Genomic DNA, 112,631 nt, shown 5'->3' with positions numbered 1-112,631 from the left:
AGCCAGCTTCTTCGTATGCTTTTACCGGACTTGTATATTCGATGTCTTCGAATTGGTCTGTAACAAGAACTGCAATTTTTTTGCTCATAAAAAACCCTCCTAATAACTCTCTATTCATAGAATAACAGGAAGATTGACCGGCCTTCAAAATATTTGCTTAACGAGATCGTTTTTCGTGAGTTTCATTATAAGCGGTTCAGCCCATATAAGGATTAACCTATTACAATGTGGAAATATCAATCACAAATCGATAACGGACATCGCTTCGGAGGATACGTTCGTATGCTTCGTCCACTTGGTCAGCTCCGATGACTTCGATTTTAGGTTCGATGCCATGCTCAGCTGCGAAATCCAGCATCTCTTGAGTTTCTTGAATTCCGCCGACTAGAGAACCTGCAATGCTGCGGCGCCCCATGATTAGGGAAAACACACTGTATGTGTCCGGCTTGGCAGGAGCTCCAACGTTTACAAGTGTCCCGTCTATACGAAGCATTGATAAATAGGCATCTACATCGAGATTTGCCGATACCGTATTTAAGATCACGTCAAAACGCCCGGCCAATGCAGTGAATGTAGCTGGGTCACTTGTTGCAAAGTAATGATTTGCACCGAGTTCCAGAGCTTCCTCTTTCTTATTCATGGAACGGCTCAGGACGGTTACCTCTGCACCCATCGCATGTGCAAATTGAATCGCCAAATGTCCAAGGCCACCCACGCCTACAATCGCAACTTTTTTACCAGGGCCAACATTCCAGTGTTTCAGCGGGGAATACGTGGTGATACCTGCACACAACAGCGGACTGGCAACATCCATTTCCAAACGATCTGGTATGCGAACAACAAATCTGTCAGTGACAACGATTTTTTGGCTGTACCCGCCATAAGTGGGGTTTCCGTCGTAGTCTACTGAGTTATACGTTTGAACAACACCCTTCGTGCAGAACTGTTCCTCTCCGTTTAGACAGTATTCGCATTCTCCGCATGAGTCAACAAAACAGCCGACACCAACGCGGTCCCCGACAGCAAACTTGGTGACTTCTGCTCCAACGGCTGTTACAACACCGGCTATTTCATGTCCTGGCACCATTGGGAAGATGCCACCGCCCCATTCATCAAAAGCACTATGAATGTCTGAATGGCAAATACCGCTGAATTTAATATCGATTAAGACATCGTGCGGCCGTAATTCTCTTCGCTCAATCGTCGTTTGTTCAAATTTGGCTTTTGCATGTGACACGCTTAATACACGGGTTTGATGTTGATTACACATACGAACCTATCCTTTCTTCATCATAAGTGTTGTAAATAAAAACATGCACTTATTTATGTTTTATGGTGTCTTCAACATAACGATAAACCTTAAAGTCTGCTTTAAGGCAAGGGTTTTTTTAAAAAACCATTTAAAATGAACCTGATTTATAAGCTGAGAAACAGTCAGTAATTAATGCAGAAACTGTAATCATGCTGCGATCCCGGGGTGAAAGTTCTTCTTCTCTTGCCCAAATGTCACCGAATAGAACATCATCATGAAGTTCAGCAAACTTTGGCGCAAATTCTCCTAATTGTTCTCTTCCGGCAGTGTGTTTATTTGCCATTCAGCAATCTCTCCAACTACACTGTTTTTAGTGCATGGAGAAGTATAGAGTTTAAAGTGTGTTTTAAGGCAAGTCCCGAATATATAAACCCAGATTCAGCAGCTAACCACTTGTTTTGAGCTTGACTTAAAGTTAACTTTAAGTGTTACCTTCACAACATACAGGATAGAGAGGTGAAGATCATGAATATTGCTCAGGTGGCAAAGCAGTTTGGCCTGACAGCCGCAACACTCCGATATTACGAACGTGTAGGATTAATCCCGCCTGTAAAACGAAAAGACAGCGGCATTCGCGACTATGATGAAGAAGATATCAAATGGATTGAATTCATTAAATGCATGCGAAATGCGGGACTATCGATAGAAGCGCTAATTGAATATACAACATTATTTACCGAAGGTGACCGTACGGTAGAAGCTCGAAAAAATATCCTGGCTGACGAACGACAGCGGCTGATAGAGAAGCGGAAAGAAATTGATGAAACAATTAAAAGATTAGACACAAAAATTAAAGATTATGATGGGAAATTGCGCGAAAACGAGGCAAAGCTCAAAAGCAGGCCTAAAACGGAAAGTCTTCACGGATCAGTGGAGCAAAGAAGGTAGCATTCTTTGCGTGTGAAGAGGGCAGGTCAAAAACGAAGGATTTTGTTTCTGGCCTGTTTTCTCCATCAAGAGATCGCATAAAAAGAGGTGGTTACGATTCCTTATTTGGATTGGAGAATTTGCAAACATTATCGGAGATCAGATGGAGAAAAGCGGTTAATCTATTTACGGTCATAGGACCCGAACAAACAGTGCTCATTTTGAAGCTGAGGAACAGTTGTGGCCAATCAATACTGTTCCTCTGCAAATCAGTCATTGTATGTTAAAGGGTTGGCAATTGAATGGCTGTATCAATATTTTTTAAATTCAGCTTGACTTGTTCGTCAGGGTTCCAAGGATGGTACCAGCCTTTTTCCATCATATAGCTTGAGAGTTGTTCGTGCATATCGAGTGCTTCTTCCAAATGGCGGATAAGGACCTCTTTTACTTCAGGTGTTCCGGCTTCAGTGGCTGCCATCGCATAATTTCTGACTCCGTTCTTTGCTGAAATTAATAAGTCCATAGCAATGATTTGGTCTGTTAGAACATTCATGCCAGTCAGATATTCTATGATAGGATTCATGATTTATTCATCTCCTCATTCGTGCTTTGCATTAGATAAGATAGAGGCAAATTCCTGCAACTGGCGTGTGGTGATATCAACATCTTGCTGCATGATTTCTTTCAGCTTCGGATCAGATACCAGTGCTTTCATTGTTTTAGATTTCGTCAAACAAAGTGTCTTAAATGCAGTCATTTCCTGAACCTCAAGCACTTCGTGTAAGGCGTATTCCATTTCTGTAACCTCCGTTTTTTAAGGCTTTAACACAACTTTGATACAATCATCCATTTTTGAATCAAAAATGTCATAGCCATGCTTGGCTTCACTAAGCGGCAGGACATGGCTGACAACATCTCCCGGATCAATTTTGCCTGTCGATACTAGTTCAAACATGTACGGCATATAGTGGATCACAGGAGCCTGTCCAGAGCGTATATTGATGTTTCGCTGCATAATATCTCCTAGCGGAAAACCGTTATATCTGCCTCCGTACACACCTGTAATTTGTATGGTTCCTCCTTTGCGAACAGCTTGAGAGGCAATGACCAATGCACTCATTGTTCCGCCATGAAGCTTTAATCCGCTGGCAAGGAACTCGAGATCGCTCATTTTACCATCCATCCCAACAGCGTCAATGACTACATCCGCTCCGCCTTTCGTGATTTCCTTTAAATAATTCCCTGTATTCTCATGGTCTTCAAAATTAACGATTTCTACTTTGTTTGTACGTTTCGCATGCTGTAAGCGATAGTTTACATAGTCAACTGCTATGACTCGTTTTGCGCCTTTTAGCCAACAAAACTTTTGAGCAAACAGGCCGACTGGTCCGCAGCCGAGAACGATAACTGTATCGCCTTTTTTTACGCCGGCATTATCCACACTCCAAAAGCCGGTGGTCATGGCATCGGCAATCACGCTTAATTTCTCATCGGGTTCCTCACAAGATTCAGGGATTTTAAAATGGGTAAAATTCGCAAACGGCACTCTTAAATATTCAGCTTGCCCGCCTGGATAACCGCCAGTTTGCCCTGAATAGCCGAAATAAGCACCCATTTCCCCATTGTCATTAGACTGATCACATTGGCTTTCCAGTTGGTTTTTACAAAAAAAACATTCACCGCATGCTATATTAAAGGGAATAATTACCCGATCTCCCTTTTTTAGTTTAGTCACACCAGAACCAACTTCTTCGACGATTCCCATCGGTTCATGGCCGATGACATAGTCTTCTTGCATATTCGGAATGAATCCATGGATTAAATGTAAATCTGATCCGCAAATGGCTGTACTGGTGACTTTGATAATCATGTCATCGGATTTTTCAATCTTTGGATCGGGGACATCTTTGACAACAACATTTTTAATGCCTTGATACGTTACTGCCTTCATGCTGTACAACCTCCAGTGTTAGTGTTCATCAGGTGTCCGGTCAAACATCCCTTTACGATTTGTTTCATCAGGAAAGAGGTTCATATTGCCGACCATGATCGTGTTTTTTGCAGAGAGCTGGTCCAGCTTATACTGTTCGCTCAGCTCATATGGGTGGAACCATTTTTTGCTGATCATCAGTTCCGTAATCTCTTGGTGCATTCTAATTCCTTGCATCAGCTGTTTCCGCAGCAAGGCTCTTACATCTGGTGAAGCGGTTTCTGTCAAAGCTACAGCAGTATTCCTTACGCCTTCCTTAGCTCGTATAAGAAAATCCATCGCGAATGTAGTGTCTGCTAGTTCAGGCACATTCAGCGAATTAATGGGGTCTAAATGATCATTATTCAAAGAGGCTTACCTTCCTTTCAATTGATGATTGGCGTTGGGCGGCTTTGAGGGACAGGGGCCTGAAATGAGGCACGCTCATAAACCGCTTGTAATTCAGTAAGGTCTTGAATGGATTGCTGTACATCTTTTTGCATCAAGTCCTTCAGTTCTTGGTCAAACACAAGTCCTTGCATTAACTTTGATTTCGCTATACAAAGTGTTTTAAAGTTCACGATTTCATGTAAGTCAACAGCCTCGTGAGCTGCTAATGTTTGATGATCCATATTGATGCAACCTCCTTTTATCAACATTACATTTCCCGAAATGCAGCTGAAGCATACAGAAAGTACTCTCGGTATCATTTTTTGTTTTAAGAATCGCTGTTTTTGCTCGTTCTTATGACATGGAATAAACTGCACTTAAATCTGAAATAAAGGTGAAGTATAAAAATTTATTAAAGGAAACTTGACATAGTGCTGTCAGGTTTCCTTTTGTATTGTTAAATTGGATGACCAGTAAAAAGTATGGTTTTATAGGAGGCACTCGATATGAAGCTGTTACAAATTAGACTTTTGGTGAATGATTTTAAGAAAAGCGTCGAGTTTTACAAAGATTCATTAGGACTTCCAATAAGTTGGTTAGAGAATGAAATGGAATATGCACTCTTTGATAATGGGGAAACGAAAATAGAGCTTTTATCTCGAGAAACGATGGCTGAAATCGTTGGAGAGGAAAAAAAATCGTTGGAAGGAGAAGCTCAATCAAAATTTTTGCTTCAGTTTAAGGTAGAAGATGTTGATAAAACATATGACGATTTACACGAAAAAGGAGTTAAATGTGTGAATAAACCGCATGATCGCAAGGAATGGAGTGCCCGAGTTGCTCACTTCAGAGATCCAGATCATAACCTGATTGAAATATATAAAATGTTATGATTTTTCGACTCGCAAAATCATAGAATAACGTAACGTACCTTATCATTTTTATACGCCCTGGTAAAAGAAAGCAAAGTCATAATAGGTTGCGGACACTGAACTTGCAGCATTTGCGCTGATTTGTTTGGTGTCCGTTTTTGATTGGTGAAAAAGGTGGAGTATCTATGAATCGAGAAGAAGCGTGGATACAAGGCAGAAGTACACTGATTGAGTTAATTGGTGGACACGAAACCGCTTGATCCATGTCTTTTTTCCTGATTGTCAATCGTGATTACCGACTGGACAAATGATTAAGAGCCAAATGTAACACACCATCAATATCAAGCCTGACTACCATTTATTTTGTATCCTTAATTGTCGAAAACATAGGAATAATTCCACTTTTGAAAGATCTAGTTTATGGTACATTGATAAATATATGGGAGGGGAGGGGGCATGGTATCTGAAAGTAAATCCTTAACTGGATGTAAGAAAGTCAAACGTACGGCATTTATAAGGGGAGGGTATTAGGTGAATAAGCTAAAGAGGCTAAGTATGCTAACGGTGATGATTGCATCTTTGTTCATTTTTTCTAGCCATGCACTTGCAGCTCAGTATTATACGGTTTCAACAAGCAGCGGTGCTCCTGTCAATATGCGCAGCGGCCCAGGTACAAGTTGGGGAATTGTAACGACCATTCCGAGCGGAACCCGCATCCCGATCTATTGCTACAAAACCGGTACAACTGTAACTGGAAAGTATGGAACGAGTAATATTTGGAATTACACAGAGCGGACGCTTGCCAGCGGGGAGATCGTTCCTGGATTTGTCTCTGATACATATATGTATACAGGCTCAGACGGTCCGGTTGTTCCTAAATGCAGCTGGTAGCCTATGTTCTATCGTTTCTTAAAATGAAGGAATTGAAGAAAGAGGGATGACATTGACTAAACTGAAAATGCTGAGTATGTTAACCGTGATGATTGCATCTTTATTCATTTTTTCCAGTCAGGCACTTGCCGTTCAGTACTTTACTGTCTCAACAAGCAGCGGTGCGCCTGTCAATATGCGCAGCGGTCCTGGTACAAATTATCCTATTATGCTTTCCATTCCGAGTGGCTCCCGTGTTCCTTATTATTGTTACGCTTATGGAACGACTGTTACAGGGAAGTATGGAACGAGTAATATCTGGGACCAAATCCAGTGGAAAGATTCCCGGGGTGTCGTGAATATTGGATATGTGTCTGACACATATGTGTACACAGGTTCAGACGGCCCTGTCGGTTACAAATGCAATTAGCTAAATACTCCGTACAATAGAATCTCTTCTTAAGGGCCTATCTAGGACGAACCATACCAACAACAATAGTTGGTATGGTTTTTGCTGCGATGAAGTCTTCCATACCTGCATTTGTGGTGATTTTCAAAAGAGATTCATGATGTTAGACACTGGTTGTTGTTGAGGACAAAATAACGAGCCGCTTTAGAGTTGTATCTAATGGTATAAAATACGGAATTAAGATAGGAAATAATCAATAGGAGAACGTAATGTACAAACCTATTTTTCGATGAAATCCCTAATATCACTTTGGTTAAACATCTCACATTGCGTTCTCGTTAGTGAAAAGTTCTTTTTACGCTTCGTGAAATCTTCTCCAATTCCATAGTTAGTTTTACCTGTCCTATTTTGAACACGTATGTTTATTTTCTTTTTCTAACATGTCGTGTAACCTCTCAGAAAATTCTTTATGGTACATTGTGTACCCCGTATGATTTCCGGGGAATTCAACCAATTCTGTTTCCAATTGTTCCGCTAGGGCGTTCGCGCAACGATAAGGAAAAAGCTCCCGAGAAGCACTTCCGCCAGCTGGGAGTACCTTTATCGGTGAAGATGTAAACACAGTTTTTAATGCTTCGAAATCTAATGTATAGTTGAGAATTCCTTGAATTTCATACTCAGTGAAATACGTTGAATTGCCGAGAAGCCGCTTTGTCAGGACAGCCTTTGATTGTTCGTCTGTCTCTAATCTTGACATTAATTTAATGACTTCACTTCGATGATTTTTCTTAAGGTCTTCCATGAATTGCTCGGCTTGTTTCAGCTCATTTCCATGCAGAAGCTGCAATAAGATTGGTTCGTGTGGGATCATGACATGTACTTGTTCGGGATGGCGTATGCACAGATCAAGCCCGATAACAGCCCCGGAGCTGCTTCCAAATACGTATGCCGGTTTATTGGTGATTTTGGCTAGAAGACGGTGAGCATCGTCACTGTGTGTTTCCACACGGTAACCCTCAATCTGATTGGCGAGATTGCTGCGGGAATGGCCGCGGCGATCATAAGTAACAACCGTGTACCAGTTAGCCAGATGATTGGCAACATGATGGAACTTGTCGGCATCACCGCCTCCGCCGTGGACCAAAAGAATGATTGGACCTGAGCCACGCACCTGATAGTGGATGTTCGCGCCGGGTACTTGCAACGTTCCATTGTTTATCGTCATTTGTAGGACCTTCCTTTCTTCTCATCTCCCTTAACTTTACACAATTGGCCAATGGTATCATATGCAGGAAATAACTAAGAAACAAACTCGCCATGTAAAAAGCACTGATGATTTTTTATCAGTGCTTCCGTTTTGTTTATTTAGAGTAGACAATTTTTTTTATTGTTTCAATAGAGAGGCGATATTCATCAGATAACTGATGAATGGTTTTGCCGTTTTTAAATGCTTTTTTAATAGAAGCGTTTCTGTCATCGATCAGCTTTCTTGTTCCTGAACACGCACCCCATTTTTGATGAGAGGATTCAGGTTTAGGGATATATATTGTTTTTCCTTGAACATACTTTTGAATTTCCGATATCAGCTTTTCAGGTAAAATAGCGGTAGCTTTTACATATGCCATTTCTGCCAGCTCCTTATTTTTTTTTATGTCAAATAAGGTGCAAAGCAACTATATCAGAAAAGCTTACTGGGGCGATCTTTTAGAAAGTCTACCCCATGCAAAGTATCGCCTTCCCAATAATAGGCTTTGCATGGGACGTTGCGGAATCTGGCATTCTCATCTTGCTTGCCATTTACATCACCTCCCTAACGATTTTCGATGATCATCTCCATTATAAAATAGAGTAAAGCCTTATGGCATCTTGTTAATTAAAGTTGGCAGTAAGAAAGGGACCTTCCCAGTGAGAGGGTCTAAGGCTGATTGGCAATCAAAAGAGTAAGATTCAAGCTATATTACTTTAGATTCAAAATATTGACAAATTGATGTATTTTCAACAATAGGGCAGTTTCTTCATGTATACTGAGTCTGTATTTACAATATTTAGAAAGGGGAAGTAAAATGAAAATCAGTATGCAAAAAGCAGATTTTTGGAAAAAAGCAGCGATCTCATTACTTGTTTTCACCATGTTTTTTACCCTCATGATGAGCGAAACGGTTTTTGCGGCGGGACTGAATAAAGATCAAAAGCGCCGGGCGGAACAGCTGACAAGTATCTTTGAAAACGGCACAACGGAGATCCAATATGGATATGTAGAGCGATTGGATGACGGGCGAGGCTATACATGCGGACGGGCTGGCTTTACAACGGCTACCGGGGATGCATTAGAAGTAGTGGAAGTATACACAAAGGCAGTTCCGAATAACAAACTGAAAAAGTATCTGCCTGAATTGCGCCGTCTGGCCAAGGAAGAAAGCTATGATACAAGCAATCTCAAGGGATTCGCTTCTGCCTGGAAGTCGCTTGCAAATGATAAGGAATTTCGCGCCGCTCAAGACAAAGTAAATGACCATTTGTATTATCAGCCTGCCATGAAACGATCGGATAATGCCGGACTAAAAACAGCATTGGCTAGAGCTGTGATGTACGATACGGTTATTCAGCATGGCGATGGTGATGACCCTGACTCTTTTTATGCCTTGATTAAACGTACGAACAAAAAAGCGGGCGGATCACCTAAAGACGGAATAGACGAGAAGAAGTGGTTAAATAAATTCTTGGACGTACGCTATGACGATCTGATGAATCCGGCCAATCATGACACCCGTGACGAATGGAGAGAATCAGTTGCCCGTGTGGACGTGCTTCGCTCTATCGCCAAGGAGAACAACTATAATCTAAACGGACCGATTCATGTTCGTTCAAACGAGTACGGTAATTTTGTAATCAAATAAGCAGTGAGGAAAAGAAACCGCTGCAGATGAACTCAATCTAAAAGATACCAATGATATTGGTATCTTTTTATTTGCAGTAAAAAGTATTCAATTTTCTCTATAATGATTATGTCATGCTTGAGGAAGATACATGAAAGGACCTTGGCGATTTCATAAAAAACAATATAGAGGCTTTCCTAAAGCCATGCAAGATTACAATGGATCTGTGCAAGAAGGCGCATTCAATCCATCTATTAACGATGGAAAGGGGGAGGCTTTTTGCACAGTCCATCTACATCATTTGATAGTCTCCATGCGTATAAACTGTTCCGTCCATAATACGTCGTGCGGTACGGACGATCTTTATACCAGTGGACTCCACCATTGTTTCAATAATACCAGAAGAATGAGCTAGCCGAACCTTTGTAGAGTGGTTTTTTGCTATTCTTGCAGGGATTGCACCTTCCACTGAAAGGGCTCTTGTTGTACATATCGCTCCAGTGACAGCCAGTGCTTGATGTGGCTTTTGCATGGACATCATCCTGATGTGTAAGTCCATCTCAACGTTTGAATGCCAAGCACCTGTACTATCCTTATATTTCTCTGGTTTTGCTACTATAGCCAGTTTGGGGACAGCCGGCGATAACTTTGTAGCTGAAAATCGACTGGCAAAGCCGCATTTCTCTGACGCAATGGATCTTAATTCTTCAAATTGAGCCAACTGTAGATCAGTAAATTCTTCTGCAAGTTCCGTTCCCTCCAGGCCGATACTGCTCGCTTCCACAAAAACTAATGGATTTGCATAGTCGATAATAGACACCTCTATTTGGCCTTGACTTGTATCTAAAAACTCCGAACTATTTCCAGTAGGCAATAAATGACCGGTAACTGAACCAGCGGCATCATGAAAGTTTAAATAGATTGGAGATCCAGATCCAGGTACTCCAGATATCGTAACATCTCCGTCATATTTGACCTGACCGTCTTCCACTTCCACTTCCGCAATGATCATTTTATTCGTATTGGTATTCAGGATCCTTACCGCAGTCATTGGTTCTGTCGCTTTTACAAGTCCTTCTTCGATAGCAAATGGACCAACAGCAGCGGAGATATTTCCGCAGTTCCCCTTAAAGTCCACCTTTTCTTCCGAAATGCTGACTTGACCGAAAGTATAGTGAACATCAATATCCGAAGTATATGCTTTCTTTATTATTGCAACTTTACTAGTAAGGGAATTACCGCCACCCAAACCATCTATTTGTCTTTTATCAGGACTTCCCATGACATCAAGCAAAAAGGGCTCCCATTCGTTTTTATTGTTAGGCATGGCTGATTCGTGGAAAAAAACGCCTTTGCTTGTTCCGCCTCTCATGATTGTTACATTCGTCTTGACCATCGTCATCATCCTCATCTTAAAGGTAGTATTTTTTATGTTTTTTAGTGTAGAAGGTAAAAAAATAAAAATAAAATATAAGTTTTCTTAATATTCGATAAAAAAACTTTTATAATTGTGAAAGAAGGACTAGAAAGGAAGATGAAAATGGATGAGAAAGATTGGATTTTATTGAAAATTCTTCACGAAGAACAAAGTGTAACAAAAACAGCAGAACGATTATTTACATCACAGCCTTCCATCACTTATCGGTTGAAAAAGATTGAGGAGATTTTCGGAATTGAATTATTCACCAAAAGGCATAAAGGAATTACCTTTACTGCGGAAGGAGAACACTTGGTTGCTTATGCAAGAAGAATGCTACAGGAACTTCAAGATACCAAAGATCATATCTCTAATCTAAGCAAAGAGGTGCAAGGACATCTAAGGCTGGGGGTATCAAGCAATTTCGCTCAATATAAGCTCCCTAAGTTATTAAGGGAATTTTCCACTATGTATCCTAATGTCCAATATAGTGTACAAACAGGCTGGAGCACAGATGTCATGAAATTATTAGATGCTGGTATTGTACAAGTCGGTATACTGAGAGGAAGCCATCGCTGGAAAGGGGTGGAGGAACGGCTGACACGGGAAAAATTACATATCATCTCAAAAAAAACAATAACGATAGAGCAGCTTCCTTTTTTACCTTTTATCAAATATAAAACGGATGCTTCTTTAAAAACGATTATAGAAGATTGGATGCATACGAATCTAAAACAAGCCCCCATTATTGCAATGGAAGTGGATCGACAAGAGACTTGCAAAGAGATGGTAAAGCATGGTCTTGGTTACTCCATAGCACCAGAAATTTGCCTGCAGGAATCTGATCATTTGTACACAATGGAACTGTATAATGCTAAGGGTAAGCCTCTAATGAGAGATACTTGGCTAATGTACGATCAAAAATCATTAGGAATCAAACTCGTTAAAGCATTCATTGATTTTTTAAAGGGTGAACAAATGGTAACCATTTAAAGTTATGATAGAATTTTTTTTGAAACACAGTAAAAAAATATTTATTTAACTTATTACACCGTATAAGATATGTTAATCAAAAGTCATTTGAAAGCGCATTCTTGGAGGTGTAATATGCTTACTATTTTAGGTTTTTCGATGGTAACTGTTTTTACAATATTAATAATGACAAAGAAAGTCTCGCCTATTGTTGCCTTGACCATCACTCCCATTGTTTTTGCTCTTATTGGAGGTTTTGGTAAGGGTATTGGCGACATGATTTTAGAAGGAATTCAAACAGTTGCAAGTTCAGCGGCATTGCTATTGTTTGCTATTCTTTTTTTCGGAATTTTAATTGATGCAGGTTTATTTGATCCGCTAATAGAAAAAATTTTATCTATAGTAAAGGGAGACCCTGTGAAAATAGCGATAGGGTCTGCCGTCTTGGCAATGCTTATCGCTTTAGATGGGGACGGTACAACAACCTATATGATAACAGTCTCAGCAATGTTACCTTTGTATAAAAGAATTGGTATGAATCCCATGGTTATGGCGACATTAGCAATGCTGTCGTTGAGTATCGTTAGCGGAATGACTCCATGGGGCGGACCAGCTACAAGAGCGATTTCAGTGCTGGGTTTGGATCCTTCAGATTTTTTTGTGCCATTACTTCCGACCATGCTTGGAGGTATTGCTTGTGTGATATTTCTGGCTTTTCTAATGGGAAGGAAAGAGAGGAATCGAATAGGCATCGTTCAATTAGAGCCTAGACATATAACAAAGGACAGCTCTCAATCTTATATGGCTGCTACTTTGGAGAGCGAACAATTGAAAAGGCCACGCTTAATATATCTTAATTTATTCCTCGTTATAAGTATCATGGTGTTTATTGTGCTTGGAACTAAGCATCCGTCAGTTTTATTTTTAATTGGTTTTGTTCTTGCCCTTACTATAAATTATCCGAATGTAAAAATGCAGAAGGAGCGAATCGCCGAGCATTCTGGTAATGCCATAACCGTGGTATTATTGGTATTTTCAGCAGGAGTATTTGCTGGTATATTATCCGGGACAAAGATGGTGGATGCCATAGCAGGATCATTAATATCCATCATCCCCTCATCAATGGGAGGGTTTTTCCCCGTTATTGTAGCACTCACTAGTATTCCGTTTACTTTTGTTTTATCAAATGATGCATATTACTTTGGTATGGTACCTATCTTTGCAGAAGCTGCCTCAGCATATGGTATAGAACCAGTAGAAATTGCAAGGGCTTCTATAATGGGGCAGCCGGTTCATCTGATGAGTCCATTGGTTGCGTCAACAGTATTGCTAGTAAGCATGCTTAAAATGGACTTGGGGTCATTTCAAAGGTTTGCCGTTAAGTGGGCTGTAATTACATCATTAGTTATTACGTTGTTAGCAATCATTACAGGGGCTATTACTATTTTGTAAAGAAACAATAATAATATTTAGACTGCCAATGAATCATTAGTTTGATTGATTTAAATACAGCTGAAAGGGGTCCCAAGCTGATCAAGCCAGTTGTCTTTCCAGTTACTCTATTGTTTAGGGTTCTTTTTTAAGCGGCAGCATTTTTGTCGATGTTTAGCCAGCATTTTCAGCACGATGTGGAAAAGACAAGAGACAAACATGCTCTTGTCTTTCTTAATATGATAGTTCAGTATAAATATTTAAGAAAAATGTCAGTATTGAGTAATGAATGTATCACCAGGCGTATGCCTCAGGTGTCTCTCCTCCAGGTCCGGGAAAGATATCATTTAACATGCGGAGAATCTCCTTATCCAGACTGATTTCAACGGCTTTTATCGTATCACGCAGCTGCTCAACCGTTCGTGGTCCGATGATCGGCGCAGTTAAAACTGGATTTGCCAGCACCCATGCCAAAGCCACATTTGCTTCTTTTTCTCCTAGTTCTTTGCATAAATCTGAAAATTTCTCGAGTTGCAAACGATGTTTTTCAATTAAATCTGCTCTTTTTGCTGTACGAGTTCCGGCATTGCTTTTCAATGCCTTCCCGCCAAGAAGCCCTCCTGCAAGGGGACTCCACGCCACTACTCCTAAACCAAGATCCCGTGCAGCCGGCAGCACTTCCATCTCAGCTGTTCGTTCTAATAAACTATACTTATGCTGTTCAGTGACAAGTCCCATGAATCGCCGTTTTTCAGCTTCAGCTTGCGCTTTAACTAAATGCCAGCCTGCAAAATTACTGGATCCAATATAGTCTACTTTGCCGGAGCGAACCTGACTCTCAAAAGCTTCCCATATCTCATCCCACGGTGTCCGCCTATCGATATGATGCATTTGGTACAATTCGATATGATCTGTCTGAAGCCGCTTCAGTGATCCTTCCAGGTGACGTCTGATTTTGTATAGAGACACGCCCCTCATATCATTTGGCCCGTCATTCGGATCAGAAATCGGTTCATATACTTTTGTCGCCAGAACAACTTTCTCGCGGCGCTGTCCTCCTTGTGCAAACCATTTTCCAATGATGCTCTCTGTCAATCCTGCGTTTTTGCCCCAGCCGTAAATATTGGCAGTATCAAAAAATTGGATGCCGTTATCAAGCGCTTCATCCATGATACGGAACGCAGTCTTTTCGTCTGTATCAACTCCAAAATTCATCGTGCCTAAACATAAACGGCTCACCCGCAATCCTGTTCTCCCTAAATAGGTATACTCCACAACAAACCTCTCCTTTATCATTATTTTTTGCAACAGCTGCAATACAATTGATTCAACAATTGTTTCGCTCTTTGTTACGATTAAAAAGACGAAGCAAATGTAAAGCAGACGCAAAATTATAGGAGGTTTTTTCAAATGAATATAGAGGATCTATGGGATCAATTTCATCAGCCGTTAAAAACATATATTTCACAAAGGGTTAACGATCAATCTATCGTTGATGACCTCTTGCAAATCGTATTTATGAAAATACAAGTGCATCTCCCAAATCTGATCGATGAACAAAAGATCGACAGCTGGATTTATCGGATCACTAGAAATACGATTATTGATTTTTACCGTACAAAAAAAACAAGCGAAATATTGCCTGATGATCTACATTTTAATAACCGTGCAGAGGAAGAAAATTTCACCAAGGAAGCAGCTGTGTGTATTCGATCGACCATCAAACGGTTGCCTGAAAAGTATCGAGAGGCGCTCGAGTTAACTGAATTTCAGGGGTTATCACAGAAAGAGTTGAGTGAAAAGCTCGGCATTTCTTACTCAGGAGCAAAATCAAGGGTACAACGCGGACGGGGAAAATTAAAACAGCTGCTTGAGGGGTGCTGTCATATTGAAGCGGATCGATATGGAAATATCGTAGACTTTCGTATTTTAAAGGAATAACTGATGAACAAAGTCAGTTATTCCTTTAAAATAGTCCATCCGCATGAAGAGCATTTTCCCTTTGATGTTTGCAAGAGATGTATGTATAATATAAATCGTAATGTTTTCGATTTAATAAAAAGGAGTGTTGGAATGAACATTTTATTTTCAAAGCGGCTAGGCATATTAACGATTGGTTCATTACTCGTATTGGCAGGATGTCAGACTTCCGGTTCTTCTGCAGGTGAGTCTAATCAAACAACATCATCCTCAGCAGTTGAAGAAGACTCTTCCAAAACGCAAGAGCAAACATCTGACAGTCATACACAAGAACATTCTCACGATCATAGTCATGCGCATGATGAAGAAACAGAAAAAATATATGAAGGCTATTTTAAAAACAGCCAAGTAAAGGATCGCTTACTTTCTGATTGGGAAGGAGATTGGCAATCTGTATATCCATACCTGCAAGATGGTACTCTTGACGAAGTGTTTTCATATAAATCAGAACACGAAGGCGGCAAGACAGCTGAAGAATATAAAGAGTATTATAAAAAAGGCTATCAAACAGATGTTGACCGTATTGTAATCCAGAAAGATACTGTAACGTTCTTCAAAAATGGAAAAGAATATTCTGGTAAGTATACGTATGACGGATACGAAATTCTAACCTATGATGCGGGCAATAGAGGGGTAAGATACATATTCAAACTAGCTAAAAAAGCAGAAGGGCTGCCTCAGTATATTCAGTTTAGTGATCATAGTATTTACCCGACTAAAGCTAGTCATTACCATCTCTATTGGGGGGACGACCGTGAAGCTTTACTTGATGAAGTCAAAAACTGGCCTACCTACTACCTGTCAAAAATGGATGGACACGATATTGCCCATGAGATGATGGCTCATTAAATGATGATTACTCTATGAAAGTTGTTCTGCCATAGCCATTTTTTCTGTGGAGAATTGATAGAATGGGGAAAAAACTGATTGAGACCACTCAGGATCCGCCACATTATTGTGACGTGGCATACCTTGAGTCATCTCACAGGAAGAGTAGAAGAAACCTATTTCAAAATAAAAAATCATTGGATGTATGGCAGTGGATTACGCTTGAAATCTATTGGCTTATATGAAGCAAAGAAGAGACCCAAAGACCGCAAAGCTTCTTCAAGAAAGCTTTGCGGTTTTTTATATGTCTAAGCCTCGATTCATCTCACCATAAAAAGGTATTTCAACTTTCTCTTTTGATCGACAATAGTCCATAAAGGGAAGAATATTTCCCTCACAAAGAAGTCGTGGCAGTAATCTCCATAGGTGTGTTTGCATGGCCCCACTTTAATGGTTTTGTTTAAATCTAATAAAAAACAGACACCATAAAGATTTCTTATGGCGTCTGATGGATATGAGGTAAGGTGTGTTCTTAATAGCCACCAAAGAAAGATGTCCCAACGATGATTAATAGGATGAATAGAACTACAATTAATGGAAATGACCTCATAACATCACCTTCCTTAAAAGAGGATAGTACATGATATGCAGATCGAGCTTATTCGATAGTGATGCTAGTTTACTTGATGTAAAAATATTTTTAAGGCTGGACTGCTAACTGATCTTTATTAGTTATTGATCATACTTATTATTTTGGAATGAATCCGTTTCAAAGTGATGTGTTGTTCTCGGCCAATCGCTGGTTAATGTTCCTGGTGCAATCGAGCTATATGAAGACATCCCTCTTTTATGAAAGTACACCCAAAACTTCTCTCTCTTGCAGACCCTTAATCATTTGACTTGCATATCGAGCGTAAGCATGCCTCATCTAAAAATAAAGTGCACCATCTGCCATTTGTTTTAACATTTTTAAGACAGTAATGCACACCTTTTGCGTTGAGCAAATGGAACAGGCTCAGAAGGGGCGAGCTGCTCCTTACTTCACCCAGATAAAAGACGGGGATAGACGGCATGCACCGAAGCTAACTGAAAGTTAAATTGAAATGAAAAAAGGGGCATGTTAAGCCCCCTTTAAGACTATCGAGAGCTTCTCAATAGCCTAACGCATTGTATGTTTAACATGTTTTAATTTTTCACAACGGATAAACTGACACTGTTGCCTGAGACTGTTACTTTAGCGAAGTCTTGTGTATCAATTACAGGTGTTATTGCTTTGTTGTCGATGGTGATGTTTGTAAAAGATGTTGAAAAGTTTGATTTGATAGATTGGCGTGAACCTGTTGTTGCAACTGTAGCGAGCGCTTTCCATTTGGAGATGGAGCCGACATTTGTTTTGCTGATCTCTGAAATGAGACGGCCGTTGTATCCCGCATTGTTTGTGCCCCAGTATGTAGCGCGTGTATTGCCGTTAAGGTTTTTGTAGATGGTAAGTTGTACGGTGCTGCCCGGACGGAAGCCTTTCGTATTCGTGAATTGGCTTCCTCCTTCGAGGTACTGAACCTGATCCTGTCCTTTTGAACCGACTTTCATATATGGTTTCCATACGTTATATTTATCACTGTACTGAAACCCGATATCGGATTCTGTGCCTCCGCTAAAGCCAGAGTAGATATAGGCTGTCCCATTTGAAACCTGAATGGAGCTAGGAAGCTGGATTTTCGTAACAAAAATGGCACCAGTGCTGTTCAAGTAAGCCCTCCCGCCGATTCCATCAGTTAGCTGTGATGCAGCTTCTGCGGTTTTTGGGCTAATAATACCCGGCACATCTACTGCACATGTGCCAAAAAGCACAGTTGCCGTAAGCGCACCCGCAAGCAGTCCTTTTTTCATCATCATTATTTCCCCCTATCATTATAATTAGAAAGCGTTATCATCTTGTATTATAAAACATTATGAAAATAATTCCATAATAAACATGAAAATAGACACAGAATTTACACATTATGACTTTGTGTATCTGGCAAACGGTCGATTCGCAATCTCGAAAAATGTCCTGTGAAGTGTACATGTTACGATAACTTTTCAATCGATACTTGTGCTTTATTGTAATAGAAAAGCTATAGAGATGGGGTAGAAATAAGAGGGGAAAGAGCGAAAACACTGTAATCAGATATGTGTGCATAACTCAATTGTTTATTAGAAAAGAAGTGGGCTTTTTCAGCCCGCTTCTTAGTTCATGTTTCCCTTCAGGAGACTGTCTTTTTCATTTACATTGGATAACAAACCCGAATTCATACTTCTCCCTTTTATAAATTTACTGAAAAATTGTTTATCACCAGAGCCCCTTACATTCAACGTCCAACACGACTCCTTTGATTTTCATCTAATATTTCAAACAATTTTTTGTACTTTGATATGACTACTTGGTCCACAATTTTATGGCCAGAATTGAAAAAGGTGATTGAGCCCGATCCTTTACCAAGCTGGTTACGATCTGCAAGAACTTTTTTCAACTGTTTTGCAGTACCGACACTGCCTGAAATAATATCAACTTTTATCCCAAACAGTTTTTCAAAACTGTTTTTGAAAAACGGAAAATGAGTGCATCCTAACACAATCGTTCCATATTGTTTCAGATCAAAAGAAGATAGTTCGTTCTTTAGATATTTAATGATTTTGTCTTCACTAAAATCAAAGTTCTCAGCAAATTCAACTAGTCCTGGAAGAGCTAAGCAATCAACAAGGTCATGGTGATCAATTTCTTTAACTAGATTATGAAATTTCTCTTCTTTAAGCGTCAAATTAGTAGCAACTACCAGAACTCTTTTTCTTTCCTCTGTACATTTATTTATAGCAGGCTTTACAGCGGGTTCGATTCCGATTATCGGAAAGTCGAAGTTTCTCCGAAGATCCTCTATCGCAATGCTAGTAGCTGTATTACACGCAATAACAAGAGCTTTGATATTTTGACTGGCCAGAAATTCAGCTGCATTGAAAATATATTCTTTAACTTTACCCTTTGATTTTTCACCGTATGGAACGTTTAACGTATCTGCATAAAAAATGTAATCTTCATAAGGAAGAACTTTTATGGCCTCATACAATACAGTCATGCCACCAATTCCTGAATCAAAAAATCCTATTTTCATCACTTCTCACGCTTTCTGTCTCATTCTTTTTTTATCATATGACTTTATATCATCTGAATCAAACGAAAAAGAACCATTTTACTATTCAAATTTAATATGGGAGCTATCGATTATTCGAATAGGGAGCAAAACTTGAGAAGGGGAGATAAGATCGAAATGTTGGTAATGTATTGTGGTTGTGGTGAAATTATCAAGATCGCATCGTATCAATGTGATGATTGATAACCCGATTCAAATTAGCTTTGAAAATGTAGGAGTATTTAGATTTCCAGAGTCAGTGGATGAAATTACGAAAAAAAAAGCAAACTGCCTGTCAAAGTTTGCTTTTTGCTCTATCAATGAGGTGCGCCTATATTTTTATATCCTCTTGGCAAAGCTGATTTAAAAGCTGCTTAACCGAAATTTCCTCAGTCAATGACCGTATCCCTTGACCTGCCCATAAAGACATCTGATCATGGTTATTTTGAAGTGAAGCCTTCTGTCTCATTGCCTTCGTTAGTGTATTTTGATAAGGGTACGGAAGGGTTTGTGTCTCAAACTGTTCTTTTTCTTCCATCCATTTATTTACGATTCCTCTGGCCTCTTTACCTGAAAATAATGTCGTAAGCTTTGTATCTGCTTCGTTTGCTTCTAGTATTTTCTGTTTATGTACTGGATGTGCGTTACTCTCGTGACAAATTAAAAAGGCAGAACCGATTTGAACGCCTTGGGCTCCAAGGGTTAAAGCTGCTTTTACTCCTCTGTGGTCTATCATTCCCCCAGCAGCTATGACAGGTACGCTCAGTGCATCTGCTGCTTGTGGAATCAGAGCCATTAAACCTACGGCAGATTCACCTTTGGAAGGTAAGAATGCTCCGCGATGTCCACCGGCTTCACTTCCTTGAAGGACTACTATATCCATTCCCCGTTCTTCCATTAACAATGCTTCTTCTACTGTTGAAGCGGTTCCTATTAAACAGCATCCAGCGGTTTTTAGCTCCTTTACTGCGTCTTCAGGCGGCAGATCAAAAGTGAATGAGCAAGCCTTAACCTTATATTTTAAAATTAGATCAATTTTTTGATAGAAGTCATCCCACTCTTCTTGTACAGATGTGAATTGATTTACTTGATTAGCTAACGGTATGTTTTCTTTCCACTTTTTAACCTGATCTTCTGGTGGCATTTCTAGACCAAGCGGAACAAACACATTAATTTGAAAAGGAGCGTCTGTCAGCTCAAACATTTCTTTTATCTGTTGTTCTAGCAGGTCTGGCGTAAGATACCCCGATGCTAAGCTGCCAAGAGCACCTTGATTCGAAACTGCAGATGCAAGTCGGGGCTTTGTAATACCGCCGGCCATTGGAGCTTGAATAATCGGTTTTGTTAAGGAAAACTTCTTCATAAATTCATTCATACCGAATCCCCCCGTTAAGACATGATTTTTGAAAAAGTGTCATTTTTAAGTTTACTCAAAAACTCGTATTCGCTTAAATATATTGTTTTCCTTCTTTTTGTCAATCTCTCATACCAGTTAACATGTCGATAAAGCAGGGGAGATTAAAGTGTGTCAAAGAGTGTCGTCCCATGGCGGCTCTACAAAAAACTGAATATTCATGTAGTCCTTCATAGTTGATATCTGATTTTGAGATGTCTTGCATCTTAATTTTGAATGATATATAGAAGGACTTCATGTAAAATAAAGCTTAGAAGAATACATCACATTCAAGAGTAAAAAAATCTATAAGACGTACAGATCAATATTCGGTTTTACAGTTAGATATTAAGGCTGAAACGGAGGAACATGCGATGCGAAGTGAGCAGGAAATGATGGACATTTTTTTGGACTTTGCTTTGAACGATGAGAGAATCCGATTGGTCACTTTGGAAGGGTCGCGTACAAACAGAAATATCCCTCCTGACAACTTCCAAGATTATGACATCTCGTATTTTGTAACTGATGTAGATTCTTTTAAAGAAAATGATCAGTGGCTCGAAATCTTTGGGAAGCGCATTATGATGCAAAAACCAGAAGATATGGAGCTTTTTCCTCCCGAATTAGGTAATTGGTTTTCATACATTATTCTTTTTGAGGATGGCAACAAATTAGATCTAACCCTTATTCCAATTCGTGAAGCAGAAGACTATTTTGCTAATAACGATGGTTTGGTTAAGGTATTGCTTGATAAGGATTCGTTCATCAACTATAAAGTGACCCCAAATGATCACCAATACTGGATGAAAAAGCCGACTGCAAGGGAATTTGATGATTGCTGTAATGAGTTCTGGATGGTTTCGACTTACGTAGTAAAAGGATTAGCAAGAAATGAAATCCTTTTTGCCATTGACCATTTAAATGAAATTGTACGTCCTAATTTATTGAGAATGATGGCCTGGCATATCGCATCTCAGAAAGGGTATTCATTTAGTATGGGGAAGAACTATAAATTTATGAAACGGTACCTTTCAAATAAAGAATGGGAGGAACTCATGTCTACATATTCTGTGAATGGGTATCAGGAAATGTGGAAGTCTTTATTTACTTGCTATGCATTATTTAGAAAGTATTCAAAAGCTGTATCAGAAAGTCTTGCATATAAGTATCCTGATTACGATGAAGGCATCACTAAGTATACGGAAGGTATTTATTACTCAGTAAAGTAATAAGAATATAGGATTGTTTTCATATGATATTTGATTCTCGCTGACAATGGAGACCAAGGAGTCACCATGTTTGTAAAAAGATGCGTAAATCGTTATGTTTAAGAATGTCTACGCATTTTACTATGATTATTCTTGTCCAAAATTTTTGTTCTTTTTAACGAAACGAGGCATTATAATTAACCTATAGGCACATTAAAAAATAATAGAATGTAAAGGAGGATTTTTGTGTTCCAAACCTTAGACCATTTTTTGAAATCTTGGGAGTTCGAAGCAGATGCTACACAGAAACTATTAAATAGTCTGACTGATGAATCACTTAAACAAGAAATAACTTCACAAAATTGGACTCTAGGCCGTATTGCTTGGCATACTGTTGCTGCCATTCGCATCATTACCTCAAACACAGACTTAACGTTCCATGCCCCAGCTGAAGATTATCCTGTTCCAACTTCGGCTCAGTTTATAGCTGACAGCTATCATCAAGCCAGTAATGCATTTGTACAGGCATTAAAAACCCAATGGACTGACCATACACTTCAAGAACGTATCAACTTTATCGGACAACAATTGCCTAACGGTTCACTTTTGATGTTTTTAATTCAACATCAAAATCACCATCGGGGACAAATGACTGTTCTTATGAGACAAGCAGGGTTAACTGTTCCAGGTATTTATGGTCCAGCAAAAGAAGAATGGGCAAAATTTGGTTTGGAAGCCCCGAAAATGTAATCAACCTTTTTATAAAAAAGTTACGCTATGACAACATATAAGAAGATGTTTTGATCTATCTTTTTTCAAAACATGTTCTTTTTTTGTTCGTTTACCAATGATAAGAACATATTCGAATCATTTTTATTCCAAACCACTTCAAATGACAACGTTCTTCCGCTTTATTGTTGGCCTATTCCCAACGATGTAAGTATAATTTTTAATGCTGTCAAATCTTCGATACACATATCTATAGATTCCTCTCTAACAAAACCCCCGCTTTTTCTGCCATCACTCGAGGTGGGGAAGGCATTTCATTTTTCAACCACCATTCGACTACTCCTACGTATGCATTTGCAACAAATTCAGCAGCGATCGATGGTTCAGAAATTCCAATGAAACATTCAGGTGTTGCTCAATTTTTGAATAAAAGCAGCTGCGCCAAAAGGAAGCCTATTGGAAGAGTCTAGCTGAGTTGGAACGTCTTCTCAAAAGGGAAGGCAATTTATTTACTGTAATTCATACAATGAGTAAAGCCTCCCAGGTATAATCTTTACTTCGTTCGACAAATTCTGCAAATTGTAGACAACTTCCTGATTATTTGGATAATTAACTGGATAGGAGGGGAAAAGTTGTCATATTTCATTATACTTATCATCGGTCTATTAATCGGAGCATTGGTAACAGCAGCAGTCGGTATCATCTCTTCAAAAGTAGAGGTAATCTCGACGAAACTACAATAGAATCTAAAGAGGAAGAACAGAAAAGTTTTTATACGCTGAAATAAAGCAGAGAAGAGCATCTCCTACGGGGGTGTTTTTTATAGAGGAGTTGGAAAAACTGAATCAGACTAATTTACTTTTAAGATTCACCCTTGAAATGGCTGCACTAATCTCCTTAGGGGTGTTTGCTTGGATAAGCTTTAATGGTTATTTTAAATATGTTTTAACTTTGGTTTTGCCTTTTGCAGTTATGATTGTCTGGTCTGTATTTGCAGTACCTAATGATCCTAGTCGAAGTGGACAAACTGTAATAGCTGTAAACGGGGTAACAAGGTTAGTTATTGAATTATTGATCTTTGCAATGGCTGTTGCAGCGTTTTATTTTAGTCATTTAAAACTAGTTGGTATTGTCTTTTTATGTCTAATAATACTCCACTACATCTTTTCAGCTGAGCGTATCAAATGGCTTCTAAATCAATAGTTTTTCATTTCGGCACTCGTTATTAGAGTGCTTTTTATCATTCTCTGCAGAGCCAGTGATTCTCAGATTAGATTATTGAAGGTTAACGGCTTGGGCACAGTTGCAGTTTAGAACGCATTTTTCAATAAAGAAGGCGCTCATTCGAAATTCATCATTAAACAATTGTACAAAAGTAAAATTTGTATTTAGAATGTAGTAATAAATAGAAATTCTACATAGGAGGGTATCTTGTGGAAGAAAAGAAAAAAGCTTTAATCATTGTGGATGTACAAAAAGCCTTCGATGATAAAAAATGGGGGGAACGGAATAACGTAAAGGCGGAAGAAAATATTAGTAAAATACTAAAATTATGGAGAGAAAAAGGATGGACAGTCATATACATACAACACACTTCTGATAAACCTCATTCTTTATTCCATCCAAAGAATGAAGGGTTTGCGATAAAGGAAATAGTTAAGCCTATGGATGAAGAAGTCATTATAACCAAGACAGTAAATAGCAGCTTTATTGGTACGAATTTAGAAGAATTCTTAAAATTAAATGAAATAACCACTGTAGTCATAACTGGTTTAACCACGCCTCACTGCGTATCAACCACCACAAGAATGAGTGGTAATTTAGGGTTTGATACATACCTGATTTCAGATGCAACAGCAGCCTTCGGAATGAGAGACCAAAATGATACATATTATGATGCGGCGACTATTCATAATATATCTCTAGCTACATTGCATGATGAATTTGCCACAATATTGACAACTGATCAATTAATAAATGATTTTATAAAAACTCACTGATGAAAAACGTTTTGGCACAGTAAGCGGCAGGCGCCTTTCCGATAGGAAGGGCGCTTTAATTCGATTTCCTGCTTTATTTGCTCAAAGGAGATGTATCAACGTTTCTTTATCGACAAGCAAGGGCAGATGAATGAAGCAAAGTGGCAAGGCTATTCCATGAATCTTTCAATCAATATCCTTTTATGGATTTACTCGTCAAACGCTAAAAAAAGATCATTCATTTATTTTTGAAATGCATAAAGTACTAACAAGAGCATATTTTAAAAAGCATTTCTTTTTTGTTGGCATTCAGCATGGTGAAATGGTTGTTGTCGCTCTATTAAAACATCGTGATAAACCCGACATTAACTTGATCGATTATATAGCAGCAGGTGGAATAACATTAATCAAAATGGGGGGATTTTCAGTATTGAACATGTTGACGGTGACTAATGAGGCTAAAAAATCTTACAATTCCTTAAAAGAGCCGGCATGGTATTTAGAAGTATTAGGAGTTTCGCCATTTTATCAGGGAAAGAGTTTAGGCAGCAAAATGATTAATGACTGTCTCATATCTTTTATTTCAAAATGCGGGGACGGCATTTTGGCCCTTATCATGAATACTGATCTCAATGGATCATTTTACAAATCGTCCTGATTTTATATTTAAAGATTATCATAACCTTTCATAAAGATGGAGGTCGAATGAATGTCTTCAAAAGAAAAAAAGAGTGTAACCATTTTGACGGAAAGTCAATTGTCTTCGAGAGCATTTAAAGATGAAGCGTATGAATTTTATAAAGAATTGCGAAAATCACAGCCTCTCTACCCATTATCTTTAGGAGCTCTGGGGAAAGGCTGGCTCATATCGAGATATGATGATGCAATACATTTATTAAAGAATGAAAAATTAAAGAAAAACTATGAAAATGTATTTACCGCAAAAGAAAAACGTCCTGCTCTATTGAAGAATGAAGAGTCTTTAACAAAACATATGCTTAATTCAGATCCCCCTGATCATAACCGCTTGCGAACTCTTGTTCAAAAAGCATTTACGCATCGGATGATTTTGCATTTGGAAGACAAAATCCAGCATATCGCAGATTCTTTATTGGATAAAGTGCAGCCCAACAAATTCATGAACCTAGTAGACGATTATGCGTTTCCATTGCCGATTATCGTGATAAGTGAAATGCTCGGCATTCCCTTGGAAGATCGTCAAAAATTCAGAGTGTGGTCGCAAGCAATTATTGATTTTTCAGATGCCCCTGAAAGACTTCAGGAGAATGACCATTTGTTAGGGGAATTTGTTGAATATCTGGAATCCTTAGTTCACAAAAAAAGGAGAGAACCTGCAGGAGATTTAATCAGTGCATTAATTCAAGCGGAAAGTGAAGGCACACAATTAAGTACAGAAGAATTGTACTCGATGATTATGCTGCTTATCGTTGCAGGTCATGAAACAACCGTAAACTTAATCACCAATATGACATATGCTCTGATGTGTCACGGTGATCAATTTGAAAAGCTCCGCCAGCAGCCAGACTTGATGAATTCAGCCATAGAAGAAGCATTGCGGTTTCACAGCCCTGTTGAGCTAACGACAATTCGCTGGACGGCTGAACCGTTTATACTGCATGGGCAGGAGATTAAACGGAAAGATGTGATCATCATTTCTTTAGCATCAGCAAACCGTGATGAAAAGATATTTCCAAATGCCGACATATTTGATATTGAAAGAAAGAACAACCGCCATATTGCTTTTGGCCATGGCAATCATTTTTGTCTTGGTGCACAGCTAGCCCGCTTAGAAGCAAAGATTGCGATTTCCACCTTATTACGCCGCTGTCCAAATATACAGTTAAAAGGCGAAAAGAAACAAATGAAATGGAAAGGGAATTTTCTGATGAGAGCACTCGAAGAACTGCCGATTAGTTTTTAATTTTTTGGGGATATGTGATTTTCAAACATATCTTGTTTTACTCCTCAATTAGATTAAACGATAGTAAAAGCTGTAACATAAAAATTTGATATGATAGCTTTTCAAAACAAAGTTTAGCATTATTTATGCCTACCGGGCATGAAGATGTCTTGCAAACACCAATAGTTTCATCCTATCGGTGTTTTTTATTTGTTTTCAGCCTCATTTGGACAAACAGCTGTTACATAGTAAACGTTTGTTAAGATAAAATAATGGAGGGCATAGTTTCTAATGAGAAAAATAATGATAGATGGAAAAGACTTTGAAAATATAGAAGTTTTACATGATGTTTTAAAAGATAAATCTTTATGGGATTGCCTGACAGGGTGGGTGGATTTGCCGCTCACTTTAGTCTTGAAAAATTTTGAGTTCATACATTTTTAGGTTCATACGCTGACGATGTATTAGAAGTTTTACAAGAGGCTCAAGAGGAACTAAAGGACGAATTTAAAATAATAATAGAGTAGACTTTCTGTTTTGCGAATTTTAACAATTTTCGTTCGCGGAAAAAGGCAATGGGCACCGCAAATTCAATTTTCGGTGAGACCGCAATAACTTTTTGGCTTCTGATAAGTTTCTTATGATGTTGGTATCAAGTCACACAAGTACATAACTCTCCCATGACTTCTTTCTGATGTAAGTTAATTTCATTATGAGTTAATCACGGGGATAATTTTATTCTGTGAATAATATTTTAAAGGGATTTAAATTTAAATAATATTTGATTATCGAATAAAAATTCGTTATTATTTAAATTGGATGAAATATAATTCTGTTAAGGGTATTGGGGGTTGTGAAATGGGTATTATGCTTGACGAAACTGATAAGGCCATCTTAAGAGAATTGCAGGAAGATGCTTCAATATCAAATTTAAATTTATCTAAGAAAATTGGGCTTTCACCATCAGCTTGCCTTGCAAGAACAAAGAACCTAGTAGAAGCAGGTATAATTAAAAAGTTTACGACTATTGTTGATGAGAAAAAACTTGGAATCGAAGTCACAGCACTAGCTCTCATCAACTTATCACCCTTAAATAGGGAGACAATTCATTCATTTTTAGAGGATATAAACAAATTCCCACAGGTTCAAGAATGCTACACACTTACAGGAAGCCATGACTATATGCTTAAGATTGTGGCGAAGGACATGGAGAGTTATCGGAATTTTATCATTGATTCATTAATGCAGAATCCTGCTATTAGTGGAGTTGACACAAGCATAGTCATGAGTACAGAAAAAAGAACTGTCAGTGTGCCAATTGATGAAATGTAGGAGGTTGTTGATTTGAATAAAAATAAAGAATCGTTACATTTAAGCTCTCCTGCTATAAACACTCATATGAATAAGAGAAGTCAAATATGGGCTGCATTTCGTTCTGCATTCCCATATACCATTCCGATTTTTGCGGGGTTTTTATTTTTGGGGATAGCTTATGGAATCTTTATGCATTCTTTGGGATTTAGCGCAATCTATCCAATCATCATGAGTTTTATGATATTTGCGGGCTCAATGGAGTTTGTTGCAGCGAATTTTTTACTTGGTGCGTTCAACCCTATGAATGCTCTTTTTTTGACGTTAATGGTCAATGCCCGGCATTTGTTTTATGGAATTTCCATGTTGGATAAGTACAGGGGGACTGGAAAGAAAAAGCTTTATCTGATTTTCGGAATGTGCGATGAGTCATTTTCTATCAATTATACCGCTAATGTTCCGGCGAATGTTGACAAGGGCTGGTTTATGTTTTTTGTGACACTGCTTAATCATTTATATTGGGTCGCGGGGGCAGCGATAGGAGGTATTTTTGGGTCGTACGTGAAGTTTAATACCGAAGGGCTTGATTTTGTGATGACTGCTCTGTTTATTGTGATATTCATAGAACAATGGATGAAAGAGAAAAAGCATTACAGTGCTCTCTCAGGACTTGGACTTTCAGTAGCCTGTCTTATCCTTTTTGGCGGAAACCAATTTATTATTCCTGCTATGCTCGCCATTTTAGGGGTACTGACTGTTCTGAGAAAACCATTGGAGAAAGCTGAGGTTTCCGTATGACGATGACTATGACGCAGCAAATGATCACCATTGCAATGGTCGTGCTAGGAACAATGCTGACACGGTTCCTTCCATTCATGATTTTCCCGTCTGGCAAACCGACACCGAAATATGTACAGTATCTTGGTAAAGTGCTGCCATCAGCGGTAATCGGGCTTTTGGTCATTTATTGTTTAAAAGATGTGAGTCTGCTTTCTGGAAGTCATGGCATTCCTGAATTAGTTGGAGCAGCTGCAGTTGTACTGCTTCACTTGTGGAAGAAAAATATGCTTCTTTCCATAGCGGGGGGAACCGTTGTTTATATGGTTTTGGTGCAATTGGTTTTTTAACCGATATCGGAAACTATCAAATCATGCTTTTATTAAACTTGATAAAAATATATAAAACTGACACAAGCTTATTTTGGAATCAACACTGTGCCAGTGCAAATAGCATCTGTAATGTTTCCTGGCTATTCAAGAAGTGTCTACTTTAATCGGAGGATATATAATGTCAAAAAAAGTGTCTGCTTCCTATATCATCATTATAGGATTAATGCTATTTGCATTGTTTTTTGGAGCAGGAAACCTCATTTTTCCGCCTATGCTTGGTCAAATGGCTGGAAAAAATGTATGGATCGCTAATGCAGGTTTCTTAGTGACCGGAGTTGGATTGCCATTACTGGCTATAACAGCATTTGTTTTTTCGGGTAAACAAAACTTACAGTCGTTAGCCAGCCGTGTTCACCCGGTGTTTGGCATTGTATTTACGACGATTCTCTATTTGGCAATCGGGCCTTTTTTCGCTATCCCGAGATCAGGAAACGTATCGTTTGAAATTGGGGTAAAACCTTTTTTATCAAATGATGCAAGCCCTGTCTCATTGATCATATTTACAATATTATTTTTCGCATTGGCATGCTTGTTATCACTCAATCCTTCAAAAATCATTGATATAGTTGGTAAATTTTTGACGCCAATTAAGCTGACATTTATCGGATTGCTTGTAGTGGTAGCTCTTATTCGCCCAATTGGAACCATTCAAGCACCATCAAAAGGGTACACATCACAAGCGTTTTTTAAAGGATTTCAGGAAGGATACCTCACTCTGGATGCCCTTGTAGCATTTGTTTTTGGAATTATCATCGTGAATGCATTGAAAGAACAAGGAGCTTCTACCAAAAAACAGCTGATGGGTGTTTGTGCAAAAGCAGCCGCGATTGCAGCTGTACTCTTAGCAGTTATGTATACAGCTCTTTCCTATATGGGGGCTTCCAGCGTTGAAGAACTAGGGATTTTAGAAAATGGAGCAGAGGTTTTGGCTAAGGTTTCATCCTATTATTTTGGTTCTTATGGTTCAATCTTATTGGGCTTAATGATTACAGTGGCGTGTCTGACGACAAGTGTCGGACTGATCACTGCGTGTTCTTCATTTTTTCATGAACTATTCCCGAACATTTCTTATAAAAAAATTGCTGTCGTTTTATCAGTGTTTAGTACGCTTGTCGCAAATATAGGATTAACCCAGCTTATTAAGGTGTCAATGCCTGTCTTACTGACGATGTATCCTATCGCGATTTCCTTAATATTTTTAACGTTTTTGCATTCTGTATTTAAAGGGAAGACAGAAGTGTATCAAGGCAGTTTATTATTCGCATTCATCATCAGCTTATTTGACGGTTTGAAGGAGGCGGGAATAAAAATTGAAGTTGTGAATCATATTTTCACTCAGATTCTTCCTATGTATAACATAGGGCTGGGGTGGCTCATTCCAGCTATTACAGGGGGAATATGCGGCTATATACTGAGTATATTCCGAACAAAAACAAGTTGATCAATCAACAGCAATATCACTCAGATCTGCAGGATCTCCTCCATCAGTGGATACTTCAACTGTTACAATTGGATGTTCTGCCCCTGTCCAACCGAAAATATCAATCTTTCCGTTGTCACCCGAAATCTGTAGGTGAATATTTAATAGTTGTGAGAGCGATTGACTCTTTAGGAAATAGTCAGCCTTTAACTTCAAGACGCAACCAAGTGTCTAGGGCAATGATCTTCGTTCAAAATTCTTTGAATGAGGAAAATCTACATTCTAATATCGACTAGGTTTCACAATTCAGAGTGCAAAATCACGAAGAAAAAGCAAACTACATACCGAAGTTTGCTTTTTTGCTCTATACAAACAATGAGATGCGCCTATATTTTTATATCAGACAACTGATCAGAGGTATTTTGAGGCGAAGCCTGCCTTCCATCCATTTATTTACGATTGATCTGGCCTCTTTACCTGAAAATGATCCCTCATATGCGTTAAAAAAGCAGATAAAGCAGGGGTAATTAAAGTGTCTTTCCGCCTTATAAACATGGTTGATACGAAAGAATATTTGTCAGAGATAGTGTGGCTGCGAATGCGGCCTTCTTTTTCATGCGAAGCAATGATTGAACGAGGCAGCAGTGAAATCCCCAAGCCGGCGCTTACACAGCCAATGATCGCTTCAAGTATGCCAAATTCCATTAATTTTATAGGTAATAAACCTTCTTCTTGGAGGATATGATTGAGCTTTGCTCTGTAAGAGCATCCTTTACGGAATACAAGCATTGTTTGTGTTTGAACATCCTGAATGGAAGAAATCACAGGGTGTGAAGCGCTTGTAACAAGAACCATCTCTTCATCCAATACCTTTTCTTGAACTAAATCAGGGTGTTCAATAGGCCCTGAAATAAAAGCGCCGTTTAACTCATAATGTAAAACTGCTTGTATTTGTTGTTCCGTAGGGCCGGTTACTAGGTTCAAATCAACATTTGGATAGAGGTTATTATAATGTGCAAGGAGTTGAGGAAGCCAAACTGCAGCTGTTGTTTCCATTGATCCTATACGCAGTGGCCCAGAAGGCGCGGATGATTCGCCCATGGCTGCTCTAGCTTCTTCAATAGTATGTAGAATTTTCTCTGAGTAAGAAACAAGAATTTGCCCTGGGGGAGTAAGTGTGATTCCTCGACTATGGCGATAGAATAATTTTGTCTGTAAATCGTTTTCTAGTTGTTGTATCTTATTCGTTACGTTCGATTGTGCATAATTTAAAGTCTGAGCAGCTTTGGAAATACTGCCTTCACGAGCAGTAGTGAGAAAAACCTGTAACAACTGAATATTCATCTAGTCCTCCATAGTTAATATCTGATTTTGAGATGTCTTCCATCTTAATTTTGAATTATATATGATAGCAGAGCTTCATGTAAACTAAAGCTTAGAAGAATAAATGATTTCTAAAGTAAGTGATAAGGCTATTTCAAAAAATGGTTAATTTACTCGAAGTTGATTCTGTATATTGCCTATGGAAATACACATCATAACATAGGCTTGACTAACACCAGAATGAAGGGGTTATTGGGAAATTACTTTATTCTAAATGTAGCAGCTGCTTGGAAATAGCTGACACATTAACGAATGAAATTAAAAAGACTGTTGTAGTAGAAGGAGGGGATTTTATGCCATTACTTCGTTTTGACTTAATAGAAGGGCGAGATCAATCAAGTTTGAAAAAACTTTTAGATGTCGCTCACAATGTTATAGTAGAGGCTTTTGATGTGCCTCAACAAGACCGTTATCAAATTGTTCATGAACATCCAGAAAATCATATGATTATTGAGGATACTGGGTTAGGATTTAACCGAACTAAAAATCTTGTTGTTCTTTCAGTTACAAGTAAATCCCGACCGGAAGAGAAGAAACAAAAATTTTACAGGCTGTTAGCTGAAAGACTGGAATCTGAGTGTGGTATCGCATCAACTGATTTAATTGTATCTATTGTTGAAAATGATAATGCTGACTGGAGTTTTGGACTTGGTGAGGCCCAATTTTTAACAGGTAAATTGTAGTTGAATACTACCCTCAAATGCTTGATTGAAGAAAAGGATAGAGAAACTAGGGTAGCGGAGCAAACCATGTGTTTGCTCCGCTTTTTTATGTTTATAAGAGAATAATTAAAGAGGTATTGTTGATTTCTATAAAAAATATTTTGACATTTCAGTAAAGAGCAGATATATTTATATATGAACACATGCTCATATATAAATATTATTTGCATCATGTTAGAATGCTTCATAACAGATTTGAAATAATAAATACATATGTATTAAAAACTTTAGGTAAGGAGGAGTTTTTTATGGGTCACAATCATAGTCACAATCATAATGAAGGAGCAAATAAAAAGGTTTTATTGATCTCTTTTATCATGATTACAGGTTATATGATAATAGAAGCTATAGGTGGATTTTTAACAAATAGTCTGGCGCTTTTATCTGATGCAGGCCATATGCTGAGTGATTCAATTTCATTAATGGTTGCCCTGATTGCTTTTACATTAGCTGAAAAAAAGGCAAATCACAATAAGACATTCGGCTATAAACGATTTGAGATTCTTGCAGCTGTGATAAACGGTGCTGCCTTAATTCTTATTTCTCTTTATATCATTTATGAAGCAATCGAACGCTTCTCTAATCCACCAAAAGTAGCAACAACCGGCATGCTTACAATTAGTATCATCGGGTTAGTTGTGAATCTATTGGTCGCTTGGATTATGATGAGTGGCGGAGATACAAAGAATAATCTGAATATAAGAGGAGCTTATTTACATGTAATAAGCGATATGCTCGGCTCTGTAGGTGCCATTTTAGCTGCCATACTTATCATCTTCTTTGGATGGGGCTGGGCAGATCCATTGGCTAGTATCATTGTGGCTATTCTTGTTCTAAGAAGCGGTTACAATGTGACTAAAGATTCCATTCACATCTTAATGGAAGGAACTCCAGAAAATATCGATGTCTCTGATATCATTCGTACAATTGAAGGGATAGAGGGAATTCAAAACATTCATGATTTACACATATGGTCTATCACAAGCGGATTGAATGCTCTTTCTTGCCACGCAGTTGTTGACGATCAACTGACCATTTCAGAAAGTGAAAATATTTTACGCGAAATTGAACATGAACTTGAGCATAAAGGCATTACGCACGTAACCATTCAAATAGAAACCGAAGCGCATAATCACGACAATGCGATCCTTTGTCAGCCCAAAATGGAGAAGCAGCGTGACCACCATCACCATTAAATTTTTTATCTAACTTTATAGTGAGGAGATCAACTAGGATTTTGCAGATTCTGTCTACTGACAATTTGAAATTGGCGGGGTGATAATGTGTACGACACTATAGTAATCGGGGCTGGTCAAGCAGGGATCTCAATAGGATATTATCTTAAGCAGTCCGATCAAAAGTTTATCATTTTGGATAAAAGTCATGAGGTGGGGGAGAGCTGGAAAGATCGGTATGACTCATTAGTTTTATTTACTTCTCGAATGTATAGCTCTTTGCCTGGAATGCATCTTGAAGGAGAAAAACATGGATTTCCTTCAAAAAATGAAATTGTTGCTTATCTAAAGAAGTATGTTAAAAAATTTGAAATTCCAATCCAATTACGGACAGAAGTAATAAGTGTCCTAAAAATAAAGAATTATTTCTTAATAAAAACAAATCGGGAAGAATATCAAACGAAGAATCTTGTCATTGCTACAGGGCCTTTTCATACCCCTAATATTCCATCAATATCAAAGGATTTATCCGATAATATTAATCAACTACACTCATCACAATATAAGAATTCAAAACAATTGGCATATGGAAATGTACTAGTAGTTGGTGGTGGGAATAGTGGTGCTCAAATAGCTGTTGAATTATCCAAAGAAAGAGTTACATATTTAGCCTGTAGTAATAAACTAGTTTATTTCCCTTTAATGATCGGAAAAAGAAGCATCTTTTGGTGGTTTGATAAATTAGGAGTTTTACATGCAAGTCATACATCAGTAGTAGGCAAATTCATTCAAAAGAAAGGTGATCCAGTATTTGGGCATGAATTAAAACATGCAATAAAACAGAAGGAGATCATCTTAAAAAAAAGAGTCATTGCCGCAAAGCAAAATGAAATCATTTTTAAAGATTCATCTACATTAGAAGTAAACAATATTATTTGGGCTACTGGTTTCAGGAATCCCTTATGTTGGATAAATATAAAAGGTGTTTTGGATCAAGAAGGTCGAATCATACATCATAGAGGTGTTTCACCTGTAGAAGGATTATACTTTATAGGTTTGCCTTGGCAGCATAAGCGAGGTTCAGCATTGCTTCAAGGCGTAGGAAATGATGCTGAATACATTGTAAAACAAATGAACGGTGAATAAACGAAGCAGAGCAGTAACTCACATGTTTACTGCTCTATTTTTTGCGTGAATAAGGGTAGCGAAGTGGAGATGCGCTTTCTCTTTTATTTAAGAAGTTAACATAGAAAGAGAAAAAGCACTTTAAGACATACTCATATTTTTATGTTCAACAATGGTCTTAAGGAGGCTGCGCATTGAATTTGTCAGGTACGCATCTTTATGGCGTATAAAGATTGTTGAGATACAGCTGTCTTTCTCAGGTAATGGGTGACAATAAACCTTACCTTGTGCAGCAAGATGCATAACAGCAGATTCCGGTACCACTGTTATACCGAGTCCAAGTGCAACACTATTTAAGATTGTCTCCAGGATGTTAAATTCCATCATTCTGTTTGGGAGCACACCTTCATCTTTGAGCCATTGTTCAAGCCTAGACCGATACCCGCACCCCTGATTAAAAACAAGAATCGGAGTCGTTGAAAAATCCTCTATATTAAACGTTTTGTTACTGGTTACAAGAGTAAGTCTTTCAGTATAAACATCATACTGTTCCAGAATAGAATGTTTCAAAGGGCCTGAAATAAAAGCTCCGTCTAATTCGTGATTCATGACCTTTTTAATAAGTTCCTCTGTTAGACCAGCCTGCAATGATAAATCCACATTAGGATACTTTTTATAATAGGAAGCTATAATGGTCGGCAGTATCCTCACTGTTTCCACTGTACCGATTTTTAATATTCCAGACGGTATATCAGTATCTAGAAAGACTTGCTCCAGTTCTTCAACATCTTTCAAAATTTTGTTAACGTATTCAATCATTTTTCGGCCCTCTGGACTTAGTGAAACCCCTTTTTTATGGCGATTGAAAAGAGGTGTTTTGAGCTCATTCTCTAATTGCTTAATCCGCGCAGTTACATTAGATTGTACATAATTTAACTCTTTTGCAGCACCGGTAATACTCTTGTGATGGGCTACGCATTTGAAAATTTGTAAGTCTCGCAGTTCCATGAAGATCCCCCCTTCATTAAAGTATCATTATCAATGATGTTTTTCATCACTTTTGTTCATTTTACTTGATGCTTACTTCTTTTTATAATTCTCATTGTAATTTTAAAGAAAAGGAGGGGAATTCAATGAAAAAAAGTCAATTATTCATTGGTGCCCTTACATGTTTAGTAGCAAGTATGTCTTGGGGCGCGATGTTTCCAGTTGCAGATCATGCATTAGAATTTATTGATCCGTTTTATTTTTCATTTATTCGCTACGGTGTGGTAACGATTATGTTAGTGATTTTATTATTGGTGAGAGAAGGAAAAAAATCATTTCATTTAGAGGGTAAAGCAAAATGGATCATTTTATTTGGGGTGATGGCGTTTACTGTATACAATGTTCTTATTTTTTTAGGTCAAAGGTTGATGGGGAAGTCTGGAATTATGACAGCATCCATTGCCGAGGCACTCATGCCAATGCTTTCAATTGTTATTCTATGGGGATATAAACATGTGAAACCTAAAAAATACACAATGATCAGTATATTGATTGCCTTTTTGGGGGCTTCGATGGTCATAACCAAAGGTAATATAAGTTTCTTTTTTTTATTGGGGGATCATCTATTCTCGCTACTCTTTATATTCATTGGTGTTTTAGGGTGGGTTGTCTACACAATGGGGGGACAGATATTCCGAGAGTGGTCCACACTTCGTTATTCAACTTTGACATGTTTATTCGGCACAGCTATAACAGGAATCATGACAGCTATACTTACCGCGCAAGGTTACGTGTCGGTACCGAGTATTAAAGTGATTGCAGCAATTAAGTATGATTTTTTATTTATGATTACTTTACCAGGTATCATAGCCCTCCTTAGTTGGAACTATGGCATTAAAATCCTATCATCCATTAACGGGATTTTATTTATTAACTTTGTCCCCATCACTACATTGTTAATCATGGTGATCAAAGGATATAACATAACTGCTTTTGATATAGTAGGAACACTGTTTGTCATTATTGGACTCATTTTAAATAACATATATCAGCGTAAGGAAGATTATAAGCAGGTATTGCAAAAAGAAAAAACACATTTGACTATCACTTAGACGGTGGGGGATTTAAAATGTTTGAAGGTTTATTGTTTTTCATTTCAGCTGGAATTGTCTGTGAACTTGCTGCAATTAATAGAAATGGCCGCAAAAATATAAAGCAACAGGCGGAATTGATTCAAATTTTAAAAGAAAACCTTAATAAAGACATTAAATAAATCAAGACGGTTGGATATTATTGAAACACACCAGAAAATTCAGGTGTGTTTTTATTTTGCTTTCTTTTTTAAGCCTTAAAACGTCACCAATCGCTAGTTGAATACTATGGGAACCACTCTCCATACGGAAAAAGATGATTATTTACATCATTCAGAGTTGATTTTAGGTTCTTTTGAACTTATAATGTTATATATACTGTTTTTTGTTTATTCAGAAAAAACGGGTTATAAAAATAAATATTTATATCGGAGGTGTACGCCTTACTAGGTAAGGCAAATCATTGACAACCATTAACCTTATAATCTTTACTATTTTAATTGTCTTAACAGCATTTTTTGTTGCGACTGAATTTGCGATAGTAAAGATCAGGTCATCAAAAATTGACCAACTCATATTAGAGGGAAAAAAAGGTGCCGTATCAGCCAAAAAGGTCATTACTCATTTGGACGAATATTTGTCAGCTTGTCAATTAGGGATCACGGTTACAGCGTTGGGAATTGGCTGGGTTGGAGAATCGACTTTTGAAGTGATTTTGCACCCCTTATTTGCTCATTTTCATGTAAGTGAAACAGTCTCACATGTATTGATCTTAGTGATTGCTTTTGTGATGGCGACTTTTTTGCACGTTGTAGTTGGAGAACTTGCTCCTAAAACACTCGCTATCCAAAAAGCGGAAACCATCACTCTTTTGACTGCAAAGCCAATTATTTGGTTTTACCGCATCCTGTTCCCTTTTATATGGTTTTTAAATGGTTCAGCCCGGTTTATAGTAGGACTCTTCGGTTTGAAACCTGCATCAGAACATGAACTTGCTCATTCTGAAGAAGAACTGCGCATCTTACTGTCTGAAAGCTATAAGAGCGGTGAAATCAATCAAAATGAGTTGAAATATGTAAATAATATTTTTGAATTTGATGAAAGAATCGCCAAAGAAATTATGATTCCGAGAAGAGAGATCGTAGCGATTTCTAGTAAGGATTCTTATGAAACTATTGTTAAGACCATTAAGACAGAGAGTTATACAAGGTACCCAGTCCTAAATGGAGATAAAGATTCAATCATTGGTTTTATCAATGCTAAAGAATTCTTGTCAGCTTATATTGACACAGACCAGAAGATAAAAGAGGATTTCAAGTTAGAAAATCATATCAACCCTGTTATCCATGTTATTGAATCCGTTCCAATTCATGATTTATTGGTAAAAATGCAAAAAGAGCGAACACATATCGCTATTCTTGTGGATGAATATGGCGGCACTTCAGGTTTAGTCACTGCTGAAGATATTCTTGAAGAAATTGTTGGGGAAATCAGAGATGAATTTGATGAAGATGAAGTGCCTGATATTAGAAAAGTAAATGATAATCACTTTATCTTAGATTCGAAAGTGCTCATTGAGGATGTAAATGATTTATTGGGAACGACGTTAGCAAGTGACGAAGTGGATACGATAGGCGGCTGGTTTATGACTCAAGAAATAGACGCTGCAGTTGGATCCGTTATAGAAGCCGATGGGTATATTTTTAAAATACACAAAACAGTTGGCCGGCATATTAATTATTTAGAAATTGTCCGGGAAAAAGAATAACATCTGGATAAAACACATGAGACTTTGACTAATAAGATGCTTAAAGCCTGAGATGAAATTTTCATCCAGGCTTTTTTAACTTGCAGTTTAAGTAGGTAATCATTATCGAAGTTCAAACGTTTCTCAGCAAACAAGGAGGCTTGGATATCTATAGCTCTTTTACCATTACCTTCTCACCATTAAAGTCGAGTTCACCATTAAATTGAAAACCAAACCTTTGAAAGGCGTATAGCATGAATATTATTTTCAAATATACTTAAATAAATTCTTTTGCATTTATATAGCTCAGCAAGGTGCTGAATGAGGGCTTTAAGCATTTTCTTCCCTAATCCTTTTCCCTGATAGCGTTCGTCAATAAAAAATCGGTCAAGCCAGACTCGTCCGTTTTTATTATCTTCATCATACTCGGGAAACAATCCATACATTGCAAAACCGACTAGATCTCCTTCATAGTAAAGCCCGACAGGTTTATAATAGTGACATTCGTTTGCATCCTCTAAACATACTTTTGTAGTTTCAATATATGATAATTGATTCTGGCTGACATGTAGATCAAGAATTGCAGCACGATTATCATCAGTTACTCCTTTTATTTTTATACTCATACTACATTCTCCTTTTTTCTTATCCCGGTATCCTGATATTGCTAAAACTCAGCTTAAACTATATTCACGTCAAGCAACATGTAGCCTATCATATTAAGTACCTTTTCTTATTGTGCCTAGCCAGAGGCATTCCCTGCATCCAAATGACTTGACTTTATAGAGGCTGAATTAATTCAAAGCTGCAGCATCATTCTTTTTTTCTTTCCAAACCATTGTAAGACCAAGGCCGACAATCATAACGAAACCTGCAAAAAGGAAAGGATAATGAATGTTAAGATCAAATAGTATACCGCCTAAAGCAGGTCCAAATATATTTCCCAGGCTGGTGTATGTGGAGTTCATGCCTGCTACGAAACCCTGCTGGTTACCGGCCATATTGGATAAATGAGCGGTTAAGGCCGGACGTAGCAAATCGAACGCCAGAAAAATAAAACAAGTTACAAGCAAAACAGTTAAAAATCCTGACATAACAGTAGACACGAAAGCCAAGATCGCACCGGTTATTAAGCACAGCTGAATCATTCTTTTCTCTCCAAGTTTGTTGACCAATTTCCCGAATAGTAAAACTTGAATAACTACCGCAACAATGGAACTAATCGTAATAATGGCTGCAATATCTTTTGGTGTGAAGCCAAATTTATGATCAGAAAACAAGCTGAATACCGTTTCATAAGCTGATAAACCAAAAGCCATTACAAAGACGATAATAAATGCAATGAAATAGACAGGATGAATGGATCTCTTCAAGTCTTTAATGAAATTTGATTCCTTTGTATGAGATGAGAGTTGATGGCGTTCTTCTATCGACAATGACTCTTTTAGTATAAAAACGGAAGTGACAGCTGCTATTAACGCGATGGCGGAGGCGAAGAAAAACGGCATGCGGATGCCAAAGCCGGCAATAAATCCTCCCGCACCAGGCCCAATAATAAAGCCGGTGCTAATTGCAGCAGAAACATACCCCATAGCCTTTGACCTTTCCTTTAGGGTTGTAATATCAGCTACATATGCTGTTACCGCGGGCATGATAAAAGCCGCACTTACACCACCCAATATCCTCGAGAAATAAAATATTGAAACATGGGTCCCTAATCCGAAAATCAACTCAGATAAACTGAATATAAGCAACCCGAGAATAATCATTTTTTTTCTCCCGAAACGGTCAACCCACCTACCTGCAAAAGGTGAAGTAATTAACTGAGAAATGGCAAAAGCCGCAACAAGATAACCCATTGTGCTGCCGGATAAATGCATGATTTTCATAAAAGAAGGCATAACTGGAATGATTAAACCGATACCAAGAAATGCTACGAAGATGTTGCTTAATAGTATAATGAATATCGTTTTTTGCTCATTTATTGATTTTTTCATCTGAATTCCCCTTTTACTCAATTGAACCCTTTTTACCTATCCTTTTCGCTTGAAGCTTTTTTCAAGTACAATCAAATCATAAGGTATATGGTTACCGTATAGTCAAGGAGGTTTTTATGAGCGAAGATGTTAAGAAGTATTTCACAACAGGGGAGTTTTCGAAGCTCTGCCGTGTAAAAAAACAAACCTTATTTCATTATGATGAGATTGGTCTTTTCTCGCCGGAAATAAAAAAAGAAAATGGGTATAGATATTATTCCTATCATCAATTTGAGATTTTTCAAGTCATCAGTCTATTTAAAGAGCTTGGGGTTCCATTAAAAGAAATAAAGTGTCTAATAAAAGGAAAAACACCAGACAAGATCCTGCATGTTCTAAAAGAAAAGTCTATTGAGATTGATAAAAAAATAAATGAGCTTAAGCAGTTGCAAACGATCTTACAAACAAAAGTGACGCTTACAGAACAAGCACTTGAGACTGATTTTTCCTCAATTTCTTTTGAATATTTAAATGAAGAAACATTCATGTTAAGCCGAAAAACATTAAACTTACCAGAACGAAAATATGTGGCAGCCATTTCAGAACTCATTCATGAAGTTCAGCAATATGAATTAGATGAAGGATATCCGATAGGCGGAATCTTTGCACGGGAACAAATCTTAGAAAAAGACTTCTACAATTACAGTTACTTTTATATAAAAGTAAAAGATGGGGCAGAGAACATAAATTATCATGTACGGCCAAAAGGCCTGTATGCAGTTGGATATGAAATAGGCGGAAATACTGAAGAGGCGTACCGGAGAATCATTGAGTTCATTGAAAGAAATGGAATGCAAATAGGGGAAAATGCATATGAGGAATATATGCTGGATGAGATGGTAGTTGACGGGTATGAAAATACATATGCAAAAATCCTCCTTCAAGTTAAAGAGGTGTAAGATTACGAGATTTTCATATGGAAAAATTGTTTCTGTTGTGTGCCCAAAAAGAATATAAACTGGTTTACTAAAAGCGAGCCCACATACAGGAGACGGTACAAACGGCACTGGGAACCGCAAGTCTATCGGCGTTGAAATATGCTATAACGATTCAGGAGGCGATAAATTCTACGCTGCTGAAAAGCTGGCCATCAAGGCGCATCCAAAGGGATAAATCTAAAAGAGCTGGGATAGGGGGGACAAACAACAGAATTCCGTATACTCTGTTGTTGTGCTATGTAAATGTTCAAAAGCCATTTAGGATCGTCGACCTTTGATAATCCATCATATAAAGGTGTCATTCGATGTCTTGTTAACAAAGGCTAGTGAAATTCAACATCCAGAAAACGATTACAAGGTCGGTGATAAATTATTCATCCATGAATCAAACGGTGATCGAACATTCATTTTTGTGTTTAATATGAGTTTTCTTGATTTAGCACACTCCCTTAATAAATGCATAGGATACTATCACAAAAATTTATAATTGTGGGGATCAAAAAATGTACTATAACCCTTTTTCGCCTCAATGTTATTATTATGTGACTGTACCGATGTATAATGATGGAAGATCTGTTTATTGGACTATTCCAAATGAGATGGAGAACGTACACAGAGGTGCCGATTTGCGCTCTTCATATGAAGATAGAAACCTTCTCTTGAAGGATTATGGGCCAAAACCATTTGTTGTAAATATCAATAGAGCCACAAAACAAAACCATACGTTCCGTACTGCTTTATGGACAGGAGAGCATTTTCAAGTGACTTTGATGAGTCTTGGTATTGGAGAAGACATTGGTTTGGAAATCCATCCTAACGTTGACCAGTTCTTACGGATTGAGCAGGGGCGTGGGATCGTCAAAATGGGAAAGAGCAAAGATCATTTGAACTTTCAAAGAAATGTCTATGATGATTCTGCCATTGTTGTCCCTGCCGGCACTTGGCACAACGTAATTAATACAGGAAATACGCCATTAAAACTTTACTCCATTTATGCTCCTCCTAACCATCCATTTGGTACAGTTCATGAAACCAAAGCAGATGCAGTGGCTGCGGAAGATTAGCACAGATATTCTGCAGAATTCTATAATAATTAAAGTCACATCCAGCATGAAACATGGGGAACCAGTACCATGCTAATGAAACCCCATTTAATATCCAAGCAGCGTGTCTTGTGCTAATTTTAAGTAATTGATAAATAAAGCCGATTTAAAATTAAATCGGCTTATTGCTTTATTCGAGTTCCTTTTAGCAGAATTGGCATTATCGAATGTAAGTATTTTTTCAATCCGCGGATATCGAAATGAATCTATCAGCTCAAAGAAAGTAACTTTCACACTTGACTATATACCTATGGGGGTATATTATTGTTTTGTGAATAAACAAAGAGTTAATAAGGTGGTGTAAATAGTATCAATTATTTAGTTATTGCATTCCTGCTTATTTTTGTGATTATCATTGCAACGTATAGACGTTATTATCCTATAACCGGAATCTCTTGTATCCATAAAGATAAATTAGAGGCTATGGACATCACAATATTAGATATTCGTCATTATAACGATGTAGCCAATTTTTCGGATAATATTATTTTAAACATCCCATATGCGTATCTAAAACGTTTTTATTTAGAGATTCCACGTGATAAAATACACATAATAGCTCGTGACCGGGTGGAATTAAATTTAGGAGTGCGTTTTCTAAAGCGCAAAGGTATCCATGTAAACAGTTATGAACTGGCAACATGTAAATGTAAAAATAAATGAAAGAAAGGATTTCATTGATATATGGAGTATGATCAAAAGATTAAAAACCGCTTACGACGGATTGAAGGACAAATTAAAGGTGTATTGACTATGATGGAACAAGGAAAAGATTGTAGAGAGGTTGTGACCCAATTAGCAGCTTCCCGTAATGCGATCGATCGAGCGATGGGTTTAATTGTGAGCACAAACCTTGAACATTGTGTTCGTGAAAGTTTAGAAAAAGGCGAAGACACACAAAATTTAGTAAAAGAAGCAGTCGACTTATTGGTAAAGAGCCGATAAAAATTCATCAACCTAAGGTTGACGAATTTTTATATGCGTTATATTATACCCCCTACGGTATTTAAAGAGTTGAATAAAAGCAGATCTTTCGAAAAAATTTTGACTTTAATATACCCACTGGGGTAATTGGTTAGGAGAATCAACATGACAGAACAAACAAAACGCACAACAATTGTTTTATTTAGCGGGGATTATGATAAGGCAATGGCAGCCTATATTATTGCAAATGGTGCAGCTGCCTACGATCATGAAGTGACGATCTTCCATACTTTTTGGGGATTAAACGCTTTACGTAAAGAAGAGCTGATTCCAGTGAAAAAAGGATTTCTTGAAAAAATGTTTGGAAAGATGATGCCTCGTGGTGCTGATAAGATGGGTTTATCTAAAATGAACTTTGCAGGTATGGGCCCTAAAATGATTAAAAATGTGATGAAAAAGCATAATGCACTTCCTTTGCCTCAGTTGATTGAGATGGCTCAAGAACAGGGGGTAAAGCTCGTAGCTTGTACGATGACAATGGATCTTCTTGGTTTACAGGAAAAAGAACTATTAGATGATATTGACTATGCTGGTGTAGCAGCTTATTTGGCAGATGCTGAGGAAGGCAGTGTCAACTTATTTATCTAATGCTACTCATTTACTCATTGCTAAGCGGAATGAGAAGTTTAAAGGCAAGTAAAAATATTGAAGAAACAAGGATTTAAAAAGATCACAAATATAAAAGGGGCATGAATACATGGTATTAACTTCTAGTGAGAAACTTTTTGTATATTTATATACCCCCACCCCTATATGAGAAAAGGAGGAAAAAAATGATGAAAGCAACTATTGTACTAGACGCTAAAGGTTTGGCGTGTCCAATGCCTATCGTAAAAACGAAGAAGAGAATGAAGGATTTAAAAGCTGGTGAAGTATTGGAAATTCAAGCAACAGATAAAGGTTCCACAGCAGATCTGGAAGCATGGGCAAAAAGTACAGGCCATGAATATCTAGGTACTGAAGCAGAGGGAGAAATACTTCGTCATTTTCTTCGAAAAGGAGGAGAGCATTCATCAGAAAATGCATCTTCAATTCCTGAGATTTCATTAGAAGCTTTCAAACAGAAAGTGGATAGTGACGAGTCTCTTAACATTTTAGATGTACGAGAGATAGAGGAGTATGAAAAAGCTCATATTCCTGGAGTTGTGCATATCCCTCTTGGTGAAGTGGAAAAGCGCTCTAATGAATTAAACAAAAATGATGAAATTTATATTATCTGCCATTCGGGAAGAAGAAGTGAAATGGCGGCCCACACCATGAAAAAACAAGGTTTTAAAAAGGTTATTAATGTTGTCCCCGGTATGCGGGATTGGACAGGTAAAACCGAATAAATAAAAAGCATGATGAACAGATGAGTACAAGAGTAGCGATTATTGCGGCAAATGGCGGTCTGTTTGATGCTTATAAAGTCTGTAATATTGCGACAAGGAAAAGAGCATGTCGCAGAAGGTTGTAGGAACGCAAATGTGCCTTCTATTCTTAACTGATTGAAATGGGAGTTGCATGAATTGGTTGTCAAATAACGATGGACGTTATGGGTTTAACAAAAGATGATTTTATGGAAGGAATCGAAGTAGGCGGGGCTGTTACCTTTTTAGATTTTACTAAAGATGCTGATGTATCCTTAACATTTTAGTCCCGCTAAAAGATTCGATATAGGAGGTATTGAAACATGACCGTAAAGGCAATGACCCCAAAAGAAGTGACAAAAAAAATCTTTAACAAAGAACCTTTATTTATTTTGGATGTGCGTAATGAAAATGATTTTAGTGATTGGAAGATAGAAGGGCATGACTTCGACCATTTGAATGTTCCTTATTTTGATCTTTTAGATGGCGTAGAAGATATATTGGAGAAAATTCCTTCTGATAAAGAAGTGCTGGTCGTTTGTGCAAAAGAAGGTTCATCCGTCATGGTATCCGAAATGCTATCTGAAGCAGGTCATTCTGTATCCTATCTTAAGGGTGGAATGAAAGCATGGAGCGAACATTTAGAGCCGGTAAAAGTCGGGGATTTAAAAGATGGCGGTGAGATGTATCAGTTTGTTCGAATCGGTAAAGGCTGCCTGTCATACATGGTCATTTCCAATGGTGAAGCAGCAATTATTGATGCGACACGTATGGTAGATTTCTTTATGGATTTTGCGAAGGAGAAGGGTGCAACGATTACTCACGTATTTGATACACATCTTCACGCGGACCATATTTCAGGCGGCAGAGTCATTGCTGAAAAAACAAAAGCAACCTACTGGTTACCGCCTAAAGATGCTGAAGAAGTGGTATTCGATTATCAGCCGTTGGAAGAAGGAAACGACATGATCATTGGAAATACAACGATTAAAATTCAACCGATTTATTCTCCGGGACACACGATTGGGTCCACTTCTTTCATTGTCGATGATCTGTATCTTCTTTCAGGTGATATTTTGTTTATTGATTCAATCGGCAGACCAGACTTAGCCGGTATGGCAGAAGATTGGGTAGGAGATTTAAGAAAAACGCTTTATAGCCGTTACAAAGCGTTATCAAAGGATTTAATTGTATTACCGGCACACTTTATGATCATTGACGAGCTAAATGAGGATGGAAGTGTTGGTAAAAAACTAAGTACATTATTTAGCGAGAACCATGGTTTGAACATTGCGGATGAAACAGAATTTAGACACCTAGTAACAGATCATTTGCCTCCGCAACCAAATGCATACCAAGAGATTCGAGAAACAAACATGGGGAAAATCAGCCCAGATGAAGAAAAACAGCGTGAAATGGAGATTGGTCCAAACCGCTGTGCAATACGATAACACAAGTTTCTATTAAAAAGAGGAGAGATGAACATGAAATCAGATAAAGTATTAGACGCAAAAGGCCTGGCATGCCCAATGCCAATCGTCAGGACAAAAAAAGCGATGGATGAACTGGAATCAGGTCAAATATTAGAAGTGCATGCAACAGATAAGGGAGCTAAAAGTGATCTTGCAGCTTGGTCTAAATCAGGCGGGCATGACCTTTTAGAGCAAACTGATGAAGGTGATGTATTGAAATTCTGGATTAAAAAAGGCTAATAATGTGAAAGGGTATCGAATAAAAAGATACCCTTTTCCTTTGAAAGGAGGAAACCAAAGTGGATATTGCCTTTATCACAACTCTTTTCATTATAGGGTTTATTGGTGCCTTTATTTCCGGAATGATTGGTATTGGCGGAGCAGTTATTAATTATCCAATGCTATTGTACATTCCTTCTTTATTGGGAGTGATGTCATTAACTGCCCATGAAGTTTCAGGGATAGGGGCTATTCAAGTTTTCTTTGCGACACTCGGCGGTGTTTGGGCTTATCGTAAGAGTGGTCTTCTAAATAAAGCATTAATTATTTACATGGGAAGCAGCATCCTTTTAGGGAGTGTATTGTGGAGTTACTTTTCTCATTACATATCTGAAAAAGGAATTAACTTTATATACGGAATTCTGGCTATTTTAGCAGTTATTTTAATGTTGATACCTAAAAAAGGACAAGAACATAGCGAAGACAAAGAAGTGATATTTAATAAATGGTTGGCTTCGTCCCTAGCGTTAATCATAGGTGGTGTATCAGGTATTTTAGGAGCTGGCGGCGCCTTTATCCTGGTCCCCATTATGTTATCGATTTTAAATATTCCTGTAAGAATCACTGTTGCTTCATCTCTTGCGATTACATTTCTATCATCTATTGGAGCAACAGTTGGAAAAGTAATGACGGGCCAGGTTCTTTTTGTACCAGCCCTGGTTCTTATGATTGCTAGTTTCATTGCTTCTCCTATTGGCGCATCAGTTGGGCAAAAAGTAAATACAAAATTCCTGCAATGGATTTTAGCGCTATTAATAAGTGCGACAGCCATTAAAATTTGGTTAGAGCTCCTTTGATATAAGTCAGCGGGTAAAATGAAAGATTAACAGGTTGATACTGCTGAAGTTTTTGAAAATCAAATGAATATGAAACATCAATTGAGGGTTTTTTATTGAATGGTTTAAAATTGACTATGAGTCAGAGAGAAAAAGGCAATAGGGCACCGCAAATTAAAATTCTCAGTAGATCAAAATAACTTTTGGATTGGTATTAGAATCTTGATTATATGCTGCGGAGAAAGTGACGGGTTGGAACTGCTGTTAAGGAAAACATCAGATTATGAAAAACCAAGAAGAAAGAAACTAAGTTAGAGGAGTAAACCATACGTTTGCTCCTCTTTCTGTTTATAAAGGACTTTGTACCAAAAGTAACGTTGGTTGCTATGAATAGGGATCAAAATGATTTGTTTTTTGATTATTTTTTAAAATAATTTAAAAGGATAAAAAAAGAGAGTGAAAATCATCCACCACTTAATATCGAAAATAATTCGACTTAATGAAATAGGTAATAAGGTTTAAATGCAAAAGGAAAAGTTTGCTTTATAGTCTGTGAGGCATACAGTAAAAAACAGGTGAAACGTCTGATGAAAGAAGATATTTTTCGGTTTAATATAATTAATGCCCAAAAAATGGATATTTACAATGGGTAAATGCAAATATCTCTTAGGAAGGTCTCTCTTATTTTAAATATGAAAGGGGATGAAAAAGCGTAAATGACTTAATAGATTCTGTGCTTTATAAATCTTTAACAGAATAAATGATTAAAATAATAAAAAGTAGAAGACGGAGAATATATATGTATAAAAAAATTGGTGTTTTTATATTACTATCTTTCATAATCGTTTCATCTTTTTCACAGTCGGCTCTTGCTCATACAGTTTACCCTGTGAATCCTAATGCACAGGCAACAACGAAAGAGTTGATGAATTGGCTGGCTCATCTGCCAAACCGATCTGAAAATCGCATACTGTCAGGTGCATTCGGCGGATTCACAAATGCTTCGTTTTCCATGAAAGAAGCCAACCAAATTAAGAATGCTACAGGCCAGCTACCCGCAATTTATGGTTGTGACTATTCCAGTGGATGGTTGGAGAAGCCCTATATTTCTGATATTACTGAGACGATCGACTATAGTTGCAACAGTGACTTAATCTCATATTGGAAAAGCGGTGGAATACCACAGATTAGCTTACATCTAGCTAATCCTGCATCCAGTACTTTTGGGAAAAATGCTTCCCATATTTCAAACAGTGAGTATGAAAAGATCTTAGACTCATCAACTACAGAGGGCAAGCGGTTAGAGGCTGTTCTGAGCAAAGTTGCAGATGGCCTTGATCAGTTAAAAAATGAAGGTGTTCCTGTTCTATTCAGGCCTCTTCATGAAATGAATGGAGAATGGTTTTGGTGGGGACTAACCGAATATAACAAAAAAGACAGCCAGCGCTTCTCACTTTATAAACAACTTTATCAAAAAATCTATCATTATATGACTGATACAAGAGGTTTGGACAACCTGATATGGGTTTACTCACCGGACGCCAATCGAGACTTTAAGACTGACTTTTATCCTGGATCTTCATATGTTGATATTGTTGGATTAGATGCGTATTTCTCAGACAATTTTTCAATTCAAGGATATGATGAGTTAACAGCTCTTAATAAGCCATTTGCGTTCACAGAAATCGGCACACAAAAACAAGATGGTAATTTGGATTATGCTGTGTTTCTTAATACAGTCAAACAAAAATATCCGAAAACCGTGTACTTTCTAACTTGGGATGAGGTTCACAGCCCTTCGGTTAATAAAGGTGGGTCTAATTTTTATAATGACAGCTGGACCCTTAATAAGGGAGAGGTATGGGCTGGTAGTTCACTTACACCAATAGTTGAATAACTGAAATGACAAAGGACATAATGAGTAAACAATTTCTTCATGTGGTTTAGTAAGACTAGCTGAATTTCTTACAGAAAAATTCATCTCATCATAGAAGAAATGGACGTTATGGTTTCCAAAGAAGATACTAGACGTTGCCAAAGAAAAACGTTAAGACGCAGACATCGGTTTGCTCCTCTTTTTCTGTCCATGAAAAGAGGAGTGGTGACTTTTGCGTAAATCGCAATTTGTGTAAATATCATTATTGTTTTTGATGATTCTAATCGTGTATTTAAAAGGAAGAGAGTAAAAAAGCCCGACGTTTACTGTTTTGAGCTCACTTTTTAATATATAAGCTTCATAATCAATGATAGTGAGCGGAATAACTCGTGCGGGTTCAATTCTTCTAAACCACATTAATAATAAAGTGGGAGGATTTGAGAAGGGGATAGTTTAGCCGATTATGAGGGCTAAACTATCTTTTTTTACATATTTGATTAGTTTACAATACGGATTTAAATGTCATATGTTTACTAGCACTTAACTATTCAATTCAGGCTGCAATTTGTTCCTCAAAGCATAAAGCATGATGGCACCTACAAGGAATGCGACTGTATCTGCAATGACAAGTGACCAAACCACCCCATGAAAGCCGTTCACCTGATTGGCGATGAACAATACAGGAATCAGAGTAATTCCTTGAATAAATGACATAACAAAAGCGGCCGTTCCTTGCGCGGTAGCTTGGAAGATACCAGTAAATAATGAGGACATCCCTGTAATAAATATGGATAAAAACGTAACATGTAGAATGTAGCTGCCTATTTTAATTAATTGCGGGTCATTTGTAAATAAACCTATTAGATGGTCGGAAATTAAATAGACGATAACGCCAAACATTACTGCTAGCGTCACAATCGCTTTTAATGTAAATCCAATGGTATTTTTCATGCGTAATTTATCCGCTGTAAAAGAGAATGCAATTAACGGTACAACCCCTTCACATAGTCCCATCAAAATAAATTCAGGAAATTGAAATAAGCGGGATGAAATTCCGTATGCAGCAACGGCTTTGTCCCCATATTCGACAAGAAAATGATTAAAGATAAGAGACATTGCCCCCAAAAAAATACTCATAATAAAGACCGGAATGCCGATTTTTAATACATTGCTCAGAATATCCAGGCCAACCTTGAACCACTTTACGGAGACAGTTAATAACTGGCTCTTATATCCCATGTGGAAGGCATAGAATGAACTCGCAGCCAAGTTGGAAATGACGGTAGCAGACGCAACTCCGATTACACCCCAATGGCATACGAAGATGACTAACGCATCAAGCATAATATTTACAACAACACTGAGAATCATACCGGTCATCGACGTGATTGCTGAACCCTCTGAGCGCACGATATTCTCCAGCGTGAAAAATAATACGACGAAAGGTGAACCAATAAGCATAACCATGACATAGTCCTTCGTGAAGCCGAAGGAGTCAGATGTTGCCCCCAGGCCATGAACAATTGGATCGATTAAAGGGAGACCCACTGCCATCACAATAAGACCAAGAACTAAACTGCTGTAAAAGGCAAATGAGGATACATGCTTTACATCATCATATTTTTTCTCCCCGAGCAAACGGGAGATGAATGTACCGCTGCCCATGCCAATCAAGTTGCCTAGCGCCATAATGATTGCAAATAACGGCAAGGTTAATGCGAGTGCGGTTAATATGGCGGTATTGTGGAGTGTACCAAGGAAAAAGGCATTTAGAATGGAATATATGACACTCATTGATGTACCTAGCATCATCGGTATAGCGAAGTGAGCAACAGCTTTTGCGATCGGTGCTTTTTCAAAATAATAGAGGTTTTCTGTATCCATTATATTTCACTTCTTTCTTGTTTATATTTAATCTAACACTGTTAGTTTGAGTCTTACAGTGTTAGATGGTATCATCATTTTATAAACCTGTAAAGAAAAACTTACACTGTTAGATAAAAGGACGGATAATATGAAAAAGCAACAGCCTCAGATTTCAGAGGAAAAGATTTTAGAAACCTCGTGGGAACTTCTTGGGGAGGGAGGCATCGAAACATTCAGCATGAGACGATTGGCCAACAGGCTAGGGATTCAGGCTCCCTCTCTGTACTGGTATTTCAAGAGCAAACAGAAGCTTTACCAGCGTCTGGCTAACCAAGTATCGAAAATGATTCTGGAGGAGTTCCACTCCGAGGGAGACTGGAAGGAGCAGCTGATGGGGCTTGCGATAACGGTACGGAACGTGCTCAGCCGATATCCTTGCTCTACGCAGCTCATGATGATGACGCTGCCCCATGAACCGGACATCATCCGATTCACGAACCGAATGTTACTCTGCGTGGAATCAACACCACTTAAGCAAGAGCAGAAAATGCAAGTGGTTACTACGCTTGTAAACTATGTCTTCTACTTCGTTTTAGACGATTATCAGCATGAGCGCAATGTCACTGCTATCCTAAAGGACCAAGAAGAGCATCCGGGGGAGGAGATGATACGCCTTCTTGATTCCATGAGCGAGACAGATGCGGGATTATTCCGGAGGATGTTTACGAACGGGCTGTTTGAGTTGATGGGGACTGACAGAGCATTTGAGTTTGGCTTGAAACTGATTTTATATGGGATTGAGAGGGTGATAAAGGAACAGGAGAGGTAATAATTAAACTGCCCGCCATCGGATGGGCAGTTTTAATGAGATTTTCTCGTCCCTCTATATGTGTCACCGTACTGGAGGAGCACTTATTAGGGATTGGAGTCAACAGAAGAGATTGTGAAGAATTGTACTTAAACGATCAGTGATTAATTGAAGAAGAAATAAAATGAGTAGTTCTTTAAAACGAACTGCTGCTAACCAATGTTTTTTAACTGATTCTTCATATTCATTAAAAGTCCTCTCATTGTGATAGTCATATATGTAAGGGTATCGACAGCATAGATGAGGCCTCTATAAAGAAAGCAGTGACTAGGAATGTACTGAAGTATACCGATCTAAGGATTTTCTCAGGAGAGCTTTTAGAACGTCCGGCTTAGAATCGCTTGATGGAGGGAAGTAACGCCCCATAAGAGAAGCCATCTGCTATGATCCAGACGCTTTTCTCGAAGAGTTTATCAGTGATGACAAAACTGATTTTCATCACTCTTTTATATATTTTTTCTCTATTTCTTTTTAAAAAAACTTTAATGAAATAGAGAAAGCCGGAATATGAGATCCGGCTTTTTCCAAAATCATTTCCCCTTCGCCTTCTTCCGCTTTTCCTTCTCTGCCCGATAAAACTCATGAAACATCTTCATCAGCGCCCGTTTTTCAATCCGCGATACATAGCTGCGTGAGATACCGAGTTCTTTGGCAATCTCTCGCTGCGTTTTTTCCTTCTTCAAATCAAGTCCAAACCGCCCGACAATCACTTCCTTCTCACGGTCATCTAAAATGTCAATGTATTGTTTCACTTTTTCAAGCTCCATATTGAGCTGGATCGTATCTATCACGTCTTCGTTTTCTGATTTCAAAACGTCAATCAGGCTTATTTCATTCCCTTCCTTATCCTGCCCGATCGGATCGTGAAGGGAGACGTCTTTTTTTGTTTTTTTCAATGCGCGCAAATGCATGAGGATTTCATTATTCATTACAAAAGGGGGGTGCACAGATTTCCCGTAACTGTTTGATTAAATAAAGGTTGAGTCAGCTTCCTGTAATAAATGCTCAAACGTTTCTTCGCAAACGAAGGGGATACCTTAAATAACCAAGCTATATTTTCAATTGCATGTGATTGTATGTACGAAAGATTAATATTACGCAACATGAAAGTTGGAATGCAAAAGTGATATGTAAAATAATTGGACTGCCACTCTAAATAATCTGTCCAAGTTGCAGGCATTGTTTTTTTATCGCCTTCATGTCTATATATATGGCAAAATTCATGAGCGAAATCATACCATTGTTCAGTTCGGCTTTTTCGGCTGTCCAAGCATATATTATAAATCCCGCTGTGTTTAAGTGCGAAGCTTGTAACAGGTTTAAACGAAAGCCTGATATCTAAAGCCTCGGCAATCCGTTCAAAATTAATTTGTTCTGGTTCTGTAATATCAATCTTCTTGTATAAGTTTTCAATCCAATCCTCTAAATGACTGTTTGTATACCTCAAGATGAAAAACCTCCTTAAAGACGACAATCTAAAAATTGGATTCGTTTAAATATTATATGGAAATCAAGACTTTTTTCATAGGAAAATGCGTCTAAGGAGATGGAATATGAATCCGTTTAATCATGACTGTTTTCGTAAGTATTATGATTTTAACACGCATCTGGATTTCCCTCGAAAAGTAAAGGTCTTTTAGGGATTTATGTCAAAATAATAGTAAGTACGTTATGCAACAAACAGGGAGTTTGGTTGCTTAATAAGGAGGGGAAGTATGAAAAAAAATATTCACATATTGGGAGCCTCTGGTGTCGGAACTTCAACATTGGGTGCTGCATTATCAAAGCGTTTGCCTCATACGCATCTTGATACTGATAATTACTATTGGTTAGACAAATTCACTAAAAAAAGAGAAATTCCTGAAAGAAGAAAGTTGCTTGAAAAAGACTTAACAATCAATGAAAAATGGATTCTTTCTGGTGCAGTGTGTGGCTGGGGCGATAATCTAAAAAGTTATTTTGACCTTGTCGTCTTCTTATGGATTCCACAAGATATACGGCTTGAGAGACTAAGGCACAGGGAATTTCAGCGTTATGGAAACGAAGTGTTAGCCGGTGGCAGTAAATATGAACAATCAAAAACATTTTTAGAGTGGGCTTCTTTATATGATAATGCTGGAATGGAAGTTAGAAGTAGAGCTTTGCATGAACATTGGATGGCAGATTTATCTTGTCCAGTGTTAAAGATTGAAGACGACTGCTCAGTCAATGAAAGAGTTGACCGTGTCTTGGATTATCTGAGTTCTAATTAAACTAACGGATAGCAATAGCTGCATCAGAAAATAAATCCAAAAATCAAAGACAGTTCCAGTATGGCATTTAATGAGCTGTTTTTTTAATACCGCTATCAATTTGCCTACTATTTTTGGTAGCATCCCCACAACAGAGAAGAGATTGTTCTTCATAAGGAAGTTTTTGGATCAGTTGCAGGAAATGGAACCTCAACGATTAGATACATCCTAAAACCTGTCCAGCTAGTGCTTATGTTGGTTACCATTGAGTGAAAAGCACTTGCCGATCCTTTTTTGTTGGTGTAATCATTAGTGAATTATTACAATTGCAAATGATAGGGGCAAGGGAATAAATGGACTTCAAAGGAGTTTAATCATGAAAAATAATGATAAGAAGAAAGAGGTTCAAAGAAAATACAGAGAAGAGATTAAAAAAAAGAAACAAAAGAATGAAGATAATAAAAATTTTATTAAAGAAACAATTATTGTTGTTACGATAATTGTATTGTTTATTTTTTTCACATACACTTTGCAAGGTTTTTAACAAGAAGCCCTCTTTTCCCATTTCGATACTCTGCAATTTCCCTCACAATAAACGCTCAATTTTTTTACATGAGAATATAAAAGAAACATAAATGAAAATATAAATGAGAAAAACAACAAAAACCCTTGTCACGTAAGGGTTTGTAAAGGATTCAAAATCACTTTTTAAATGAGGGTATGAATGAAATATAAATGAGAATCTAAATCTTATTAGTAAACAGAATTAAACATAATAAACAGAAATAAATAATAATAAACTAACTGCGTTTATTTATCTGATTTCCGTCTTTCTTTTAATTGCTCCGTTATAATCTCCAAAGCAGCCTGTAAGATCTCATCTGTTACCTCACCGTCTTTTGCTGCAAGGAATGTTTCAGGATCGTTTAACACTTTTTTTGCTTCATCCTGAAATACTTTTTCATTGCTTTCTCCTTTAAGAAGATAATCCAAAGAAACATCAAGTATGTTTGAAATATTAATTAAGGTTTTATAGTCAGGCTCACGACTACCTAGTTCATAGGCGGTGTAGGCAGGCCGAGTAATTCCAAGTTTATCAGCCATATTTTGTTGGGTTAGTTTCTTTTGTTTTCTGCACTTTTTCAAGTTCTCGGAGAACATATTAATCACCTGACTTTTGTTTTTATTCTATATCTCATTGTAACGTAACAAAGGGTTACATATAAGTTTTGGTAACAAAACGATACTTTTTTTATGAAAATGTGTTGACAATGTAACGAATCGATACTATTATCTAAGTAACGAAACGTTACATTTTCTGATTAAGGGGGTGAAAAATGATGAGAAAATGGCTTAAGAAAAACCGCTTAGAAAAAGGGTTTACTCAAGAAGAAGTTGCCAAAGCTGCACAGATTGGTAGAGCATACTACACCATGATAGAAAATGGTACTAGGAAGCCTAGTGTTATTGTCTCAAAAAAAATAGGAGAGAAATTAGGCTTTGACTGGACTATTTTTTTTGAGGATGTATGTAACGAAACGAAACATAATTCTAAGGATTCAGCATGATTAGAATTCACAAAGGAGGCCTTTTAATTATGAAAGTCATCTTGAAAAAAGGACCACTGTTTGAACAGGCAGAGGCCAAAGCCTACAAATACCTCAGTGGCATACTTGTTCAGCGTATGAATGAACACCAAGAGAAGCTTGCGCAAAAAAATAAAAAGGAATCAGCCTAAGTCATTTATAAACAGCATGGTCTTTCAACTTCAATTTTAAAACTAAAAACCTAATATAACAGGAGGCAAACATATGGAGAACAACCCATACAACATGCGGAATTTACCGCAGATTATGCGTAGTGCCCGTAAGGCTGCAGGTCTTTCCCAATACCAAATCGGAAAGTTAATCGGAGGTAAGGATCAAAGGTATGTTTCAGATGTTGAAAATGGACTTGCCAAGCTTACTCCAGAGTTATGTATCAAGTGGTTTGAGAAGTGCGATGCCTATGAACATATTGATCTTGTTCATTACTTATTTAAACTTCATCCCACAGCCGCTGCTCCTATTGATCCGGCACTCAATGAATGTGCAAGTAATGCGGTGATTAATATGGTTCACCAATTGGAGGAAGCATTACAAGCAACCAAACATTTAGCCCGTTGGCTTACTGATAATAGACCAGGTAAAACTGAAGAGCTGCCGATGGCTGATATTAAGCAGATTTTTGATTTGATTGCGGCTAACAAAACATTGATTTATTCACTTGTTCGTACTCACGGGTTGAAAATGCAGGAGCTTGCAGATAGGTGGACGCGGAAAGCTCTAGTTGATCAAGTTGCTATGGCAAAACAAGAAGGAAGGCAGGCGGTTTCAGTATGAATACTAATCATTTCTTGAAGTCAGATGTTCCTATCGCAAAAAGAAAAATCGAATCAGCAGAAGAGCTATCAATCATGCTGTCAGAGGCTTTACGTGATGGTGATTATGAAGAAGCGATTAGTCTCGCTGGAAGCATCAAGGTTCTTACTGAGGATATTAGCCGGCTTGCAAACAAAGGACGTCTTTATGAAACGGCATTGAAAATGCAACAGCAAGGTATCAACTTAACTGTAGTGAGCAGGTGTATAGGATGATGGTTCATTTTGTTCATAAACCGGCAACTGCTCTGGAAGTTCGTAAATGGTGTGCGATGATTCGTAACAATAGTGAATTCCATCTGTTATGGGATAGACGTGCAGACAAATTCAGAGAGGAGAATAAGAATGGTCGAAAATCCAATGGTCATAAACAACTGGCACGATAAGCTGACTGAAACGGATGTGCAAATAGATTTTTACGGTGATGAAGTAACACCAGTTGATGATTATGTAATTGATGGCGGCGAAATCATTCTGAGAGAGAACTTGGAAAGATATTTAAGGGAGCAACTTGGTTTTGAATTTAAAAATGCGCAATAAAAAAGCCCACTCGGCAAAGTGGACTTCTTTAAAGGCTATCTAAAAAACTCATGTGCAAATATTTTATCAGATAGCCTCAATAAAAACAATGGGGGTTAGGGTTATGACAAGAAGAGCTGAGGTTCTTGCTAAGACTTCTGAAATGAGCCGTGATGAATGGCTTATTGAAAGAAGAAAAGGGATTGGCGGCTCAGATGCATCCATTATCTTGGGGTTAAACAAGTGGAAGACACCTTTTGAATTATGGTTAGACAAAACAGGACAGGTCCCTGTTAGTGAATCGCAAAGTGAAGCTGCTTACTTTGGATCATTGCTTGAAGACATTGTTGCAAAAGAATTTGAGATTCGTAGTGGCAAGAAGGTTAGACGTAAAAAAGCAATACTTAGACATCCAGAACATGATTTCATTTTGGCTAATGTAGACCGAATGATCGTTGGTGAAAAAGCGATCCTTGAATGTAAAACAACCTCTGCTTACAACTTAAAAGAATGGGAGGACGAAGAAATCCCCGAGAGCTATATCGTTCAGGTCCAGCATTACCTGGGTGTACTTGGACCTGAATATCAGAAGGCTTACTTTGCTGTGCTGATTGGCGGAAACAAGTTTGTTTGGAAAGAGATTGAGAGAGACGACGAGTTAATTGACATGATCTTTGAAGCAGAGATTGAGTTCTGGAATGAAAAGGTCTTAGGTGGACAAGCTCCTGCTTTAGATGGGTCAAGTGCTGCGGAGGAATACCTCAAAAAGCGATATGCCGAAACGGAAAATAACAAAGCTATTGATTTAACTGCGACTAATCGAGAACGTATTCAACAATATTTGCATCTTAAAGAACAGCTCTCAGAGCTTCAAAGTCAGGCAAAAGAATTAGAAAACCAGATCAAACATGAAATGAAGGATGCAGAGTATGGGTTTATCGGCAACTATCAAGCTTATTGGAAGCCTGTTGTCTCAAATCGAGTTGACACGAAAAAGCTGAAAGAGCAGTTTCCGGATATTTACGAGGAGGTCAAAAAGGAAACTCATTTCAGACGTTTTAGAATCAAGGAGGTTAGCTGATTATGGCTACTAATCAATCAATTAAAAACAACATCCAAAAGAAACAAAAAAGCGCACCTGTGCAACAGCAAGGAGCAACCATGAAGGGTTTACTTTCCTCCCCATCCGTTATTAAGCGATTTGAGGAAGTATTAGGGAAGAGGGCTACACAGTTTACTGCCTCTATCTTAAGCCTATATAACAGCGAGCAGATGCTGCAGAAAACAGATCCTATGAGTGTCATATCCTCAGCAATGGTGGCAGCTACACTCGATCTGCCTATAGATAAAAACTTAGGATATGCCTGGATTGTTCCTTATGGAGGTAAGGCTCAATTCCAGCTTGGGTACAAAGGATATATCCAGCTTGCCTTACGAACAGGCCAATATAAGTCCATCAATTGCATACCGATTCATGAAGGAGAATTGCAGAAGTGGAATCCATTGACTGAGGAGATCGAGATTGATTTTGAAAAACGAGAATCAGACGCGGTAAGTGGTTATGCAGCTTATTTTGAGTTGATAAATGGCTTCCGAAAAACAGTGTACTGGACAAAGGCACAAGTAGAGAAACACAAAAAGAAATTCAGCAAATCTGATTTTGGATGGAAAAATGATTGGGATGCGATGGCTCTTAAGACTGTATTAAAAGCAGTTTTGAGCAAGTGGGGGATTCTCTCTGTGGAAATGCAAAAAGCAGTTATTGAGGAAGATAAAACAAGAGAACGGATTGACATTACCAATGAAGCGGATAGCTCAGAAATTATCGATTCCGAGCCTTCAAACAAAGACGAACCGGAAAAAACAAGCGAACAAGAAGCTGATCCTTTTGACGGTAAGCCTGTAGACATAAAAGAAGATGAACTTCCGTTCGATTGAGGCCGGCACCTGTGACATAACTGTACTCTGTGAAAGGAAGTAGGTGAGTGACTTGGACATAAAAGCAATGGGGTATGTGGTCATACCCCGACTACCATTCAAAGAGTTTAGGGATGAAAAAATTTATGATCACTTGTTCAAAAGAGCTGAATACAGGCCAAATCAAGAGCTAGAGCTTGGGCAGACCATTATCAAAATTGTGGAACTTGCAAAAGATTTTAACTGGTCAGCTGCACAGATCAAATACTCACTAGACCGAATGGAGAAACAGGGATATATCAAATTGCACCGTCTTCCACAAAAAAGAGGGTTCATCGTCACCATACTTCATTATGCGGACTACATACAGCTAGGAAATTACATGAAGAAAAAAGCTTTGGAACCAGCTGAGATTGAACATCAGGAGGTCGATGACAAAATGAAAAATGCCTTTGAGCTATATGAAAACAAAGTTGCTCGGTCAGTCGGTCCTATAGAGGCACAGCGAATTGGATACATGGTCGACGATTATGGTGAAGAAAAAGTGATGGAGGCTATCAAGACAGCGTTTCAGCTAAAGGGGAAATCAGCAAGTTTGTCATATGTTCAAGCCATCTTATCAAATCCATTCACTCAAAAGAGAAAGGAGAAACAATATGGCTATAAACAAAGCAGTCAGTATAGACACCGCATTTCAAACGATCATGCAGGAACTTCGGGAAAAGTCAGCCCGCTTTTTGGGAACAAAACAGGCCGCATCCGTAGAAAAGGCTGAATTTAATTGTCCTTATTGTAATGATCGTGGAATTGTCGTTTATCGGGTCCATAAAGATACTCCTTGGCATTTAGATGAACAGTTAGATCTTATGGTTCCAGACGAAATGGTACTCGAAGATGATTTTCTTTTGGGGAAGGTTTGCACGCCGGACAAAGCTAGTGAATGGAAAGATACTTATTCAAAACAGTGTGAATGTGTGAGACGAAAGAAAATAGCCAGACTCATGTCAGCTAGTGGCATTACAGAAGAGTTTGAAAAGCTTCTCTTTGGTAACTTCATCACGGACGGTAAGCCAGACATGATCAAGGACGCCTATGAATGTGCAGTGGAATACTATAAAGATTTTCAAAAAATCAAAGGAGAACGGCAAAACAGTATCGCATTACTTGGACAGCCAGGTAGCGGTAAAACTCATTTGCTCACGGCGATAATGAATAATCTGATCAAGAAAAAATCAGTACACTGCATGTATTTCCCTTATGTAGAGGGCATGGGTGATTTGAAAGCTGACTTTGACAATTTAGAAGCAAAACTGGATGCCATGAGAAAGGTCGAAGTTCTATTCCTTGATGACTTATTTAAACCAATAAACGGTCAACCAAGGGCAACCGACTGGCAGGTTGAACAAATCCAGTCAGTCCTAAATTATCGTTATTTGAATCATAAGCCTTTGCTGATTTCTTCGGAGTTAACAATTGATGAGATTTTGGATATAGACGAGGCTCTTGGTTCACGTATTCACCAGATGTGTCGTGATTACATAGTGATTATTAAAGGCGATCGAATGCAATTAAATCATAGGTTAGGTGATTGGGAATGAAGGAGAAAATGAATGTAAAAGCAACTGGTGGACTTTATATATTTGGACCTTCAAATCCAACTGAAGGTAAAGATCTTACACCAACAATCCGTTTACTTAAGGAAAAAATAAAGCAAATGGAGCGGATGCTGAGTGCTTAAAGCAGTCGTGTCTCTGCTGACAATTTTACTCTCCGCATCGAGAATAGAAAAAGAAATTCAGCTATGGGAACAGCTTGACGGGAGGTAAAGAACAGTTGGATTGCATTAAGTTCACTGTTTATGGTGAGCCAGTCGCACAAGGACGGCCGCGTGGATCAATACGAAATGGGAAGGTGCATATGCGTGATCCAGCGAAATCAAAGCACTTTAAGCAGTATGTGGCATTGGTTGCATCTCAGCATCGCCCAGAAACAATTATTACTGGTCCAGTTGCAATGGATGTCAAAGTGTATAGACCAATGCCAAAATCAGTTTCAAACTCATCAAAGAAGAAAGAAAAAGCTGAAAAAGGTCTTCTGAGGCCGACCACAAAGCCCGACGTTGATAACTATGTAAAGGGTGTGAAAGATGCTTTGAATCATCTGATATACAAAGATGATAGTCAGGTTGTGGATCTGAAAGTCAGCAAGTTTTATAGCGATGAGCCGAGGGTGGAGATCAAGATAAAAGAGGTTTCTGCGTAAAAATAAAAAACACTGAAGCGCTTAGCCTCAGTGTTCTTGATATGAACTGGTACTTCTATCATAACATAGGGGGCGCTTCAAGTGTACAATCCAAGAGAAATAAACATCAAAAAAGACTTCACTATTCAGCAGAAGATTGACCCAGGGAAAGTTAAGATCATTGTTTTAGACGGGAATCAAGGTACTGCCCATGTCTTAGATGCTCCTGAGCACGGTAAAACAGTGATCCAAACTGTGAAGGGGAGCTTTGCGCGGGTTGATCATGAGATAGGGTTTAAGGTGGTATAAACTTTGTTTTAAGAAGCACTTAAAATTGGTTTGTAGTAAAATAAACTAAAACGCTGGAGGATAGTAATGTTTTTAAAGGGATCAGGTGCTGTTTTCTATTTAAGAGTTTTGTCACCTTTAAATGAATTTATAGAATATCTGGATGATGTTGAAGATAGGTTTGAAATAGCAAAAAAACGATATGAAAATGAAGCAAAAGAATTAAGCCCAGAAATTGAAGAAGATTATTGGGATTATTATATTGATGAATACCATGACTTCAATATCACATATCCTTCAATTTTGAGAAGTAGTGTATTTACAAGTATATATAGCTTTTTAGAGTACCACCTTATAAGTAGATGTTTAGATAAAGCAATTTTAGAAAAAGTTAAGTATGATAGAGGGATTTTTAAAGCCAAAAGTTATTTTAAATTAAGATATAAAAGTAATGAGAAATTTAAAGAGTCAGAAATATTCTCGAACAATGTTTGGAATAAAATAGTTGATTATTCTAAGATTAGAAATTGTTATATTCACAATTCAGGAATAATAACAATGATACCAGATGAAACAAAGCAAAAAGAATTAATTCAAATTATTAGAAAAACCAATTATATTGAAATTGATGACCGTGACAGAATACATATACTAAATAGGGAATTTTGCAAAGAATTTCACGAAGTTGTTTACAAATTTATTTACGATTTGAATGATTTATTATTAAATTTAAAAGATTAGTCCAAGACGGAAAGCCTGCGGACACTGAACTTACAGCATTTACGTTGTTTGTTTGGTGTCCGTTTTTTATTTGAAAAGGAGGACACAATCATGAATCAAAAAGAAATTGAAAATCTAATCAATAGCTATCACTGGATGGTGAAAGAGGTTCATCGATTGCAAAGAGTACTCTATGGTTCCGTAATTCCAATGAAGAATTGGGGTATTGCACAATATGGATTAGAAGCTGCTATGCCAAAAGGAAGTCCTGGGAAGAGTCAGGCTGAGCTGAGGCAAATGGATATGAGAGAGGAACGTCTTTTCAAACGTCTTAAGTATTATGAAGAGCGAGTATATGCAGTTGAGCTAGGTGCCGAAAAGATCAAAGGGGAGCAGCATAAAGTCATTTATGACTGCATGATGGAGGGAATGAGCTACCGTGCTATTAGTCTTCATCTTGGCTTTTCACGGGAAACTGTACGCAAAATGAAAGACGTGTTGATCAGCCAATTATGCCAAGATTGTCACTTTGAGCGTTTGTTGAATCTGAAAAAATCTGTGGTGTAAAATGGGAGGCAGGTCGGCGCGGCAGAAATTTTATTGAGCCACCTAAACTATATAGTACACAGGATAATAAATCATTCGACAAATTTTGCGAACCATTCCATTTAAAGACCTCTTGCCCGATAATAAAGCAAGAGGTGAAAGATTATGAAATTTGAGGTTGTTTTTTGGTTTGATAATGAAAATGTAAGAACAGCTAAAGTAATTGCCGAATCTGAAAAAGCACTTATAAAAGAATTGCAAGAATGTGAACATTGGTATGAGTTTGAAGATGGTAAGCGTATTGCGAATGTAAACATGCGACTTGTAACGCAATTTGATGTGAAAAAAAGATAAAACTAATTAAAAAAGAGTATCCCTCGGGATGCTCTTTTAATTTGCGATGTAACCATGTCCTTTATCTTAGAAGAGATTATTTGCGACTAACAGCCTCTGAGTAATGGCTTAGCTTAGAGAGGATATGATTAATGAAACCTAGAACTTATTATAAACGTATCAATATTAGCAGTACCGATGAAGGCAGCTAATTAAGCAGGTTACTTAAATTAATATTTATAGAAAAGAGGTAATAAAGTGGATTGGTCTTGGTGGGTCGCGATAATTATTGCATTGGCAGTTGTATTTGGTTTTTTTGATAATAAACATAAAAAAAAGAAAGGAAAAAAATAAATTATCTTATTAGGCTATTAGATGATCAAGATTATCGAAAAATAGAACTGTAATAGGTTCTTTAAGTGCGAGAAAAAGTACCATATGCGCTCTCCTACATGGGGGAGCTTTTATTTTTTTGCTGGTTACATTTATTCCAGCACATTGATTTCAAAACAACTCAATTCAAAGGAGGCGGCGGTGGATGTAGATGATTGAAAAGCACATACAGGCGTATAAAGATTACGTTAAAGGTATGAAATACAAGGATCTTGCCGAGAAGTACGGAGTGTCAGTGAACACCATTAAATCGTGGAAACAGCGGCATGGTTGGCAAAGAAAAAAGGGTGCACCCTCCAAGAAAAGTGTGCACACAAAAAAAGTAGGTGCACCACTCGGTAACAAAAATGCTTTAGGGAATAAGGGTGGTGCACCAAATGGAAATCAAAACGCTGTGATACATGGATTCTTCTCAAAGTTCCTGCCAAAAGAAACACTAACCATCATGGAAGAGATTCAGGAGCGCTCACCTGTCGATATGATATGGGACCAAATACAGATCCAATATGCCGCGATTATTAGAGCGCAAAAGATCATGTTCGTTTCTGATAAGGAAGAAATGATTAAAGAATTGAAAAAGAAAAAGTCTGTCCTATCTGAGACAAACGAAGTTGAAGAGGAAGAGTATGAATTCCAATTTTCTTGGGATCGTCATGCAACGTTCTTAAATGCTCAATCTCGGGCAATGGCGGAGCTCAGGAATCTAATTAAACAGTTTGATGAATTAGCTCATGCAGAAGACGAACGACGCCTTAAATTGGAGCATATGTGTTTAAATATCAACAAGAAAAAATTAGAGATTGAAGAACTTACAGAAGAAGATAAACCTTTTGAAATCACCATTGTGAACAAAGGTGATGACAGTGATTAAACAAGTAAATCCACATTTTAAAGAATTTCTCTTTGACTGGAATCAAAAGTTTCAGTTTCTTGTTGGTGGTTATGGATCATCCAAAAGTTATCATGTTGCTTTGAAGATTATTCTGAAATTGCTTAAAGAAAAACGGACTGCTCTTGTTATCAGAGAAGTGTACGACACACATAGGGACTCCACATTTTCTCTTTTTGATGAACTTGTAAGTGATCTGAAATTAGATCATATCGTTAGGTGTGTATCTTCTCCTATGCAGATTCGATTTTCAAATGGCAGTCGCATCATCTTTAAAGGGATGGATAAGCCAGCCAAACTGAAATCAATCAATAATATTTCGCTCATTTGGATTGAAGAATGTTCTGAAGTGAAATATGAGGGATTCAAGGAGTTATTAGGACGTCTTCGTCATCCGTCATTGCCGCTTCATATGATTCTCTCAACAAACCCAGTCGGAGAAGATAATTGGACTTTTAAGCATTTCTTTAAAGACGATCGAGAGAAGCGATTTGTACTGGATGATAAGGAGCTTTATGAAAAGCGGATAATCGTTAGCAACGACACCTATTATCATCACTCAACGGCAGACGATAATTTTTTTCTGCCAGAAAGCTATGTGCAACAACTTGAAGAATTGAAGGAATATGATCCAGACCTTTACCGAATTGCGCGGAAAGGTCATTTTGGCGTGAATGGAATTCGTGTTCTGCCGCAGTTTGAAGAGCGACCGCATGAAGAGGTTTTGAAGGCAATCGCTGATATTAACCGCCCTCTTAAACGGGTTGGCATGGACTTTGGTTTTGTTGAGTCGTATAACGCCGTCGTTAGGGTTGCTGTGGATCATGAAAAGAAATATCTCTATATCTACTGGGAGTATTACAAAAATGGACTGACTGATGATAAGACGGCCGAAGAACTCAAGGAATTTGCAGAGACTAAGGAATTAATAAAGGCGGATTCTGCGGAGCCTAAAACAATCCGATATTTTCAACAGCATGGGTTTAATATGGTGGGCGCCCGTAAGTATCAGGGTTCACGCCTCCAATACACAAAGAAGATCAAACGGTTCAAGAAGATCATTTGCTCTGACAGTTGCGAGAACACGATTTATGAACTTAAACCGCTCACTTATGCTACCGATAAGCTGGGGAACATCATAGAAGACGAATTCACCATAGATCCGCATACACTATCAGCTATTTGGTATGCGCTTGATGATTACGAGGTAACTGATCTGAAAGAAGAATCTAAAGGAAGACCGCAAAGAACAAGACCAGGGAGGAGGTAAAGGATGTCAAAACAATCTGTTAAAGCACGAGTGATCAAAGCTACTCCACCAACTGAATCAACGAAACAAATTTATGAGGATGAATTTGTGGACACCTATGACAGCAATATTTTACCGCCTCCGTATAATCTCAAAGAATTAAAGATTATTGCTGAGTATTCAACGATCTTACAGCAATGTGTTGATGCCTACAGGACAAATATTGTAGGCTTTGGGTTTGATTTTGAGTATTCATTTGATGTGAATTCGCCAGATGTGACAAATGAAGAAAAAACAGAAGCTGAAAGTGAATGGACTAAGCTTGAAGAGTTCGTTAAATATCTTCACTTTGATGAGTCAGCTGAGACTTTACTCGGCTTTGTTATTGAAGATCGAGAAAAGACAGGGAATGGATTTATCGAGGTCATTCGAAACGGTGAAAATAAGCCAGCTGGCATTGAATACATGGATGTTCAAAATGTTCGGGTTTGTAAATTGTCTGAACCAATCGAAGTTGATTTTACGTACTTCGAACAAGGAAAGATGAAATCAATCAAAAGAGAGAAACGATTCCGAAAATATGTTCAGATGATTGATGGTCGTATCGTTTACTTTAAGGAATATGGTGATCCACGAATTTTAAATTTAGAGACAGGCCAATATGATGAACAAACACCATTTGAAAAACGAGCAAATGAAGTGGTTCATTTCAAGATAGGAAGCGGTACTTATGGTAAGCCCAGATGGATTGGCCATATTGTTAATTTGTATGGTGCTCGTAAAGCTGAAGAGCTGAACTTTATGTACTTCAAGCAAGGTAGACATATTCCCGCTGCCATTACAATTGAAAACGGAATGTTGTCAGAGGACTCATATACACAATTGCAGGATTACATGAATGGGCTTGAAGGAGTGGAGAATGCACATAAGTTTCTTTTACTTGAAGCGGAAGGCATAGCGAAGGGGAAAAACATTCATGGCGATGAAGAGATTGCTCCAGTGAAAGTCGATATTAAATCACTTGCTGAAATCCTTCAAGAGGATGCCTTGTTTCTTGAATATGACCAAAAGAGCCGAGACAAAATTAGATCGGCTTTTCGTTTGCCACCACTTTATACAGGTGAAGCTCAAGATTACAACAGAGCGACTGCTGATACAGCAAGAAAGATCACTGAGGAACAAGTCTTTCAGCCAGAAAGAAAATTAATCACAGGTAAACTAAATGCTTTATTTCTAAATGACCTTGAAATTCATAAGGTTCGTCTTATGTTGAAAGGGCCTGACTTTAGAGACCCACTTGAGATTGCTAAGGTTTTAACACCGTTTATAACAGCTGGTGCAGTTTCTCCGAATGATCTACGTGATTTAGCTGGTAGAGTTCTTGGTAAGACACTTGAAGAATGGCCAGAAGAAGAATACAACAGGCCGCTTGGTAAGACTTACGAGTCGTCCGCTTCCGATCCTTTGGCTGCGCTTTTTAAATCTAAGAGCGGTGCTCCTAATATGATTGGGTTACTAAAAGATATGCGGGATGTTTTGGAGGATCTGAAGAGATGAACAAAACGGATAAGTTGTTGGAAAGTCTGAACGTTTTCATTCTAAAAGCCGAGGAAAATCAGTTTAAGCAATTGGGGGAGATGGTACCTGACTTTCCTGGCAAATCTAATATACCCAAATATGTAGAGGTATATGAAAAAGGCATCGCTCGATTACTCAGACGCCAGCGTAAGAAGCTTTTAGATGGTCTTAAAGGTTTTGTAAGCAAAGACTCAAATGAGACGTTAGAAGCCCTTTTAGTGTTTTTTACGCAAAACTTATTTGCTGAGGATGATTTCGAGGAGGAATTTCAGGAACTGACTGAGGGATTCCTACAACAGACTATTGAAGAGCTGGCTAAAGTCATCATGGATTCTATAGATCCAGAAGTTCCTTTTAAAGTTTTATCTACCCGTACAGTTAATTGGATTAGGGATTGGTCTGAGAAACTGGCTCAGATCATGAAGTTAAACACTCATGAAGCGGTGGAGAACATTCTGACAGATGCCATCGAGAACGGTTCATCGATTCAGGACATTGAGTTGACCCTCAAAGAAATGCCGCAATTTGATAGGGAGCGAGCTCGCACAACGGCCATCACAGAAGTGCTTGCCGCTTCCTCTGCCGCGCAGCATGAATCATATGCACAATCGCCAGCAGTAAAGAAAAAGAAATGGCGGCACAGCGGAGGGAAGAAAAACAACCCGCGTGAGAGTCACATCAATCTCGATGGCACAGTAATTGGAATAGATGAAGAATTTCAGATACCAGGTAGCAGCGAGACTTGCATGTTTCCGCGAGACCCTAAACTTTCAGCGGGGGAGCGGATAAATTGCCATTGTGTATTAGCCCCTGTAGTAGATAACGAGATTTTAGGATTATCTCCCAAAGAAAAAGAAGAGATTCGAAAAGAAATCTTAGTAAACTAGGAATAAAATATCTATAATAGAAGTAATTAGCTTACTGATTGGGAGGAAGAAAATTTTGATTACACATTACGCTGATTTAGAATTACAGACTGTCTCAATACAAGGGGTAAAACAAGCTTATGCTGATCGTCTCCAGTTGCCAATATTACATGAATCAAGAAATTATATAAGGTTTCAACTTACACCATTTACTACTTTAAGTTTTAAAGAAACTTATGAAGCCATTTATCCAGTACACTTCGCGATACAAGTTCCCTACTCTCAGTTTATTGATATTTCATCTTTTATACGTCAGTCGGGTTTATTTATCTTAAAACAAGAAAATGGCCAGTATATTGATGAAACAAATGGTAGAAAAAACTTATATTTTCGTGATGGTGATGGAAACCTTCTAGAAATAATTGCACATGAGTATATAAAAGAAAATCAGATAGAACTATCCGGAAATCTTAAAGCCATGTATCTAAGAGAAATTGGATTTCCTGTAAAATCAGTGCCTATTTTTCGAGAATGGCTAAAGAATACCCTGAAAATGAAAACAGAAAGGGATCAAGATACATTTAATTTTGTCATTAGTGGTACTGCACATGCAGTAGTTGTTTCTAAAGAAAGACCTTGGATACCAATTTCTATGAAGGCATTACCTCCAAAGATGCTAGTGACCTTAGGAACAACTGATATGGATTTTATGAATAAATTAACAAATAAACTAGATAACATTATCATAGAATCAGATAAAATTTATTTTTCTAAAGAAGGCTACAACTTTTGTGTTAAATACTCATCTAAGTTCAATTCGTCTTTATTAAGAGAATTAAATTTACCTCTTTGAAGCTAAAAATAGAGAAGTTAATCAATAAAACAGATATACCAGAAGGGTAAAGTTGCAAATTAGTTTCTTGGAAGGAGGTGAACAACATGCCAAGAGAATTGGTAAACGCAAAAATCACACATGTTTCTTATGTCGACAAGGCTGCTAATCAAAAGCAGTTCTTTTTTATGAAATCGGAAAAACAGCCAGACTTCCAAAAGGAAGTAAAGGTCCTTGCGAAAGAAGCGGACGAGCAAAAACTTGTTTATGGAATCGTATATGAACCAGATACAGTAGACGCCCACGGCGATTTCATGACAGCTGCAGAAATCGAAAAAGCCGCTCATGGATTCCTGAAAGATGCCCGAGAAATTGATAAGCAACATGATTTTCAGGGCGGTGTTGGTGAGGTGGTTGAGTCCTATGTCGCGCCTGCAGACTTTGAAATGAATGGGGAAACCATCAAAAAAGGATCATGGGTCCTTGTGACGAAGGCTTCCGAAGAAGTATGGGAGCAAATCAAAAAAGGTGAAATTACCGGTTATTCAATGGCTGGTACCGCCGAGACAATTGAAAAGCAAGAAGAAAAGCCCGTTTCTCAAGTGAAAACAGATGAGAAAGGGCTTTTTAATTTGCTCAAAAACTTTTTTATGGGTAAACAACAGCAATCATATGAAGAGCCAGTTACAAAGGCGGGCAGAAAATTTTCCGCTTCAAACCTGCAAGAAATCAAAAATGCTCACACCGCTCTTGGAAATTTACTGAGCCAAGTGGAAACAGAAGAGGGGGAAGAAGAAATGACTTCGGAGGAAGTAACGAAATCAATTCAAGCCGCTTTAGAGCCGATTGAGAAGCGGCTGGCAGATCTAGAAAAAGAAGAAGATCCTAAAAAGACAGATAAAGAAAAAACAGACGAAGAGGTTGAAAAAGAGGGCGAGAAGTTGAAAAAGGCAATATCAGAAGCTGTTCAACCGCTCGCTGATCGTATTGAAGCAATCGAAAAAAGTCGCGGAACATCTAAGCAAACTGAAGAATCAGGTTCCGAACAAGTTCAAAAATCAATCTGGTCAGGGTTGTTTTAATGTATAAGGAGGATACGAATGAGAAATCAAGAGGTTATTAATAAAGCAGAAATGACGCTTTCTACTTTAGAGAGCGGCGGGATTATGAATCCTACTCAAGCTTCAACTTTTATACGAATGGTTCAAGATACGCCAACTATTTTAAGAGATGCGCGTGTTATTCAAATGGACCATGACACACAGAAAATCGAGAAGATCGGTTTTGGTCAGCGTATTTTAAGGGCAGCCCAAGAGGGAGTTGCGCTAACTAAAGATCAAAAATCAGTTCCATCAACTAGCACAGTTAACTTAAGCACAAAAGAAGTTATTGCTGAAGTTAACATTACCTATGACACACTTGAAAACAACATCGAAAAAGATGGTCTTCAAAATACAATTATGCAAATGATAGCTGAGCGTGCTGCGGTTGATATTGAAGAGTTGCTTGTAAATGGAGATACATCTTCATCCGACTCATATCTTGCACAATTAGATGGCATCAGAAAACAAGCTACATCTCACATTGTTGATGCTACAGGTGAGGAACTGACACGGCAAACGTTCAAGCGGGGATACAAAGCAGTACCTCCTAAATATTTGCGAATTCCGCAGGAGTTCCGCTTCTATACATCGCCTGGTATTGAAGTTGAATGGAAAGATCGTGTAGCTGATCGTCAAACAAATTTAGGGGATGCAGCTGTTCAAGGTGGCCTTTCATCTGCTTTTGGTGTTCCGATCAAAGGTATTGCAAATTTACAGCCTTATACGATTGGAGAGGGAGATACTGCAGCCGATGTTTCTGATATCATCCTAACTCATCCGAAGAATATTATTCTCGGATTCTCTCGTAACATTCGAATTGAAGTAGATAAGGACATTCGTCGCCGTATGTTTATCATTGTTTTGACAGCGAAATTGGATAGTGTTTTTGAAGAAGAGGACGCCGTAGCCAAGATCGTGAAAGTGAAGGAGTAGGTGGTCTGGCGTGTATACTGCAAAGCTTATTAAAGGCAAAACGTACAATGTTATGGGAATAACCTTTCGAGCAGGTGTCAGTCAAACAGTATCGAAAAAGCTCTATGAGTATTTAAATGAAAATCCATATTTTGTGCTGGATAAAGATCTTAAGAATCAAAAAGATGATCCGATAAATTATACTGAATCGGAATTGAAAGGTATGAATAAAGCAGAGCATGAATCCATTATTTCTAATCTTGGTGGCAATCCGTCTGACTTCAAAAACGCAGATGAAAGAATTGCCTATATCCTTAAGCAAATAGATAACAATGGGGAGTGACCTATGCTGTTAATCACTCCCGATGAATTAAAGAGTTATTCAGTTTTTGAATCTGTAAAGACCAGACCTGACGAGTTGTTAAAACAGGATATACTAGAGGCAACTGCCGATATCATTCTTAAAGTTGGACATGATTTTTCAGATGCAGAGTATATTCCTTTGCCTGAAACGGTTCGACTGGCCCTATTAAAGTTGTCTCAGTTTTATGCTCTTATAAATGGCGACGAGTCAATTATTAAAGGATATACAACTGAAAAAATTGGTGACTATTCATATACTCTAGGGGATGGCAGTTCTCTTCAAAAACCTGATGTGTATGCATTAATAAAAGATTATGTGAAACCGGCTGACCCTGATTTAGAAGGGATTGAAGCGAAAGTGCGGATGAGATCAATATGAGTTATCGGTCTTTACTGACTCACAGATGCGACATTTACCATCTACAGGAGAAAAAAGAAAATAGAAAGCAAAAATTCGGGGTGCCGGTTGAAGATGTTCAACCGGTTTTTTCGTACCCTGATGAGCCAGACATAGAAAATCAGCCGTGTTATTTTACAGAAAAGAGTCAGTCCATTATCCAACAGGAGCCAAATGTAGCTGTTTATCAATCGTTCCTTGTGCATTTCCCTGCTAATGCTGATATTCGAGTAAATGACAGGGCGGTTTGGGATGGTACTGCTTATAAATTACAGAAGCCCAGCAAAATCAGGAATCATCATTGGGAAGTTACGGCAGTACGGGAGGTTGAATATTTGTGAAGATCAAAGGTCTTGATCAGTTCATTCAATCATTAAACCGTGCTTCTCTTGGTGGATTGAAAGGGAAATACGAGGAGTGGCTTGAAGCTATGGGTTTTGAGTTCCTAGACATTATTCAAGATGAAATTATCAGGACGAAGACGGTAGACACACGCCGCTTGCTTAATTCCTTTCAGAAAGGTGACCAGGATAATATCTTTTCAATGACAAAAGGCAGCTTAAAGTTGGATGTTGGAACAAATCTGGAATACGCCTCATACGTCAATGATGGTCACTTTACTATCGATCCGTCTAAAAATCAGGATAGACGGTGGGTTCCAGGGCGGTGGAAAGGCGACCGTTTTGAGTATGACCCTGCTGAAAGAAATTCCGGAATGATGCTAAGGTTCCAGTGGATCGACGGTTCTGGTTTTTGGGATAACGCCATGGCTATTTTTCAGTTGATGTTTGAGAGAAGCCTTGAGCGGAAGCTGCAACAATGGATCGATGAAGAATTTTAAGGCGGTGCTGCCATGAATCAAGAAGTAGGTTCAATTATGGGCTATCTATACAAACTGTATCCTGTTCAAGTGTATGAAGAAGGAATACCGCAGGACTTTGCTGTTCCGTCTCTTTACTTTCCACCGGCTTCAACGGTCGATGGGGCGGACACAGTATCTACGTTTCAGAAAGCCTATGTTTTAAACGTAAAACTCTTTCACGAAAACGCACAGAAGGCTCATAATGAAGCAGAAAGGATTGCGGATACACTTAGAAGCAGAAGGGGCATAATTCCGCTTATACAAGAATCTGGCGAGGATACGGGGGATTTTATTCGCCTATCTCGAATAGAAACGCGGGTATCAGATGATTACGCCACCATTGTCTTAAACTGGACGAGCCGCTATTGGTATGAGCAGGAAGAACAGCGTTCAATTGATGGTTTTAAATTTAAAAGTGGGGTGAAATGATGGCCACTAAAAAAGAGAAAGCAGAAAATGCTTTTTATATTAAGGATTTGCGAGAGCACAGTCGAGAGCTCTTTGGGGTAAGACCCGAGGTGTTTGACGGTGCTCTTTTTCATGTTCATAAAACAAGTATTACAAAATCGGAAGCGAAGAAGTTGATTACTCAGTTTCTTCAAAAGGAGGTCAAATAGATGAACGGCGGAACATTCACACCCGGCAAGGAAAAAGAGCGTGCCGGTATTTACTTTAACTTTAAAACGACCGCGGAGAACCGTGTTTCTGCCGGAGAACGTGGAACAGTTGCGCTACCGATAGCATCCAGCTGGGGTGAGGTTAAGAAATTCATTTCTATCTCTTCAATCGAGGACTTGAATAAAAAAGTGGGGTTGAACATTGATGATCCTTCGCTGTTGCTTTTACGTGAGGCAATGAAAAAGGCAAGTACAGTCTTGCTTTATCGTCTGACGGAAGGTCTTCGTGCCTCAGCAGACATTAGCGAAGGTGTAAAAGCTACTGCTCTTTATGGCGGCACAAAGGGGAATGACATCATTATCAGTATTACAGAAAACGTTATTGACTCTTCGAAAGTTGATGTCACTACCTACCTTGATCAGTCAGAAGTGGATAAACAAACAGTGTCTAAAGCTGAAGAGCTTAAACAAAATAACTATGTCACGTTTACGGGGAAAGGGGATTTAACAGTCACTATTCCGTTAACCGGTACGGCCCCTGAAGACGTCAGCGGTGCTCTTCCGGCAACTTCCGGAATCCGCTTGTCAGGTGGAACAGACAAAACACCGACCAATGCTGATTATACAGCTTTCTTGGAAGCGGCTGAAACGGAATACTTTGACACAATTGCACTGCCTGTAGAGGATAACGAGCAATTAAAAGCAACGTTTGTTGCGTTTATCAAACGGCTGAGAGACAACCAAGGGCAAAAGGTTCAAGGTGTACTTTCAAATTACAAGGGAGACCATGAGGGTATTATCAATGTAACTGGTGGCGTCCTACTTCAAGACGGAACGGAGATCACTCCTGAAAAAGCTACTGCTTGGGTTGCAGGCGCAAGTGCGGGGGCTACATTTAATCAATCACTTACATTTGTAGAATACGAGGGAGCTGTAGATGTCCTTAACCGAATTGACAACGATGAAATCGTTGAACGATTGTCAAATGGCGAATTCTTGTTTACTTATGATTCTCGTGATAAATCAGTATCGGTTGAAAAGGACATTAATTCACTCACAAGCCTAACAGCAGAGAAAAATAAGATGTTCCAGAAAAACAAAATTGTCCGTGTACTTGATGCAATCAATAATGACCTGACATCTCAATTGAAAGCATTGATCAAGTCTCGCAAAGCAAGCGGCAGTGACGTTCCTGCTACAAATGACGGACTACAGTTTGTAAAAACGCTGATTACTCAATACTTGAGTGTTCTTCAAGATAATGGGGGCATTACTGATTTTGATTCAGAGAATGACATTACAATTGCTCTGAATAATGATCGTGACGGCTTCCTGATTGATCTAGCAGTTCAACCGGTGGATGCAGCTGAAAAGTTCTACTTTAATGTTGAGGTGAAATAGGAATGGCATTAAAAGCGCAAAACACCATTTCAGGTAAAGAGGGCAGGTTGTTTCTTGATGGAGAAGAAATGGCCCATATCAAAACGTTTGAAGCCAATGTAGAGAAAAACAAATCCGAGGTCAATATCATGGGTCGTCGGATGACGGGGCACAAAACGACCGGAGCAAATGGAACGGGAACAGCCACTTTTTATAAAGTGACTTCTCAATTTGTTCTTATTATGATGGACTATGTGAAAAAGGGAAGCGATCCTTATTTCACCTTACAAGCTGTTCTGGATGATGCTTCTTCAGGACGTGGTACTGAACGAGTCACCTTGTACGATGTAAACTTTGATTCTGCGAAAATCGCTGGGCTTGATGTTGATTCAGAAGCATTAGAGGAAGAGGTACCGTTTACCTTTGAGGACTTCGATGTGCCTGAACAGTTAAAATCCACATTCTAATCACTTTCACGAAAAATCGCCGAACTTTAACGAAGATATTCACGAAAAATCGTGAACTCTCACGAGATATTCACGAAAAAATGTGGTAAGATTACTTTAGAAGTAATTCAACTGAACAAGTTTCATATAGAAACATGTATTTCTTTCAAAAGAAATGCATAAAATAAAAAAATACCGGAGTGCTGCAACACTCCGGCCCGTACAAATGCTGGCTCCTCATTGGAGCGCTGGCTATAGGTGTATTTAGATATGGACCTACCCTAGAAGTTTCTCAGGCCTCAAAGGGTGGTCTATTTCTTTTTGTCTATATACGTCAACAAGGCGAGAATAAACATTCCCGTTCCAAGCATTAAACTAAGCGCTTGAAATGTCGACATAGGCGTCACCCCCTTTCAGGGGATTTAGCCAGCAGACCACCTTTGAGTTAGCCGTGCAAATGTACAGGAATAATTATACACTAGACAACCATTTTTGTGGTTGTCTTTTTTGTTGGCTTAAATCGATTGAATTTAATTTTAAAGGAGTTAATGTACATGAGCGAAAAACAAAACAAAAAGGTATACGATCTTTCATTCTTTATGCCGGGACAAACAATTGAAGCTGAGGAAGTGAAAGTACCGATTTCTAAACGGTTTGTAGACAAAGAAGGCAATGTTGTTCCATTCATTTTCAAAGCAATTACGACTGAACGAATTGACGAACTTGAGAAAGAGAACACCACTTACAAAAATGTAAAAGGCCGCGGCCGTGTGAAGGAGTTGGACAGCCAACGCTTTTATGCTCGTATTGCGGTTGAAACGACTGTTTATCCGAACTTTAAAGCTAAGGAACTACGTGAGGCTTACAAAACAGAAGATCCAGTGGAAGTCGCCAAACGTGTTCTTTCAGTCGGCGGTGAATATGCAAATTGGCTGAACAAAGCAATTGAAATCAACGGTTTTGATGATGATCTCGAAGACCTTGAAGAAGCAGCAAAAAACTAGTAAAAGACGGGGACAAAGAGGCTGTATACCTTTACTATGCTATGCATGAGCTCAAATACGCCCCGTCAGAATTAAGAGAACTATATGAGGCTCCGAAAGCATTCAAGGCGCTCTTATATGGATTAATCGGTTTTAAGCTTGAGCTGTTAGAAAAAGAAGCGAAGAAGGGAGGTAATTAACTATGGCTAAACTAACAGCCACGTTTGAATTACATGATAAGATTTCCCGCAAGCTTCGAATGATACAAGGCAATGCTGAAAGACTTAAGAGGGCTGCTAATGGCCCTCTTATTTTTGAGGCTGAAGACCGGACTGAAAGAGTTATGCGGCAAATTGATCGATCAGCCAACCGTTTGACGGCTCGGGCTCGATTGCTTGAAATGGGTTTAGATGATCGAGTTTCGAATGGCTTACATTCTATACGCCAGCAAGCAGAGGATCTTACCGAAGGCAGTCATGAGGTGACGGTTTCCGTAAATGATCAAGCTACACCACGTTTTCGTTTGATCCGTGGAGGTCTCACTGATTTGAATAGCTCGCACGCTGAGCCAACTGTTTCAGTACGTGATCATGCTTCTAACCAATTAGATGAGATCCGTCGTCATGTGACTGATGTAGATAGCGAACATGCAGAGCCAACTGTTTCTATTAAGGATAGAGCTTCAGCGGCTCTGGATGCTATTGAAGCGAAAATAGACAGCTTGAAGGGTGCTACCATTACTCTGGCAGTTGCAGGTGGTTTTTCTGCAGGTTCAATTATGGGTTCTGGTAAAAGCACAATGTCTCAGGATGCTTATGTGTCAGCAACTTCAAACGTTAATAAGAAAGATGTTGCAAAAATGACGGATCAGATCTATTTCAACAATAAAGCGGGCAGTTCTCGGGAAGAAGTCAGTTTATCTCTAAGAAACTTATCGCAACAGACAGGGGCGTCTAAAAAAGCTCTGGCTGAATTGACTGAGTCATCAAGTAAGATTGCCCAGCTTATGAATGCTGATCAGGCAGAGGTAGATCGTGCTTTCAGTTCAATGTATAACAACTTGAAATTGTCTGGGAAACAAAGCGGAGACTTAATTGCTTATGTATACCGGAATGCCGGTGACCAGGCTGATGATTTATTAGACACGATGAATGAATACAGTTCCACCTTTAAAGACTTGAAGCTCACAGGCGGCCAAATTGCAAACGCGATGATAAAAGGAACAAAGGGTGGAGCCAGAAACTTCGATAACCTAGCCGATAGTATGCGTGAGTTTAACATCCGCCGAACCGAAATGTCTGATAGTCAAGTGGACGCATTTAAAACACTGTTCGGAGCCAAGGAAACTAAGAAAATGTTCAAGGGCTTCAAAGATGGTTCAATAAGCGGAGAGGAAAGTTTATTTAGGGTGGCAAAAGCCCTTTCTAAAGTGAAAGACAAAACAAAGCGGGCTGCTATTGCGACTGAGCTTATCGGGACACAATATGAAGACCTTAAGCAGCCTATTTTAGATATGGCTGAGGGTATTGGTACAAGTGCCAAAACAAGCGGTGAATTGGAACGAAGCTTTACGAAACTTCGGGATAATAACCCGATGACACCGGTTAATGATGCCATGAGAGATTTTGAAAGCATATCTAAGGATATGGGAACCTCTCTGCTAACTGGATTAGGACCGGCCTTTGATAAAATCAGCTCGTTCATTAACAGTAAAGAAGGTCAGGAAAAACTTAAAGAGATCAAAAAAGATATTGCTGATCTAGGTGAGGAGATAGGTGATAAGTTAAACGTAGCCATTGAGTGGAGCGTCAACCATTGGGATGATTTGAAAACAGCGATTAAAGTTGTGATCCCCTCTTTAATTGGATTGATTGGTTATTTGAAAATACTTCGTCCGCTGTTAAAAGGCATAGGTACTGTCGGAAGTGATGCAGCAGGCGTAATCCGAAAATTAATTCCAAAACGTACTCCTAAAGCTGGTACTAATACGCAAAGTGAAAGGAGGAATAGAAACAGTAATCGTAATGCTAGCACAAGGGGCAGAGAATCCAAAACTGCCACAGGTCCAACGAGTTTACCTCGAAGCGGCAGCTTGACATATTGCTGTTGTAGCGATGGAGGTAAAAATGATCGCATTCGTAGAAGACGAGGGAAAAGAGTTTTAGGTCGACGCGGTAATCCAAACCGAATGAACCCTTCTGATAGTTCAATTGCTGTGTCATCTGAACGGTTGGAGAGAAGGCGTTCCGGTAGAACTGTAGGTACTAATCCAACTAGAGATTCAAGATCAGCAATAATCACTACGAGATCGGAGCTATACTCAGCTGGTAGAGCTGCAGGCGGTACATCGAAGTTCGGGAAAGTCTTAAGTCCTCTGAAAAGTGTTGGCAAGTTTGCAAAGGGAGTCCCTCTATTAGGAACAGCGTTAGCGGCAACCGATTTAATTGGGATGAATAAAGATAATGTTGGTGAAAAAATTGGATCAGCTGGCGGTGGCCTTGCTGGAGCGGCTACAGGAGCAGCTATTGGCAGTGTTATTCCAGGAGTGGGAACAGCTATTGGTGGATTAGTTGGTGGTATAGCAGGCACCATGGGCGGCTCAAGTTTAGGTAAAGCGTTTGATGGTTCAGAAGTAAAGAAGAAACTAAACAGTACATTATTTGATCAAAAATGGTGGTCTGAAAAATGGTCAGGCATTAAGAGTAATGCGAAGACTTCCATCAATGGGTTAAGTGATACATGGTCTAATGTAAAAGAAAAGGTGAAGTCCACTTTATTTAATAGTGAATGGTGGTCTGAAAAGTGGTCTGGCGTTAAAAGCTGGGCACAAAACAAATGGAATAGTGCATCATCTGTTTGGGAGTCCGTAAAGGGAAAAATAAAATCCACTTTGTTTAGTGAGAAGTGGTGGTCAGGTAAATGGGAAGGCGTAAAAAGTTGGGCTCAAAGTAAGTGGGACAGCGCGTCTTCTGTTTGGCAATCAGTTAAAGGAAAGCTGAAATCCACTCTATTTAGCGAGAAGTGGTGGTCAGGAAAATGGGAAAGTGTAAAAAGCTGGTCCAAAAATAAATGGGACAATGCTAAATCAATATGGAAAAGTGTTAAGAGTTCCATCTCAGAAACCCTTTTTAGTAAGAAGTGGTGGTCTGAAAAGTGGCAGAGTGTAAAGGAATTGGGAAGCAGTATTTTAGGCGGGGTAAAAGAAGTTGGTGGTAAAGTAGCTTCAAGTGCGAAAAAAACTGCTGGTAAAGCGTGGGGATATGTGAAGAGTGGCGTAAATTATTTATTTGGTTCGGGAAAAGAAAAGCCAAAGAAACATGCTACTGGTGGTTACATTACGAAGCCAACAATATCTTGGATTGGTGAAGCTGGTAAAGAATTCGTTATCCCTGTTGAGAATAATAAAGGTCGCGGCAAAATGCTCCTTTCTCAAGCTGCTTCGAAATTAGGGATGAGTGTGGTTGATGATATAGCGTCTGCTTCATCTGCAGGAGGTGAACCGGCAACTTCCCCGCTAGTCCGTAGTGCGGCGGTGACTGCTTCTGTATCTCCTATTATTGACACATCCAGTCTTGATGAACAAGCAACATCATTTGGTCAACAGTTCACGAAGAGCTTTGATCAAGGAATTAGAGATAATGTTGTTTCTATGGAAGCATGGAAACAGAAAAACGTTGGACAACCAATGAACAATTTAATCTCTTATTCTCCGAATTACGGAAAGCAAGTGGTCAATGGTTATGCTAAAGGTCAAAACAGCACTTCGACCGGTACAGATGGCTTCTTGCAGACGAAGGTTAAAATGCCATTTCAGAACACTGTTAATAAATCTTCATCATGGGGAAGCGGAACGATCAAAGGTTTTGCTTCCGGACAAAATAGCTCACAAACTGGTACTGATCAATACGTCAGCACTCATATTAACAAGCCGTTTATCCGCTCTAAAGAATCATCAAACGGATGGGGAAGCGGTATGATCGGTAATTTTGTTTCAGGCATGACTTCTAAGGCAAGTGAAGTCAATGAGGCTGCCAAGGAACTGGCGAAAAAAGTTGAGAAGGCATTTCGTGAAGAGCTGGATATTCATTCACCTTCCCGTGTCATGATGAGTCTTGGGCGTTTTGCCTCTATAGGTATTGTAAAAGGTCTGGATTCTGTTGATGTAAAAAAGTTTGCTGAAAAACAAGCAGGCTCACTAGCTGCCGCTTATTCTGGAATGGGCGCAGTAAGCGGAAATGTGAAGCAATGGCTCATGGCTGCTATCATGGCTACAAAGACACCGATGAGCTGGCTTCCAGGGCTGATGACAATTGCTCAGCATGAGTCAGGCGGTAATCCGAAGGCAATCAACTTATGGGATAGTAATGCGAAAGCAGGACATCCATCTCAGGGGCTCATGCAGACAATCCCAAGTACCTTCAACGCACACAAATTGCCGGGCATGAATAACATTCTTAACCCGATTCACAACGCTGCTGCTGCGATTGGCTATATCAAAAGCAGATATGGATCAATTAATAATGTACCAGGCATTAGAAGCATGAGACATGGAGGTCCATATGTTGGCTACGCTAACGGCGGACTTATTACCAAAGAGCAGATTGCCCGTGTCGGTGAAGGAAACAAAAGGGAATGGATCATTCCGGAGGAGCGAGGCATCCGTGGACGTTATTTATTAGCCCAAGCAGCTAAGGCACTCGGAATGGAAGTCACAGACCCATCTGAAAAAGGTCAAACTGAATTATCTTCAGGTCAGGTAACAGCTGCCACAACGGGTCGTAATCAAACAACGTTTAAAGCTGCAGGTGGCAAAGAGGTCATTATTCAGTTTAATGGCGATCAGCATTTTCACAATGACCAAGACATGAACAGTCTTGTAGCTAAGATTAAGCAGGCCCTTGTCGATGAGCTTGAACAGGATATCAACATTGGAACGAAGGGAGTCGTTGCTTTTGACTAAATCCATATATGAATTCTGGATTTCACAAGGGAAGGACAAGCTGCGGCTTCCGGTCCTTCCTGAACAAATTGATATATCCAACACAATTCAAAATGAATCAGTAAAAGTGGCTAGTTTTGGGGAGATCACTTTTATTGATAAACCGGGAGCGAAAGAAATTTCGTTCTCTTCTTTTTTTCCAAAGAAACACAGCCCGCTTGCTGAGTATAAGGGATTTCCTTCTCCTGAAAATGCTATTGCAAAGATCGAGAAATGGGTGAAATCTAAAAAGCCGGTTCAATTCTTAATTACTGGAACGAAAATTAATTTAACTTGCAGTATCGAGGTTTTTTCTTATACAGAGGGCCAAAAAGATATAGGTGATCGTGATTATGAAATAAAGCTGAAGGAATACAAAACTGCTTCGCCGCGGAAGATCAAGCAGAAGAAAAAGACGAAGAAGAAACGGCCATCTAAATCAGCTCCTAAAACATACACCGTTAAGAAAGGCGATACACTGTGGGACCTTGCCGGCAAATTTTATGGAGACAGTACAAAATGGCGCAAGATATGGAAAGTCAATAAAAAGGCTATGATCAAACGAAGCAAACGGAATATAAGACAGCCAGGACACTGGATCTTTCCTGGGCAAAAATTAAAAATACCGCAGTAAGCAGGTGATGACATGATAGAACTTTTCGTCATTAAAGAAACGGAATGGCTTGAGCTGGTAACTGAAAGTGTTTCCCTCGAAGGGCAACGGTATCAGGCGCCGCGATCGATCACGGCCAAGATCATTACGAAACAGGGAACCCATTCATATTACAGCGTATCTGAAGGGGATACAGTTTTATTTAAGTGGAAGGGCAAAGAACTGTTCCGGGGCATTGTGTTTTCTCGCAATCCGGAAGAACACTGGATGACTTTTACGGCTTATGATATGCTGCAATATTTGGTCAAGAACAAAGATGTTTATGTTTTCTCAAATCAACGTGCAGACGAGATTATAAAACGGTTGGCGCGAGATTTTCAGATTCCGACTACATCCATTGCAAATACAGGTTACACCATTAAATCATTAGTGTTTAAAGATGATACGAGCCTTTATGACATGATTCTAAAAGCCTTGAAACAAACGAAAAGCCAAACCGGAAGGAATTATCAATTATATTCTGCGAAGGGGAAGCTTGGCCTTCGCGCTTGGCCAGATCTGTCAGAAGTATGGGTGTTGGAGACGGGTGTGAACATCACCGGCTATCAATACAGCACTTCAATTAATGACACGGCCACAAAAGTAAAGCTCCGCCGGCAGAAAGACAATAAAACATACACAGCCACTGCAAGTGACAGCTCAGGGATCAGTAAATATGGTGTGCTTCAGTATGTCGAAACGGTTTCTGATAACATTAACCAGGCGCAGCTTCAGGAGCGTGCGAAAGTCAAACAGGCACAGAAAAAAGGTGTTAAAAAAGAACTCAAGAGTATTCAAGCGATTGGCATTCCGGATCTTCAGAGCGGGTTGCCCATCTATATCTCAATTCCGGAAGTCGGGGTTAAGAAAACATACTGGATCGATACAGACAAACACGAATTTAAAGGATCGACACACACGATGACCATTGATGTGGTTGAGAAAAATTCTATCCCTGATGGTGTTTCCTCATGAGATTAAGTGAAGCAATCAAACATTTGGCTGTCCGTGCAGTTGATTCTGAGTCGCCAGTGGATATTCTACCGGCTGAAGTGGTTTCCGTTTCCCCTGTTGAAATAAGGCTTAATGAAAATGACAAATTAATAATACCTGCTGATTTGATTATTGTTCCAAAGCGGCTGCGGGCCGGTGAAGAAGCATTAAATACAGGTGAGCGTGTGATGATTGTCTCCTTAAAAGGCGGGCAATCATTTTTTATTCTCGACAAAATATAGGAGGTGTTTGGAATGGCTTTGTCTCCGGAAATCGAGTTTGAGGATATAGAAGATGACAGCGAAGTCATAGAGACCTCGCAAACCTACAAAATAGATTTTGAAAATGGCCGTATCACAAATGAAATCATCACAGGCCTTGAAGCGATCAAGCAGTTTGTATATTTGTCTCTCCATACTGAGCGATACGCATATTCTGTTTACAGTCATGACATTGGAAATGAACTTCAAGACGTGCTGGCAGATAACGAAACAACAGACGCATATAAGAAAATGGAGATCCCTCGGCTGATAGAGGAAGCACTGATCTATGACGATCGGATTTCTGCTGTTACAGATTTTGAAATAGAAAAACAAGGCGAATCGTTCCGTGTCTCCTTTACAGTCGAGACTGACGAAGGAACATTGGAGATCGAGGAGGTGCTTGGCGAGGATGTTTGAAGATCAAACCTATGAATCGATTATGGATCGAATGTTGAACAGCATTTCAGCGGACATTGATAAAAGGGAAGGCAGCGTGATTTATAACGCGTTAGCTCCTGTAGCCGCAGAATTGGCCAAGTCTTATATTTGGCTCGATACTGTTCTGGAACTTGTCTTCTCAGACACGGCCCAAGGGGAATTTTTAGATCGACGAGCTACTGAAGCAGGCATTGAGCGGACTGCTGCCACAAAAGCAGTCAGGGCAGGGGAGTTTACTGAAGGCGTGACCATTCCTGTAGGGTCTCGCTTTTATGTTGATAATCTTTATTTTCAATACACAGCTGACGGGACGTTGGAGTGTGAAACAGCGGGGGAAGCAGGGAACGCAAACATATCCGGTCAGAATCTATTGTCATTAGACACTATACCTGGGCTTCAAAAAGCGATTGTGAAAGAGATTCTGATTCCTGGACGTGAAGAAGAGGATGATGACAGTTTAAGAGCTAGATATTTTACCCGCGTGCGTCGAGAAGCTGTCAGTGCCAATAAAGCACACTATAAACAATGGGCTGAAGAAGTAGACGGAGTGGGGAAGGTAAAGGTCTTTCCGCTTTGGAACGGGGACGGTACAGTCAAAATTGTCGTGACCAATGCTAACTTGGAACCTGCTTCCGATATTTTAATATCAAAGGTGAAAAACTATATTGATCCTGAACCCGGACAAGGTGAGGGACAAGCGCCAATAGGTGCCTTTGTCACAGTGGAGAGTGCGGTATGGAAAGAGGTTGAGATTTCAGCCGAGGTACTTCCCGAGGTCAATAGCTCTATCGATCAGGTAAAGCAAGAAATTGAATCAGGTGTTTTAAATCTTTTTAAAAAGATTGCCTTTGAAGATAACGTCATCCGTTTATCGCAGATTAATAATATCGTCTACAATTCACCTTCAGTAAGTGATTACGCAGATATTAAAATCAACGGCGTGGCCGAAAATTTGGTTCTGAGTGCCGTCGAAATCCCTAAATTGGGGCAGGTGAACATCATTGAGCAAACTCGATGAAATGACTGCTTACCTGCCGCCGTTCCTTACCAAGTTAAAGGAAATGGCTGAACTTCTTAAAGCGGAAGCTCCGGAATTTGAGAAGCAAAATAACAGCATCTTTGATCTGACAGATCAGCTGTTTGTTACTACGGCAACCTGGGGGCTTGAACGATGGGAAAAGATTTTGAACGTACCGCGGGAATCAGGTGACACCGATGAGATCCGCCGATTGCGCCTAATCTCTAAAATGTCCAATATACCGCCGGCAACATATAGGGCCATTGAACACGCGTTGAACCGGTTCCTGAAAAATCCGTCAGCTCAGGTTCGGCTGCTTCCCGGAGAGTACCGTTTTAAGGTTGATATTGATATAGATGATATGCAGCATATGAGCGAGCTCATAGAAACATTGGAGAATATGAAGCCAGCTCATTTGGCATATACCTTGCGAGCTGCTTTGAATGAGCCACTCCAAATAAAAGATACTGTCATTTTGAATAACAGAAGGTATCGAAAAGCAAGTGAGCTAAAGGTAGGTTATTCCGTCACGCTCAATAATAACGAGGTGGTCCTTGTATGATTACACAGCTTTATAGAGAGCGTACAGCTGCAGATTTGAAAAATAGAATATCGAAAGTGCTGCTGAATGGAAATGAAACAGAAATTGTGGAACTCACCATTCAGGGTGCCGTTGTCACGGTGCTTACTCAACGAGAGGAAGACATCAAACATATTAAGAGTGTTCAGATACTTGATGATCAAAACAACGTGATTACGGAAAGAACAACAGATTTAGACGTTAGTAATAATAGAACGCTAGATTTTAGGATTACTTTTGAGGTGGTTTAACAATGGCTTATGATGCAAAAACAGATTGGCTCCCGGACGATCCGATTAATGAAGATGATGTGAACCGTTGGGAGAAAGGCATTCAAGATGCGCATAAAGATTTAGCTGTACATAAAAATGACATGAACAACCCTCACAATACAACAAAGGCGCAAATCGGGCTAGGGAACGTTGATAATGTACAGCAAGCTTCGAAAAAAGAATTTGAAGAGCATCGTAATGATTTACAACGGCACATTACACCAGTGGAACGGGAGAATTGGAATGCAAAAGAAACAATTGTCGGAGCTCAGGAAAAAGCGGATAAGGCTTTATCGGATGCAAAATATTACGTGGATACCAACTATAAAAATAACAATCTGACGTTAATTACTGGAGACAATGCTATTCAAGATGCAAGAACAGGAGGGGAAGAATATCCTTTAGGACTGACCTTAATGGACATTGGGCAGGGAAATACTACAGGCTACCCCTTGGGTTATGGCATTGTCAAAAATGAAAAATATAATAATTACCGTTTCACTCAATACTTTTACGGAACAGGGAATGAGTCTGGGACTTACTATGACAGTACAGGAGTTTGGATTAGACACTGGTGGAGTGGTTCAGGCTGGACTCCGTGGCAAAAGATATCAGGTTTTGCTCATGCGAATATTGGAACTACAGGTGTTCAGTATTTAAAAAAGATTGATCACACTAAAATTGCATTTAACAGGGTCATCAAGGATAGCCATAATGCTTTTGATACTAAAAACAATCGATTTATTGCTCCGAACGATGGAATGTACTTAATCGGGGCAAGTATATATACCTTAAATTATACATCTTATATAAACTTTCATTTGAAGGTTTACCTAAATGGAAAAGCATATAAAACACTGCACCATGTAAGAGGAGACTTTCAGGAAAAGGATAATGGGATGAATCTTGGTTTAAACGGCAATGCGACTGTACCCATGAATAAAGGAGATTACGTTGAAATCTGGTGCTACTGTAATTACGGAGGAGACGAAACACTGAAAAGGGCAGTAGATGATAAAAATGGTGTATTTAACTTTTTTGATATACAAGAACTTGGAGGCCGAAACTATCCAAGATTTTAGGAGGTAACGATGAATATAGGTGAAGCTATTCTTTTTAAATACCCAACAGCTGATCCCACAAAGGATTTTATTGTCCAGAATAATGGTGATGGAACTCCCTCATATATAGCAGAGTGGAATATTAGGGCACCTATACCCACGGAAGCAGAGTTAAAAACTTGGTGGGAAGAGCTTCAGAGTACATCTGCATATGAACCACCAGTTCAAGTGGATCTACTTGCAAGAGAGTTGTCACAGGAAAAACTGGCTCGTAAACAGCTTGAAGAATTAAACCAAACTTTGGGAAGCGAGCTTTCAAAAATAAAGTTGCAACTGCTTACTCTACAAGGAGGGCAAGGTTCATGAATTATTGGGTGCTGGCTTTGCATTATAACTGGGCTTCTTCTGAAATGGTGAAACAGGCAATTCATCTCAAAGATTGTTCGCCCGAAGATTTACAGGAAGGAATAGAGAAAAAACTCATTACAGCTGAACAGTATAAAGAGATCACAGGAGAAGCCATTTAGGGCTTTTTTATTTTTCCTTAAAGGAGGTGGTTCCGTTGTAAACCCATGCTCACCACTAATGATCTACAATAGCAAGGAGGATTTATAATGGCATCATATAGTTTTCAATTTTCAACAGATGCAACTGGTAAGCCGGGGGCAGCCAAGCCATACAGAGAAGGAAACAGAGATTTTGTTGTGCCGGTAGCTTCAATCTCCGGTAATTCAGAGCTGCTGACGAACGCAGTTTTAAAAGCCACTGAAGTCTACACGCAATATGGACAAGATCGATTAGGTCAGGTTTTAATTTCAAAAGTAAAAGGTCACGCTTATTCTGATCGTGAAGGTACCTTATTCATTGAAGAAAGTAACGATATGAATTCATGGACCACAATCTCTTCATTGGTTGTTAAAGCAAATACGCTTGGCGAGACTGAGTGGATTCATTTAACTAAACGATATTTCCGTTTCAGATACGCAAATGGTAACCTGCAGCAATCTGAATTCTTACTTTACCAGTCATTGGGCGCAGGTGAAGAGGATATAAACATTAACCATACTGTTCCTATTACAGCAGTTGCTCCGTTCTCAGTCCAGTTAGATAAAAGCGGGTTAACTAATGATGGTCGTTTAAAAGTTCAAACTGAAGGCTTGAATCTTAGCTCATTAGACACTCAATCAAAAACAATGGATATTGTCTTTCACGATAAAACAGAAACCATAGGTGAGGGTAACCCATTCACCGTTGGATCATTCAAAACGTTGCTCATTGAGGTTTATGGGACGGCTGAGACAAGTGAATTGAAGTTCTGGGGTAAATCCTTATCGGGAACAAAAAGAGCCCTTAGAGGGCAGAAAGTGGATGACGGAACGTTTGCCACTAGCACAAAAGGAAAATCAGAAGCTTGGTCTTTTAGCATTACTGGCTTTAAAGAAATTGTTATGGAGCTTACAGCTTTAACAAATGGAAACTTTTCAGTTAGAGGGACGGCCGTCTCATAAGATCCGGCTGTCCTTTTTTATTTGCCTCGGAGGAGGTGATTAGAATGGAGGAGACAAGTTTGTTTATCAATTTTGAAACATTAGATTTAGCAAGAGTATATTTATTTGGAGGGGTGAAGTACCTTGATTTACTTCTAGTACTTAGCATAATTGACGTTTTAACAGGAGTAATCAAGGCATGGAAATTCAAAAAACTGCGAAGTCGAAGCGCATGGTTTGGCTATGTCCGCAAGCTACTCAATTTCTTTGCGGTCATTTTAGCAAACGTGATTGATACAGTACTCAATTTGAACGGTGTCTTAACCTTTGGTACCGTTCTTTTTTATATCGCTAATGAAGGTTTGTCAATAACTGAAAACTTAGCACAGATTGGTGTTAAAATACCATCATCAATAACAGATCGATTACAAACAATTGAGAACGAAAAAGAACAGAGTAAGAATAACGCAGACAAAGCTGCTGGCTAAGCCAGTGGCTTTTTTTATCTTACTGACAGAAGGAGAGAGGGTATATGGCCATTAAAGTTGTAAAGAATCTAGTCTCTAAATCAAAGTATGGATTGAAATGTCCTAATCCAATGAAAGCTGAATATATCACTATTCACAACACTGCGAATGATGCTTCAGCAGCCAATGAGATTTCTTACATGAAGAATAACTCTAGCTCAACAAGTTTTCACTTTGCAGTAGACGATAAACAAGTCATTCAAGGTATTCCAACGAATCGTAACGCTTGGCACACAGGAGATGGAACAAACGGTACAGGGAATCGCAAGTCTATTGGTGTCGAAATTTGTTATAGCAAGTCAGGAGGGGTACGATATAAGGCAGCGGAAAAGCTTGCTATTAAGTTTGTGGCTCAGCTACTTAAAGAACGTGGATGGGGTATTGATCGAGTCCGCAAACATCAAGACTGGAATGGTAAGTATTGCCCGCACCGCATTTTGTCAGAGGGAAGATGGATTCAAGTTAAGACTGCAATTGAAGCAGAATTGAAAAAGTTGGGCGGAAAAACAAACTCAAGCAAAGCAAGTGTAGCTAAAAAGAAAACAACAAACACAAGCAGCAAAAAAACGTCATATGCGCTACCATCCGGTATTTTTAAAGTGAAGAGCCCAATGATGAGAGGGGAAAAGGTAACACAAATTCAAAAAGCACTGGCTGCACTATACTTTTACCCGGATAAAGGAGCAAAAAACAACGGCATTGACGGCGTGTATGGTCCGAAAACAGCAGATGCAATTAGACGATTCCAGTCTATGTACGGGCTTACTCAAGACGGTATTTACGGACCAAAAACGAAAGCGAAACTTGAAGCTCTCTTGAAGTAAATAAATAGTCTCCTTGAGTATCTTTCTCAAGGAGATACTTATGTTTATTTTGTTACAGATAGTTCAAAATTATTCTAATATTTGAGTAAAAAGTATTATTTTTCTAGTCTGAACATAATGTTATCATTTACATGTAAATAATTTAAAAGAAAGGGATTGATTTCATGTTTAAGAAATTACTTTTAGCAACATCTGCATTAACATTCTCTTTATCATTAGTTCTTCCGTTGGATGGACATGCCAAAGCTCAAGAGGTAACATTACAGGCACAGCAGGAAGTCACTTATCAAACTCCCGTTAAACTATCCGAATTACCAACTAATACAACTGAACAATCTGGTGAATTTCACACAAATGGTATTAAAAAATGGATTGCTAAAGAAGCAATGAAGGCAACAGCCAGTGCGCTTCGACATGGTGGGAGAATTGTTGGTGAGGTAGTCGATGAGTTAGGTGGATCAGCAGGAAAAACATTCGCAAAACATACTGATGATGTAGCAGATGCTTTGGACGAGTTAGTTAAACGAGGTGACGTTGTGGAGGACGCAATTATTGACACGGTTTCCTCATATCTAATTGATGCTGGTGTAAAATCTTCTACAGCTAGAACTATTGCAAGTGTATTTACTTTCTTAGCTTTTTAATTGAGGTGATTTGAATTGGTAACAGTAGAAGAAAGGCTTGACAACCTAGAAAAAAAAGTCGAGAAGCAGGCTTTTCAACTAAGGTTAGTCCAACAATTAGCAGCTGATTATGATCGGTTTGGCTTATTTGATCAAGTTTTGGCCTATGATTTAAGTGAAAAACAGTATCAAGAATTAAGAGAGTTAACGAGCCAGTACACTGATAAGATTAAAAATGGCGAAGAGGTCTCTCTTCATAACTTTACTGAAGAATTTAAAAGAATTTTGAAAGATATTGAAAAAGAAGTGGATTTCGAAAAGTTTATTTCTCTCTGGTTAAAGGGACCAGAAGAAGGTTTTGGATTTTCTAAAGCTTTACATAACCATTTCTTTAATTAAAGATAAGGACCAGCCACATAATAAGCTGGTCTTTCTTTATTTTCCCTCAAGTTCGAACTCCTATGAACAGAATACCAGGTATCTATCCTTCCAAATATATTGTTATTAGCTTGAGGGTTTGTGTGTTTTTCTTCATTAATCATAGAATTCTCCTTACCTCAGTCATTTTCTTCTATTATTTGCAGCTGATTTCAAATTAAATAAAATAAGCCCTTCTCATTGAGAGGGGCTTATAAAGTGACTCTTCTTTATTAAAGTCATTAAACAACAGATTCTCTCTTTATATCAAAAATATCAATCTGTTTTGATTCCAGAAGATCTTGTAAATAATCTGAGCCGTGTTTTTCAGCTACTTGCAATTCTCCTTCGGATATAGGTAAAGCCATTAGCCAAGTAACATTTTTGTTACTAAATTCAAGTAGTTCTAAATCTTCCTCCCATAAAAATGGGGGAACGAACATAATATGTTTCATATCGGTTTCCTGATCATACATACTAATCACATTTTTAAAAATAACACCTGGTGCACAAGTGAAATTTGAGTTGATTATATTAAAGGCACAAGTTGATAAAACATTAGCATATATGTCTGAAGCTGACTCCATTGCAGCTACGATTTCTATCCGCAACGGAGTGCCATTCACCTCATAATTAATAGAATGATCCGACAAACCTAGAGTTGAATATGACGTGATACCTTCCTGAGGCTGGTCACTGACCGATAAAATATCAATGCTGCTACTCTTGTTATCATCCCAATATTTCGTAACCTTCGGTTTACCTCCAAAAGCTCCTAAAACTGTTCTAGCAATTACTTTATTTTCTTGTGTAACGCCCATTAGACAATCTCTCCTTAATCTCCAAAGTAATCATCCGTCATATCTTCCCCTTTATGACTCCTATTGGAGGAAGGTAATTCAGGTTGATAATGGTCTGGATTATTATGTTCATCTAAAAATTGCTTTCGACTAATATTTCTTTCCATTGCACTTTGTTGATGTTTTCTAAATTCATAACCTGGTTTATGACCCATATCCCATGGTTCATCTTTTTTCATTACCTGTTTTGTTAACGGGTCTTTAACAGATCCGGTTGAATCCTTAGCATTTTCCCAAACCTTATCTCTAACGCCTTTACGGAAATAAGTTGGTCTTTTGTACGTTTTAGGAACTTTAGGTTTTTTGCTGGTGTTAGTAGATGTTTCGCTAACTCGGGAACTCGATTTTGCATTAAGCTTTTTGTTAATTCCACGAGCTCCGAAAGGAACCAACATTGCCATTGCTCCACTAAGGCTCTGTTCTTGCCTCTCTTTAGAGACTTTATTCCCGAACATATCGCGTCCTGTTATGGCCTCGCTAAAACCATTTGCAGAAGCAAGTCCATAAAGTCCTTTGCTGGAGTTTTGAAGAGCATGGAATGTCTTAGGTGTTTTGTATACATCGAGAGCTTTGTCTGCTCTATACAATGCCTTACTTGTTGAATAAACAGATTTTCCGCCTTTAGCTAATTTACCTGCCCATCCTACGATAGGGATGTATCCTGCCGCAGCCATTGCACCGGCAGCGACCCGTTGTCCAGCAGTTAGCTTTTCGCCGGTAACAGGATCAACCCCATCAGCGGCTCTTTTATAATCATAATATCCAGAGACCTCTCCTGTAAAATTACAAACAGCATCCCAAGACTTTTCATACCATGGTCTGTTCGCCAGTTCTTCTTGTTCTTTTGCTATTCTTCTTTGTTCCGCCTGTTGGTCCTTAAAAGAGATGTAGTCTGTTGATTGTTTCTTTACATCCTCAGTCATCTTGTGAATCTCACTGTCTCTATAAGCCATCGCATTATAGTGAATAGGAGAGGCGCTTTTGCCTTTTGCTGTCGCATTCATTAAAGCTTGATAATCAGCTTGAATCATTTGTTCATTTGCTTCTGATAGTCCGTATTCTGATGTTAAGTTTTCGTCAACTTCATCCATTTTCTCAATGGCTTCTTTTCGTTTCTTTTCGGCAGACGAAAGTTCATTTTTAAAAGTTTCTGTCGAGAACAGATCCAAAGGCAGTATATCGTTGATATCATTTAATATATCTTGCATGGCTTTTTTCTGTTCAGACATGATGGATTTTGATTTGGTGGAGGCGTTAGCAAGCTCATGCGCTAAAAAGGTTTCTTCTATGTAGGCATCTGATAAGTTGGCGTCTTCTAAGAAACCAGGAATACTCGTTAAGAAAGAAATTTTCATCTCAATTAAATCAATCCATTGGTCAGCAATGCCAGCTTGATCTTCATAAAATGATTTGATGTTATTAGCACCTTTGCCTGAAAACTCGCTATCATCTAAATCTGCAACAGCTTTGAACGCTTTCTTTAATTTGACCATTTTACTTTTTAAATCTTTGTATTCCTTTGCTCGCTTTTCAGCCTCGGTGAGCAAGGTTTTGGCTTCAAATACTTTCATGATCATATCCTTTCATTTAATCGTCATAACAAAATATTACCATGGAAGAATGATGAAACTAACTGTTATGTGGATCAAATGGTGGAAATGAATCATTCGATCTGTGTCATTTTACCTATTTGTTAATCCTTTCAATGAAAGGGGACTTTCCAATTGTAACATCGCCATCATGAAAAAATTCGATAACGTAGCCAAATTCACTAAACATAAAAGTATCTGATCCAACGGCAGTTACATCATCAATTACGTTTAAGGCATGCACAAGACTGGTTTTTAATGCTGGCTGTTCTCCGTAACCCCAAAGAATAATAATGTTCCTATCTTTAAAATGGTGGTTAGCTAGCCAATCGTAAATCTCTTCCTCGTAAACTATAGATTGATGACAACAAACTTCTTCCCACTTGATTCGTCCCCAAGATGTAAAGGGAAAACTGTTTGAAAGCAGTTCATAATATTTTGTCGTTAAGTCTTCTGATAAGATTTCTTTGTTTTTCCCTAGAGCTTCTAAGCATTCATCAAATAAGTCCAAGATGTTCACCTCAAAAGCTTTATGTATGATGGATTTTTTCAGTATTAGAAATAAGAAAAAGCCGTTATGAAACGGCTAAAGGGAAACAGAACTAATGTTGTTTATCGAATCAAACAAGGAATTCATGAGTAGGTGCTAGAGTTACATTCCGGGATGCTTCCTTCATTTCGCCATTAGACATAGATCCGAAAAAGGCAAGTCCAATTAAAACGGCGGATAAACTGATAAACAATTTAGATTTCATACATGCATTCCCCTTTCGATATTTGCTTTTGAGCATATACCATCTTCTTGAAACAGATGATACTATCCTCTATTTTTCCATTATAATCGAAAAGGTTGCCTCCTAACAATGCCAGCTCTTCCAGATAAGGGTATCCTTTGCCATTCTCTAAACGAGAGAAAATGTTGAGGAGTTTAGGTGTATCGCCATTTCTTATATAAAGAACGTCTAATGCTTCAAATAAGTTCATAAAAAGTTCGTCTTTAAAATCTACAGCACTTCTAATTCCTTTGCGGAAGCAATCCATTGCTTGTTCTTTTTTGCCTTGTTTAAAATAAATCAATGCTAGGTCATGATAAGCTTGCGGAAGTACGTCAGAGTTAATTTTTCTGTATTGAACCAAGGCTTGTTCGATGTAACGAGCAGCCTTATTTAAGTTGTCCATTTTGTGATAACAATTGCCGAGATTGAAAAACGCAGTGGCATAGATATGAGTATTTTTACTTTTAAGCAGCTCAGCACCTTTTAAAGCTTCTTGAAGGTGGGGGAGAGCTTTCTCATGATTTTCAAGGTCATCATAGTTACCGGCAATGACAAAATGGCACTGTATACGCCGAACAGAATAAAGCTCGTGTTTTTTATAGATGTTATATGAAAGCTCAGCGTAATGCATCGAAATGTGTGTCATTTTCATATGATAATAGACTTCAGACAGTTTAAAATAAAACTCAGCTTTTTCAATCTTGTCGGAGATTGTAGGAATTTTGCGTTCAGCTTTTTTGTAATATGTAATGGCCTTTGTGTATTCACCGTTTCTAAACTCATACATCCCGCGGAAGAAGTTATAATAATATGCCCGCATATTGTCTAGCTTCTTCTTATGCCCTTCGATTTTCTTTAAATATTCTGAAAGTTCCATTCGGTTTTCATCGGATGGCATCGTGTATTCCAACATGATTTTATGGCGGAAGGCCATTAATTGATAATAAATAAGCAAATCTTGATCTTCTTCCATAACCTCTATATCACGTTCGATTTCAGCTTTTAACATTTCAGCATCAGTAACGTTGAATTTTTGAATATGCCTATGCCATTCATTAATCTTCATTCCCACTTCAGCTGATGTGATTGATATCAAGATATTCACCCTTCCCTTAACTCTACTAGTAATGTAAATATTAACAAGTTTTTGTTCGCAGAAAAAGGCAATAGGGCACCGCAATTTAAATTTTCGGTGAGACCGCAATAACTTTTTTATTACACTTGTTGGCCTCTCATCTTCTTGTTTTAGTTAGTCAATTTGTCTAGAAGATCACCAATTACATAGCATCAAATACAAGTCAATGAAGGTGTACCTCACCAAATGCACAATTAATCTCACGTCACATATTATAAGTTATAAAAAGCCACTTTAACTTTAAAGCAATGAATTGAGTTGGTTTAACTTGACATGCTGCATCATTGAAAAACTTAAACGAATTCAAAGTGAAAAACAAATAAAAGTTGATGAATGTTTTGCTGTAACACCAGTTTTTTTAATTAATCAAGAAGGAGAACATTTTATTGCATCTGGCATATCGAATGGAGAACTATTTCAGACGTGTTATTTTAAAGTTATTTCGGTTAATGAACTGCGAAAATGTGTTGTGCTAGAATTACTCGTTCCTTGTTGTATGAAAACATTATGTGCCAATAAGGTTTTGTATCGTTCAGATTCACGTATTTTGATTGATATTTCATTTTTTTGTGGTATTGGTGAAGTTAAAATTCCTGTATATGATTATCTGATTTTAAAACCAAGTATAAAAGATAAATTTGAAATTTGTTTTTTAACAAATGAAAATAAAACAGGAGTTCTATGGAACAACGAATCTAACTTTGCTAATACTGCTACAGTCACTCTTCATCATAAAGATACCAAGAATTCTTCGATTAAAATTATTCTTCAGACTAAAGAAAATATATATTCATTAGGTGTGAATAAAGGAGAAAGTTGCTCTATTACGGTTAAAGATCTTGAGTGTCTTAAGATCGAATCATCAAAAAGAAAATCGAAAGGACAAATAGATGTTCAGCTGAATCACATTATTAAATCTATTAAATATTTTTAAGTTTGGTTGATTATCCAATCGAAATTGTTTTTAATAACATATTTTTATAAAGATAATATGAATGAGGAGGATAATTATGGCTATTTTGGGCGGTTGTAGTAACGAGCAAACGGGTTTTGTAAACGATGCTGTATGTTTCACGATTGATTTGGGGGATACTGGAGCTGTAGCTACACCAGTTTGGGAAGACGCAACTTCTTTTGTTATAAATGGAACAATAATGGTAGAAAACAATGGGATTGTAGGAGTAGGCCCCACAGCTTCTCTTACAGTTAATGGAACAGCAGTTGCGGGATTTACAGTAGCACCAGGAGAAAGTAGATCAATCACTTTGAATGATATCAACTCAATAGGTATTGTTGGGGCAGGGGGAACTGGAACAGCAAATGTGACCGTTTCTTTTTCATTAAATTATCAATATTAATCAGTTTGTATCTTTGATTCCACAAACTTTTGCTGAAAGTAGTGACAGAAATGTGCGCTCAACTTAACGCATGTGGAGGTAGTAGTAGAGGACCAACAGGACCAACAGGACCGACCGGAGCAACGGGAGCAACCGGACCAACGGGTGCAACCGGAATAACAGGAGCAACCGGACCAACGGGTGCAACCGGAATAACAGGAGCAACCGGACCAACGGGAGTAACGGGAATAACCGGACCAACGGGTGCAACAGGACCAACCGGAGCAACGGGAGCAACAGGGGCAACCGGAATAACGGGAGCAACAGGAATAACGGGACCAACCGGACCAACGGGTGCAACCGGAATAACAGGAGCAACCGGACCAACGGGAGTAACGGGAGCAACAGGAATAACCGGACCAACAGGAATAACCGGACCAACAGGAACAGGCGGAAGTGTAACAGGAAACTCTATGTATGCATCTAATACAGTTGGTAGTACAATTGCAGTGGTACTGGGTGGTTCCCCAGTACCCTTACCGAACAATCAAAGCTTAGACGGTTTTACAGTAAATGGAGGTAATAATATGTTTACTGTGCCAGTGGCAGGACGTTATTATCTCTCATATCAAATCAATACCACTCTTTCATTACTTGCTGGTTCTAGATTAATGCGTAATGGTGATCCAATACCAGGTTCAATCATTTCTCCAGCAGTATCAACTTCTAGTTACAATGATGATGTGTTCGCTACTTTGGATGCAGGAGACAGAATATCACTTCAATTATTCGGAGTAGTAGCTACAGTTATTCTTTTAGGAGGGGGATCAACCGGAGCAGCCTTGACTATCATTCGATTAAACTAATAAGTTATAAAAAGGAATTCAAATGAGTTCCTTTTTTATTTGTCTTTAATTACAATTTCAAAGTTATGTACATCTTAAGGGATATGTGTAGATACACGAACTTGTCACTAATGAAAGTTCGAATAACCGATGCTGACCAGAAACGGCTTGTTTTCGCATTTGGCTTTTTCAAAGTCTTCTTCTCTCCAAGGGAACCAGTCAAACAGGGGTGTGGGTGTATTGTAGTAAATATGGAGACTTCTCAGCATTAGTCTATTGAGTTTATTGTGACAAGGTGGGTTCCTATTTATTTGAGCTTTGTTTGCCCATAAACGAAACTCTAGACTAGGAGCCACATTTATAATGTACGATGAATAAGCGTTTTCATATCATTAAGACTGTGTAAGCTGAATGGGGAGGATCACTCCTTATATTTTTGCATTTACATAAAGTAAGCTATAATAAGTAAAGGAATTCCTGTTGAGAATCTCTTTACTAGCCCTTTAAGACATTGTTTCATCTTTAGCAACTGGATGAGTTCTGATGAATAATCATACGATATTTACAATCGTTCTCCCTCTTACTTGTCCTTCCAATATTTCAGGAAGAACGTTAGGAAGTTGATCTAAAGTAATTTCTTGTGAAATAAATTCCTCTAAACTAGATGGTTTAAAATCTGTTGCTACACGATGCCATGTTTTTAACCGTGTTTCCATTGGACAATATACAGAATCAATCCCAAGTAAATTAACACCTCTTAAGATGAATGGAAAAACAGTAGTTGGCAGTTTTGTTCCAGCTGTTAATCCACTAACAGCAACGGAACCTCCATATTGAATTTGGCTTAAGATAGAGGCAAGAGGTTCCCCGCCTACAGGATCAACAGCTGCCGCCCATTTTTGTGATCCTAAGGCTTTAACCTTCCCTCCATAGGTCATATCCCGTGAAATAATTGTACTAGCTCCAAGTTTTCGTAAGTAATCATATTCTGATTCTTTACCTGTACTAGCTTCTACTTGATAACCGAGAGAGTTAAGGAATGAAACAGCAAAACTACCAACACCACCTGTTGCTCCTGTTACCAGAACTTTTCCTTTTTCAGGAGATAGGTTGTTTTCTTCTAGACGTTGAATAGACAGTGCCGCTGTGAAGCCAGCTGTTCCTACTATCATTGCTTCTTTGAGGGTCAAATTATCGGGTAAAGGTACAATCCAGTCTCCAGGGAGACTTGCATATTCGCTAAAACCGCCAAAATGAGAAACACCTATATCATAACTTGTGGCAATCACCTTATCCCCCTCTTTAAAGCGAGGATCATTAGAAGAAATGACTACACCTGCTAAATCTATACCCGGTATAAATGGGTATTTTCTTACGATTTTCCCATTGGGGTTCCCTGCAAGTCCATCTTTGTAGTTAATTCCAGAGTAGTGTACTTGGATGTGGACATCACTTTCTGGTAAAAACGCTGGAGAAACATTCTTTACTTTAATTGAAAATTCATCATCAACTTTGTTTACAACTAGAGCCTTGAATTCGTCTTTCATTTTATAAATCCTCCAATATGCTATCTTGATGTGAAACCACTTTAAGTATACACAATTATTCTGACCGGTCAAACTATTTTGTCTGGTCAGAATAATTTTGTGTGGATTTCATGAACTGTTGTATACTAATTGAAGGTTAGCTTTCTGGAGGTTTATTATGAAGAAAAAAGCAGAAGAAAGAAAGAATCAGATATTAAGGGCAGCTTTCCAAGCTGTGTCAACACAAGGTTATAATTCAGTTACACTACAAAGTATTGCTGATCACGCAGGAGTTAGTAAGGGCGTCGTGCATTATTACTTTGATAATAAGGAAGATACCCTTTCTCAACTACTTGAGTGGATTACAAATAAAATTTATAAACATGAATTGAAAGCAGTGGATTCGGAATCTACGCCACTGGATAAGTTGAAAGCTTATGTAAATTCAATATTTGTCTCTCCCGAGGAAAATGAAAAGTTTTACAAGGTTTATTTAGATTTCTTGTCTCAGGCAACCCGAAATGAAACGTACAGGAAAATTAACCATAGCTTTTATCAACAGTGCTGGGGCATCACATCTAACATTATTATTTTTGGACAGGAAACAGGAGTATTTGACCAAAGTATAGATGTTGAAAAAGCTTCAAAAACAATGCGATCTATTGTAGATGGATTGCTCATTCAATGGCTAATGAGTGAAGATATAAATTCACATGAATATTATAAAGAGATTTGTTATCAGAGCTTTTTAAGTCTTCTAAAGCTCACTTAATTCTATTGGTTCAATCTCTACTCTTTACGTAACAGAAAAAGATATAGCGAATATAAAAACAGAAATGAGGCCTGAAGTATAACAAGCGTTGAGGTAAGCAAGGATTATAGTGCTAGCCTTAAAACCATATAATGAATGACTTCACTACTTCATAAGCATTCACTTTATTTAAGATACCAAACTATATTGGTATCTTTTTTGTTTTGGAGTTTTATTAAATCTTCTTTAGGATTTCATGACTTGCACCAAAGTAAGGTTATTCTTGTTTGAAAAAATGGAATCTAAACAAAACCTATGCGTAAAATCTTAAAAGACCTTAAAAGAGTCTTTTTTTGTTATGAAATAACATAATTCAACAAAAATTAACAAATATTAACATGATCGTATTGTTGTTATAGGGTCTCTTTAGTATTTTTTTAAAAAGAGAGAATGAGGAAGGGGCTATGTAATTTGTCTTGCACATTTCTTTTTGTAACAACATTAAATATTGACTTTGTGATAAGACAATAATTTGTTTTAGAAAATAAAAAGGAGAAAACAAATGTTAAAATCAGATTATTCTGCAATTGAAAAGAAGGAATATTCTAAGAGAAAAACAGCGAGAACTTCACTTTATCAGACAGTTTGGCGATGGCATTTTTATGCGGGTTTGATCTTTTTGCCTTTCTTACTTATATTGGCTGTCACAGGTGGTGTGTACTTGTTTAAGCCTCAAATCGAAAATCATTTATACAAAGATCTATACGAGGTTCAGGCAGAATCAAAAACAGTCTCTCCATCAGTACAATTTGAAGCAATAAAAGAAAGGTATCCTGACGCTGAAATAATAAAATATAGACCCAGTGATCATCCAGAACGATCTGCCGAAGTGGGTATTGTTTCCAAAGACAGTTCCTATATTGTGTTTGTTAATCCACATAATGGGCAAATTATAGGGCAACTTGCTGATGATAATCGAATAATGGATAAAATCGAAGAATTTCACGGTGAATTAATGGCAGGAACAGCAGGGGACAGAATTGTGGAATTAACAGCTTGTTGGGCGCTAATACTTATCGTGACCGGTATTTATTTATGGTGGCCCAGAAATAGAATGAAGGTACGGGGTGTCATGATTCCCAGAGTTACAAAAGGAAAGAAAATATTGACTAGGGATTTACATGCAGTACCTGCATTCTGGATTTCTGCAGGCATGTTATTTTTGGTTTTAACGGGATTACCATGGTCTGGTTTATGGGGAAACACATTTCAGCAATTAACTACAAATTCAGGATTCGGATATCCTCCATCTATTTGGGTTGGAGAAGCTCCGACATCAACTCAAACAAAAGAAGTTGCCGATGTCCCTTGGGCAGCTGAGAATCTAGAAGTTCCTGTTTCAAGTAACTTTCTATTGATGATGTTGTAACGATTGCAGAAGAACAAAACATTACGCCTGGTTATGATATTTACATTCCTCAAAAAACTGACGGAGTTTATACAATGTCCGTTTTTCCGCCCAAAGCACAAGATGAGGCAACGATGCATATAGATCAATACACGGGGGCTGTCCTAGCAGATTATCGTTATGACAACTACGGCACTATGGGAAAAATAATTGCTCTTGGAATAACTCTTCACAAAGGGACACAGTTTGGACTGGTTAACCAATTGATCGGTTTAATGATCTGTATTGGAATTGTAGCAGTTGGGATAAGTGGATTTATTCTTTGGTGGAAACGTAAACCTGCCGGAAAGTTAGGGGCACCAAAATCTCCCGAACTCAAAACCATGAAACTCCTAATACTTATCATCATAATGTTTGGTGTCCTATTCCCTTTGGTAGGAATATCTCTTGTGCTAGTCTGGATAATTGATAATCTCCTCATTAAAAGGATTTCAAAGTTGAAAACCATAATAAATTAATAAAAATTGATTGATTAGTGAGGTCGATTTGAATAGTAGAGGATTGTCTTTCTTTTTCCTAATCATATTAATGCTCCTATTAACTTCATGCACTGTTGATCCTAATGCTGCTGACCAGTATGTACAATCAAAACAACTTGATGTAGAGATAATTTTACCTTCTAGCCTATCAAAGAATAAAGAACAAAATTTAAAAATGAAACTGACGCAAGAAGGAAAAAAAGTAGAGTATGCAACGAATGTAAAGTTTGAGATATGGAAAGAAAATCATAAAGAGCATTTAGAAGTGGTAGAAGCTGAGTATGAAAACAATGGGATATACGTTGCTACAAAGACATTTACTGATGATGGCTTATATAATATTAAAGCAGATGTAAAAACAAGAGACGCACATGTAATGCCCACCAGACAGGTTATAGTCGGTAAGCTACTTGAAGAGGACAAGAACGTTTTTAAACCTGATAACAAAAAGCATCAAGAGCATCAAAATCATCACTAATCTAAGTGCATACTGTTTTAGAGATAATACCAATATGTTTACTTTTTACTCAATTAAAGATCGTTTGTTGGTGTTAAAATAAAAAAATCCAGAAAGTCCGGCGTTATACGTTTTGAGGGCTGAGTGTGCATGAACGTCTAAACGCAGACTTAAACCTGGATTTTTGTTTTTTGTGATAAGCAAATACTACTTACCCATTAAAGCATTAACCATTTAATTAATATTCATTCGGATTTATGAAAAAGTAATTAGACATTCACCTCCTTCGTGCTCCCGCAATACATTATGATAAATGCCTTCGGAGGTGGATTTATTGACTGAGTTATATGCTAAAAGTGATCTTGAAAAAATTAAAGAAACGCTACCTGGTTGGCAATTAGATTCGTTTAACTATTTGAATGAAAAAATAGGTGATAAAGAAAATAAATTTCCTTGTATACCGGGAAGGCAAGCATTTTTAAGCGACCAGCTGCGAATTGCTTTTGTCGGTGATCCTAGGAATCCCGAGACTGCGAAGGAATTAGCGCCATTGCTTACTCGGTATGGAACTATTTCACGAGAGACAGGAAAGTATGCATCATTAACTGTAATATTTCATACACCAGAAGAATTACTGACTGATTACAAAATTGAGGATTACGAATCGTTGTTTTGGCAGTTGCTCAATTCATTGAGTATGGAAGATCCAGCTGATTGGCCAGATGATATACCAGAAAATCCAGATAACTTTCAATGGGAATACTGTTTTAATGGAGAACCATATTTTGTTCTGTGTGCTACACCGGCTCACAGCAAAAGAAAAAGCAGAAGTTTTCCTTATTTTATGTTGACGTTTCAGCCTAGATGGGTTTTTGAGGATCTAAATGATACTACTGCATTTGGACGAAATATGAGTAAGCAAATTCGAAAAAGGCTTGAGGCATATGATGAAGTACCTATCCATCCGCATTTAGGATGGTATGGAAAAAAAGACAATCTGGAGTGGAAACAGTACTTCTTGCGAGATGATGAAAATCAAGTGTCACAATGCCCTTTTATGAAAATGAAGAACTTATTCAAAAAGAAAAGGTCTGATTAAATTGTTTAAAACCTTATGTGGAAGGATGGATTGAATGGCTTATATCTTCACATAAGGTTTTAATTGATGATAAATCTGTGTGCTCTGACTAAATACGTATTATCTCGAATTATTATCGATTCTACATATTCACAAAAATTATTTAATGTTTTTTTCTTGAAATTAGAAATTAGCGTTTATGATCTCCGTTGCTGTAGTAGCAAAGTAGCGATGGAGGAAATAATAAAAATGGAAAACCTCTATCTGGTTACACAAGCTTTTAGCGGGTTTTACAATTAATCAAAATAAATTGATTTATTTGCTTGCATTAATTTAAAAATCATGAGTATAATAAATACATCAAAAAAAATTGATTAAAGAAGGCGATATGAATGGATGAGACGAAATCAGAACTGCTACGGAAATATGAACAAAAATTTAAGGCTCTTGCTGATCAGAAACGATTAGAGATCATGTATGAACTTTGTCAAAGGGGAAAAACCTGTGTTTGTGATCTGACTGAGATTTTTGAGGTGACGCAATCTAAACTTTCTTATCATCTAAAAATTTTATTGGATGCCAACTTAATAACGAAAGAGACAAAGGGAACATGGAGTTATTATGATCTAAATGATGAGGAAGTAAATGGTTTATTATCAGAAGAGCTTTGTTGTATATTTAGAAAAAAAGGTGAAGGAGATTGCTGCTAAAAAAATTTTTTAGGTATTATATCAAATTTTTTTGATTAATATATAAGAGGGGGAATTAAAATGAAATATGTTCATGTAGGGGTTAACGTTGTCAGTTTAGAGAAATCGATCAATTTTTATGAAAAAGTTTTTGGAGTAAAGGCTGTAAAAGTAAAAACAGACTATGCAAAGTTTCTATTAGAGACTCCTGGACTGAATTTCACTTTAAATGTCGCAGATGAGGTGAAGGGAAATCAAGTGAATCATTTTGGATTCCAAGTAGATAGTTTGGAAGAAGTTTTGAAACACAAGAAAAGGCTTGAAAAAGAAGGGTTTTTTGCACGTGAAGAAATGGATACGACTTGTTGTTATGCAGTCCAAGATAAATTTTGGATTACTGATCCAGATGGGAACGAGTGGGAATTTTTCTATACCAAATCGAACAGCGAGGTTCAAAAACAAGATTCCTCCTCTTGTTGTGTAACACCGCCAAGTGATATTACAACGAACTCTTGCTGTTAGTAAAAAAGGTGAGGATAAAGTAATGAAACGTTTATCTTTTTTAGACCGTTATTTAACCATCTGGATTTTTCTTGCGATGGCATTGGGGATAGGATTAGGTTTTATATTTCCGAGTTTTGTTGGTGGATTAAACAAATTACAAGTAGGAACTACATCTATCCCTTTAGCTATTGGATTAGTATTAATGATGTATCCACCACTAGCAAAGGTTCGATATGAAGAAATTGGACGGGTATTTAAAGATATTAAAGTGTTAATTTTATCTTTAGTGCAAAACTGGATCATCGGACCGACTCTCATGTTTATTTTGGCTATCATCTTTTTGCCAGATAAACCGGAGTATATGATTGGGCTTATTATGATTGGATTAGCTCGCTGTATTGCGATGGTTATTGTTTGGAATGACTTATCAAAAGGTGATACGGAATACGCGGCAGGATTAGTTGCTTTCAACTCAATTTTCCAAATGCTTTTTTTCTCAGTTTATGCTTACATTTTTGTAACAGTTATTCCGCAATGGTTAGGGATGGAAGGAGCAGTAGTGAATATTACGATGGCAGAAGTCGCAAAATCAGTATTCATTTACCTTGGAGTTCCTTTTATTGCAGGAATGGTGACACGTTATATTTTTGTAAAAGTGAAGGGCAAAGAATGGTATGAAAAAGTGTTCATTCCTAAGATTAGTCCAATTACGTTAATTGCTTTGCTATTTACAATTATCGTCATGTTTTCCTTAAAAGGTGATGTAATTGTTAGCTTGCCGTTAGATGTTGTCCGAGTTGCGATTCCATTATTGATTTACTTTGTTTTAATGTTCTTTGTTTCCTTCTTTTTAGGGAAGAAAATCGGGGCAAACTATGCTGTAACTACTACTTTAGCTTTTACAGCAGGAAGCAATAACTTTGAATTAGCGATTGCTGTAGCTGTTGGTGTATTTGGAATTCATTCGGGTGCAGCATTTGCCGCCGTAATTGGTCCGCTTGTAGAAGTGCCAGTCATGATAGCACTTGTTAAGGTTGCTTTATGGTTTCAACGAAAATACTTTGGAAGTCACTCGATGTAGAGGTGGAATATATGGAGAATAAAATCATTTACTTTTTATGTACAGGGAACTCTTGCCGGAGCCAAATGGCTGAAGGATGGGCTAAACAATATTTAGGTGATGAGTGGAAAGTGTATAGCGCGGGGATAGAAGCACATGGATTAAATCCGAATGCTGTTAAAGCGATGAAGGAAGTTGGTATAGATATCTCTAATCAAACGTCAGATATAATCGATTCTGATATTCTGAACAATGCTGATTTAGTTGTTACGCTTTGTGGAGATGCTGCTGATAAATGCCCGATGACGCCTCCACATGTAAAACGTGAGCATTGGGGTTTTGATGATCCGGCAAGAGCACAAGGGACAGAAGAAGAAAAATGGGCGTTTTTCCAAAGAGTTCGTGATGAAATAGGGAATAGGTTGAAGGAATTTGCTGAAACAGGGAAATAAATAAACTCTTTTGTTAAAGGATGCATATTTATATGTGTCCTTTTTTTATTAATGTCTAGCTATACGAACTTGACACCAGTGAAATGTCATTAACTATCTAACAATGAAAAACACTACTCCATTGTACTCTCAAATAATAATAAATCATTGAAAACTATAATAAGCGAATGTTGAGGCATAGAAAATAAAATCTTTTCTATTGAGGACCTAAAGGAGTGTAGAAAAGTCACAACAACTTTTTTTAAATTTTTTGCATATTCATTGAAACGTTTAATAACACTATAGTTTAATTTAAAATCTCCTCATTTGGACAAACAGCTGTTACATAGCATTACCCAAGGGGTGATGCATTTTATGAAAGTGATAATCATCGAGGGACCGCAAGCTGACAAATGCATTAACGATTGCTATCATTATTTAATAAAACTTTATAGGAAGGAGATTCAGGGTGATAGCAATATATGTAAGGGTATCGACCGAGGAACAAGCGATCAAGGGATCGAGCATCGACAGCCAAATCGAGGCCTGTATAAAGAAAGCAGGGACTAAAGATGTGCTGAAGTATGCAGATGAAGGATTTTCAGGAGAGCTTTTAGAACGTCCGGCTTTGAATCGCTTGAGGGAGGATGCAAGCAAGGGACTTATAAGTCAAGTCATTTGTTACGATCCTGACCGTCTTTCTCGGAAATTAATGAATCAGCTAATCATTGATGACGAATTGCGAAAGCGAAACATACCTTTGATTTTTGTAAATGGTGAATACGCCAATTCTCCAGAAGGTCAATTGTTTTTCGCAATGCGCGGGGCAATCTCAGAATTTGAAAAAGCCAAAATCAAAGAACGGACATCAAGCGGCCGACTTCAAAAAATGAAAAAAGGCATGATCATTAAAGATTCTAAACTATATGGCTATAAATTTGTTAAAGAGAAAAGAACTCTTGAGATATTAGAAGAGGAAGCAAAAATCATTCGGATGATTTTTAACTATTTCACCGATCATAAAAGCCCTTTTTTCGGCAGAGTAAATGGTATTGCTCTACATTTAACTCAGATGGGGGTTAAAACAAAAAAAGGCGCCAAAGTATGGCACAGGCAGGTTGTTCGGCAAATATTAATGAACTCTTCCTATAAGGGTGAACATAGACAGTATAAATATGATACAGAGGGTTCCTATGTTTCAAAGCAGGCAGGGAACAAATCTATAATTAAAATAAGGCCTGAAGAAGAACAAATCACTGTGACAATTCCAGCAATTGTTCCAGCTGAACAATGGGATTATGCTCAAGAACTCTTAGGTCAAAGTAAAAGAAAACACTTGAGTATCAGCCCTCACAATTACTTGTTATCGGGTTTGGTTAGATGCGGAAAATGCGGAAATACCATGACAGGGAAGAAAAGAAAATCACATGGTAAAGACTACTATGTATATACTTGCCGGAAAAATTATTCTGGCGCAAAGGACCGCGGCTGCGGAAAAGAAATGTCTGAGAATAAATTGAACCGGCATGTATGGGGTGAAATTTTTAAATTCATCACAAATCCTCAAAAGTATGTTTCTTTTAAAGAGGCTGAACAATCAAATCACCTGTCTGATGAATTAGAACTTATTGAAAAAGAGATAGAGAAAACAAAAAAAGGCCGCAAGCGTCTTTTAACGCTAATCAGCCTAAGCGATGACGATGATTTAGACATAGATGAAATCAAAGCACAAATTATTGAACTGCAAAAAAAGCAAAATCAGCTTACTGAAAAGTGTAACGAAATCCAGTCAAAAATGAAAGTCCTAGATGATACGAGCTCAAGTGAAAATGCTCTAAAAAGAGCCATCGACTATTTTCAATCAATCGGTGCAGATAACTTAACTCTTGAAGATAAAAAAACAATTGTTAACTTTATCGTGAAAGAAGTTACCATTGTGGATTCTGACACCATATATATTGAAACGTATTAAAGAGGGGTGTATGCACCCCCCTTTTGTAATTACAATCTCATTTTCAATACACCTCGCAGCATACGTCGCCAGCTTTGTCCCTTTACCAGCGGAATAGCTTTCAATTCCTTTTATCAGCCCGATCGTTCCGATGGAGATTAAGTCCTCTGCATCCTCACCTGTATTTTCAAATTTTTTCACAATATGGGCGACCAAGCGAAGATTATGCTCAATCAGCATGTTTCTGGCATGTTCATCCCCTTTAGCCATGAGCTCTAAGTATTTTTTTTCCTCGCTGCTTGAGAGCGGTTGTGGAAAGGCATTGTTTTTCACGTAAGATACTAAAAAGACAAGCTCTTTAACAACAAAGCCGAGCGCTGCGAAAACACCTGTCACCATCGTCACCTCCACAAAAGTATGTAGGCAAAAGCCTATATGTAAATGTATGTGACCGGGAGGCTGTCTGTGTCTGTACCGGGAAATTTCTCGCGGGGGAGTCCGGCTTTTGTAAGCAGCATACTAACTTCAAATGTTAAAAATAATCTTTATCAAGCGCCCATACATTGAAATGAACAAAGGTATGGGGGGATGGGAATGAAAAAATGGATGGCAGGCCTGTTTCTTGCTGCAGCAGTTCTTCTTTGTTTAATGGTTCCGCAGCAGATCCAAGGCGCATCTTCGTATGACAAAGTGTTATATTTTCCGCTGTCTCGTTATCCGGAAACCGGCAGTCATATTAGGGATGCGATTGCAGAGGGACATCCAGATATTTGTACCATTGATAGAGATGGAGCAGACAAAAGGCGGGAGGAATCTTTAAAGGGAATCCCGACGAAGCCGGGCTATGACCGGGATGAGTGGCCGATGGCTGTCTGCGAGGAAGGCGGCGCAGGGGCTGATGTCCGATATGTGACGCCTTCTGATAATCGCGGCGCCGGCTCGTGGGTAGGGAATCAAATGAGCAGCTATCCTGACGGCACCAGAGTGCTGTTTAATGTGCAGTAATAAAGAAGAGGCTCTTTCTTGAGCCTCTGTTGTTACAATCCTTCGCCGAGCTGAATTTTCGGGGGATAGGTTTCTGCTTTTCGCCAATATTGGCGTGTGCCTTCGTCCCGTACAACGATGCCCAGCTGTGCCAGTTCGAGACGGAATTCTTCAATATCGTCTTTTTCTTCGTCCTGCAGCGCTTTGTGACGAGCTTTTAATAAGGCATGGGCGCCTTGCGATAGGTCTGGTGCATCAGGAATCCATCGGCGAAATTGATCTTTAAACGGATCACCATCTGTTGCCCATTCGTAATGATGCTGTCTAAAGGCCTTCTCAACGTTTACTGGTTTTTCATCAATTTCTTCCCGTACCAATTCATATCCGGCTGTTCCCAGGAGGACAAGCCGTTTGTGATCCATAAATACAAGAGCGATGTCATCGGAATGAATTGTTTGCACTTTTTTTCCTTTGATGAATTCCACTGTGTGATCTGTAATTTTGACAGACAGCAGCATTGCAATAACAGAATGAGCGAACCAAATCCCCGCACACATACCGAGAAGAGCAGTGATAAATGAAGCTGTAGATCCCTGAAAAGAGGTAATGAGCCGAAGCGGTCCTTCAAGAGGGATCCAGGGGAGGGATAATGCCCATTTCGCAATCTGCGGAATAAAATACCCGATTGCAAAACCGATGATTGCAAGTGCAGCGTATAAAAAGAATACAGCGGTTTTCGTAACTCCGATAAGAGTATGAGATTGATTCTGCAACATGTCACCTTCTTTTTACTAAAAAAATCGAATACCTTCCCATATTTTAACTTAAACTGATGGTAAATCAAGGATAAAGTGATAATTATGGATATAAAGAGATTCAGTAATAGAACTGGCAGGCACAGTCAGTCATGAAAAATAAAATTTACATGCGCATACGATGTAAGCCCCATTTGTTTTCTGCGTATCACAATACAATCCAAAGGGAACATAAAGAGTAAAGGCTTTTTAGACAATCAGGAGGAACAGATATGAAAATCGGATTAATCGGCTTAGGGAAAATGGGCATAAACATAGGAAAGCAATTCATTGACCGCAATCATCAAGCGGTTGGATATGATGTAAATCAAGCGGCTGTTGATGAACTGAAAGCATACGGGGCTGAGGGGACAACGAATCTTAAAGAGTTCATTTCTTTATTAGACCCGCCGCGTATCCTATGGGTTATGGTACCGCATGGCATTGTCGATGCTGTTTTGCGTGATGTATCACCTTTATTAAGTAAAGGCGATATGATTATCGAAGCTGGAAACTCTCATTATAAAGAATCAATTCGCCGCTACAATCAAATGAAAGAAGCGGGTATCCATTATCTCGATGCCGGAACGTCGGGCGGAATGGAAGGCGCACGGCATGGAGCCTGTTTTATGGTGGGGGGCGATCATGAAGCATGGGAGATTGTGGAACCGCTTTTTCGTGATACTGCCGTCGAAAATGGTTATCTATACGCTGGTGAAGCGGGAAGCGGACATTTTTTAAAAATGATCCATAATGGAATTGAGTATGGAATGATGGCCGCGATTGGTGAAGGATTCGAAGTGCTTGAAAACAGCCAATTTGATTTTGACTACGAGAAGGTTGCCAGAGTGTGGAATCATGGTTCTGTCATTCGTTCTTGGCTTATGGGACTGACTGAGCGAGCTTTCGCTAAGGATGCGAAACTGGATCAGATCAAGGGCATTATGCATTCCTCAGGTGAAGGAAAATGGACGGTGGAAACCGCGCTTGATCTGCAGACGGCAACGCCGGTCATCGCCATGTCACTAATGATGAGATACCGTTCTTTAACAGACGATACGTTTACAGGAAAGGTGGTTGCTGCGCTTCGAAATGAATTTGGAGGCCATGCGACAGAAAAAAAGTAAGGGGGCCAACAAGCCTCCTTATTTTTTTGGCACCTTCAGAAGATGAGGGAACTTTTTATAAATGACCAGCATGATGATCAGAATATATGTACCGTAAATGCTGATAGACAATAATTTATTGCTGGTGAAATTGGCACCTGCAATAGTGACAACAACAATATTGGGGATTTTCCCTATTAAAGACGCAAAGAAAAAAACATGCCAGCGAACCTGGCTCAGCCCGCAGATCACGTTCATTACAAGTGAAGGTATGACAGGTATCAGCCTTCCTAATAAAACAGCGGTAAAAGCGTTTTTGTTGAAGGAAGCCTCGTAGCTTTGTATGGCAGGATAGGCCTGAACTTTTTTTCTGGCCCAATCTCTAAAACTGTACCTGGCGAGAAAAAACAGCAATATTGTACCAAGCATTGAGCCGGTCAGTGTAATCCAAATTCCATTTGCAGTCCCGAACACTGCGCCATTTAAAGCAGCAACCAAAGCAAACGGCACTATTGGGAAAAAAACATCGGCAGCAATCAGCAACATACTAAATAAAACGGAAAACATCCCTCCTGCTTTGATTGCATCAAGCCAAGCTTCTTTCTGAAAAAAACCGACTGCAATGATAGCGATAATCACAAGTATACCTATTACTTTTTTTAACATGTCTATGGTCACTCCCAACTTAGGTGATGTTAGGAGCCAAAACCTCCGTCATCTAAATTAGTATAACTGGTGCCATTTCAGCTGTTCAACTGAAAACCAGGTTAAGAACACAATTCTTTTTTACCTCATAAAAAAGGCTGTCCATCTCTCTGTTTTCTGCATTCTTAATAATAGGGAGGGATAGAAATGGTAACCATAAAAAAGGATTTTATACCGCTATCAAATAATAATCGTCCTGGCTATTCTATGACGCCTGCTTATATTACGGTGCATAATACAGCGAATACAGCAAAAGGCGCTGATGCGAAAATGCACGCCAATTTTGTGAAAAACCCGAGCACATCCGAAAGCTGGCATTTTACAGTTGACGATTCAGTCATTTATCAGCATCTCCCGATAGATGAAAACGGCTGGCATGCGGGAGACGGTACAAACGGGACAGGAAACCGCAAATCGATCGGGATTGAAATCTGCGAAAATGCTGACGGCGATTTTGAAAAAGCAACATCAAATGCCCAGTGGCTGATCAGAAAGCTGATGAAGGAAAACAATATTCCGTTACATCGTGTTGTTCCCCACAAAAAATGGTCCGGGAAAGAATGTCCGCGGAAACTCTTGGACCACTGGAACTCTTTTATAAACGGAATTTCTTCCTCGGATACACCTCCAAAAGAATCTTCACCATCATATCCTCTGCCGTCTGGGGTTATAAAGCTCACTTCGCCTTATCGAAAGGGCACAAACATTCTCCAGCTGCAAAAGGCTTTAGCTGCACTTCACTTTTACCCTGATAAGGGAGCCAAAAACAATGGCATAGATGGAGTTTACGGACCGAAAACAGCGAATGCCGTCAAGCGTTTTCAGCTCATGAACGGATTAACTGCAGACGGGATTTATGGGCCAAAAACAAAGGCCAAGCTTAAATCGAAGTTAAAGTAAATGCAGGATTTAACGGATAACCTGTTTCCAGTGCGGATTCAGGTTATTTTCTTTTCTTTGGTTTGTGTGTTTTTCAGATTGGAAAGAAGGGAATTTTAAAAAATCATCAGCTGCGCCGCAATGAAAGCAGAATGATATTCACTGAGGGGGACACGTTAACTATAGGAAAAAACAGTGATAGCGAAAAACTCTTCATTGAACGAAGAGAAACAGAGGTATAACATTAAGGTGAGGCTTTTGGGGGTGTAAAGATGAAACATTTTATCATCCTTTTCCTTCTGCTGTTCGTTACAGCAGGATGCGAGGGAAGGGGATACGAAGACGTTGTAGCATTTGGTGACAGCAATACGCGTGGCTCTAATTGGGATTATCGCGATTATCCAAAAGCACAGCAGTGGGTCAATATATTAAAAACAGCTGAGCGCGGTAACCTTGATATACTCAATGCGGGAATCGGCGGACAGACGACAGAGGATGCCCGTCTCCGATTTCAGACAGATGTGCTGGATCAAAAACCGAAGTATTTGTTTATTATGTTCGGCACCAATGACGCTGCCATACTGACTGAGGGGAAACCGAGAGTGTCGAAGCAGCGTTTTAGAGAAAATCTGGTTTATTTTATTAAAGAAAGCAGAAAACACGGAATCAAGCCTATCTTAATGACGTGTATCCCAATTATAGAAGGTAATGGGAAGCATCATCTGTTTTACTATTCCAGATAT

At 38.5% G+C, this 112,631-nt stretch carries 136 protein-coding genes and 11 pseudogenes (2 of these 147 only partly in view); 111 read left to right on the top strand and 36 right to left on the bottom strand.

Going from position 1 to position 112,631, the window contains the following annotated elements; translation table 11 throughout:
* The 3 genes from yraA to NSQ83_RS13740 all read right to left on the bottom strand — a co-directional run.
* Nucleotides 1-88, bottom strand: partial view of a cysteine protease YraA gene (gene yraA / locus NSQ83_RS13750; protein ID WP_003229836.1) — the 5' portion only. 422 nt of this gene lie to the left of the window's left edge; only the first 88 of its 510 coding nucleotides appear in the window; the start codon lies at nt 86-88; the stop codon falls past the left edge of the window.
* Between the two features lie 132 nt (nt 89-220).
* Nucleotides 221-1,270 carry a formaldehyde dehydrogenase AdhA gene (gene adhA, locus NSQ83_RS13745; protein WP_042976666.1) on the bottom strand — a complete coding sequence of 350 codons (1,050 nt, stop codon included), beginning with the start codon at nt 1,268-1,270 and terminating at the stop codon, nt 221-223.
* Between the two features lie 130 nt (nt 1,271-1,400).
* Nucleotides 1,401-1,595, bottom strand: a complete 195-nt coding sequence (locus NSQ83_RS13740) for a carboxymuconolactone decarboxylase family protein (protein WP_174223079.1) — start codon at nt 1,593-1,595, stop codon at nt 1,401-1,403.
* 182 nt (nt 1,596-1,777) lie between these two features.
* On the opposite strand from NSQ83_RS13740, the gene adhR reads away from it, so the two are divergent.
* The gene (gene adhR, locus NSQ83_RS13735) at nt 1,778-2,200 is read left to right on the top strand and encodes an aldehyde stress transcriptional regulator AdhR (protein WP_004398725.1); all 423 of its coding nucleotides are present in this window, start codon (nt 1,778-1,780) and stop codon (nt 2,198-2,200) included.
* 262 nt (nt 2,201-2,462) lie between these two features.
* Here adhR and NSQ83_RS13730 read toward each other — a convergent pair whose 3' ends face one another.
* From NSQ83_RS13730 to NSQ83_RS13710, 5 genes are read right to left on the bottom strand one after another with little or no spacing between them, the layout of a single operon-like run.
* Nucleotides 2,463-2,762: a spore coat protein gene (locus tag NSQ83_RS13730; RefSeq protein WP_003246006.1), complete on the bottom strand. Its 300-nt coding sequence runs from the start codon at nt 2,760-2,762 to the stop codon at nt 2,463-2,465.
* A gap of 15 nt (nt 2,763-2,777) precedes the next feature.
* Nucleotides 2,778-2,975, bottom strand: coding sequence for a hypothetical protein (locus NSQ83_RS13725; RefSeq protein WP_014480384.1), 198 nt, complete (start codon nt 2,973-2,975; stop codon nt 2,778-2,780).
* An 18-nt stretch (nt 2,976-2,993) separates the two neighbouring features.
* On the bottom strand, nt 2,994-4,130 hold the full coding sequence (locus tag NSQ83_RS13720) for a zinc-dependent alcohol dehydrogenase (protein WP_015714396.1): 1,137 nt from the start codon (nt 4,128-4,130) through the stop codon (nt 2,994-2,996).
* A gap of 18 nt (nt 4,131-4,148) precedes the next feature.
* A complete protein-coding gene (locus tag NSQ83_RS13715; protein ID WP_014477470.1) occupies nt 4,149-4,517 on the bottom strand; it encodes a spore coat protein in 369 nt (122 codons plus the stop codon).
* 17 nt (nt 4,518-4,534) lie between these two features.
* Entirely contained in the window at nt 4,535-4,780 is a 246-nt protein-coding gene (locus NSQ83_RS13710) for a hypothetical protein (protein ID WP_014477469.1), read from the bottom strand.
* A 264-nt stretch (nt 4,781-5,044) separates the two neighbouring features.
* On the opposite strand from NSQ83_RS13710, the gene NSQ83_RS13705 reads away from it, so the two are divergent.
* From NSQ83_RS13705 to NSQ83_RS13690, 4 genes are all read left to right on the top strand, one after another.
* Complete coding sequence (locus NSQ83_RS13705; RefSeq protein WP_015251599.1) at nt 5,045-5,431, top strand: VOC family protein; 387 nt, start codon at nt 5,045-5,047, stop codon at nt 5,429-5,431.
* Nucleotides 5,432-5,568: 137 nt separating this feature from the next.
* Nucleotides 5,569-5,670 (top strand): hypothetical protein, encoded by a 102-nt coding sequence (locus tag NSQ83_RS13700; RefSeq protein WP_121572432.1) that lies wholly within the window; start codon nt 5,569-5,571, stop codon nt 5,668-5,670.
* A 271-nt stretch (nt 5,671-5,941) separates the two neighbouring features.
* A complete protein-coding gene (locus NSQ83_RS13695; protein WP_119899611.1) occupies nt 5,942-6,301 on the top strand; it encodes an SH3 domain-containing protein in 360 nt (119 codons plus the stop codon).
* Nucleotides 6,302-6,353: 52 nt separating this feature from the next.
* A complete protein-coding gene (locus NSQ83_RS13690) occupies nt 6,354-6,710 on the top strand; it encodes an SH3 domain-containing protein (RefSeq protein ID WP_004398671.1) in 357 nt (118 codons plus the stop codon).
* 382 nt (nt 6,711-7,092) lie between these two features.
* Here NSQ83_RS13690 and NSQ83_RS13685 read toward each other — a convergent pair whose 3' ends face one another.
* Nucleotides 7,093-7,914 carry an alpha/beta hydrolase gene (locus NSQ83_RS13685; protein ID WP_198878609.1) on the bottom strand — a complete coding sequence of 274 codons (822 nt, stop codon included), beginning with the start codon at nt 7,912-7,914 and terminating at the stop codon, nt 7,093-7,095.
* Between the two features lie 136 nt (nt 7,915-8,050).
* Entirely contained in the window at nt 8,051-8,314 is a 264-nt protein-coding gene (locus NSQ83_RS13680) for a CD3324 family protein (protein WP_198878610.1), read from the bottom strand.
* Between the two features lie 438 nt (nt 8,315-8,752).
* On the opposite strand from NSQ83_RS13680, the gene csn reads away from it, so the two are divergent.
* Nucleotides 8,753-9,586, top strand: a complete 834-nt coding sequence (csn, locus tag NSQ83_RS13675; RefSeq protein WP_198878611.1) for a chitosanase — start codon at nt 8,753-8,755, stop codon at nt 9,584-9,586.
* A 271-nt stretch (nt 9,587-9,857) separates the two neighbouring features.
* On the opposite strand, the gene NSQ83_RS13670 is transcribed toward csn, so the two are convergent.
* On the bottom strand, nt 9,858-10,961 hold the full coding sequence (locus tag NSQ83_RS13670; protein WP_197196184.1) for a 2-methylaconitate cis-trans isomerase PrpF family protein: 1,104 nt from the start codon (nt 10,959-10,961) through the stop codon (nt 9,858-9,860).
* A gap of 144 nt (nt 10,962-11,105) precedes the next feature.
* Here NSQ83_RS13670 and NSQ83_RS13665 point away from each other — a divergent pair, with 144 nt between their 5' ends.
* Together NSQ83_RS13665 and NSQ83_RS13660 are read left to right on the top strand one after the other, a co-directional pair.
* The gene (locus NSQ83_RS13665; protein WP_197196183.1) at nt 11,106-11,975 is read left to right on the top strand and encodes a LysR family transcriptional regulator; all 870 of its coding nucleotides are present in this window, start codon (nt 11,106-11,108) and stop codon (nt 11,973-11,975) included.
* Between the two features lie 114 nt (nt 11,976-12,089).
* Nucleotides 12,090-13,406: a CitMHS family transporter gene (locus NSQ83_RS13660; protein ID WP_003246029.1), complete on the top strand. Its 1,317-nt coding sequence runs from the start codon at nt 12,090-12,092 to the stop codon at nt 13,404-13,406.
* Between the two features lie 273 nt (nt 13,407-13,679).
* Here the strand turns inward: NSQ83_RS13660 and NSQ83_RS13655 are convergent, their stop codons facing one another.
* On the bottom strand, nt 13,680-14,660 hold the full coding sequence (locus tag NSQ83_RS13655; RefSeq protein ID WP_015714388.1) for an aldo/keto reductase: 981 nt from the start codon (nt 14,658-14,660) through the stop codon (nt 13,680-13,682).
* 135 nt (nt 14,661-14,795) lie between these two features.
* Here NSQ83_RS13655 and sigZ point away from each other — a divergent pair, with 135 nt between their 5' ends.
* The 3 genes from sigZ to NSQ83_RS13640 all read left to right on the top strand — a co-directional run bounded on the left by sigZ (nt 14,796) and on the right by NSQ83_RS13640 (nt 16,438).
* Nucleotides 14,796-15,326, top strand: coding sequence for an RNA polymerase sigma factor SigZ (gene sigZ, locus NSQ83_RS13650; protein ID WP_015714387.1), 531 nt, complete (start codon nt 14,796-14,798; stop codon nt 15,324-15,326).
* Nucleotides 15,327-15,458: 132 nt separating this feature from the next.
* Nucleotides 15,459-16,214: a metal-binding protein ZinT gene (locus NSQ83_RS13645; RefSeq protein WP_015714386.1), complete on the top strand. Its 756-nt coding sequence runs from the start codon at nt 15,459-15,461 to the stop codon at nt 16,212-16,214.
* A 62-nt stretch (nt 16,215-16,276) separates the two neighbouring features.
* The gene (locus tag NSQ83_RS13640; protein ID WP_033881351.1) at nt 16,277-16,438 is read left to right on the top strand and encodes a hypothetical protein; all 162 of its coding nucleotides are present in this window, start codon (nt 16,277-16,279) and stop codon (nt 16,436-16,438) included.
* A gap of 287 nt (nt 16,439-16,725) precedes the next feature.
* Here the strand turns inward: NSQ83_RS13640 and NSQ83_RS13635 are convergent, their stop codons facing one another.
* The 4 genes from NSQ83_RS13635 to NSQ83_RS13620 form a co-directional block, all read right to left on the bottom strand.
* Nucleotides 16,726-16,803, bottom strand: coding sequence for a YjcZ family sporulation protein (locus NSQ83_RS13635; RefSeq protein ID WP_072175780.1), 78 nt, complete (start codon nt 16,801-16,803; stop codon nt 16,726-16,728).
* A gap of 575 nt (nt 16,804-17,378) precedes the next feature.
* Nucleotides 17,379-18,086 (bottom strand): YrpD family protein, encoded by a 708-nt coding sequence (locus NSQ83_RS13630; RefSeq protein WP_015483480.1) that lies wholly within the window; start codon nt 18,084-18,086, stop codon nt 17,379-17,381.
* A gap of 458 nt (nt 18,087-18,544) precedes the next feature.
* Nucleotides 18,545-19,342, bottom strand: coding sequence for a glutamate racemase (murI, locus tag NSQ83_RS13625; RefSeq protein WP_198878612.1), 798 nt, complete (start codon nt 19,340-19,342; stop codon nt 18,545-18,547).
* Between the two features lie 349 nt (nt 19,343-19,691).
* The gene (locus NSQ83_RS13620; RefSeq protein WP_015714372.1) at nt 19,692-20,735 is read right to left on the bottom strand and encodes a nitronate monooxygenase; all 1,044 of its coding nucleotides are present in this window, start codon (nt 20,733-20,735) and stop codon (nt 19,692-19,694) included.
* Between the two features lie 392 nt (nt 20,736-21,127).
* Here NSQ83_RS13620 and aadK point away from each other — a divergent pair, with 392 nt between their 5' ends.
* On the top strand, nt 21,128-21,982 hold the full coding sequence (gene aadK / locus NSQ83_RS13615) for an aminoglycoside 6-adenylyltransferase AadK (RefSeq protein ID WP_032722230.1): 855 nt from the start codon (nt 21,128-21,130) through the stop codon (nt 21,980-21,982).
* A 225-nt stretch (nt 21,983-22,207) separates the two neighbouring features.
* Nucleotides 22,208-22,711, top strand: coding sequence for a DinB family protein (locus NSQ83_RS13610; RefSeq protein WP_015251612.1), 504 nt, complete (start codon nt 22,208-22,210; stop codon nt 22,709-22,711).
* Between the two features lie 229 nt (nt 22,712-22,940).
* On the opposite strand, the pseudogene NSQ83_RS13605 reads toward NSQ83_RS13610, so the two are convergent.
* Nucleotides 22,941-23,057: pseudogene (locus NSQ83_RS13605) on the bottom strand (TetR-like C-terminal domain-containing protein); the annotation flags it as partial.
* A gap of 464 nt (nt 23,058-23,521) precedes the next feature.
* Here NSQ83_RS13605 and NSQ83_RS13600 point away from each other — a divergent pair.
* The 10 genes and pseudogenes from NSQ83_RS13600 to NSQ83_RS13555 all read left to right on the top strand — a co-directional run bounded on the left by NSQ83_RS13600 (nt 23,522) and on the right by NSQ83_RS13555 (nt 30,786).
* Nucleotides 23,522-23,893 carry a DUF2568 domain-containing protein gene (locus tag NSQ83_RS13600; protein WP_080287627.1) on the top strand — a complete coding sequence of 124 codons (372 nt, stop codon included), beginning with the start codon at nt 23,522-23,524 and terminating at the stop codon, nt 23,891-23,893.
* A 230-nt stretch (nt 23,894-24,123) separates the two neighbouring features.
* On the top strand, nt 24,124-24,690 hold the full coding sequence (locus NSQ83_RS13595; protein WP_014480365.1) for a cysteine hydrolase family protein: 567 nt from the start codon (nt 24,124-24,126) through the stop codon (nt 24,688-24,690).
* A gap of 301 nt (nt 24,691-24,991) precedes the next feature.
* Nucleotides 24,992-25,327, top strand: a complete 336-nt coding sequence (locus NSQ83_RS13590) for a GNAT family N-acetyltransferase (protein ID WP_240304213.1) — start codon at nt 24,992-24,994, stop codon at nt 25,325-25,327.
* 51 nt (nt 25,328-25,378) lie between these two features.
* The gene (locus tag NSQ83_RS13585) at nt 25,379-26,611 is read left to right on the top strand and encodes a cytochrome P450 (protein ID WP_032722227.1); all 1,233 of its coding nucleotides are present in this window, start codon (nt 25,379-25,381) and stop codon (nt 26,609-26,611) included.
* Nucleotides 26,612-26,881: 270 nt separating this feature from the next.
* Nucleotides 26,882-27,117 (top strand): annotated as a pseudogene (locus NSQ83_RS13580) (barstar family protein).
* 331 nt (nt 27,118-27,448) lie between these two features.
* Entirely contained in the window at nt 27,449-27,922 is a 474-nt protein-coding gene (gene azlB, locus NSQ83_RS13575; protein ID WP_015251617.1) for an azlBCD operon transcriptional regulator AzlB, read from the top strand.
* Between the two features lie 12 nt (nt 27,923-27,934).
* Entirely contained in the window at nt 27,935-28,699 is a 765-nt protein-coding gene (gene azlC / locus NSQ83_RS13570) for an azaleucine resistance protein AzlC (RefSeq protein WP_015251618.1), read from the top strand.
* Nucleotides 28,696-29,028 carry a branched-chain amino acid transporter AzlD gene (gene azlD / locus NSQ83_RS13565; RefSeq protein WP_003245988.1) on the top strand — a complete coding sequence of 111 codons (333 nt, stop codon included), beginning with the start codon at nt 28,696-28,698 and terminating at the stop codon, nt 29,026-29,028. Before azlC ends, azlD begins: the two co-directional genes overlap by 4 nt.
* 160 nt (nt 29,029-29,188) lie before the next feature.
* A complete protein-coding gene (brnQ, locus tag NSQ83_RS13560; RefSeq protein WP_032722226.1) occupies nt 29,189-30,511 on the top strand; it encodes a branched-chain amino acid transport system II carrier protein in 1,323 nt (440 codons plus the stop codon).
* Nucleotides 30,469-30,786, top strand: coding sequence for a hypothetical protein (locus NSQ83_RS13555; RefSeq protein WP_015251620.1), 318 nt, complete (start codon nt 30,469-30,471; stop codon nt 30,784-30,786). The genes brnQ and NSQ83_RS13555 overlap by 43 nt, the downstream gene beginning before the upstream one ends.
* A gap of 157 nt (nt 30,787-30,943) precedes the next feature.
* Here the strand turns inward: NSQ83_RS13555 and gltR are convergent, their stop codons facing one another.
* Nucleotides 30,944-31,834 (bottom strand): glutamate biosynthesis transcriptional regulator GltR, encoded by an 891-nt coding sequence (gene gltR / locus NSQ83_RS13550; protein ID WP_019712544.1) that lies wholly within the window; start codon nt 31,832-31,834, stop codon nt 30,944-30,946.
* A 332-nt stretch (nt 31,835-32,166) separates the two neighbouring features.
* On the opposite strand from gltR, the gene NSQ83_RS13545 reads away from it, so the two are divergent.
* The 3 genes from NSQ83_RS13545 (at nt 32,167) to NSQ83_RS13535 (ending at nt 34,916) form a co-directional block, all read left to right on the top strand.
* Entirely contained in the window at nt 32,167-32,556 is a 390-nt protein-coding gene (locus tag NSQ83_RS13545; RefSeq protein ID WP_032722222.1) for a tautomerase family protein, read from the top strand.
* 287 nt (nt 32,557-32,843) lie between these two features.
* Nucleotides 32,844-33,791 carry a CDF family zinc transporter CzcD gene (czcD, locus tag NSQ83_RS13540; RefSeq protein WP_198878613.1) on the top strand — a complete coding sequence of 316 codons (948 nt, stop codon included), beginning with the start codon at nt 32,844-32,846 and terminating at the stop codon, nt 33,789-33,791.
* An 87-nt stretch (nt 33,792-33,878) separates the two neighbouring features.
* Complete coding sequence (locus NSQ83_RS13535) at nt 33,879-34,916, top strand: NAD(P)/FAD-dependent oxidoreductase (protein WP_032722216.1); 1,038 nt, start codon at nt 33,879-33,881, stop codon at nt 34,914-34,916.
* Nucleotides 34,917-35,036: 120 nt separating this feature from the next.
* On the opposite strand, the gene czcR is transcribed toward NSQ83_RS13535, so the two are convergent.
* Entirely contained in the window at nt 35,037-35,903 is an 867-nt protein-coding gene (gene czcR / locus NSQ83_RS13530; protein ID WP_069322785.1) for a LysR family transcriptional regulator CzcR, read from the bottom strand.
* Between the two features lie 125 nt (nt 35,904-36,028).
* On the opposite strand from czcR, the gene NSQ83_RS13525 reads away from it, so the two are divergent.
* From NSQ83_RS13525 to NSQ83_RS13515, 3 genes are all read left to right on the top strand, one after another.
* Nucleotides 36,029-36,994 carry a DMT family transporter gene (locus NSQ83_RS13525; RefSeq protein ID WP_088467290.1) on the top strand — a complete coding sequence of 322 codons (966 nt, stop codon included), beginning with the start codon at nt 36,029-36,031 and terminating at the stop codon, nt 36,992-36,994.
* Between the two features lie 17 nt (nt 36,995-37,011).
* Nucleotides 37,012-37,155, top strand: coding sequence for a YrzO family protein (locus tag NSQ83_RS13520; protein ID WP_014477437.1), 144 nt, complete (start codon nt 37,012-37,014; stop codon nt 37,153-37,155).
* Nucleotides 37,156-37,436: 281 nt separating this feature from the next.
* The gene (locus tag NSQ83_RS13515) at nt 37,437-38,741 is read left to right on the top strand and encodes a hemolysin family protein (protein WP_195727797.1); all 1,305 of its coding nucleotides are present in this window, start codon (nt 37,437-37,439) and stop codon (nt 38,739-38,741) included.
* Between the two features lie 148 nt (nt 38,742-38,889).
* On the opposite strand, the pseudogene bltD reads toward NSQ83_RS13515, so the two are convergent.
* Both bltD and blt read right to left on the bottom strand, forming a co-directional pair.
* Nucleotides 38,890-39,346: pseudogene (bltD, locus tag NSQ83_RS13510) on the bottom strand (spermine/spermidine acetyltransferase).
* A 168-nt stretch (nt 39,347-39,514) separates the two neighbouring features.
* A complete protein-coding gene (blt, locus tag NSQ83_RS13505; protein ID WP_003229880.1) occupies nt 39,515-40,717 on the bottom strand; it encodes a multidrug efflux MFS transporter Blt in 1,203 nt (400 codons plus the stop codon).
* A gap of 116 nt (nt 40,718-40,833) precedes the next feature.
* Here blt and bltR point away from each other — a divergent pair, with 116 nt between their 5' ends.
* From bltR to NSQ83_RS13440, 13 genes and pseudogenes are all read left to right on the top strand, one after another.
* Complete coding sequence (gene bltR / locus NSQ83_RS13500) at nt 40,834-41,655, top strand: multidrug efflux transcriptional regulator BltR (protein ID WP_014480349.1); 822 nt, start codon at nt 40,834-40,836, stop codon at nt 41,653-41,655.
* A 64-nt stretch (nt 41,656-41,719) separates the two neighbouring features.
* Nucleotides 41,720-41,851 (top strand): annotated as a pseudogene (locus tag NSQ83_RS13495) (hypothetical protein); the annotation flags it as partial.
* Nucleotides 41,829-41,972, top strand: a complete 144-nt coding sequence (locus NSQ83_RS13490; protein WP_032722385.1) for a hypothetical protein — start codon at nt 41,829-41,831, stop codon at nt 41,970-41,972. The pseudogene NSQ83_RS13495 and the gene NSQ83_RS13490, both read left to right, overlap by 23 nt.
* 225 nt (nt 41,973-42,197) lie before the next feature.
* Nucleotides 42,198-42,758 carry a cupin domain-containing protein gene (locus tag NSQ83_RS13485; protein WP_088467287.1) on the top strand — a complete coding sequence of 187 codons (561 nt, stop codon included), beginning with the start codon at nt 42,198-42,200 and terminating at the stop codon, nt 42,756-42,758.
* A gap of 384 nt (nt 42,759-43,142) precedes the next feature.
* The gene (locus NSQ83_RS13480; protein WP_015649913.1) at nt 43,143-43,460 is read left to right on the top strand and encodes a hypothetical protein; all 318 of its coding nucleotides are present in this window, start codon (nt 43,143-43,145) and stop codon (nt 43,458-43,460) included.
* A 21-nt stretch (nt 43,461-43,481) separates the two neighbouring features.
* On the top strand, nt 43,482-43,742 hold the full coding sequence (locus tag NSQ83_RS13475; protein ID WP_003237170.1) for a metal-sensitive transcriptional regulator: 261 nt from the start codon (nt 43,482-43,484) through the stop codon (nt 43,740-43,742).
* Between the two features lie 144 nt (nt 43,743-43,886).
* Complete coding sequence (locus tag NSQ83_RS13470; RefSeq protein WP_015251635.1) at nt 43,887-44,369, top strand: DsrE/DsrF/DrsH-like family protein; 483 nt, start codon at nt 43,887-43,889, stop codon at nt 44,367-44,369.
* A gap of 185 nt (nt 44,370-44,554) precedes the next feature.
* Complete coding sequence (locus NSQ83_RS13465) at nt 44,555-45,112, top strand: sulfurtransferase TusA family protein (RefSeq protein ID WP_015251636.1); 558 nt, start codon at nt 44,555-44,557, stop codon at nt 45,110-45,112.
* Between the two features lie 20 nt (nt 45,113-45,132).
* Nucleotides 45,133-45,417, top strand: a pseudogene (locus tag NSQ83_RS13460) (DsrE/DsrF/DrsH-like family protein).
* Between the two features lie 29 nt (nt 45,418-45,446).
* Nucleotides 45,447-46,581 (top strand): annotated as a pseudogene (locus tag NSQ83_RS13455) (MBL fold metallo-hydrolase).
* Nucleotides 46,582-46,614: 33 nt separating this feature from the next.
* On the top strand, nt 46,615-46,842 hold the full coding sequence (locus NSQ83_RS13450) for a sulfurtransferase TusA family protein (protein ID WP_069322778.1): 228 nt from the start codon (nt 46,615-46,617) through the stop codon (nt 46,840-46,842).
* A 59-nt stretch (nt 46,843-46,901) separates the two neighbouring features.
* Nucleotides 46,902-47,678, top strand: coding sequence for a sulfite exporter TauE/SafE family protein (locus NSQ83_RS13445; RefSeq protein ID WP_088467286.1), 777 nt, complete (start codon nt 46,902-46,904; stop codon nt 47,676-47,678).
* Between the two features lie 778 nt (nt 47,679-48,456).
* Entirely contained in the window at nt 48,457-49,554 is a 1,098-nt protein-coding gene (locus NSQ83_RS13440) for a glycosyl hydrolase (protein ID WP_033884505.1), read from the top strand.
* A gap of 519 nt (nt 49,555-50,073) precedes the next feature.
* Here NSQ83_RS13440 and NSQ83_RS13435 read toward each other — a convergent pair.
* On the bottom strand, nt 50,074-51,417 hold the full coding sequence (locus NSQ83_RS13435; protein WP_088467285.1) for an MATE family efflux transporter: 1,344 nt from the start codon (nt 51,415-51,417) through the stop codon (nt 50,074-50,076).
* A gap of 130 nt (nt 51,418-51,547) precedes the next feature.
* On the opposite strand from NSQ83_RS13435, the gene NSQ83_RS13430 reads away from it, so the two are divergent.
* A complete protein-coding gene (locus tag NSQ83_RS13430) occupies nt 51,548-52,228 on the top strand; it encodes a TetR/AcrR family transcriptional regulator C-terminal domain-containing protein (protein WP_015714344.1) in 681 nt (226 codons plus the stop codon).
* Nucleotides 52,229-52,797: 569 nt separating this feature from the next.
* Here the strand turns inward: NSQ83_RS13430 and NSQ83_RS13425 are convergent.
* Nucleotides 52,798-53,190, bottom strand: a pseudogene (locus NSQ83_RS13425) (sigma-70 family RNA polymerase sigma factor); the annotation flags it as partial.
* A gap of 5 nt (nt 53,191-53,195) precedes the next feature.
* Nucleotides 53,196-53,714, bottom strand: a complete 519-nt coding sequence (locus NSQ83_RS13420; protein ID WP_015714342.1) for an ImmA/IrrE family metallo-endopeptidase — start codon at nt 53,712-53,714, stop codon at nt 53,196-53,198.
* 268 nt (nt 53,715-53,982) lie between these two features.
* Here NSQ83_RS13420 and NSQ83_RS13415 point away from each other — a divergent pair, with 268 nt between their 5' ends.
* Nucleotides 53,983-54,519 carry an AAA family ATPase gene (locus NSQ83_RS13415; protein WP_004399117.1) on the top strand — a complete coding sequence of 179 codons (537 nt, stop codon included), beginning with the start codon at nt 53,983-53,985 and terminating at the stop codon, nt 54,517-54,519.
* A gap of 355 nt (nt 54,520-54,874) precedes the next feature.
* Nucleotides 54,875-55,042 carry a hypothetical protein gene (locus NSQ83_RS13410; RefSeq protein ID WP_003229900.1) on the top strand — a complete coding sequence of 56 codons (168 nt, stop codon included), beginning with the start codon at nt 54,875-54,877 and terminating at the stop codon, nt 55,040-55,042.
* A gap of 266 nt (nt 55,043-55,308) precedes the next feature.
* On the opposite strand, the gene sknR is transcribed toward NSQ83_RS13410, so the two are convergent.
* Nucleotides 55,309-55,659 (bottom strand): transcriptional regulator SknR, encoded by a 351-nt coding sequence (sknR, locus tag NSQ83_RS13405; RefSeq protein ID WP_004398704.1) that lies wholly within the window; start codon nt 55,657-55,659, stop codon nt 55,309-55,311.
* 176 nt (nt 55,660-55,835) lie between these two features.
* Here sknR and NSQ83_RS13400 point away from each other — a divergent pair, with 176 nt between their 5' ends.
* From NSQ83_RS13400 to NSQ83_RS13160, 49 genes are all read left to right on the top strand, one after another.
* Entirely contained in the window at nt 55,836-56,066 is a 231-nt protein-coding gene (locus tag NSQ83_RS13400; protein ID WP_004398958.1) for a helix-turn-helix transcriptional regulator, read from the top strand.
* A 29-nt stretch (nt 56,067-56,095) separates the two neighbouring features.
* Nucleotides 56,096-56,236 (top strand): hypothetical protein, encoded by a 141-nt coding sequence (locus NSQ83_RS13395; protein WP_003229902.1) that lies wholly within the window; start codon nt 56,096-56,098, stop codon nt 56,234-56,236.
* Nucleotides 56,237-56,309: 73 nt separating this feature from the next.
* Nucleotides 56,310-56,879: a helix-turn-helix transcriptional regulator gene (locus tag NSQ83_RS13390; protein WP_015714341.1), complete on the top strand. Its 570-nt coding sequence runs from the start codon at nt 56,310-56,312 to the stop codon at nt 56,877-56,879.
* Nucleotides 56,876-57,133, top strand: coding sequence for a YqaH family protein (locus NSQ83_RS13385; protein WP_015714340.1), 258 nt, complete (start codon nt 56,876-56,878; stop codon nt 57,131-57,133). The genes NSQ83_RS13390 and NSQ83_RS13385 overlap by 4 nt, the downstream gene beginning before the upstream one ends.
* Entirely contained in the window at nt 57,130-57,303 is a 174-nt protein-coding gene (locus NSQ83_RS13380) for a hypothetical protein (protein WP_120028409.1), read from the top strand. The genes NSQ83_RS13385 and NSQ83_RS13380 overlap by 4 nt, the downstream gene beginning before the upstream one ends.
* Nucleotides 57,263-57,457: a hypothetical protein gene (locus NSQ83_RS13375; RefSeq protein WP_003229905.1), complete on the top strand. Its 195-nt coding sequence runs from the start codon at nt 57,263-57,265 to the stop codon at nt 57,455-57,457. The genes NSQ83_RS13380 and NSQ83_RS13375 overlap by 41 nt, the downstream gene beginning before the upstream one ends.
* Nucleotides 57,458-57,545: 88 nt before the next feature.
* Complete coding sequence (locus NSQ83_RS13370; protein ID WP_072175921.1) at nt 57,546-58,517, top strand: YqaJ viral recombinase family protein; 972 nt, start codon at nt 57,546-57,548, stop codon at nt 58,515-58,517.
* Nucleotides 58,518-58,519: 2 nt separating this feature from the next.
* A complete protein-coding gene (locus NSQ83_RS13365; protein ID WP_015714338.1) occupies nt 58,520-59,374 on the top strand; it encodes a recombinase RecT in 855 nt (284 codons plus the stop codon).
* A 76-nt stretch (nt 59,375-59,450) separates the two neighbouring features.
* A complete protein-coding gene (locus tag NSQ83_RS13360; protein ID WP_116758330.1) occupies nt 59,451-60,128 on the top strand; it encodes a DnaD domain protein in 678 nt (225 codons plus the stop codon).
* On the top strand, nt 60,010-60,951 hold the full coding sequence (locus NSQ83_RS13355) for an ATP-binding protein (RefSeq protein ID WP_074794427.1): 942 nt from the start codon (nt 60,010-60,012) through the stop codon (nt 60,949-60,951). The genes NSQ83_RS13360 and NSQ83_RS13355 overlap by 119 nt, the downstream gene beginning before the upstream one ends.
* A complete protein-coding gene (locus tag NSQ83_RS13350; protein ID WP_074794430.1) occupies nt 60,942-61,091 on the top strand; it encodes a hypothetical protein in 150 nt (49 codons plus the stop codon). The genes NSQ83_RS13355 and NSQ83_RS13350 overlap by 10 nt, the downstream gene beginning before the upstream one ends.
* Nucleotides 61,092-61,186: 95 nt before the next feature.
* Nucleotides 61,187-61,615, top strand: coding sequence for a RusA family crossover junction endodeoxyribonuclease (locus tag NSQ83_RS13345; protein WP_032722181.1), 429 nt, complete (start codon nt 61,187-61,189; stop codon nt 61,613-61,615).
* Between the two features lie 81 nt (nt 61,616-61,696).
* A complete protein-coding gene (locus NSQ83_RS13340; protein ID WP_032722180.1) occupies nt 61,697-61,903 on the top strand; it encodes an XtrA/YqaO family protein in 207 nt (68 codons plus the stop codon).
* Between the two features lie 66 nt (nt 61,904-61,969).
* Nucleotides 61,970-62,623, top strand: a complete 654-nt coding sequence (locus tag NSQ83_RS13335; RefSeq protein ID WP_032722179.1) for a hypothetical protein — start codon at nt 61,970-61,972, stop codon at nt 62,621-62,623.
* A gap of 90 nt (nt 62,624-62,713) precedes the next feature.
* Entirely contained in the window at nt 62,714-63,169 is a 456-nt protein-coding gene (locus NSQ83_RS13330; protein WP_032722177.1) for a hypothetical protein, read from the top strand.
* 144 nt (nt 63,170-63,313) lie between these two features.
* Nucleotides 63,314-63,502, top strand: coding sequence for a hypothetical protein (locus NSQ83_RS13325; protein ID WP_032722176.1), 189 nt, complete (start codon nt 63,314-63,316; stop codon nt 63,500-63,502).
* 523 nt (nt 63,503-64,025) lie between these two features.
* Nucleotides 64,026-64,745, top strand: a complete 720-nt coding sequence (gene terS / locus NSQ83_RS13320; protein WP_032722175.1) for a phage terminase small subunit — start codon at nt 64,026-64,028, stop codon at nt 64,743-64,745.
* A complete protein-coding gene (locus NSQ83_RS13315) occupies nt 64,738-66,033 on the top strand; it encodes a PBSX family phage terminase large subunit (protein WP_085186556.1) in 1,296 nt (431 codons plus the stop codon). The genes terS and NSQ83_RS13315 overlap by 8 nt, the downstream gene beginning before the upstream one ends.
* Before the next feature lie 3 nt (nt 66,034-66,036).
* Nucleotides 66,037-67,569 carry a phage portal protein gene (locus tag NSQ83_RS13310; RefSeq protein WP_339238514.1) on the top strand — a complete coding sequence of 511 codons (1,533 nt, stop codon included), beginning with the start codon at nt 66,037-66,039 and terminating at the stop codon, nt 67,567-67,569.
* Nucleotides 67,566-68,477 carry a phage head morphogenesis protein gene (locus NSQ83_RS13305; RefSeq protein WP_204551344.1) on the top strand — a complete coding sequence of 304 codons (912 nt, stop codon included), beginning with the start codon at nt 67,566-67,568 and terminating at the stop codon, nt 68,475-68,477. Before NSQ83_RS13310 ends, NSQ83_RS13305 begins: the two co-directional genes overlap by 4 nt.
* 55 nt (nt 68,478-68,532) lie before the next feature.
* Complete coding sequence (locus tag NSQ83_RS13300; RefSeq protein WP_134991339.1) at nt 68,533-69,309, top strand: glyoxalase/bleomycin resistance/dioxygenase family protein; 777 nt, start codon at nt 68,533-68,535, stop codon at nt 69,307-69,309.
* A gap of 86 nt (nt 69,310-69,395) precedes the next feature.
* Nucleotides 69,396-70,370 carry an XkdF-like putative serine protease domain-containing protein gene (locus NSQ83_RS13295; protein ID WP_204551343.1) on the top strand — a complete coding sequence of 325 codons (975 nt, stop codon included), beginning with the start codon at nt 69,396-69,398 and terminating at the stop codon, nt 70,368-70,370.
* An 18-nt stretch (nt 70,371-70,388) separates the two neighbouring features.
* On the top strand, nt 70,389-71,324 hold the full coding sequence (locus NSQ83_RS13290; RefSeq protein ID WP_204551342.1) for a phage major capsid protein: 936 nt from the start codon (nt 70,389-70,391) through the stop codon (nt 71,322-71,324).
* Nucleotides 71,325-71,334: 10 nt separating this feature from the next.
* Nucleotides 71,335-71,646 (top strand): YqbF domain-containing protein, encoded by a 312-nt coding sequence (locus NSQ83_RS13285; RefSeq protein WP_044430323.1) that lies wholly within the window; start codon nt 71,335-71,337, stop codon nt 71,644-71,646.
* A 3-nt stretch (nt 71,647-71,649) separates the two neighbouring features.
* Nucleotides 71,650-72,045, top strand: a complete 396-nt coding sequence (locus NSQ83_RS13280) for a DUF3199 family protein (RefSeq protein WP_004398566.1) — start codon at nt 71,650-71,652, stop codon at nt 72,043-72,045.
* A complete protein-coding gene (locus NSQ83_RS13275) occupies nt 72,042-72,404 on the top strand; it encodes a YqbH/XkdH family protein (protein ID WP_204551341.1) in 363 nt (120 codons plus the stop codon). Before NSQ83_RS13280 ends, NSQ83_RS13275 begins: the two co-directional genes overlap by 4 nt.
* Nucleotides 72,401-72,904 carry an HK97 gp10 family phage protein gene (locus NSQ83_RS13270; RefSeq protein ID WP_204551340.1) on the top strand — a complete coding sequence of 168 codons (504 nt, stop codon included), beginning with the start codon at nt 72,401-72,403 and terminating at the stop codon, nt 72,902-72,904. Before NSQ83_RS13275 ends, NSQ83_RS13270 begins: the two co-directional genes overlap by 4 nt.
* Nucleotides 72,905-72,916: 12 nt before the next feature.
* On the top strand, nt 72,917-73,354 hold the full coding sequence (locus NSQ83_RS13265; protein WP_015714315.1) for a DUF6838 family protein: 438 nt from the start codon (nt 72,917-72,919) through the stop codon (nt 73,352-73,354).
* A complete protein-coding gene (locus NSQ83_RS13260) occupies nt 73,351-73,542 on the top strand; it encodes a hypothetical protein (RefSeq protein ID WP_032679171.1) in 192 nt (63 codons plus the stop codon). The genes NSQ83_RS13265 and NSQ83_RS13260 overlap by 4 nt, the downstream gene beginning before the upstream one ends.
* A complete protein-coding gene (locus NSQ83_RS13255) occupies nt 73,543-74,943 on the top strand; it encodes a phage tail sheath family protein (RefSeq protein ID WP_015714313.1) in 1,401 nt (466 codons plus the stop codon).
* Nucleotides 74,944-74,945: 2 nt separating this feature from the next.
* A complete protein-coding gene (locus NSQ83_RS13250; RefSeq protein ID WP_003229930.1) occupies nt 74,946-75,389 on the top strand; it encodes a phage tail tube protein in 444 nt (147 codons plus the stop codon).
* 533 nt (nt 75,390-75,922) lie between these two features.
* Complete coding sequence (locus NSQ83_RS13245; protein WP_163138251.1) at nt 75,923-76,372, top strand: phage portal protein; 450 nt, start codon at nt 75,923-75,925, stop codon at nt 76,370-76,372.
* A gap of 41 nt (nt 76,373-76,413) precedes the next feature.
* On the top strand, nt 76,414-76,551 hold the full coding sequence (locus NSQ83_RS13240; RefSeq protein ID WP_003229934.1) for a hypothetical protein: 138 nt from the start codon (nt 76,414-76,416) through the stop codon (nt 76,549-76,551).
* 2 nt (nt 76,552-76,553) lie between these two features.
* Nucleotides 76,554-81,311: a phage tail tape measure protein gene (locus NSQ83_RS13235; protein ID WP_003246092.1), complete on the top strand. Its 4,758-nt coding sequence runs from the start codon at nt 76,554-76,556 to the stop codon at nt 81,309-81,311.
* Nucleotides 81,304-81,963 carry a LysM peptidoglycan-binding domain-containing protein gene (locus tag NSQ83_RS13230; protein WP_004398548.1) on the top strand — a complete coding sequence of 220 codons (660 nt, stop codon included), beginning with the start codon at nt 81,304-81,306 and terminating at the stop codon, nt 81,961-81,963. The genes NSQ83_RS13235 and NSQ83_RS13230 overlap by 8 nt, the downstream gene beginning before the upstream one ends.
* Nucleotides 81,964-81,975: 12 nt before the next feature.
* Nucleotides 81,976-82,956, top strand: coding sequence for a hypothetical protein (locus tag NSQ83_RS13225; RefSeq protein ID WP_004398524.1), 981 nt, complete (start codon nt 81,976-81,978; stop codon nt 82,954-82,956).
* Nucleotides 82,953-83,216, top strand: a complete 264-nt coding sequence (locus tag NSQ83_RS13220; protein WP_003229938.1) for a DUF2577 family protein — start codon at nt 82,953-82,955, stop codon at nt 83,214-83,216. The genes NSQ83_RS13225 and NSQ83_RS13220 overlap by 4 nt, the downstream gene beginning before the upstream one ends.
* A gap of 12 nt (nt 83,217-83,228) precedes the next feature.
* Nucleotides 83,229-83,654, top strand: a complete 426-nt coding sequence (locus tag NSQ83_RS13215) for a DUF2634 domain-containing protein (protein ID WP_004398572.1) — start codon at nt 83,229-83,231, stop codon at nt 83,652-83,654.
* A complete protein-coding gene (locus NSQ83_RS13210) occupies nt 83,647-84,693 on the top strand; it encodes a baseplate J/gp47 family protein (protein WP_003229940.1) in 1,047 nt (348 codons plus the stop codon). The genes NSQ83_RS13215 and NSQ83_RS13210 overlap by 8 nt, the downstream gene beginning before the upstream one ends.
* Nucleotides 84,677-85,255: a YmfQ family protein gene (locus tag NSQ83_RS13205; protein WP_003229941.1), complete on the top strand. Its 579-nt coding sequence runs from the start codon at nt 84,677-84,679 to the stop codon at nt 85,253-85,255. Before NSQ83_RS13210 ends, NSQ83_RS13205 begins: the two co-directional genes overlap by 17 nt.
* Nucleotides 85,252-85,524: a hypothetical protein gene (locus tag NSQ83_RS13200; RefSeq protein WP_003229942.1), complete on the top strand. Its 273-nt coding sequence runs from the start codon at nt 85,252-85,254 to the stop codon at nt 85,522-85,524. The genes NSQ83_RS13205 and NSQ83_RS13200 overlap by 4 nt, the downstream gene beginning before the upstream one ends.
* 2 nt (nt 85,525-85,526) lie before the next feature.
* Nucleotides 85,527-86,627 carry a pyocin knob domain-containing protein gene (locus NSQ83_RS13195; protein WP_003229943.1) on the top strand — a complete coding sequence of 367 codons (1,101 nt, stop codon included), beginning with the start codon at nt 85,527-85,529 and terminating at the stop codon, nt 86,625-86,627.
* A 9-nt stretch (nt 86,628-86,636) separates the two neighbouring features.
* The gene (locus NSQ83_RS13190; protein WP_009967793.1) at nt 86,637-86,972 is read left to right on the top strand and encodes an XkdW family protein; all 336 of its coding nucleotides are present in this window, start codon (nt 86,637-86,639) and stop codon (nt 86,970-86,972) included.
* Complete coding sequence (locus tag NSQ83_RS13185; RefSeq protein WP_003229944.1) at nt 86,969-87,133, top strand: XkdX family protein; 165 nt, start codon at nt 86,969-86,971, stop codon at nt 87,131-87,133. Before NSQ83_RS13190 ends, NSQ83_RS13185 begins: the two co-directional genes overlap by 4 nt.
* An 87-nt stretch (nt 87,134-87,220) precedes the next feature.
* The gene (locus tag NSQ83_RS13180; protein ID WP_003246010.1) at nt 87,221-88,114 is read left to right on the top strand and encodes a hypothetical protein; all 894 of its coding nucleotides are present in this window, start codon (nt 87,221-87,223) and stop codon (nt 88,112-88,114) included.
* A gap of 44 nt (nt 88,115-88,158) precedes the next feature.
* Entirely contained in the window at nt 88,159-88,581 is a 423-nt protein-coding gene (locus tag NSQ83_RS13175; protein ID WP_003246208.1) for a holin family protein, read from the top strand.
* A gap of 44 nt (nt 88,582-88,625) precedes the next feature.
* On the top strand, nt 88,626-89,444 hold the full coding sequence (gene cwlA / locus NSQ83_RS13170) for an N-acetylmuramoyl-L-alanine amidase CwlA (RefSeq protein WP_003229946.1): 819 nt from the start codon (nt 88,626-88,628) through the stop codon (nt 89,442-89,444).
* A 164-nt stretch (nt 89,445-89,608) separates the two neighbouring features.
* Entirely contained in the window at nt 89,609-90,088 is a 480-nt protein-coding gene (locus NSQ83_RS13165; protein WP_004399085.1) for a hypothetical protein, read from the top strand.
* A gap of 15 nt (nt 90,089-90,103) precedes the next feature.
* A complete protein-coding gene (locus NSQ83_RS13160) occupies nt 90,104-90,466 on the top strand; it encodes a hypothetical protein (protein ID WP_003229947.1) in 363 nt (120 codons plus the stop codon).
* Here NSQ83_RS13160 and NSQ83_RS13155 read toward each other — a convergent pair.
* The 6 genes and pseudogenes from NSQ83_RS13155 to rapE form a co-directional block, all read right to left on the bottom strand.
* Nucleotides 90,463-90,609 carry a hypothetical protein gene (locus NSQ83_RS13155; protein WP_009967791.1) on the bottom strand — a complete coding sequence of 49 codons (147 nt, stop codon included), beginning with the start codon at nt 90,607-90,609 and terminating at the stop codon, nt 90,463-90,465. The two genes, NSQ83_RS13160 and NSQ83_RS13155, sit on opposite strands and share 4 nt — an antisense overlap.
* Nucleotides 90,610-90,726: 117 nt before the next feature.
* Nucleotides 90,727-91,305: a type VII secretion system immunity protein YqcF gene (gene yqcF / locus NSQ83_RS13150; protein WP_015714310.1), complete on the bottom strand. Its 579-nt coding sequence runs from the start codon at nt 91,303-91,305 to the stop codon at nt 90,727-90,729.
* 14 nt (nt 91,306-91,319) lie between these two features.
* A complete protein-coding gene (gene yqcG / locus NSQ83_RS13145; RefSeq protein ID WP_204551337.1) occupies nt 91,320-92,915 on the bottom strand; it encodes an LXG family T7SS effector endonuclease toxin YqcG in 1,596 nt (531 codons plus the stop codon).
* 369 nt (nt 92,916-93,284) lie between these two features.
* Nucleotides 93,285-93,444 (bottom strand): annotated as a pseudogene (locus NSQ83_RS13140) (hypothetical protein).
* A 109-nt stretch (nt 93,445-93,553) separates the two neighbouring features.
* Nucleotides 93,554-93,688: a phosphatase RapE inhibitor PhrE gene (phrE, locus tag NSQ83_RS13135; RefSeq protein WP_014114495.1), complete on the bottom strand. Its 135-nt coding sequence runs from the start codon at nt 93,686-93,688 to the stop codon at nt 93,554-93,556.
* A complete protein-coding gene (gene rapE, locus NSQ83_RS13130; RefSeq protein WP_015714307.1) occupies nt 93,678-94,805 on the bottom strand; it encodes a response regulator aspartate phosphatase RapE in 1,128 nt (375 codons plus the stop codon). The genes phrE and rapE overlap by 11 nt, the downstream gene beginning before the upstream one ends.
* A gap of 307 nt (nt 94,806-95,112) precedes the next feature.
* On the opposite strand from rapE, the gene NSQ83_RS13125 reads away from it, so the two are divergent.
* From NSQ83_RS13125 to NSQ83_RS13115, 3 genes are all read left to right on the top strand, one after another.
* Nucleotides 95,113-95,778: a CotZ-related putative spore coat protein gene (locus tag NSQ83_RS13125; protein ID WP_015714306.1), complete on the top strand. Its 666-nt coding sequence runs from the start codon at nt 95,113-95,115 to the stop codon at nt 95,776-95,778.
* A gap of 76 nt (nt 95,779-95,854) precedes the next feature.
* Entirely contained in the window at nt 95,855-96,202 is a 348-nt protein-coding gene (locus NSQ83_RS13120) for an S-Ena type endospore appendage (RefSeq protein ID WP_015714305.1), read from the top strand.
* Nucleotides 96,203-96,252: 50 nt separating this feature from the next.
* Nucleotides 96,253-97,047 carry a hypothetical protein gene (locus NSQ83_RS13115; RefSeq protein WP_339238509.1) on the top strand — a complete coding sequence of 265 codons (795 nt, stop codon included), beginning with the start codon at nt 96,253-96,255 and terminating at the stop codon, nt 97,045-97,047.
* Nucleotides 97,048-97,154: 107 nt separating this feature from the next.
* Here the strand turns inward: NSQ83_RS13115 and NSQ83_RS13110 are convergent, their stop codons facing one another.
* On the bottom strand, nt 97,155-97,295 hold the full coding sequence (locus NSQ83_RS13110; protein WP_231940260.1) for a DUF255 domain-containing protein: 141 nt from the start codon (nt 97,293-97,295) through the stop codon (nt 97,155-97,157).
* Nucleotides 97,296-97,577: 282 nt separating this feature from the next.
* Nucleotides 97,578-98,573: an acryloyl-CoA reductase gene (locus NSQ83_RS13105; protein WP_029318099.1), complete on the bottom strand. Its 996-nt coding sequence runs from the start codon at nt 98,571-98,573 to the stop codon at nt 97,578-97,580.
* A gap of 157 nt (nt 98,574-98,730) precedes the next feature.
* Here NSQ83_RS13105 and NSQ83_RS13100 point away from each other — a divergent pair, with 157 nt between their 5' ends.
* The 10 genes and pseudogenes from NSQ83_RS13100 to spoIVCA all read left to right on the top strand — a co-directional run bounded on the left by NSQ83_RS13100 (nt 98,731) and on the right by spoIVCA (nt 107,441).
* Complete coding sequence (locus tag NSQ83_RS13100; RefSeq protein WP_015714302.1) at nt 98,731-99,324, top strand: TetR/AcrR family transcriptional regulator; 594 nt, start codon at nt 98,731-98,733, stop codon at nt 99,322-99,324.
* Between the two features lie 541 nt (nt 99,325-99,865).
* Nucleotides 99,866-101,229: pseudogene (locus NSQ83_RS13095) on the top strand (PepSY domain-containing protein).
* A 28-nt stretch (nt 101,230-101,257) separates the two neighbouring features.
* Entirely contained in the window at nt 101,258-101,728 is a 471-nt protein-coding gene (locus NSQ83_RS13090) for a FixH family protein (RefSeq protein WP_015714301.1), read from the top strand.
* Between the two features lie 313 nt (nt 101,729-102,041).
* Nucleotides 102,042-102,806 (top strand): YqcI/YcgG family protein, encoded by a 765-nt coding sequence (locus tag NSQ83_RS13085; protein ID WP_004398670.1) that lies wholly within the window; start codon nt 102,042-102,044, stop codon nt 102,804-102,806.
* 371 nt (nt 102,807-103,177) lie between these two features.
* On the top strand, nt 103,178-103,495 hold the full coding sequence (arsR, locus tag NSQ83_RS13080; RefSeq protein ID WP_004399122.1) for an arsenical resistance operon transcriptional regulator ArsR: 318 nt from the start codon (nt 103,178-103,180) through the stop codon (nt 103,493-103,495).
* A 60-nt stretch (nt 103,496-103,555) separates the two neighbouring features.
* On the top strand, nt 103,556-103,996 hold the full coding sequence (locus tag NSQ83_RS13075; RefSeq protein ID WP_003229954.1) for an ArsI/CadI family heavy metal resistance metalloenzyme: 441 nt from the start codon (nt 103,556-103,558) through the stop codon (nt 103,994-103,996).
* 22 nt (nt 103,997-104,018) lie between these two features.
* A complete protein-coding gene (gene acr3, locus NSQ83_RS13070) occupies nt 104,019-105,059 on the top strand; it encodes an arsenite efflux transporter Acr3 (RefSeq protein ID WP_004398718.1) in 1,041 nt (346 codons plus the stop codon).
* An 11-nt stretch (nt 105,060-105,070) separates the two neighbouring features.
* Entirely contained in the window at nt 105,071-105,490 is a 420-nt protein-coding gene (locus tag NSQ83_RS13065) for a thioredoxin-dependent arsenate reductase (RefSeq protein ID WP_004398596.1), read from the top strand.
* 354 nt (nt 105,491-105,844) lie between these two features.
* Nucleotides 105,845-106,023 (top strand): annotated as a pseudogene (locus NSQ83_RS13060) (hypothetical protein).
* Nucleotides 105,981-107,441 (top strand): site-specific DNA recombinase SpoIVCA, encoded by a 1,461-nt coding sequence (spoIVCA, locus tag NSQ83_RS13055; RefSeq protein ID WP_223257626.1) that lies wholly within the window; start codon nt 105,981-105,983, stop codon nt 107,439-107,441. The pseudogene NSQ83_RS13060 and the gene spoIVCA overlap by 43 nt, the downstream one beginning before the upstream one ends.
* A gap of 30 nt (nt 107,442-107,471) precedes the next feature.
* Here spoIVCA and NSQ83_RS13050 read toward each other — a convergent pair.
* Nucleotides 107,472-107,819, bottom strand: a pseudogene (locus tag NSQ83_RS13050) (sigma-70 family RNA polymerase sigma factor); the annotation flags it as partial.
* 195 nt (nt 107,820-108,014) lie between these two features.
* On the opposite strand from NSQ83_RS13050, the gene nucB reads away from it, so the two are divergent.
* Entirely contained in the window at nt 108,015-108,425 is a 411-nt protein-coding gene (gene nucB, locus NSQ83_RS13045; protein ID WP_198878615.1) for a sporulation-specific Dnase NucB, read from the top strand.
* A 32-nt stretch (nt 108,426-108,457) separates the two neighbouring features.
* On the opposite strand, the gene NSQ83_RS13040 is transcribed toward nucB, so the two are convergent.
* Nucleotides 108,458-109,180: a hypothetical protein gene (locus NSQ83_RS13040; protein ID WP_010886572.1), complete on the bottom strand. Its 723-nt coding sequence runs from the start codon at nt 109,178-109,180 to the stop codon at nt 108,458-108,460.
* A 251-nt stretch (nt 109,181-109,431) separates the two neighbouring features.
* Between NSQ83_RS13040 and gnd the strand changes: the two genes are divergently transcribed.
* Nucleotides 109,432-110,325, top strand: coding sequence for a phosphogluconate dehydrogenase (NAD(+)-dependent, decarboxylating) (gnd, locus tag NSQ83_RS13035; RefSeq protein WP_038429331.1), 894 nt, complete (start codon nt 109,432-109,434; stop codon nt 110,323-110,325).
* 18 nt (nt 110,326-110,343) lie between these two features.
* On the opposite strand, the gene NSQ83_RS13030 is transcribed toward gnd, so the two are convergent.
* Nucleotides 110,344-110,970 (bottom strand): TVP38/TMEM64 family protein, encoded by a 627-nt coding sequence (locus tag NSQ83_RS13030; protein ID WP_038429330.1) that lies wholly within the window; start codon nt 110,968-110,970, stop codon nt 110,344-110,346.
* A 186-nt stretch (nt 110,971-111,156) separates the two neighbouring features.
* On the opposite strand from NSQ83_RS13030, the gene cwlH reads away from it, so the two are divergent.
* On the top strand, nt 111,157-111,909 hold the full coding sequence (gene cwlH, locus NSQ83_RS13025; RefSeq protein ID WP_128993171.1) for an N-acetylmuramoyl-L-alanine amidase CwlH: 753 nt from the start codon (nt 111,157-111,159) through the stop codon (nt 111,907-111,909).
* Between the two features lie 251 nt (nt 111,910-112,160).
* On the top strand, nt 112,161-112,631 hold the 5' portion of the coding sequence (locus NSQ83_RS13020) for an SGNH/GDSL hydrolase family protein (RefSeq protein ID WP_029317882.1). It continues 261 nt past the right edge of the window; only the first 471 of its 732 coding nucleotides appear in the window; it begins with the start codon at nt 112,161-112,163; the stop codon falls past the right edge of the window.

Source organism: Bacillus sp. PS217, assembly GCF_037963535.1.
Taxonomy (GTDB): domain Bacteria; phylum Bacillota; class Bacilli; order Bacillales; family Bacillaceae; genus Bacillus; species Bacillus subtilis.
This window is presented reverse-complemented; position numbering and strand designations above follow the sequence as displayed.

Bases quoted from the DNA above. Each gene is read 5' to 3' on its own strand.
- NSQ83_RS13410 (WP_003229900.1), top strand. From the start codon at position 54,875: ATGAAAAATAATGATAAGAAGAAAGAGGTTCAAAGAAAATACAGAGAA.
- NSQ83_RS13260 (WP_032679171.1), top strand. From the start codon at position 73,351: ATGATGGCCACTAAAAAAGAGAAAGCAGAAAATGCTTTTTATATTAAG.
- NSQ83_RS13325 (WP_032722176.1), top strand. From the start codon at position 63,314: ATGAAATTTGAGGTTGTTTTTTGGTTTGATAATGAAAATGTAAGAACA.
- NSQ83_RS13275 (WP_204551341.1), top strand. From the start codon at position 72,042: ATGAGTTATCGGTCTTTACTGACTCACAGATGCGACATTTACCATCTA.
- NSQ83_RS13740 (WP_174223079.1), bottom strand. From the start codon at position 1,595: ATGGCAAATAAACACACTGCCGGAAGAGAACAATTAGGAGAATTTGCG.
- sknR (WP_004398704.1), bottom strand. From the start codon at position 55,659: ATGTTCTCCGAGAACTTGAAAAAGTGCAGAAAACAAAAGAAACTAACC.
- bltR (WP_014480349.1), top strand. From the start codon at position 40,834: ATGAGCGAAGATGTTAAGAAGTATTTCACAACAGGGGAGTTTTCGAAG.
- NSQ83_RS13295 (WP_204551343.1), top strand. From the start codon at position 69,396: ATGCCAAGAGAATTGGTAAACGCAAAAATCACACATGTTTCTTATGTC.
- NSQ83_RS13680 (WP_198878610.1), bottom strand. From the start codon at position 8,314: ATGGCATATGTAAAAGCTACCGCTATTTTACCTGAAAAGCTGATATCG.
- NSQ83_RS13475 (WP_003237170.1), top strand. From the start codon at position 43,482: ATGGAGTATGATCAAAAGATTAAAAACCGCTTACGACGGATTGAAGGA.
- blt (WP_003229880.1), bottom strand. From the start codon at position 40,717: ATGAAAAAATCAATAAATGAGCAAAAAACGATATTCATTATACTATTA.
- NSQ83_RS13370 (WP_072175921.1), top strand. From the start codon at position 57,546: ATGGGGGTTAGGGTTATGACAAGAAGAGCTGAGGTTCTTGCTAAGACT.
- NSQ83_RS13180 (WP_003246010.1), top strand. From the start codon at position 87,221: ATGGCATCATATAGTTTTCAATTTTCAACAGATGCAACTGGTAAGCCG.
- NSQ83_RS13705 (WP_015251599.1), top strand. From the start codon at position 5,045: ATGAAGCTGTTACAAATTAGACTTTTGGTGAATGATTTTAAGAAAAGC.
- NSQ83_RS13165 (WP_004399085.1), top strand. From the start codon at position 89,609: ATGTTTAAGAAATTACTTTTAGCAACATCTGCATTAACATTCTCTTTA.
- NSQ83_RS13645 (WP_015714386.1), top strand. From the start codon at position 15,459: ATGAACATTTTATTTTCAAAGCGGCTAGGCATATTAACGATTGGTTCA.
- brnQ (WP_032722226.1), top strand. From the start codon at position 29,189: ATGTCAAAAAAAGTGTCTGCTTCCTATATCATCATTATAGGATTAATG.
- NSQ83_RS13265 (WP_015714315.1), top strand. From the start codon at position 72,917: ATGAATCAAGAAGTAGGTTCAATTATGGGCTATCTATACAAACTGTAT.
- NSQ83_RS13355 (WP_074794427.1), top strand. From the start codon at position 60,010: ATGGCTATAAACAAAGCAGTCAGTATAGACACCGCATTTCAAACGATC.
- gltR (WP_019712544.1), bottom strand. From the start codon at position 31,834: ATGAATATTCAGTTGTTACAGGTTTTTCTCACTACTGCTCGTGAAGGC.
- NSQ83_RS13240 (WP_003229934.1), top strand. From the start codon at position 76,414: ATGCATGAGCTCAAATACGCCCCGTCAGAATTAAGAGAACTATATGAG.
- NSQ83_RS13175 (WP_003246208.1), top strand. From the start codon at position 88,159: ATGGAGGAGACAAGTTTGTTTATCAATTTTGAAACATTAGATTTAGCA.
- NSQ83_RS13235 (WP_003246092.1), top strand. From the start codon at position 76,554: ATGGCTAAACTAACAGCCACGTTTGAATTACATGATAAGATTTCCCGC.
- NSQ83_RS13030 (WP_038429330.1), bottom strand. From the start codon at position 110,970: ATGTTAAAAAAAGTAATAGGTATACTTGTGATTATCGCTATCATTGCA.
- NSQ83_RS13430 (WP_015714344.1), top strand. From the start codon at position 51,548: ATGAAAAAGCAACAGCCTCAGATTTCAGAGGAAAAGATTTTAGAAACC.
- NSQ83_RS13195 (WP_003229943.1), top strand. From the start codon at position 85,527: ATGGCTTATGATGCAAAAACAGATTGGCTCCCGGACGATCCGATTAAT.
- NSQ83_RS13725 (WP_014480384.1), bottom strand. From the start codon at position 2,975: ATGGAATACGCCTTACACGAAGTGCTTGAGGTTCAGGAAATGACTGCA.
- NSQ83_RS13185 (WP_003229944.1), top strand. From the start codon at position 86,969: ATGAATTATTGGGTGCTGGCTTTGCATTATAACTGGGCTTCTTCTGAA.
- NSQ83_RS13660 (WP_003246029.1), top strand. From the start codon at position 12,090: ATGCTTACTATTTTAGGTTTTTCGATGGTAACTGTTTTTACAATATTA.
- NSQ83_RS13385 (WP_015714340.1), top strand. From the start codon at position 56,876: ATGAATACTAATCATTTCTTGAAGTCAGATGTTCCTATCGCAAAAAGA.
- csn (WP_198878611.1), top strand. From the start codon at position 8,753: ATGAAAATCAGTATGCAAAAAGCAGATTTTTGGAAAAAAGCAGCGATC.
- NSQ83_RS13245 (WP_163138251.1), top strand. From the start codon at position 75,923: ATGAGCGAAAAACAAAACAAAAAGGTATACGATCTTTCATTCTTTATG.
- NSQ83_RS13375 (WP_003229905.1), top strand. From the start codon at position 57,263: ATGGTCGAAAATCCAATGGTCATAAACAACTGGCACGATAAGCTGACT.
- NSQ83_RS13415 (WP_004399117.1), top strand. From the start codon at position 53,983: ATGAAAAAAAATATTCACATATTGGGAGCCTCTGGTGTCGGAACTTCA.
- nucB (WP_198878615.1), top strand. From the start codon at position 108,015: ATGAAAAAATGGATGGCAGGCCTGTTTCTTGCTGCAGCAGTTCTTCTT.
- NSQ83_RS13255 (WP_015714313.1), top strand. From the start codon at position 73,543: ATGAACGGCGGAACATTCACACCCGGCAAGGAAAAAGAGCGTGCCGGT.
- NSQ83_RS13075 (WP_003229954.1), top strand. From the start codon at position 103,556: ATGAAATATGTTCATGTAGGGGTTAACGTTGTCAGTTTAGAGAAATCG.
- NSQ83_RS13365 (WP_015714338.1), top strand. From the start codon at position 58,520: ATGGCTACTAATCAATCAATTAAAAACAACATCCAAAAGAAACAAAAA.
- NSQ83_RS13250 (WP_003229930.1), top strand. From the start codon at position 74,946: ATGGCATTAAAAGCGCAAAACACCATTTCAGGTAAAGAGGGCAGGTTG.
- NSQ83_RS13210 (WP_003229940.1), top strand. From the start codon at position 83,647: ATGTTTGAAGATCAAACCTATGAATCGATTATGGATCGAATGTTGAAC.
- acr3 (WP_004398718.1), top strand. From the start codon at position 104,019: ATGAAACGTTTATCTTTTTTAGACCGTTATTTAACCATCTGGATTTTT.
- NSQ83_RS13220 (WP_003229938.1), top strand. From the start codon at position 82,953: ATGAGATTAAGTGAAGCAATCAAACATTTGGCTGTCCGTGCAGTTGAT.
- NSQ83_RS13440 (WP_033884505.1), top strand. From the start codon at position 48,457: ATGTATAAAAAAATTGGTGTTTTTATATTACTATCTTTCATAATCGTT.
- arsR (WP_004399122.1), top strand. From the start codon at position 103,178: ATGGATGAGACGAAATCAGAACTGCTACGGAAATATGAACAAAAATTT.
- NSQ83_RS13115 (WP_339238509.1), top strand. From the start codon at position 96,253: ATGTGCGCTCAACTTAACGCATGTGGAGGTAGTAGTAGAGGACCAACA.
- NSQ83_RS13620 (WP_015714372.1), bottom strand. From the start codon at position 20,735: ATGAATGAATTTATGAAGAAGTTTTCCTTAACAAAACCGATTATTCAA.
- NSQ83_RS13670 (WP_197196184.1), bottom strand. From the start codon at position 10,961: ATGGTCAAGACGAATGTAACAATCATGAGAGGCGGAACAAGCAAAGGC.
- NSQ83_RS13155 (WP_009967791.1), bottom strand. From the start codon at position 90,609: ATGATTAATGAAGAAAAACACACAAACCCTCAAGCTAATAACAATATA.
- NSQ83_RS13110 (WP_231940260.1), bottom strand. From the start codon at position 97,295: ATGCTGAGAAGTCTCCATATTTACTACAATACACCCACACCCCTGTTT.
- NSQ83_RS13555 (WP_015251620.1), top strand. From the start codon at position 30,469: ATGCGGCTATATACTGAGTATATTCCGAACAAAAACAAGTTGATCAAT.
- NSQ83_RS13395 (WP_003229902.1), top strand. From the start codon at position 56,096: ATGAAAGTCATCTTGAAAAAAGGACCACTGTTTGAACAGGCAGAGGCC.
- aadK (WP_032722230.1), top strand. From the start codon at position 21,128: ATGCGAAGTGAGCAGGAAATGATGGACATTTTTTTGGACTTTGCTTTG.
- NSQ83_RS13470 (WP_015251635.1), top strand. From the start codon at position 43,887: ATGACAGAACAAACAAAACGCACAACAATTGTTTTATTTAGCGGGGAT.
- czcD (WP_198878613.1), top strand. From the start codon at position 32,844: ATGGGTCACAATCATAGTCACAATCATAATGAAGGAGCAAATAAAAAG.
- NSQ83_RS13390 (WP_015714341.1), top strand. From the start codon at position 56,310: ATGGAGAACAACCCATACAACATGCGGAATTTACCGCAGATTATGCGT.
- NSQ83_RS13435 (WP_088467285.1), bottom strand. From the start codon at position 51,417: ATGGATACAGAAAACCTCTATTATTTTGAAAAAGCACCGATCGCAAAA.
- NSQ83_RS13190 (WP_009967793.1), top strand. From the start codon at position 86,637: ATGAATATAGGTGAAGCTATTCTTTTTAAATACCCAACAGCTGATCCC.
- NSQ83_RS13335 (WP_032722179.1), top strand. From the start codon at position 61,970: ATGTTTTTAAAGGGATCAGGTGCTGTTTTCTATTTAAGAGTTTTGTCA.
- gnd (WP_038429331.1), top strand. From the start codon at position 109,432: ATGAAAATCGGATTAATCGGCTTAGGGAAAATGGGCATAAACATAGGA.
- NSQ83_RS13105 (WP_029318099.1), bottom strand. From the start codon at position 98,573: ATGAAAGACGAATTCAAGGCTCTAGTTGTAAACAAAGTTGATGATGAA.
- NSQ83_RS13290 (WP_204551342.1), top strand. From the start codon at position 70,389: ATGAGAAATCAAGAGGTTATTAATAAAGCAGAAATGACGCTTTCTACT.
- NSQ83_RS13585 (WP_032722227.1), top strand. From the start codon at position 25,379: ATGTCTTCAAAAGAAAAAAAGAGTGTAACCATTTTGACGGAAAGTCAA.
- adhA (WP_042976666.1), bottom strand. From the start codon at position 1,270: ATGTGTAATCAACATCAAACCCGTGTATTAAGCGTGTCACATGCAAAA.
- NSQ83_RS13450 (WP_069322778.1), top strand. From the start codon at position 46,615: ATGAAATCAGATAAAGTATTAGACGCAAAAGGCCTGGCATGCCCAATG.
- azlB (WP_015251617.1), top strand. From the start codon at position 27,449: ATGGGTATTATGCTTGACGAAACTGATAAGGCCATCTTAAGAGAATTG.
- yqcF (WP_015714310.1), bottom strand. From the start codon at position 91,305: ATGGGCGTTACACAAGAAAATAAAGTAATTGCTAGAACAGTTTTAGGA.
- NSQ83_RS13590 (WP_240304213.1), top strand. From the start codon at position 24,992: ATGGTTGTTGTCGCTCTATTAAAACATCGTGATAAACCCGACATTAAC.
- NSQ83_RS13280 (WP_004398566.1), top strand. From the start codon at position 71,650: ATGCTGTTAATCACTCCCGATGAATTAAAGAGTTATTCAGTTTTTGAA.
- NSQ83_RS13520 (WP_014477437.1), top strand. From the start codon at position 37,012: ATGTTTGAAGGTTTATTGTTTTTCATTTCAGCTGGAATTGTCTGTGAA.
- NSQ83_RS13485 (WP_088467287.1), top strand. From the start codon at position 42,198: ATGTACTATAACCCTTTTTCGCCTCAATGTTATTATTATGTGACTGTA.
- sigZ (WP_015714387.1), top strand. From the start codon at position 14,796: ATGAATATAGAGGATCTATGGGATCAATTTCATCAGCCGTTAAAAACA.
- NSQ83_RS13380 (WP_120028409.1), top strand. From the start codon at position 57,130: ATGATGGTTCATTTTGTTCATAAACCGGCAACTGCTCTGGAAGTTCGT.
- azlD (WP_003245988.1), top strand. From the start codon at position 28,696: ATGACGATGACTATGACGCAGCAAATGATCACCATTGCAATGGTCGTG.
- czcR (WP_069322785.1), bottom strand. From the start codon at position 35,903: ATGGAACTGCGAGACTTACAAATTTTCAAATGCGTAGCCCATCACAAG.
- NSQ83_RS13545 (WP_032722222.1), top strand. From the start codon at position 32,167: ATGCCATTACTTCGTTTTGACTTAATAGAAGGGCGAGATCAATCAAGT.
- NSQ83_RS13100 (WP_015714302.1), top strand. From the start codon at position 98,731: ATGAAGAAAAAAGCAGAAGAAAGAAAGAATCAGATATTAAGGGCAGCT.
- NSQ83_RS13635 (WP_072175780.1), bottom strand. From the start codon at position 16,803: ATGAGGTCATTTCCATTAATTGTAGTTCTATTCATCCTATTAATCATC.
- NSQ83_RS13730 (WP_003246006.1), bottom strand. From the start codon at position 2,762: ATGAATCCTATCATAGAATATCTGACTGGCATGAATGTTCTAACAGAC.
- terS (WP_032722175.1), top strand. From the start codon at position 64,026: ATGATTGAAAAGCACATACAGGCGTATAAAGATTACGTTAAAGGTATG.
- phrE (WP_014114495.1), bottom strand. From the start codon at position 93,688: ATGAAATCTAAATTGTTTATCAGTTTATCCGCCGTTTTAATTGGACTT.
- NSQ83_RS13465 (WP_015251636.1), top strand. From the start codon at position 44,555: ATGATGAAAGCAACTATTGTACTAGACGCTAAAGGTTTGGCGTGTCCA.
- NSQ83_RS13630 (WP_015483480.1), bottom strand. From the start codon at position 18,086: ATGATGAAAAAAGGACTGCTTGCGGGTGCGCTTACGGCAACTGTGCTT.
- NSQ83_RS13720 (WP_015714396.1), bottom strand. From the start codon at position 4,130: ATGAAGGCAGTAACGTATCAAGGCATTAAAAATGTTGTTGTCAAAGAT.
- NSQ83_RS13215 (WP_004398572.1), top strand. From the start codon at position 83,229: ATGGCTTTGTCTCCGGAAATCGAGTTTGAGGATATAGAAGATGACAGC.
- adhR (WP_004398725.1), top strand. From the start codon at position 1,778: ATGAATATTGCTCAGGTGGCAAAGCAGTTTGGCCTGACAGCCGCAACA.
- cwlA (WP_003229946.1), top strand. From the start codon at position 88,626: ATGGCCATTAAAGTTGTAAAGAATCTAGTCTCTAAATCAAAGTATGGA.
- NSQ83_RS13400 (WP_004398958.1), top strand. From the start codon at position 55,836: ATGATGAGAAAATGGCTTAAGAAAAACCGCTTAGAAAAAGGGTTTACT.
- NSQ83_RS13665 (WP_197196183.1), top strand. From the start codon at position 11,106: ATGGATGAGAAAGATTGGATTTTATTGAAAATTCTTCACGAAGAACAA.
- yqcG (WP_204551337.1), bottom strand. From the start codon at position 92,915: ATGAAAGTATTTGAAGCCAAAACCTTGCTCACCGAGGCTGAAAAGCGA.
- NSQ83_RS13040 (WP_010886572.1), bottom strand. From the start codon at position 109,180: ATGTTGCAGAATCAATCTCATACTCTTATCGGAGTTACGAAAACCGCT.
- murI (WP_198878612.1), bottom strand. From the start codon at position 19,342: ATGAAAATAGGATTTTTTGATTCAGGAATTGGTGGCATGACTGTATTG.
- NSQ83_RS13225 (WP_004398524.1), top strand. From the start codon at position 81,976: ATGATAGAACTTTTCGTCATTAAAGAAACGGAATGGCTTGAGCTGGTA.
- NSQ83_RS13330 (WP_032722177.1), top strand. From the start codon at position 62,714: ATGAATCAAAAAGAAATTGAAAATCTAATCAATAGCTATCACTGGATG.
- NSQ83_RS13640 (WP_033881351.1), top strand. From the start codon at position 16,277: ATGGGGAAAAAACTGATTGAGACCACTCAGGATCCGCCACATTATTGT.
- NSQ83_RS13305 (WP_204551344.1), top strand. From the start codon at position 67,566: ATGAACAAAACGGATAAGTTGTTGGAAAGTCTGAACGTTTTCATTCTA.
- NSQ83_RS13310 (WP_339238514.1), top strand. From the start codon at position 66,037: ATGTCAAAACAATCTGTTAAAGCACGAGTGATCAAAGCTACTCCACCA.
- NSQ83_RS13525 (WP_088467290.1), top strand. From the start codon at position 36,029: ATGAAAAAAAGTCAATTATTCATTGGTGCCCTTACATGTTTAGTAGCA.
- NSQ83_RS13065 (WP_004398596.1), top strand. From the start codon at position 105,071: ATGGAGAATAAAATCATTTACTTTTTATGTACAGGGAACTCTTGCCGG.
- NSQ83_RS13200 (WP_003229942.1), top strand. From the start codon at position 85,252: ATGATTACACAGCTTTATAGAGAGCGTACAGCTGCAGATTTGAAAAAT.
- cwlH (WP_128993171.1), top strand. From the start codon at position 111,157: ATGGTAACCATAAAAAAGGATTTTATACCGCTATCAAATAATAATCGT.
- NSQ83_RS13710 (WP_014477469.1), bottom strand. From the start codon at position 4,780: ATGGATCATCAAACATTAGCAGCTCACGAGGCTGTTGACTTACATGAA.
- NSQ83_RS13120 (WP_015714305.1), top strand. From the start codon at position 95,855: ATGGCTATTTTGGGCGGTTGTAGTAACGAGCAAACGGGTTTTGTAAAC.
- NSQ83_RS13685 (WP_198878609.1), bottom strand. From the start codon at position 7,914: ATGACGATAAACAATGGAACGTTGCAAGTACCCGGCGCGAACATCCAC.